This window comes from Arthrobacter sp. DMZ02-1R (assembly GCF_057747935.1).
Map to the genome: position 1 here is coordinate 624,304 of NZ_CM173230.1, position 113,197 is coordinate 737,500.

104 protein-coding genes and 1 pseudogene (1 of these 105 cut by a window edge) are annotated in these 113,197 nt (G+C 63.6%); 49 read left to right on the forward strand and 56 right to left on the reverse strand.

Features of this window, described 5'->3' with window-relative positions:
- Positions 1-37 carry the start of an alpha/beta fold hydrolase gene (locus tag AC3ANQ_RS02930; protein WP_488303736.1) on the reverse strand. Its footprint begins 800 nt before the window's first position, so the window shows 37 of its 837 coding nt (coding positions 1-37); its start codon is at positions 35-37; its stop codon lies off the left edge, out of view.
- A gap of 164 nt (positions 38-201) precedes the next feature.
- On the opposite strand from AC3ANQ_RS02930, the gene AC3ANQ_RS02935 reads away from it, so the two are divergent.
- From AC3ANQ_RS02935 to AC3ANQ_RS02950, 4 genes are all read left to right on the forward strand, one after another.
- Entirely contained in the window at positions 202-1,935 is a 1,734-nt protein-coding gene (locus AC3ANQ_RS02935) for an ABC transporter ATP-binding protein (protein ID WP_488303737.1), read from the forward strand.
- Positions 1,932-3,902 (forward strand): ABC transporter ATP-binding protein, encoded by a 1,971-nt coding sequence (locus tag AC3ANQ_RS02940; RefSeq protein WP_488303738.1) that lies wholly within the window; start codon positions 1,932-1,934, stop codon positions 3,900-3,902. Before AC3ANQ_RS02935 ends, AC3ANQ_RS02940 begins: the two co-directional genes overlap by 4 nt.
- A 195-nt stretch (positions 3,903-4,097) precedes the next feature.
- Positions 4,098-4,400: a hypothetical protein gene (locus AC3ANQ_RS02945; RefSeq protein WP_488303739.1), complete on the forward strand. Its 303-nt coding sequence runs from the start codon at positions 4,098-4,100 to the stop codon at positions 4,398-4,400.
- A 303-nt stretch (positions 4,401-4,703) separates the two neighbouring features.
- The gene (locus tag AC3ANQ_RS02950; protein ID WP_488303740.1) at positions 4,704-6,377 is read left to right on the forward strand and encodes a M1 family metallopeptidase; all 1,674 of its coding nucleotides are present in this window, start codon (positions 4,704-4,706) and stop codon (positions 6,375-6,377) included.
- 80 nt (positions 6,378-6,457) lie between these two features.
- Here AC3ANQ_RS02950 and AC3ANQ_RS02955 read toward each other — a convergent pair whose 3' ends face one another.
- From AC3ANQ_RS02955 to AC3ANQ_RS03010, 12 genes are all read right to left on the reverse strand, one after another.
- Complete coding sequence (locus tag AC3ANQ_RS02955) at positions 6,458-6,670, reverse strand: hypothetical protein (RefSeq protein WP_184741564.1); 213 nt, start codon at positions 6,668-6,670, stop codon at positions 6,458-6,460.
- A gap of 327 nt (positions 6,671-6,997) precedes the next feature.
- Positions 6,998-7,963, reverse strand: coding sequence for a glycoside hydrolase family 130 protein (locus tag AC3ANQ_RS02960; RefSeq protein ID WP_488303741.1), 966 nt, complete (start codon positions 7,961-7,963; stop codon positions 6,998-7,000).
- Positions 7,964-8,117: 154 nt separating this feature from the next.
- Positions 8,118-10,226 (reverse strand): hypothetical protein, encoded by a 2,109-nt coding sequence (locus tag AC3ANQ_RS02965; RefSeq protein WP_488303742.1) that lies wholly within the window; start codon positions 10,224-10,226, stop codon positions 8,118-8,120.
- Positions 10,227-10,301: 75 nt separating this feature from the next.
- Positions 10,302-11,384 carry a glycoside hydrolase family 130 protein gene (locus AC3ANQ_RS02970; RefSeq protein WP_488303743.1) on the reverse strand — a complete coding sequence of 361 codons (1,083 nt, stop codon included), beginning with the start codon at positions 11,382-11,384 and terminating at the stop codon, positions 10,302-10,304.
- A 5-nt stretch (positions 11,385-11,389) separates the two neighbouring features.
- The gene (locus tag AC3ANQ_RS02975) at positions 11,390-12,145 is read right to left on the reverse strand and encodes a carbohydrate ABC transporter permease (protein ID WP_488305243.1); all 756 of its coding nucleotides are present in this window, start codon (positions 12,143-12,145) and stop codon (positions 11,390-11,392) included.
- A 220-nt stretch (positions 12,146-12,365) separates the two neighbouring features.
- Entirely contained in the window at positions 12,366-13,331 is a 966-nt protein-coding gene (locus AC3ANQ_RS02980; protein ID WP_488303744.1) for a carbohydrate ABC transporter permease, read from the reverse strand.
- Positions 13,332-13,344: 13 nt separating this feature from the next.
- Positions 13,345-14,655 (reverse strand): extracellular solute-binding protein, encoded by a 1,311-nt coding sequence (locus tag AC3ANQ_RS02985; protein ID WP_488303745.1) that lies wholly within the window; start codon positions 14,653-14,655, stop codon positions 13,345-13,347.
- Positions 14,656-14,795: 140 nt separating this feature from the next.
- Positions 14,796-15,821 carry a LacI family DNA-binding transcriptional regulator gene (locus AC3ANQ_RS02990; protein ID WP_488303746.1) on the reverse strand — a complete coding sequence of 342 codons (1,026 nt, stop codon included), beginning with the start codon at positions 15,819-15,821 and terminating at the stop codon, positions 14,796-14,798.
- Between the two features lie 283 nt (positions 15,822-16,104).
- Positions 16,105-16,596 carry an RpiB/LacA/LacB family sugar-phosphate isomerase gene (locus AC3ANQ_RS02995; RefSeq protein ID WP_488303747.1) on the reverse strand — a complete coding sequence of 164 codons (492 nt, stop codon included), beginning with the start codon at positions 16,594-16,596 and terminating at the stop codon, positions 16,105-16,107.
- A complete protein-coding gene (locus AC3ANQ_RS03000) occupies positions 16,593-18,377 on the reverse strand; it encodes a dihydroxyacetone kinase family protein (protein WP_488303748.1) in 1,785 nt (594 codons plus the stop codon). The genes AC3ANQ_RS02995 and AC3ANQ_RS03000 overlap by 4 nt, the downstream gene beginning before the upstream one ends.
- Before the next feature lie 34 nt (positions 18,378-18,411).
- Positions 18,412-19,188, reverse strand: coding sequence for an SDR family NAD(P)-dependent oxidoreductase (locus AC3ANQ_RS03005; protein ID WP_268020337.1), 777 nt, complete (start codon positions 19,186-19,188; stop codon positions 18,412-18,414).
- A gap of 42 nt (positions 19,189-19,230) precedes the next feature.
- Complete coding sequence (locus AC3ANQ_RS03010; protein ID WP_488305244.1) at positions 19,231-20,055, reverse strand: sugar phosphate isomerase/epimerase family protein; 825 nt, start codon at positions 20,053-20,055, stop codon at positions 19,231-19,233.
- Between the two features lie 193 nt (positions 20,056-20,248).
- On the opposite strand from AC3ANQ_RS03010, the gene AC3ANQ_RS03015 reads away from it, so the two are divergent.
- The 5 genes from AC3ANQ_RS03015 (at position 20,249) to AC3ANQ_RS03035 (ending at position 24,689) form a co-directional block, all read left to right on the forward strand.
- Positions 20,249-21,586: an MFS transporter gene (locus AC3ANQ_RS03015; protein ID WP_488303749.1), complete on the forward strand. Its 1,338-nt coding sequence runs from the start codon at positions 20,249-20,251 to the stop codon at positions 21,584-21,586.
- Positions 21,587-21,636: 50 nt separating this feature from the next.
- Positions 21,637-22,500, forward strand: coding sequence for a transketolase (locus AC3ANQ_RS03020; RefSeq protein WP_488303750.1), 864 nt, complete (start codon positions 21,637-21,639; stop codon positions 22,498-22,500).
- Positions 22,497-23,504, forward strand: coding sequence for a transketolase family protein (locus AC3ANQ_RS03025; protein WP_488303751.1), 1,008 nt, complete (start codon positions 22,497-22,499; stop codon positions 23,502-23,504). The genes AC3ANQ_RS03020 and AC3ANQ_RS03025 overlap by 4 nt, the downstream gene beginning before the upstream one ends.
- A 121-nt stretch (positions 23,505-23,625) precedes the next feature.
- Positions 23,626-24,285, forward strand: coding sequence for a GntR family transcriptional regulator (locus AC3ANQ_RS03030; protein WP_488305245.1), 660 nt, complete (start codon positions 23,626-23,628; stop codon positions 24,283-24,285).
- A 236-nt stretch (positions 24,286-24,521) separates the two neighbouring features.
- Complete coding sequence (locus AC3ANQ_RS03035; protein WP_488305411.1) at positions 24,522-24,689, forward strand: hypothetical protein; 168 nt, start codon at positions 24,522-24,524, stop codon at positions 24,687-24,689.
- A gap of 116 nt (positions 24,690-24,805) precedes the next feature.
- Here AC3ANQ_RS03035 and AC3ANQ_RS03040 read toward each other — a convergent pair whose 3' ends face one another.
- A complete protein-coding gene (locus AC3ANQ_RS03040; protein WP_488303752.1) occupies positions 24,806-25,006 on the reverse strand; it encodes a hypothetical protein in 201 nt (66 codons plus the stop codon).
- An 11-nt stretch (positions 25,007-25,017) separates the two neighbouring features.
- Between AC3ANQ_RS03040 and AC3ANQ_RS03045 the strand changes: the two genes are divergently transcribed.
- Positions 25,018-25,401 carry a hypothetical protein gene (locus AC3ANQ_RS03045; RefSeq protein WP_488303753.1) on the forward strand — a complete coding sequence of 128 codons (384 nt, stop codon included), beginning with the start codon at positions 25,018-25,020 and terminating at the stop codon, positions 25,399-25,401.
- Between the two features lie 102 nt (positions 25,402-25,503).
- Here the strand turns inward: AC3ANQ_RS03045 and AC3ANQ_RS03050 are convergent, their stop codons facing one another.
- Together AC3ANQ_RS03050 and AC3ANQ_RS03055 are read right to left on the reverse strand one after the other, a co-directional pair.
- Positions 25,504-26,631, reverse strand: a complete 1,128-nt coding sequence (locus tag AC3ANQ_RS03050; RefSeq protein WP_488303754.1) for a hypothetical protein — start codon at positions 26,629-26,631, stop codon at positions 25,504-25,506.
- A gap of 319 nt (positions 26,632-26,950) precedes the next feature.
- Positions 26,951-27,511 (reverse strand): hypothetical protein, encoded by a 561-nt coding sequence (locus AC3ANQ_RS03055; RefSeq protein ID WP_488303755.1) that lies wholly within the window; start codon positions 27,509-27,511, stop codon positions 26,951-26,953.
- Between the two features lie 349 nt (positions 27,512-27,860).
- On the opposite strand from AC3ANQ_RS03055, the gene AC3ANQ_RS03060 reads away from it, so the two are divergent.
- Both AC3ANQ_RS03060 and AC3ANQ_RS03065 read left to right on the forward strand, forming a co-directional pair.
- Positions 27,861-28,535: an RHS repeat-associated core domain-containing protein gene (locus AC3ANQ_RS03060; protein WP_488303756.1), complete on the forward strand. Its 675-nt coding sequence runs from the start codon at positions 27,861-27,863 to the stop codon at positions 28,533-28,535.
- A gap of 420 nt (positions 28,536-28,955) precedes the next feature.
- The gene (locus AC3ANQ_RS03065; protein WP_488303757.1) at positions 28,956-29,276 is read left to right on the forward strand and encodes a hypothetical protein; all 321 of its coding nucleotides are present in this window, start codon (positions 28,956-28,958) and stop codon (positions 29,274-29,276) included.
- A gap of 849 nt (positions 29,277-30,125) precedes the next feature.
- Here AC3ANQ_RS03065 and AC3ANQ_RS03070 read toward each other — a convergent pair.
- A complete protein-coding gene (locus AC3ANQ_RS03070; protein ID WP_488305246.1) occupies positions 30,126-32,516 on the reverse strand; it encodes an ATP-binding cassette domain-containing protein in 2,391 nt (796 codons plus the stop codon).
- A 127-nt stretch (positions 32,517-32,643) separates the two neighbouring features.
- On the reverse strand, positions 32,644-33,003 hold the full coding sequence (locus tag AC3ANQ_RS03075; RefSeq protein ID WP_488303758.1) for a VOC family protein: 360 nt from the start codon (positions 33,001-33,003) through the stop codon (positions 32,644-32,646).
- A 215-nt stretch (positions 33,004-33,218) separates the two neighbouring features.
- Between AC3ANQ_RS03075 and AC3ANQ_RS03080 the strand changes: the two genes are divergently transcribed.
- Complete coding sequence (locus tag AC3ANQ_RS03080; RefSeq protein ID WP_488303759.1) at positions 33,219-33,650, forward strand: YybH family protein; 432 nt, start codon at positions 33,219-33,221, stop codon at positions 33,648-33,650.
- Here AC3ANQ_RS03080 and AC3ANQ_RS03085 read toward each other — a convergent pair.
- Both AC3ANQ_RS03085 and AC3ANQ_RS03090 read right to left on the reverse strand, forming a co-directional pair.
- The gene (locus AC3ANQ_RS03085) at positions 33,647-34,117 is read right to left on the reverse strand and encodes an NUDIX hydrolase (RefSeq protein WP_488303760.1); all 471 of its coding nucleotides are present in this window, start codon (positions 34,115-34,117) and stop codon (positions 33,647-33,649) included. The genes AC3ANQ_RS03080 and AC3ANQ_RS03085 overlap by 4 nt on opposite strands.
- A 19-nt stretch (positions 34,118-34,136) precedes the next feature.
- A complete protein-coding gene (locus AC3ANQ_RS03090) occupies positions 34,137-34,769 on the reverse strand; it encodes a TetR family transcriptional regulator (RefSeq protein WP_488303761.1) in 633 nt (210 codons plus the stop codon).
- Between the two features lie 81 nt (positions 34,770-34,850).
- Between AC3ANQ_RS03090 and AC3ANQ_RS03095 the strand changes: the two are divergent.
- From AC3ANQ_RS03095 to AC3ANQ_RS03105, 3 genes and pseudogenes are all read left to right on the forward strand, one after another.
- Positions 34,851-35,629 (forward strand): annotated as a pseudogene (locus AC3ANQ_RS03095) (SDR family NAD(P)-dependent oxidoreductase).
- Between the two features lie 93 nt (positions 35,630-35,722).
- Positions 35,723-36,415, forward strand: a complete 693-nt coding sequence (locus tag AC3ANQ_RS03100) for a type IV toxin-antitoxin system AbiEi family antitoxin domain-containing protein (RefSeq protein WP_488303762.1) — start codon at positions 35,723-35,725, stop codon at positions 36,413-36,415.
- Between the two features lie 19 nt (positions 36,416-36,434).
- Positions 36,435-36,788, forward strand: coding sequence for a nucleotidyl transferase AbiEii/AbiGii toxin family protein (locus tag AC3ANQ_RS03105; protein ID WP_488303763.1), 354 nt, complete (start codon positions 36,435-36,437; stop codon positions 36,786-36,788).
- A 78-nt stretch (positions 36,789-36,866) separates the two neighbouring features.
- On the opposite strand, the gene AC3ANQ_RS03110 is transcribed toward AC3ANQ_RS03105, so the two are convergent.
- A complete protein-coding gene (locus AC3ANQ_RS03110; protein ID WP_234753344.1) occupies positions 36,867-37,118 on the reverse strand; it encodes a DUF2630 family protein in 252 nt (83 codons plus the stop codon).
- Between the two features lie 204 nt (positions 37,119-37,322).
- Here AC3ANQ_RS03110 and AC3ANQ_RS03115 point away from each other — a divergent pair, with 204 nt between their 5' ends.
- Positions 37,323-37,892 carry a DnaJ family domain-containing protein gene (locus tag AC3ANQ_RS03115; RefSeq protein WP_488303764.1) on the forward strand — a complete coding sequence of 190 codons (570 nt, stop codon included), beginning with the start codon at positions 37,323-37,325 and terminating at the stop codon, positions 37,890-37,892.
- A 199-nt stretch (positions 37,893-38,091) separates the two neighbouring features.
- Here AC3ANQ_RS03115 and AC3ANQ_RS03120 read toward each other — a convergent pair whose 3' ends face one another.
- Positions 38,092-38,835, reverse strand: a complete 744-nt coding sequence (locus tag AC3ANQ_RS03120) for a hypothetical protein (protein ID WP_488303765.1) — start codon at positions 38,833-38,835, stop codon at positions 38,092-38,094.
- Between the two features lie 79 nt (positions 38,836-38,914).
- Here AC3ANQ_RS03120 and AC3ANQ_RS03125 point away from each other — a divergent pair, with 79 nt between their 5' ends.
- On the forward strand, positions 38,915-39,412 hold the full coding sequence (locus AC3ANQ_RS03125; RefSeq protein WP_488303766.1) for a MarR family winged helix-turn-helix transcriptional regulator: 498 nt from the start codon (positions 38,915-38,917) through the stop codon (positions 39,410-39,412).
- Positions 39,413-39,530: 118 nt separating this feature from the next.
- Positions 39,531-39,833, forward strand: coding sequence for a DUF4193 domain-containing protein (locus AC3ANQ_RS03130; protein WP_265978842.1), 303 nt, complete (start codon positions 39,531-39,533; stop codon positions 39,831-39,833).
- Positions 39,834-39,873: 40 nt separating this feature from the next.
- On the opposite strand, the gene AC3ANQ_RS03135 is transcribed toward AC3ANQ_RS03130, so the two are convergent.
- Positions 39,874-41,379 (reverse strand): CYTH and CHAD domain-containing protein, encoded by a 1,506-nt coding sequence (locus tag AC3ANQ_RS03135; protein ID WP_488303767.1) that lies wholly within the window; start codon positions 41,377-41,379, stop codon positions 39,874-39,876.
- 448 nt (positions 41,380-41,827) lie between these two features.
- On the opposite strand from AC3ANQ_RS03135, the gene AC3ANQ_RS03140 reads away from it, so the two are divergent.
- Positions 41,828-42,127, forward strand: coding sequence for a ribbon-helix-helix domain-containing protein (locus tag AC3ANQ_RS03140; RefSeq protein WP_488303768.1), 300 nt, complete (start codon positions 41,828-41,830; stop codon positions 42,125-42,127).
- 80 nt (positions 42,128-42,207) lie between these two features.
- Here AC3ANQ_RS03140 and AC3ANQ_RS03145 read toward each other — a convergent pair whose 3' ends face one another.
- The 3 genes from AC3ANQ_RS03145 to AC3ANQ_RS03155 form a co-directional block, all read right to left on the reverse strand.
- Complete coding sequence (locus tag AC3ANQ_RS03145; RefSeq protein ID WP_488303769.1) at positions 42,208-42,549, reverse strand: hypothetical protein; 342 nt, start codon at positions 42,547-42,549, stop codon at positions 42,208-42,210.
- Between the two features lie 102 nt (positions 42,550-42,651).
- On the reverse strand, positions 42,652-44,361 hold the full coding sequence (locus AC3ANQ_RS03150; RefSeq protein WP_488303770.1) for an alkaline phosphatase family protein: 1,710 nt from the start codon (positions 44,359-44,361) through the stop codon (positions 42,652-42,654).
- Between the two features lie 213 nt (positions 44,362-44,574).
- Entirely contained in the window at positions 44,575-46,755 is a 2,181-nt protein-coding gene (locus tag AC3ANQ_RS03155; RefSeq protein WP_488303771.1) for a transglycosylase domain-containing protein, read from the reverse strand.
- Positions 46,756-46,948: 193 nt separating this feature from the next.
- Between AC3ANQ_RS03155 and AC3ANQ_RS03160 the strand changes: the two genes are divergently transcribed.
- The 4 genes from AC3ANQ_RS03160 to AC3ANQ_RS03175 all read left to right on the forward strand — a co-directional run bounded on the left by AC3ANQ_RS03160 (position 46,949) and on the right by AC3ANQ_RS03175 (position 51,002).
- Complete coding sequence (locus tag AC3ANQ_RS03160; RefSeq protein ID WP_488303772.1) at positions 46,949-47,233, forward strand: hypothetical protein; 285 nt, start codon at positions 46,949-46,951, stop codon at positions 47,231-47,233.
- Positions 47,234-47,475: 242 nt separating this feature from the next.
- Positions 47,476-48,408: a threonine/serine dehydratase gene (locus tag AC3ANQ_RS03165; RefSeq protein ID WP_488303773.1), complete on the forward strand. Its 933-nt coding sequence runs from the start codon at positions 47,476-47,478 to the stop codon at positions 48,406-48,408.
- Positions 48,409-48,504: 96 nt separating this feature from the next.
- The gene (locus tag AC3ANQ_RS03170; RefSeq protein WP_488303774.1) at positions 48,505-49,089 is read left to right on the forward strand and encodes an adenylate kinase; all 585 of its coding nucleotides are present in this window, start codon (positions 48,505-48,507) and stop codon (positions 49,087-49,089) included.
- A 41-nt stretch (positions 49,090-49,130) separates the two neighbouring features.
- Positions 49,131-51,002, forward strand: a complete 1,872-nt coding sequence (locus AC3ANQ_RS03175; RefSeq protein WP_488305247.1) for a glycoside hydrolase family 15 protein — start codon at positions 49,131-49,133, stop codon at positions 51,000-51,002.
- Here AC3ANQ_RS03175 and AC3ANQ_RS03180 read toward each other — a convergent pair.
- Positions 50,982-53,579, reverse strand: coding sequence for a bifunctional lysylphosphatidylglycerol flippase/synthetase MprF (locus AC3ANQ_RS03180; RefSeq protein WP_488303775.1), 2,598 nt, complete (start codon positions 53,577-53,579; stop codon positions 50,982-50,984). The genes AC3ANQ_RS03175 and AC3ANQ_RS03180 overlap by 21 nt on opposite strands.
- 248 nt (positions 53,580-53,827) lie before the next feature.
- On the opposite strand from AC3ANQ_RS03180, the gene AC3ANQ_RS03185 reads away from it, so the two are divergent.
- From AC3ANQ_RS03185 to AC3ANQ_RS03195, 3 genes are all read left to right on the forward strand, one after another.
- Positions 53,828-54,676 carry an SGNH/GDSL hydrolase family protein gene (locus AC3ANQ_RS03185; protein ID WP_488303776.1) on the forward strand — a complete coding sequence of 283 codons (849 nt, stop codon included), beginning with the start codon at positions 53,828-53,830 and terminating at the stop codon, positions 54,674-54,676.
- A 51-nt stretch (positions 54,677-54,727) separates the two neighbouring features.
- Positions 54,728-55,600, forward strand: a complete 873-nt coding sequence (locus AC3ANQ_RS03190) for an NAD-dependent epimerase/dehydratase family protein (protein WP_488303777.1) — start codon at positions 54,728-54,730, stop codon at positions 55,598-55,600.
- A 93-nt stretch (positions 55,601-55,693) separates the two neighbouring features.
- Entirely contained in the window at positions 55,694-55,939 is a 246-nt protein-coding gene (locus AC3ANQ_RS03195) for a hypothetical protein (protein WP_268020377.1), read from the forward strand.
- Here AC3ANQ_RS03195 and AC3ANQ_RS03200 read toward each other — a convergent pair.
- The 3 genes from AC3ANQ_RS03200 to AC3ANQ_RS03210 are packed head-to-tail and all read right to left on the reverse strand — an operon-like array spanning position 55,887 to position 58,157.
- Positions 55,887-57,383, reverse strand: coding sequence for an AAA family ATPase (locus AC3ANQ_RS03200; protein ID WP_488303778.1), 1,497 nt, complete (start codon positions 57,381-57,383; stop codon positions 55,887-55,889). The two genes, AC3ANQ_RS03195 and AC3ANQ_RS03200, sit on opposite strands and share 53 nt — an antisense overlap.
- A gap of 41 nt (positions 57,384-57,424) precedes the next feature.
- A complete protein-coding gene (locus AC3ANQ_RS03205) occupies positions 57,425-57,673 on the reverse strand; it encodes a hypothetical protein (RefSeq protein WP_488303779.1) in 249 nt (82 codons plus the stop codon).
- Positions 57,645-58,157, reverse strand: coding sequence for a serine hydrolase domain-containing protein (locus AC3ANQ_RS03210; RefSeq protein ID WP_488305248.1), 513 nt, complete (start codon positions 58,155-58,157; stop codon positions 57,645-57,647). The genes AC3ANQ_RS03205 and AC3ANQ_RS03210 overlap by 29 nt, the downstream gene beginning before the upstream one ends.
- Positions 58,158-58,159: 2 nt before the next feature.
- Between AC3ANQ_RS03210 and AC3ANQ_RS03215 the strand changes: the two genes are divergently transcribed.
- Positions 58,160-58,384 (forward strand): hypothetical protein, encoded by a 225-nt coding sequence (locus AC3ANQ_RS03215; protein ID WP_488303780.1) that lies wholly within the window; start codon positions 58,160-58,162, stop codon positions 58,382-58,384.
- 163 nt (positions 58,385-58,547) lie between these two features.
- Here the strand turns inward: AC3ANQ_RS03215 and AC3ANQ_RS03220 are convergent, their stop codons facing one another.
- The 4 genes from AC3ANQ_RS03220 to AC3ANQ_RS03235 are packed head-to-tail and all read right to left on the reverse strand — an operon-like array spanning position 58,548 to position 63,660.
- Positions 58,548-59,360 carry a bifunctional allantoicase/(S)-ureidoglycine aminohydrolase gene (locus AC3ANQ_RS03220; RefSeq protein WP_268025896.1) on the reverse strand — a complete coding sequence of 271 codons (813 nt, stop codon included), beginning with the start codon at positions 59,358-59,360 and terminating at the stop codon, positions 58,548-58,550.
- 10 nt (positions 59,361-59,370) lie between these two features.
- Positions 59,371-60,639: a DUF6986 family protein gene (locus tag AC3ANQ_RS03225; protein ID WP_488303781.1), complete on the reverse strand. Its 1,269-nt coding sequence runs from the start codon at positions 60,637-60,639 to the stop codon at positions 59,371-59,373.
- Positions 60,640-60,641: 2 nt separating this feature from the next.
- Entirely contained in the window at positions 60,642-62,237 is a 1,596-nt protein-coding gene (aceB, locus tag AC3ANQ_RS03230; protein ID WP_488303782.1) for a malate synthase A, read from the reverse strand.
- A gap of 25 nt (positions 62,238-62,262) precedes the next feature.
- Complete coding sequence (locus tag AC3ANQ_RS03235) at positions 62,263-63,660, reverse strand: NAD-dependent malic enzyme (protein WP_488303783.1); 1,398 nt, start codon at positions 63,658-63,660, stop codon at positions 62,263-62,265.
- 210 nt (positions 63,661-63,870) lie between these two features.
- Between AC3ANQ_RS03235 and AC3ANQ_RS03240 the strand changes: the two genes are divergently transcribed.
- Complete coding sequence (locus tag AC3ANQ_RS03240) at positions 63,871-64,626, forward strand: IclR family transcriptional regulator (protein ID WP_059389461.1); 756 nt, start codon at positions 63,871-63,873, stop codon at positions 64,624-64,626.
- A gap of 283 nt (positions 64,627-64,909) precedes the next feature.
- On the opposite strand, the gene AC3ANQ_RS03245 is transcribed toward AC3ANQ_RS03240, so the two are convergent.
- Positions 64,910-66,400, reverse strand: coding sequence for a nucleobase:cation symporter-2 family protein (locus tag AC3ANQ_RS03245; protein ID WP_488303784.1), 1,491 nt, complete (start codon positions 66,398-66,400; stop codon positions 64,910-64,912).
- A gap of 31 nt (positions 66,401-66,431) precedes the next feature.
- On the reverse strand, positions 66,432-67,346 hold the full coding sequence (gene pucL / locus AC3ANQ_RS03250; protein WP_488303785.1) for a factor-independent urate hydroxylase: 915 nt from the start codon (positions 67,344-67,346) through the stop codon (positions 66,432-66,434).
- A 426-nt stretch (positions 67,347-67,772) separates the two neighbouring features.
- On the opposite strand from pucL, the gene AC3ANQ_RS03255 reads away from it, so the two are divergent.
- The gene (locus AC3ANQ_RS03255) at positions 67,773-67,949 is read left to right on the forward strand and encodes a hypothetical protein (protein WP_172465634.1); all 177 of its coding nucleotides are present in this window, start codon (positions 67,773-67,775) and stop codon (positions 67,947-67,949) included.
- A gap of 102 nt (positions 67,950-68,051) precedes the next feature.
- On the opposite strand, the gene AC3ANQ_RS03260 is transcribed toward AC3ANQ_RS03255, so the two are convergent.
- Positions 68,052-68,792 (reverse strand): DUF2510 domain-containing protein, encoded by a 741-nt coding sequence (locus AC3ANQ_RS03260; protein WP_488303786.1) that lies wholly within the window; start codon positions 68,790-68,792, stop codon positions 68,052-68,054.
- A gap of 40 nt (positions 68,793-68,832) precedes the next feature.
- Positions 68,833-70,218, reverse strand: coding sequence for an 8-oxoguanine deaminase (locus tag AC3ANQ_RS03265; RefSeq protein WP_488303787.1), 1,386 nt, complete (start codon positions 70,216-70,218; stop codon positions 68,833-68,835).
- Positions 70,219-70,606: 388 nt separating this feature from the next.
- Here AC3ANQ_RS03265 and AC3ANQ_RS03270 point away from each other — a divergent pair, with 388 nt between their 5' ends.
- The 5 genes from AC3ANQ_RS03270 (at position 70,607) to AC3ANQ_RS03290 (ending at position 78,006) form a co-directional block, all read left to right on the forward strand.
- The gene (locus AC3ANQ_RS03270; RefSeq protein ID WP_488303788.1) at positions 70,607-71,101 is read left to right on the forward strand and encodes a nucleoside deaminase; all 495 of its coding nucleotides are present in this window, start codon (positions 70,607-70,609) and stop codon (positions 71,099-71,101) included.
- Between the two features lie 15 nt (positions 71,102-71,116).
- Entirely contained in the window at positions 71,117-72,685 is a 1,569-nt protein-coding gene (locus tag AC3ANQ_RS03275) for an NCS2 family permease (RefSeq protein WP_488305249.1), read from the forward strand.
- A gap of 292 nt (positions 72,686-72,977) precedes the next feature.
- On the forward strand, positions 72,978-74,216 hold the full coding sequence (locus AC3ANQ_RS03280) for an XdhC family protein (RefSeq protein ID WP_488303789.1): 1,239 nt from the start codon (positions 72,978-72,980) through the stop codon (positions 74,214-74,216).
- The gene (locus AC3ANQ_RS03285; RefSeq protein WP_488303790.1) at positions 74,207-75,166 is read left to right on the forward strand and encodes an FAD binding domain-containing protein; all 960 of its coding nucleotides are present in this window, start codon (positions 74,207-74,209) and stop codon (positions 75,164-75,166) included. The genes AC3ANQ_RS03280 and AC3ANQ_RS03285 overlap by 10 nt, the downstream gene beginning before the upstream one ends.
- A gap of 2 nt (positions 75,167-75,168) precedes the next feature.
- On the forward strand, positions 75,169-78,006 hold the full coding sequence (locus AC3ANQ_RS03290) for a molybdopterin-dependent oxidoreductase (RefSeq protein ID WP_488303791.1): 2,838 nt from the start codon (positions 75,169-75,171) through the stop codon (positions 78,004-78,006).
- Between the two features lie 49 nt (positions 78,007-78,055).
- Here AC3ANQ_RS03290 and nboR read toward each other — a convergent pair whose 3' ends face one another.
- Complete coding sequence (gene nboR, locus AC3ANQ_RS03295; RefSeq protein WP_488303792.1) at positions 78,056-78,685, reverse strand: nicotine blue oxidoreductase; 630 nt, start codon at positions 78,683-78,685, stop codon at positions 78,056-78,058.
- A 207-nt stretch (positions 78,686-78,892) separates the two neighbouring features.
- On the opposite strand from nboR, the gene AC3ANQ_RS03300 reads away from it, so the two are divergent.
- Complete coding sequence (locus AC3ANQ_RS03300) at positions 78,893-80,020, forward strand: M23 family metallopeptidase (protein WP_488303793.1); 1,128 nt, start codon at positions 78,893-78,895, stop codon at positions 80,018-80,020.
- 86 nt (positions 80,021-80,106) lie between these two features.
- On the opposite strand, the gene AC3ANQ_RS03305 is transcribed toward AC3ANQ_RS03300, so the two are convergent.
- On the reverse strand, positions 80,107-80,541 hold the full coding sequence (locus AC3ANQ_RS03305) for an SRPBCC family protein (RefSeq protein ID WP_488303794.1): 435 nt from the start codon (positions 80,539-80,541) through the stop codon (positions 80,107-80,109).
- 1,521 nt (positions 80,542-82,062) lie between these two features.
- Entirely contained in the window at positions 82,063-82,212 is a 150-nt protein-coding gene (locus tag AC3ANQ_RS03310) for a hypothetical protein (protein WP_488303795.1), read from the reverse strand.
- A 10-nt stretch (positions 82,213-82,222) separates the two neighbouring features.
- On the opposite strand from AC3ANQ_RS03310, the gene AC3ANQ_RS03315 reads away from it, so the two are divergent.
- Complete coding sequence (locus AC3ANQ_RS03315) at positions 82,223-82,915, forward strand: hypothetical protein (protein ID WP_488303796.1); 693 nt, start codon at positions 82,223-82,225, stop codon at positions 82,913-82,915.
- 37 nt (positions 82,916-82,952) lie between these two features.
- Here the strand turns inward: AC3ANQ_RS03315 and pepE are convergent, their stop codons facing one another.
- Positions 82,953-83,708, reverse strand: coding sequence for a dipeptidase PepE (pepE, locus tag AC3ANQ_RS03320; RefSeq protein ID WP_488303797.1), 756 nt, complete (start codon positions 83,706-83,708; stop codon positions 82,953-82,955).
- 4 nt (positions 83,709-83,712) lie between these two features.
- Positions 83,713-84,579, reverse strand: coding sequence for an IclR family transcriptional regulator (locus AC3ANQ_RS03325; RefSeq protein ID WP_488303798.1), 867 nt, complete (start codon positions 84,577-84,579; stop codon positions 83,713-83,715).
- A gap of 195 nt (positions 84,580-84,774) precedes the next feature.
- Here AC3ANQ_RS03325 and AC3ANQ_RS03330 point away from each other — a divergent pair, with 195 nt between their 5' ends.
- The 3 genes from AC3ANQ_RS03330 (at position 84,775) to AC3ANQ_RS03340 (ending at position 88,231) form a co-directional block, all read left to right on the forward strand.
- Positions 84,775-85,491: an AroM family protein gene (locus AC3ANQ_RS03330; RefSeq protein ID WP_488303799.1), complete on the forward strand. Its 717-nt coding sequence runs from the start codon at positions 84,775-84,777 to the stop codon at positions 85,489-85,491.
- 85 nt (positions 85,492-85,576) lie between these two features.
- The gene (locus AC3ANQ_RS03335) at positions 85,577-86,536 is read left to right on the forward strand and encodes a DUF1177 domain-containing protein (RefSeq protein WP_488303800.1); all 960 of its coding nucleotides are present in this window, start codon (positions 85,577-85,579) and stop codon (positions 86,534-86,536) included.
- A 51-nt stretch (positions 86,537-86,587) separates the two neighbouring features.
- Positions 86,588-88,231 (forward strand): OPT/YSL family transporter, encoded by a 1,644-nt coding sequence (locus tag AC3ANQ_RS03340; protein ID WP_488303801.1) that lies wholly within the window; start codon positions 86,588-86,590, stop codon positions 88,229-88,231.
- Between the two features lie 100 nt (positions 88,232-88,331).
- Here AC3ANQ_RS03340 and AC3ANQ_RS03345 read toward each other — a convergent pair whose 3' ends face one another.
- On the reverse strand, positions 88,332-88,736 hold the full coding sequence (locus AC3ANQ_RS03345; protein WP_488303802.1) for a hypothetical protein: 405 nt from the start codon (positions 88,734-88,736) through the stop codon (positions 88,332-88,334).
- Positions 88,737-89,010: 274 nt separating this feature from the next.
- Between AC3ANQ_RS03345 and AC3ANQ_RS03350 the strand changes: the two genes are divergently transcribed.
- The 3 genes from AC3ANQ_RS03350 to AC3ANQ_RS03360 all read left to right on the forward strand — a co-directional run bounded on the left by AC3ANQ_RS03350 (position 89,011) and on the right by AC3ANQ_RS03360 (position 91,092).
- Positions 89,011-89,394, forward strand: coding sequence for a LapA family protein (locus tag AC3ANQ_RS03350; protein ID WP_488303803.1), 384 nt, complete (start codon positions 89,011-89,013; stop codon positions 89,392-89,394).
- A gap of 215 nt (positions 89,395-89,609) precedes the next feature.
- A complete protein-coding gene (locus AC3ANQ_RS03355) occupies positions 89,610-90,392 on the forward strand; it encodes a VOC family protein (RefSeq protein WP_488303804.1) in 783 nt (260 codons plus the stop codon).
- A 220-nt stretch (positions 90,393-90,612) separates the two neighbouring features.
- A complete protein-coding gene (locus AC3ANQ_RS03360) occupies positions 90,613-91,092 on the forward strand; it encodes a hypothetical protein (RefSeq protein ID WP_488303805.1) in 480 nt (159 codons plus the stop codon).
- A 410-nt stretch (positions 91,093-91,502) separates the two neighbouring features.
- Here AC3ANQ_RS03360 and AC3ANQ_RS03365 read toward each other — a convergent pair whose 3' ends face one another.
- Positions 91,503-91,778, reverse strand: coding sequence for a winged helix-turn-helix transcriptional regulator (locus AC3ANQ_RS03365; RefSeq protein WP_488303806.1), 276 nt, complete (start codon positions 91,776-91,778; stop codon positions 91,503-91,505).
- Between the two features lie 245 nt (positions 91,779-92,023).
- On the opposite strand from AC3ANQ_RS03365, the gene AC3ANQ_RS03370 reads away from it, so the two are divergent.
- Together AC3ANQ_RS03370 and AC3ANQ_RS03375 are read left to right on the forward strand one after the other, a co-directional pair.
- On the forward strand, positions 92,024-92,650 hold the full coding sequence (locus tag AC3ANQ_RS03370) for a DMT family transporter (RefSeq protein WP_488303807.1): 627 nt from the start codon (positions 92,024-92,026) through the stop codon (positions 92,648-92,650).
- A gap of 296 nt (positions 92,651-92,946) precedes the next feature.
- Positions 92,947-94,503: a sigma-70 family RNA polymerase sigma factor gene (locus tag AC3ANQ_RS03375; protein WP_488303808.1), complete on the forward strand. Its 1,557-nt coding sequence runs from the start codon at positions 92,947-92,949 to the stop codon at positions 94,501-94,503.
- Between the two features lie 180 nt (positions 94,504-94,683).
- Here the strand turns inward: AC3ANQ_RS03375 and AC3ANQ_RS03380 are convergent, their stop codons facing one another.
- The 8 genes from AC3ANQ_RS03380 to AC3ANQ_RS03415 form a co-directional block, all read right to left on the reverse strand.
- Complete coding sequence (locus tag AC3ANQ_RS03380) at positions 94,684-94,959, reverse strand: hypothetical protein (RefSeq protein ID WP_488303809.1); 276 nt, start codon at positions 94,957-94,959, stop codon at positions 94,684-94,686.
- A 90-nt stretch (positions 94,960-95,049) separates the two neighbouring features.
- Positions 95,050-95,349 (reverse strand): YciI family protein, encoded by a 300-nt coding sequence (locus tag AC3ANQ_RS03385; protein ID WP_488303810.1) that lies wholly within the window; start codon positions 95,347-95,349, stop codon positions 95,050-95,052.
- Between the two features lie 2 nt (positions 95,350-95,351).
- Positions 95,352-96,158: a VOC family protein gene (locus AC3ANQ_RS03390; protein WP_488303811.1), complete on the reverse strand. Its 807-nt coding sequence runs from the start codon at positions 96,156-96,158 to the stop codon at positions 95,352-95,354.
- A 98-nt stretch (positions 96,159-96,256) separates the two neighbouring features.
- A complete protein-coding gene (locus AC3ANQ_RS03395) occupies positions 96,257-97,102 on the reverse strand; it encodes a class C sortase (RefSeq protein WP_488303812.1) in 846 nt (281 codons plus the stop codon).
- Positions 97,103-97,341: 239 nt separating this feature from the next.
- Positions 97,342-98,811: a SpaH/EbpB family LPXTG-anchored major pilin gene (locus tag AC3ANQ_RS03400; protein ID WP_488303813.1), complete on the reverse strand. Its 1,470-nt coding sequence runs from the start codon at positions 98,809-98,811 to the stop codon at positions 97,342-97,344.
- Positions 98,808-101,603 (reverse strand): DUF7927 domain-containing protein, encoded by a 2,796-nt coding sequence (locus tag AC3ANQ_RS03405; RefSeq protein WP_488303814.1) that lies wholly within the window; start codon positions 101,601-101,603, stop codon positions 98,808-98,810. Before AC3ANQ_RS03405 ends, AC3ANQ_RS03400 begins: the two co-directional genes overlap by 4 nt.
- A 424-nt stretch (positions 101,604-102,027) precedes the next feature.
- Positions 102,028-102,513, reverse strand: coding sequence for a hypothetical protein (locus tag AC3ANQ_RS03410; protein ID WP_488303815.1), 486 nt, complete (start codon positions 102,511-102,513; stop codon positions 102,028-102,030).
- A gap of 304 nt (positions 102,514-102,817) precedes the next feature.
- On the reverse strand, positions 102,818-103,585 hold the full coding sequence (locus AC3ANQ_RS03415; RefSeq protein WP_488303816.1) for a hypothetical protein: 768 nt from the start codon (positions 103,583-103,585) through the stop codon (positions 102,818-102,820).
- A 350-nt stretch (positions 103,586-103,935) separates the two neighbouring features.
- Here AC3ANQ_RS03415 and AC3ANQ_RS03420 point away from each other — a divergent pair, with 350 nt between their 5' ends.
- Positions 103,936-104,130 carry a YegP family protein gene (locus AC3ANQ_RS03420; protein WP_488303817.1) on the forward strand — a complete coding sequence of 65 codons (195 nt, stop codon included), beginning with the start codon at positions 103,936-103,938 and terminating at the stop codon, positions 104,128-104,130.
- 54 nt (positions 104,131-104,184) lie between these two features.
- Here AC3ANQ_RS03420 and aceE read toward each other — a convergent pair whose 3' ends face one another.
- The gene (aceE, locus tag AC3ANQ_RS03425) at positions 104,185-106,941 is read right to left on the reverse strand and encodes a pyruvate dehydrogenase (acetyl-transferring), homodimeric type (protein WP_488303818.1); all 2,757 of its coding nucleotides are present in this window, start codon (positions 106,939-106,941) and stop codon (positions 104,185-104,187) included.
- 344 nt (positions 106,942-107,285) lie between these two features.
- Here aceE and AC3ANQ_RS03430 point away from each other — a divergent pair, with 344 nt between their 5' ends.
- The 3 genes from AC3ANQ_RS03430 to AC3ANQ_RS03440 all read left to right on the forward strand — a co-directional run bounded on the left by AC3ANQ_RS03430 (position 107,286) and on the right by AC3ANQ_RS03440 (position 110,506).
- Complete coding sequence (locus tag AC3ANQ_RS03430; protein ID WP_488303819.1) at positions 107,286-108,854, forward strand: NCS1 family nucleobase:cation symporter-1; 1,569 nt, start codon at positions 107,286-107,288, stop codon at positions 108,852-108,854.
- Positions 108,855-108,961: 107 nt separating this feature from the next.
- Positions 108,962-109,720 (forward strand): aspartate/glutamate racemase family protein, encoded by a 759-nt coding sequence (locus AC3ANQ_RS03435; protein WP_488303820.1) that lies wholly within the window; start codon positions 108,962-108,964, stop codon positions 109,718-109,720.
- 21 nt (positions 109,721-109,741) lie between these two features.
- Positions 109,742-110,506, forward strand: a complete 765-nt coding sequence (locus AC3ANQ_RS03440; protein ID WP_488303821.1) for an SDR family oxidoreductase — start codon at positions 109,742-109,744, stop codon at positions 110,504-110,506.
- 29 nt (positions 110,507-110,535) lie between these two features.
- Here the strand turns inward: AC3ANQ_RS03440 and AC3ANQ_RS03445 are convergent, their stop codons facing one another.
- A complete protein-coding gene (locus AC3ANQ_RS03445; RefSeq protein ID WP_488303822.1) occupies positions 110,536-111,447 on the reverse strand; it encodes a glutaminase in 912 nt (303 codons plus the stop codon).
- A gap of 5 nt (positions 111,448-111,452) precedes the next feature.
- Entirely contained in the window at positions 111,453-113,069 is a 1,617-nt protein-coding gene (locus AC3ANQ_RS03450; RefSeq protein ID WP_488303823.1) for a PucR family transcriptional regulator, read from the reverse strand.
- Between the last annotated feature and the right edge of the window lie 128 nt (positions 113,070-113,197).

Sequence of the window (113,197 nt, forward strand, 5' to 3'; positions counted from 1 at the left end):
CGGTGCTGTTTTCATTTCCGACGGTGATGTAAGCCATGACTACGGTCCTTTCGTAGCGGATCTTGCCGAGCGTTTCCAGCCTACTGTCCGGGTACGATGGCGGCACGCCTCCAGCCCCGCTTCGCCCTGAGGAAAAGCTCTAGTTGCCCCCAGCAACCAGTCGTAGACTGGCTTCGAATCACTACGTGAGTTGGAGACCGGATGCTCTGGAAACTTCTTGTTCAGTACCTGCGGCCACATCGGCGGCTGCTGATCGCCGTCGTCGTTTTCCAGTTGGCGCAGTCAATAGCGTCGCTGTACCTGCCCACGATGAATGCGGACATTATTGACGAAGGCGTAGCCAAGGGGGATACCGGGTACATCCTTGGAACCGGCACCCTCATGCTGCTCATCACCCTCCTGCAAATCGCCTGTTCGGTGACGGCTGTGTACTTCGGGGCGAAAGCGGCCATGGGGTTGGGGCGGGACCTGCGCGGCGCCATTTTCACCAGGGTGGGGGAGTTCTCCGAGCAGGAGGTCACCCGCTTCGGTGCGCCGTCCCTGATCACCCGCTCCACCAACGACGTGCAGCAGGTCCAACAGCTCGTCCTGATGACCTGCACACTCATGGTCGCGGCGCCCATACTCAGCATCGGCGGCGTGATCATGGCCGTCCGGCAGGATGCCCAGTTGTCTTGGTTGATCGCGGTGAGTGTCCCCGTGTTGCTTGTTGCCGTCGGACTCATTGTGACCCGGATGGTTCCCCTGTTCCGCAAGATGCAGGTCCGGATCGACACCGTGAACAGGGTGCTCCGAGAACAGTTGGCTGGCATCCGCGTGGTGCGCGCGTTCGTGCGTGAGGACATGGAGACGGAACGCTTCGCCGCGGCCAACCAGGACGTCACGGAGATGGCGCTGCGCGCCGGGCGGCTCATGGCCCTCATGTTCCCGGTAGTGATGCTGGTGCTCAACGTCTCCAGCGTGGCCGTGATCTGGTTCGGCTCCTTCCGGATCGACGACGGTTCCATGCAGGTAGGCACACTGATCGCTTTCCTGAGCTACCTCATGCAAATCCTGATGTCCGTCATGATGGCCACATTCATGGCCGTGATGATCCCGCGTGCGGCCGTTTCGGCTGACCGCATCGGACAGGTGCTGGAGACCGAATCCAGCGTGCGGCCTCCCAAGAACCCGGTCTCGGAGACCGCCGGGCGCGGCGAGCTGGAGTTGCTCGACGTCGGATTCGCTTACCCGGGTGCCGAGCAGCCGGTCCTCAACGGGATCAGCTTCCAGGCCCGTGCGGGCCAGACGACGGCGATCATCGGCAGCACCGGCGCCGGTAAGACCACCCTGGTGAACCTGTTGCCCAGGCTCTTCGACGCGAGCAGCGGCTCGGTGAGGATCGACGGCGTCGACGTCCGCGAGCTGCACCCGGACCTCCTGTGGGGGCACATCGGGCTGGTTCCGCAAAAACCCTACCTATTCTCAGGCACAGTGCGGAGCAACCTGCTTTACGGCAAGCCCGACGCCACGGAGGAAGAACTCTGGCGGGCCCTCTCCATTGCCCAAGCGCAGGATTTCGTCGAGGAAATGGAAGGCGGGCTGGATGCTCCGATCTCGCAAGGCGGCACCAACGTTTCCGGTGGCCAGCGCCAGCGCATCGCCATCGCCCGGGCACTCGTGAAACAGCCCGAGCTCTACATCTTCGACGACTCCTTCTCCTCCCTGGACACCGCCACCGACGCCAGGCTGCGCCAAGCCCTCAAACGCCACACGTCCGGCGCCACCATGGTCATCATTGCGCAGCGGGTGTCCAGCATCGCGGACGCCGAGCAGATTCTAGTGCTCGACGACGGGCGGCTGGTGGGGCGCGGAACCCACGAAGAGTTGCTGGAGACGTCCGAAACGTACCGCGAGATAGTTTCCTCGCAACTGGCAGCGGAGGAGGCGGCATGAGCAGCGCACCCAGCACCGCCAACCGCCCGCCCCGCCCTCCGATGGGTCCCGGCCGTGGCGGACCTTTCGCCGGCATGAACGTCCCGGCCGAGAAGGCCATGAACTTCCTGCCTTCTGCCAAGCGGCTCGTCGGCACCCTTCGGCCAGAGCGCATGTGGCTGACCCTGGTTCTTGTCCTGGCTGTCGCGAGCGTGACCCTGTCCGTGATCGGCCCGCGGCTGCTCGGACAGGGAACCAACCTGATCTTCGCCGGCGTCGTTTCCAAGCAACTTCCCGCAGGGGTGAGCAAGCAACAGCTCATTGACGGCTTGCGCGCTTCCGGCCAAGGCTCCAAAGCGGACATGTTGAAGGGCATGGACCTGACTCCCGGCGTCGGAATCGACTTCGGGGCGTTGTCTTCGATCCTGATGTGGGTGCTGGTCCTCTATGTCCTCGCCTCAGCGTTCGGCTGGATTCAGGCGTACGTGCTCAACGGCGTCGTGCAGCGCACGGTGTACCGGCTGCGCGAGCAGATCGAAGCGAAAATCAACCGCCTTCCGTTGCTCTACTTCGACTCCGTGCAGCGTGGTGAACTACTCAGCCGTGTGACCAACGATGTCGACAACATCTCGCAAAGCCTCCAGCAGTCCATCAGCCAGGCGGTAACCTCCCTGCTCACCGTGGTGGGCGTCATCTTCATGATGTTCCTGCTTTCGCCGATTCTGGCGTTCATCACCCTGGTCACCGTGCCCCTGACGCTCGTGACCACCATGCTGATCGCCAAGCGCTCGCAGAAGCTGTTCGTTGCCCAGTGGAAGAACACCGGAGAGCTGAACGGGCAGATCGAAGAGACCTACACCGGCCATGCTCTCGTGAAGGTGTTCGGCCGGCAGCGGGAGGTGGAGCAGCGCTTCCGCGAGAAGAACGCGGAGTTGTTCTCGGCCAGTTTCGGAGCCCAGTTCATCAGCGGCCTGATCATGCCGGCACTGACCTTCATCGGCAACCTGGTCTATGTGGGGATCGCCGTGGTGGGTGGCCTGCAGGTGGCCTCCGGCGCCATGCAGCTGGGCGATGTCCAAGCCTTCATCCAGTACTCACGGCAGTTCACCCAGCCGCTGGCGCAGCTTGGTTCAATGGCCAATCTGCTCCAGTCTGGCGTGGCATCTGCCGAACGCGTCTTCGCGCTGCTCGACACCGAAGAGCAGAGCCCCGATCCTGAGCCGTCGGCCGTTCCGGAGGTGACGCGGGGGCGCTTGGTGTTCGAGAACATCTCCTTCTCCTACTCGGCGGACAAGCCGCTGATCCAGGACTTGAGCCTGGTGGCCGAGCCCGGGCAGTCCGTGGCGATCGTCGGGCCCACCGGGGCGGGCAAAACCACCCTCGTGAACCTGATGATGCGCTTCTACGAGCTCGACGCGGGGCGGATAACGCTCGACGGCGTGGACGTCGCCTCGATGTCGCGGTACGAGCTGCGCTCGCGGATGGGTATGGTCCTGCAGGACACGTGGCTGTTCGGCGGCACCATCCGGGACAACATCGCTTACGGCCGGCCGGACGCCACCGAAGCGGACATTCTGGAATCAGCACAAGCGACGTACGTGGACCGCTTCGTGCACTCGCTCCCGGAAGGGTATGACACAGTGCTCGACGACGAAGGAAGCAACGTTTCTGCAGGTGAGAAGCAGCTGCTCACCATTGCCCGGGCGTTCTTGGCGCGTCCGTCAGTCTTGATCCTGGACGAGGCCACGAGCTCTGTGGATACCCGGACCGAGGTCCTGGTGCAGAAGGCCATGAGCGCCCTGCGTTCGGACCGGACGAGCTTTGTCATCGCGCACCGCCTCTCCACGATCCGCGACGCCGACCTCATCCTGGTGATGGAGGCCGGGCAGATCGTGGAGCAAGGAACACATGCGGAACTGTTGGCTGCCGGTGGCGCGTACTCGCGGCTGTACGAGGCCCAGTTCGCGGCGCCGGTGGCGGAGGTCTGACAGGGCCGCGTCTGCGCGTCACGTAGCTATGTCACGCCGAGCAACTTTTTGGCGTCTTGGGTCAGGGAGAAGCCTGGGAATCCGGGGTCTTGGTGCTAGCCGGCCGCCAAAAATGTGCCAGGCGTGACGCTTGGTTGTCCACATAGGGTGTCCCGGGGGTGACCCAGACGCGCCCCGGCCCGGCACGATGGCTAGATGGATGTTGAAAAGGCGCTTGACCTCTGTGGGGGTGTGGCACGAAGGCCGGTGCTGGCGCGTCTTGGCATCACCGACGGCCAGCTGAGGAGGGCGGTTCGAAGCGGTGTGGGACAACCGGCGCGGGGCCATGCGGATTGGCGGCAGGTAAAGAAAGACCATCGCCGTAACAACTCGTCTGTGGTTCAGGGCAATACCGTGCTCCGTTACTACTACTCGGACGTGGTCTATGACGCAGAAACCATGGTTGCGGAGGTTCTTGCGGTGCTTGGGCACGGGAAAATTGCCCGTCCGGCAGCGTAGCTTTGTCACGCCACGCAACTTTTTGAGGCTGTGGGTCAGGGAGAAGCCCGGAAATCCGGGAGTTTGGATGCCAGCCGCGGCCAAAAACCTGCCTCGTGTGACACTCGCTGTTACACCCATCGCTGACGAAGCCTGGAACGTGCGTGCGTCGGTACGTCATGTTGTCGAGAACCTTCTTCACGAGTGCAACTGCCGTGGCCTTGCTCGCCTATTGCCGCGGGCAGCCAAACGCAGGACGATGAGCGCATCGAGCCGGCCCCCGAAGAACTTGATGCGGCGGCTCCAGAGTTCGGGCGGAGGCCGATGCAGCGCAGAAAGTGGAACGGCCGCCGTCGAGCAGTAATGGCCGCAGTGCTTGCGCTGGCCGCCTCGCTCGTGTCTTGCACGCAGGGGAACGGCCTCACGCCCGGGCAACGCGTCGCGGGTCTCGGGGACTCGTACTACCCCGATCTTGGCAACCCTGGCTATTCGACGGACCACTACACCCTTGACCTCAACATCGATCCCGTGCAGGGCTCGGTGGCCGGAACAGCCACCATCGCGGCCCATGCGACAGCGGACCTGGATCGGCTGTCCTTCGACCTCGTCGGACTCGACGTTCAGAGCGTGACAGTAGACGGCAACGCCGCCAACTCAACCCGCGCGGGCGACAAACTCGTAGTCGTGCCGGCTACCAAGCTGCTAACGGGAACCCGCTTCTCGGTGTCGGTGACCTATCGCGGCACGCCGAAGCCCATCGATGATCCGAGTGGAAGCCGAACGGGTGCCGCCCAAGTCGGTTGGCACCACGACGGCGAGGAAGTGTACGTCGCGAGCGAAGTCGCCGGTGCCAGGACTTGGTACCCGGTCAACGACACTCCTCGCGACAAAGCCGCCTACACGTTCAGGCTGACCGTCCCGGCCGGGTACACCGCCGTCGCGAACGGAACGCCCATGGGGGAGGCGCCGCAAGGCTCGACGACCACCTTCTCATGGGAGGAGACGGCGCCGATGGCTAGCTACTTGGCGACCATCGACGTCGGGCACTTCACGAGGATCACCGAAACCGGGCCTCACGGTCTGCCGATACTGATCTACGCGCCGACAAGTCTCGCGGCAAGGGCCGAAAGGGCTTTCTCGCAGCTGCCGGACATGATCTCCTATTTCGAAGGCATTCTGGGACCTTACCCCTTCGACTCGGCAGGTGCTGTTGTGGTGACGCCGGACTTCCGTTGGTCGCTCGAGACGCAAACCCGGCCGGTTTACGGCAGCGCGATACTCAATTTGAACGCTGATACCGCCATGGAGGGCATCTCCCACGAGTTGTCCCACCAGTGGTTCGGCGACTCGGTCACGCCAAACGCGTGGAGCGACATCTGGCTCAACGAAGGCTTCGCGACCTACATGAGCTGGCTGTGGCTCGAGCACTCCGGAGACAAGGAGTTCCTCGGGGGACTCATGGCCAGCCAGTATGCGTATGAGACGAATGCCCCTGACTTCGCCACGCTCCTCCAGCACAACGATCTGCCACCTGAGCAGATCCTGCCGATCCTGCGCCGGCTTTTCAAGCCCGAAGGCGGCCCCGTCTCCGACGAGCAGATCCTCAGCGCGATGGGGCTCCATTCGGCGAGCGACCTCACGGCATCCAAGGCGCTCGGCCTCCTGGGAGTCAAGCAAGGCTCACCGGACGCCGACGCTTATCTTGAGGCCGCGCGATCTTCTGCACCCGTCTCGCCGCCGCCGTCGGACCTGTTCTCCTCGGGGGTTTACAACCGCGGGGCCATGGCCCTCCAAGCGCTGCGAATCCGGGTGGGCGACCCTGTGTTCTTCCAGATCCTGGCCACCTACGTGGCTGGCCATCGCTTCGGCAATGCGACCACGGCTGATTTCGTGCACACAGCAGAATCCGTGAGCCACGAAGATTTGGGACCCCTCTTCCAGACGTGGCTCTACGCCCCGGCAGCGCCGCCGATGCCTCAGCTGCTCCCGTCCCAGTGAACCTGCGGACAGCGCCGGACACGACGACGGCGGGAGGGGCCTCCCGCCGTCGTCGTCGCGTTGCGTCCGAAAGGGTGTTGTTACAGGGAGTGCGCGTCGAAGGCAGTGGCCTTGGCTGCGCTGCCGTTCAGGCTGACCGTGAAGGTGTTCGGCCCGCTGCAGGTAACCGCGATGCTTGCCTTGGAAGTGTTGTGGCGCACCGAGAAATCGTGCACAAGGGCGTCCAGCGTGTGGTGGGTGGTCGAACGGTCCCAAATTTTGAGGGTTACGGAGTCGGCAGTTTCAAACGTCATTGTTCAGTGCTTCCATTCATGAATCCGGATATTCGGCTATCGCGCCAGTGCGAAGCCGCGGTAAGACTATCCATGAACGCCTGAGACTCTAAGCGGGCTCTACAAGCTCACCGGTTTGGCCTCATTGCGTCAACCAGGATGGGCAAAAACTTGGCCGGGACATTGCGTCCTGGCCCTGCCTTTCCATAGTGCACAGTGAGGCGTAGACGGCTCAAGCCAAGAAGGCGTTTGTTGCTAGTGAGTCTCATCACAGCTGGGTGGGCTAGTTCGACGCCAGCCACAAAGTGCCGATGTCCGAGCCTACGATCGCGCCGACGACTGGGAGTGTCACTTGCTTTGGTCTGCGCGGTAGAAGTACATTTCGCGGGACCCGGAGGGTGCATCCCAGCCTTGTGCGAACATCCAGGTTCCGCCGAATCTAAGCAGGCCTCCCCATGCCAGCGACCCTCCTCTGTGCACCGCTTTCTGGGTGAAGGGTTGGTTCACGTCATACAGCCCCTGCGCCGCGGAGAACTGGCCGTCTGCATCCCCGTAGAAGAAGTCCAGTACCAGCTCGCCGCCGCCGTCCGCGTCGCCAGCGCCAGCGTCGCCGTCGTCGTCGACAATGGCGCAGGCAACTTCGTGCAGTGAGTCGCCCAGCGGCCCGAGGTCCAGGTAGTCCTGCGGCTCAAACGTCCAGTTCGCCATGTCGGTGGACCGTCCAACATGGGTGGTACCGCCGCAGCCCTCGGACAGATACATCAGGTAGTGGCCGCCAATCTTGACGGCTTCGCCGCGGGCGTTCCGGGGGATGACGGCTCCCTTGGCCCAAAATTTCGAAACCTCGTGGGGGACTGCCAAACCGAGTTTTTCCCAGTGGATCAGGTCATCGGACACTGCGACATTGATGTCGCAGCCAACATCGCCGAGTGGATAGACATCGGGATCCTGTCCTGATTGATCCTCGCTGCGATCAATAGTCCAGATCCCGTTGTAGAACATGTAGTAGCGGCCGTTGGCCTGGTACACCTTGGGATCTTCGCAGCCGAGGATCTCATTGTCCTGTGTGGGGTAGATCGCCGGATTGGAGGGGCTGTCCTGCCAGCCCGTTTCGGGATCGTAGACGGCAACACCGATCCGGCTGGAGACCGACTCCTTGCGCGGAGATGCGCGGTAGAACAGGTAGAGCTTGCCGTCGCGCTCCATGACAGAGGGATTGAAGATTGAATCCGCGGTCCAGCCGATGCCGGTTGGGTCCGCCCAGTCCTCGACTTGCCGGAAGGTCAGGGAATCGTCCTTGCGGAACGGGCCCACAGCCCATTCCGGGTGTTCGGGGTACTCGGCGGAAAACTGGTCGGTGGAAATGGTGTCCGTCAGCGGATTGCTGAGCGTGAGTGCTCCCTCGTAGCTGCGGAGCCGGCTTCTGTGGTGATCTTCTGCATGTGGGTTCTTCCTGTGGTGATAAGTGCTAGTTGCGGACCAAGGTCACCCAGGTGAACCCACCCGGGGCTACAGTGACACGGCCGGAATGATCTGCCCCGTTCTGGTCGGAACTTGGCTTGACGGGCTGGCCGGAAGCATCAAAGGCCTGCTGGGTCAGGTGGAACCCTTGGGGCATGTCCACTTTTCGTTCGATGCTTCCCGGGGCCGCGCTGATGTACAGGGTTGATTGGCCTCCGGAGCCTGAGACGGAAACGGAGGAAATCTGCGGCTGCAGCAGCACTCCATCGATCGCCGCATCGCTTCCGGCCTTGGCCACTACGCTGTCCTGTCCCGCCGGCAGAGGCCGGTCAAGGGAGAACGGGAAGAGTTTGCCAGGAGCTGCCGTGATGCCTTGTTCGCCTGCCCCGCCGTTGGGCGTAGTGCCGAGGAAAGTGCTCCCGGAAGTCCACGACGTCGTTCCGGCGGCTTCGGGGCGCTGGTTCACGATCGGATATACGTTCCGTGCCTGGTCCGAGGCCGGGACCGTGATCTTCAGGGTGCCGCCCGCGTTGAGCGCGACATATGCGCCGCCGGACCAGTTTGCCTCACCGGTCCTTGCGGAGGCGGGTTTGACGACCGCGCCGCTCGTGATGGTTCCGGCTTCGGCCTCGGCCACCTTGAGCCCGTCCGTCCGCACGGTGCTGCTGATCCCCAGGGCCTTCGCTTTGAGCTCCGGATTGGCGTCCAAAGTGAGCATCGAGAGGAGGGTGTGGATGGTGGATTCCGCCCCGGAGTTGGGGTTGACCCGGCCGTCGGTTTCGATGCCGTCGATCGCGGTGCCGGTTGCCGGGTTGTACGCGGGCCTTCCGCTGCGGTTAGCACCGAAGTACCAGCCGGCAGCCACTGCGGCCACGTCGAGCAGACCGGGAGCGTTGGCAGCCTTGGCGGTGGCAACGAGTCCTTCAACCCGCGAGTCCACGCCGTAGGCTATCTGTGCCTCACCTGGGGTGGGGCTCCACGCATTGTCCGGTCCGCCCGCGGCGAGGAGTTGCGGAGTGAACTGGGCGGAGTCCTTCACTGCCGCGGTCAGCAGGTCAGGGCGATGCAGCAACGGAGAAGCGTTGGCGACTGCGGCCGCGGTCATGCCGCCCCAAGCGTGCCACAGGGTTCGGGACTGGTTCCACGGAAGAATCGCGCCGAAGGGCCATTGTTGAACCGACCCTGAGGACATCGCGGCGATTCCCTCGGTGAGCTGGCTCAGCGCGGTAGCGGCAGCACCGTCGTCGGGCGCGGCTTTTGAGTAAGCGGAGAGTCCGAGCACAGCTTCCGCCGAGGCATCCGCCCCTCCGGTGATCAGCCACGCAGGGACTTTGGCGCCGTCAGTGACGTCGTACTTTCCGTATTTGGCGAGGGACTGCTTGTTCAGGGACGCGACGGCGAGGTCCAGCCGGGTCTGCAGGAAGGCAGCAAATTGGGGGTCGGCCGACTTGAACGCCGCGTACCCTTCTCCCAGCGCCCACACGGTCCGGGCCAGCCAGTACGACTCGGCCGAATCGCTGGGGTCGGGCAGTTCCACAGGCTTGGCACTCGGAGTCAGCGTGCCATCGGATTGCTGCCACAGGACCACGTTTCCGGCGTTGGGGCCGGTAGTTGTCTGCAAGTACGTCAGCTCACGCAGCACGTCGAAGGCGCGGGTGCGGCTTGAGGCGTCACCGGTCTGCTGCCAATGGCGCAAGTAGACGACGGCGGTGCGTGCAACGTCGTCCGCGTTGAAGGCCCCCTGGCTCCAGTAACCCGTGGTTGCGTCCTTGGACCCTCCTCCTACCCGGGTATAGCTGCCGTCGGCGTTCTTGCCGGCATACGTCCACGGCGCTTGTGCCGTGGGATGTTCACCGATCTGGTACGTCGTGTGGCCATCCGCGGCGTGGAGTGGAACCGTGTCCAGCAGGAAATTCAGGTGGGACAGATTGGTCAACGGCGCCTGTGTCGCCGGTGCCTGTGACGCCGGTGCCTGTGTCGCCGGTGCCTGCGACGCCGTGGCGGGGGCCGGCACCATCGCTGAGGCCACACCTGCCCCGGTCAGGAGCATCGACAGCGTTGCAACGACTGCGACCGGGGCGGATTTCAGTCGTGCATGAACAGTAAAACGGGTCATGTCTAACTCCTATGGCTATGGAAAGAGAGGCTGGACTGCTGAGGCGCGGTGCTGCCTTGAGGCGCGGTGTTGCCTTTAGGCGCGGTCCAGCCGTGCCACGCCGATCTTCGAGTCGGCCATGCCATAGAAGACGAACAGCTGATCACCGATCTTCTCTATTGCGGTGGGGAAAACGACGTTGGGGACGATGCCCGAGATCTCGTCTTCTGTTTCCGGTGCCAGCATCGGCTTGTCGCTGCGGGCGATCACGATGGAAGGGTCTTCGCTGTCCAGGATCATCGCAGCGGCCGTGTAGTTGACGTTCTGCTGGTGGTCGAAGGCAGACTTCTCTATTGAACCGGAGACGCCGTGGTAGATCAGGAGCCAGCCCTCGTCGACGCGGATCGGTGCCGGGCCGCCGCCGATCTTGAGTTCTTCGAAGGGGAACTCGCTGAGGGCTACAAGCTTGTGTTTGCGCAGGTGAACGAGGTTGCGGAGGTCCCTCTCGACGTCGGTAACTGCGACGTAGGAAATCCAGATACCCGGACGGTTGTCATCGAGGCCGGCTGGCAGGTGCTCGCCCTCGCCCTCGCGGATCCAGCCGAGGTCCCACATGGGGCGGTGCAGCAAAGCGTAAGAAGGGACGCCGTCGGGATCGTTGACCGGTTCCGGAAAGAACACAGCGTCCTTGTTGGCGAACAAGTTCAAGTCCATGGACAAGTCGGCTTGGTACTCGAAGTGGCAGGGACCCAAGCGGTCCCACGTGCGCAGGTCTTCAGAGTGGGCGAAGGCGAGGCGGGGGCCAAGCGGCCCGTAGGCAACATAGGTCATCAGGTGGCGGCCGAGTGACGGCACCCAAGTGACGCGGGGATCTTCCGTTCCCGCGTTGTTGAGGCCCCGTTCCCACCCTTCGTCAGGTGCCAGGACAACGCCCTGGCGTTCGACGCCGGACGGGACACCGTCGTCGCCGATGATCACCTTGGCGAGTCCAACGCGGGAGACATTGCCCTTCGCCACGAGGCGAGGCAGGAGGTACAGCTCGCCGTCGAGTCCGCGGCCGCTGGCCGGGTTGAGGACGCCTTCGGCTTCAAACTCGTTCCCGTCCTCAGGGGTCATGATGACACCCGCGCGGGTAAGGGTGAACGGGACAGTGGGGAGTGCTGAAGTTGAGGAAGTCATAGAGCTTAGCCCTTTACGCTTGATCCGATATTGGTGGATATGAATTGGCGCTGGAAGAAGATGAACAGCGCGACGGCGGGGGCCGCAAGAACGCAGGCACCGGCAAGGATGGCGCCGAACGGGTTGGATGCCGTGGCGGCAATATTCGAGATGTAGTTCGCCAGGGAGACGGCGAGCGGCTGGATTGCTTGGTCCTTGGTGACGAGGAACGGCCACAGGAACTCGTTCCACGGACCGATGAACGTCAACAAAATGGCTGTGACAATGGCGGGCCGGACCAGGGGGATCGCGATCTGCCAGAGGATCCTCAGCTCGCTGGCTCCGTCGATGCGGGCGGCCTCGAACAGGGTGGAGGGCAACTGCATGAAGTACTGGCGGAAGACGAAGACGGCCGTCGAATTTATCGCGAACGGCAGGATCATGCCGAGGTAGGTGTCCGCGAGCCCGTAGTCCCGCACAATCATCACGTACAGCGGGATGAGCAGCAGCTGGAACGGAATCATTTGGACCAGCAGCATCATGCCGAAGACGAAGCCCTTGCCGCGGAATTGCATCTGCGCGAGCGCGTAGCCCACCAGGAGCCCGAACACCACTGTGAAGAAGATGACGCCGCCGGTGAAGATGCCCGAGTTGACCAGGCCCTTCAGCAGATCGATGGAGTTGTTGATGTTGCTGTAGTTCTCGCCGGTGATGTTCGCCGGGCTAGGGAACGCGCCGGTCACGGAGGTGTCCGGGGAGGTCTGAAGCGAGCCGATGAACATGTAGTAGAACGGGAAGAGGAACACAAAGGCTCCCAGCGCCAGCAGCACGAAGCTACCCACGCCCAGATTCTTCCGTTTCTCGACGGATCCGTCCTTGCGGGAGGCCCCGGATCCGGAACCCTTGGCTCCCGAAGCGGCCGTTTCGGGACCGGTGGCACCTTGCTGGCGGGCGCCGTCGTCGTCGTCGTTCTTGAGAGTTGCCTTATTGAAAATCGACACGTCAGTCCTCCTTCCCGCCCACGAGGCGTTTCTGGATCAAGGCAATGAGCAGGACACCGATCACGAGCACCACGCCCAGCGCGGCGGCCACGTCTGGGTTCCCCTGCAGGATGCCCTTCTGGTACATCAGGAAGACCGGCGATGTGGAGGCTCCGTCCGGGCCGCCTCCGCCTGTCAGCAGATAGGGCTCGGTGAACAGGTTTGCCCCCGTGATGGTGGCGAGCAGGGTCACCAGCACACTGGCCGAGCGCACTCCCGGAACGGTGATGTTCCAGAACTGGACCCATTTGTTCCCGCCGTCCACCGAGGCGGACTCGTACAGCTCGTCCGGGATGTTCTGCAGTGCGGCCAGGTAAAGCAGGATGAAGAATCCCAACTGCTTCCACGTCACGTAAAGGGCCACTGTTGGCATTGCCAGCCAAGAGTTCGTCAACCAGGAGGGGTTCGGGGCCAGCGGCCCGAGAACGGCGTTGACCAGCCCGTTCTGTTGGAACAGGAACAGCCAGACCCCGACGACGGCGACGCTCGCCGTGACGTACGGGACGTAGTAGCTCACCCGGAAGAAGGTCTTGAGCCGCGTCACGTGGTTCAAAGCGTTGGCCAGGACCAGGGACAGTCCCACGGTCAACGGCACGTTGATGATCAGGAATATGCCGATATTGGCGAAGGAACGCTGTACTTCAGGATCGGATAGGACGTTGATGTAGTTGTCCAACCCCACGAAAGGCCGGTCAACCTGGACGCCCGGAGCGGTGAAGAAGAACTGGTGGAAGGAGATGTAGACGGCGTACCCAAGGGGATATGCCAGTACTCCGAGGACGAAGATGACGTAGGGGGCGCTGAACAGCAGTCCTAGCGGCTGGCGGCCCAGGAAGTTCTTGCGTTTCCTGGGCGCCTGCCGCGGGTCCACGGCCCGCCCCGCTGCGTCTCCCGTGATGGGGGCGCCGTCAGCTGAGCGCAGTGACATGGGGATTCGCCTGCTACTTTTGGCTTGCCAGCTGGTTGATCTTGTCAGAAGCACCCTTGAACGCGTCGTCGATGCTCTGGTTGCCGAAGATCACTGACTTGCCCCATGCGTCACGGAAGGTCTGCCAGATCTGGACTGAGTTGGAGACGTTGGGAACTTCCACGGTGCGTCCGGCCTGCTCGGCGAATTGCTTGTAGGCCGGGTTCTGCGTGAAGTAATCCGCGTAGGCAGTGGTCAAGTCCTTGCGCATCGGCATCTGGCCGGTCGCGGAAAGGAGTTTGCCGTCCTCATCCTTACTGGTGGCGAACTTCATGACCTCCCAAGCGGTGCCTTGGTTCTTGCACGAGGAGTACATGGCGACGTTCTTCGCATCAGAGAAGGTGGAGCCGTTGGTCTGCGCTTGGGTACCCGGGACCGGGGCCGTGCCCCAATTCACCTTGCCCTTGTAGGAAGCAACGGCCCAAGGTCCCGCCAGGGCCATCCCGGCCTTGCCCTCGGCGAAGGAATCACCCTTATAGGCTTCCTTGGAGGCCAGGTTCTCCTTGTAGAGGGTCTGGAACATCGTGGCGACCTGCTTGCCTTGCTCGCTGTCAAAGGTGGACTTGCCATCCTTGAGCAACGTGGCGCCACTCGAGTTGGCTGCGTAGAACGGGTAGAAGTCGAACCAGGACTGGTAGAAGTCGCTCGCGGGCGAAGGCCACACGGCATTGGCAACGGCGCCGGACTTCACCAGGGTGCGGGCCGTGTCCAGGAACTCAGACTGCGTGGCCACCTTCGGCTTTTCCGGGTCCAGGCCCGCCTTCGCGAAGATGTCCTTGTTGTAGAAAAGGACCACGGGGTTGGACTTCCACGGCAGTTGGTACATCTTGCCGTCGGAGGACTTGTACTGGTTGGCGAGGTCGCCGGTGCGGTCCTTGATGTACTGGGCGCCGTCCGGGAAGGAGTCCAGCGGGACCAGCCCGCCTTGCTTCTGGAACTGCGGGACAGCCACTGGGGCCGTGTTGAAGACCAGGCACGGGGCGTTGCCGGCGGTAATTGCTGCCCCGATGACTTCTTCGGAGCTCTTGCCTGCGGGGATTTCCTGGGCGTCGACCTGCTGGTCAGGATGAGCAGCGTTCCATGCCGCCACCATGTCCTTGCCCCACTTCACCTCGAACTCATTGTTGGAGTACCAGATCTTGATGGGGCCCTTGGCTGTGGTGGCGGAGTTCGCTCCGGTAGCTGTGCTGTTTGAGGCGCCTCCGCCGCATGCTGCCAGGCCGGCTCCGATAACGGCAATAGCGGTAAGGGAGAGGACTCGCGAACTAATTTTTCCGTGCTTCATTGCAGCTCCTTTGGGGTGAAAACTGAAAATGCGGCGGCGACATTGCCTTCAAACGGGAATGGCAAATAACCCCACCCAATTGCGGGTAAATCGGTATTCGTAAGGACTAGGCGTTGGAGGCAGCTAGCTGTAGGGCATGGCTAGTTGCGCCGGATGGTGGGCGCAGGCCCGGTGGAGGCGCGGACCACCAGCTTGGGAGAGGGCAGGTAGACGTCCTCGGCCGGCGCTCCGCCGAGGAGGCTCAGTAACTTCTGGGCGGCAACACGACCCCAAAGCAGCGGATCGGCCGGAACCGTGGTCAGCGGCGGATTGAGGTACTTTGCGAGCTCAGTGTCGTCGTAGCCCGTGATGGACAGGTCGTCGGGAACGGCCATCCCTATTGATTGTGCGTATGACTGACCGGCCGTCGCCATGAGGTCATTCGCGTAGATGATCGCAGTGGGTCGTTCAGCCGAGCGAAGCAGTTCCGCGGTAGCCGCCAATCCGCCGGCCGCGGTGAAGTCCGCTTCGATGAAGGACCCGGCTTCGAGCCCCGCCTTTGACAGCGCGTTTTGCCAGGCCAACCGCCGGCTTCGGCCATGAATGTAGCTCTGTGGTCCGCCCACGTGCGCAATTCTGGTGTGTCCCAGGGAAACAAGATGCTCGACGGCGGCCGTAATGCCTTCAGTATCGTCCATGCAGACAGCGGGGAACGGCGAGGAGGTTTCGGGTCGATTCAGCGTGACGGCCGGAATCTTGAGACTTTGCAGCAACGCGATACGGGAATCGTCAACCCTCATATCCGTAAGGATGATCCCGTCCACGCGGCCGTCGGCCGCCAGCTTCCGGTAGCCCAGTTCCTCGGCATCGGCGCTGCCGGCAATGGTGAGGACCAGTGCGTATTCGTGCTCAACCAACGTGGTCTCGATCCCGGCGATGAATGCGGGGAAGAACGGGTCCGTTCCCAAGAGCCTGGGATCCCTTGCCACCACGAGCCCGACGGCGAAGGCCTTGGCTGACGACAGGCCCTTGGCGCGAAGACTTGGCTTCCACCCCAGTTCCCGGGCTACCTTGAGAATGCGCTCCCGGGTGTCATCACTGACGCCGGGCTGCCCATTCAACGCGTACGAGACGGCACCCTTGCTCACGCCGGCTGCCTGCGCAACGTCGTTGATGGTCACTGTCATGATTTCCTCATTGCCACTCGGTGATAGGGATCACTTAACCGGTTTTGTAATCTCTACTGAACCGGTTTAGTGATCGCTTGTCAAGAGCAAAGGGGGAATTGCAGGTATTTGTGGGTCGTTCATTAGTAGTCGACGGCTGGTGGCCGCCCCGTCCTTCGTGAAAGCAACCTGGATGGGATCTGCCGAGTCCACCTCATCCCAAGTAGCTAGCAGTTGTTGTCGTTTTGAGCCGCCAGAACGACAACAACTGCTAGCCAGTTGGGACTGGAAACGGCAGCAGGACTCAGCAGCCCTCGAAATCCGTGAGTACCTTCACTTTGTCGGCTGACGCCGATGCCGGGTCGAAGGCGTAGCCGAGCCACTCCCTGGCCAGCCTGCTGGCCAGCTCAACGCCAACCACACGCTGGCCCATGGTGAGCACCTGGCAGTCGTTGGACAGGATGGAACGCTCCACGGAGAAGGAATCGTGGGCTGTAGTAGCGCGGATCCCGTCTACTTTGTTTGCTGCGATGGCCACGCCGATTCCGGTGCCGCAGAACAGGATGGCCCGGTCTGCAAGGCCGTCCCGGATGAGTTCGCCCGCCTTGATCCCGACGTACGGGTAGGGTCTGGTGAAGTCTTCCAAGGAGTCATTGCGGTTGACGCCGATGTCGATGATTTCGCTGATCCTTGGATCGTCCCGGAGATCGGCCATGATTCGGTCTTTATAGTCCACGCCTGCTTCATCGGCGCCCAGGATGAGTCGGAAACCCATGGTTTGTCCTTCCGCGGTCATGCGATGGCTACGACGTGCTTGCCGGCGGCCGCACCCGCGGTCGCTCCCGCATTGGCCGCGCCCGCAGGGCACACCAGGTGCGGGCCCATAACGGTGAAGATCATTGCCAGCGAAGTAGCTCCGGGGTCGGCTGTGCCCACGCTCTTCTCCGCGAGCGGGCGTGCCCGCCCTTTGAGAGGCCGGAGCGAGGCCGTGGCTTGGGCTGCCGAGGTGGCCGCTGCAGCCGCGTCCGCCCAGGCAACATCCGGAAGGATGCCCTCGGCCACGAGCTTCCCGAACGTTTCCGTGAAGGGGAGCAGTGCATCCACCATGGTTTTGTCGCCCAGCTCGGCCTTGCCCAGATCGGTGATCCGAGCAGCGAACGCGGTCACGGCAGCGGCAAGTTCAGCCGGTTCCGGCGCCTGGTCATTGCCAAGGGATTCGCCGAATGCCCTGAGGCCCGCGCCCCATAGGACGCCGGACGTTCCGCCGGCTTTGTCCGCCCAGGCGTCGCCCGCGGCTCCCAACAAATCGCCGGCTCCGGCACCATTGGCCAGGGCCTTCGCGGCTGCCGCAGTGGCAGCGTCGATTCCGCGGACCATCCCGCGGCCGTGGTCGCCGTCGCCCGCTACCGCGTCCATGTCACCAAGGTGCGATTCGGCGTCGTGCAGTGCTTTCCGGGCCGCCTCGAGCGCGTCCGCGCAGCTCGCGGCGTAGTCGCGTGAGTCCAGGGTGCCCGCAAACTCTATGGCGACAGGGCCGCCGTCGAACGCGTCTTCGGTGAAGGCAAGACCGGTCGGCAGGGCCGCAGTGCCGCGACGGTAGGCTGGCGTTTCGGCGGGGGCCGTCCAGAGCGGCTCAAGGTCCTCGTCCAGCCACGTGATGGTGAGGGAGACGCCGGACATGTCCAGGCTAGTGACCAGTTCGCCGACCTCCGGCATGACCAGGGTGTAGCCGGCTGCGCGCAGCAGCGGAGCGACGGTAAGCCACAGGACGAAGAGTTCCTCGTGCTTGGTGGAACCGAGTCCGTTGAGGATCACTGCGATGCGGTTTCCCGCTCCGTGCGGCGTCTCTGCCAGCAGCCGGGCGACGAGTTCCTGGCCGAGTTCCTTGGCGGGCGGGAGTTCGGTGTCGAACAATCCGGGCTCGCCGTGGATGCCCAGGCCGAGGCCCATCTGCTTGTCCTTGAGCGTGAACAGCGGCGCTTCCGAGCCGGGGAAAGTGCAGCCGTGGAAGGCGCTGCCGATAGTGCGGGTCAGGCTGTTTGCCTTCCGGCCCAAGCGCACGACGTCGGCCAGCCCGGCGCCCGCTTCGGCGGCGGCGCCCATGATCTTGAAGACCGTGAAGTCGCCTGCGATGCCGCGGCGTTTGGCGGTTTCCGACGGCGGCGCGCTGGCAATGTCGTCCGTCACCAGCACGTTTTCGACGGCGATGCCTTCTGCAGCCAAGCGCTCGCTCGCCATGCCGAAGTTCAGGACGTCGCCGGCGTAGTTGCCGTAGGTGAACACCACTCCGGCGCCGGAATCCGCGGCCTTGGCCACTGAATATGCCTGTTGCGCCGAGGGCGAAGTGAAGATGTTGCCCACCACCGCGCCGTCGGCCAGTCCCGCGCCGATGAGTCCGGCGAATGCCGGGTAGTGCCCGGATCCACCGCCGGCCAGGACGGCCACCTTGGGCTGCTGGGGACGGTGGCGGCGCACCGCGCCCCCGGGAACCTGGCGCACCAGGCCGGAGTGGAGGTCGCAGAAACCGGCGAGGGCTTCCTCTGCGAAACCGGCGGGATCGTTGAAGATTCTGGTCATCGTGGGCTCTTTCGGCTACGGATGTGGGGGGCTGCTAGTGGATGTGGCTTCCACCGTTGATGTCGATGGTGGTACCCGTGAGGTACGCGGATTCCTCGGAAGACAGGAACGTGATGACGGCGGCGACTTCCTCGGTGGAGGCGTTGCGGCCCAGGGGGATGCCGGCGTTGATGGCGGCTTCCTGCTCATCGGTGCTGCCAACGCGGATGTTGGTGTCCACGGCGCCCGGAGTGATGGCGTTCACGGTGACACCGGTGGCGCCGATTTCACGTGCCAACGCCTTGGTGAAGCCGAGGACAGCAGCCTTCGCCGCAGAGTAGGGGACCTTGCCGAAGACGCCGCCGCCGCGCTGGGCGGAAACGGAAGACATGTTGACGATCCGGCCCCAGCCGTTGGCGATCATGTCCGGCAGGAAGGCCTTGGTCACCAGGTAGGTGCCGGTAGCGTTGACATCCATGACCTTGTGCCAGAGTTCCAACGTGGTTTCCAGGAACGGCACAGGCGACGTGATGCCTGCGATGTTGGCCAGGGCTCCGACGGCGGGGAGGGTGCCTGCGCTGATTTCCGCGGCAACTGCCTTGTATGCCGCATTGACGGAAGCTTCGTTGGCGACGTCGATCTCATAGCCGAATGCGGGGACGTTGAACTGGTTGCCGATTTCGGCTGCGACCTTGGCGGACTTCTCGCCGTCGAGGTCCAGGATCACCACGGCCCAGCCATCGTTGGCATAGCGGCGTGCGGTAGTGATGCCGATGCCCCGGTCCGAAGTTGCCCCGGTGAGGACGGCGGTGCGCTGGATGGTGGTGGTCATGATGCTCCTTGTTTGCTTGCTATGCGTGGTTCATTGTGAGAGTCAAATGAGGTCTGTGATGAAGCTGGCGGCGTTGGCTGTGGCCGCAGGGCGTTCGTCGTGCGTGACGTCGCGGGTTTCGAGCTCCAGCGAGAAGTGGCCGCTGTAGCCGGTGGCTGCAAGGGAGCTGAGGCCGGCGGCAAAGTCCGTCTGGCCGTTTCCGATGCTGAGGTTGATGTTGCCCGGAACCGCATCCCTGAGGTGGACATGTGCTATTCGGCCCTGATGGCGTTCGATGTACTCCAGCGGGTCTTCGCCCGCTGCGACGATGTGGCTGAAGTCCATGACAATCCCGACGCCGGAGCCCGCCAGCCGCGCCGCCAACTGTTCGGCGCGCTCCAGGTTCCAGCAGAACCGGAGGAAGTGAAGGGATTCAGTCCAGAGCTCGACGCCGAACTCCGCCGCACGGTGTCCGGCACCGATGAGCTGGGCTGCGATGGTGTCCAGGTCTTCATCGAGGCTGCGGACGGGATTGTGTCCCAAGGCGCCGCAGGGGAGGACCAGGGCCTTCGCACCGGTGTTCGCGGTAAGAGTGAGCAGCGCATCGAGGTGACTCTGGCGGGCGTCGCGCTGACCGGCGTCGAGCACTGCGTTCAGGGCGCCTATGTCGCCGTTAACGGAACGGACCCGCAACCCCGAGGCGGTGACCTCCGCAGTCACAGCCGCGACAGCATCTGAATCAAGGTCGTAGGGAACGTGATCGCAGACGCCCGGCAGTGCGCCGAGGTCGATTTCCTCAAAGCCCAGGCCATTGATGGTGCGCAATGCCGTGGGTAGATCCTGGTGCCGGAAGCTGATGGACGAGCAACCGAGCCGGGAGTTGAACATCTTCGTTTCCTCCAGTTCGTGCCCGAAGGCAGTAGTGATGGGAACCACAGTAGCTAAGTTAACTGTTAACAGTCAACCCTTGAAGTTGACTGTTGACAGAACTCGATGATGCAGGTCACACTGGCGTATCATGTGTTAACAGTCGACAGTGCTGAGTGCCTAGCCTCAGTCGCTCTTCGAAAGGGATTCACCAATGAGCAAAGAAGCTCTGACTATGCGCGGGCCGGTCCACGGCACCAAGGACGCCAGGCGCGTCGCCATCGGCTCCGGTGTGGGCGCAGTCATTGAAACCTATGACTTCATCGGCTTCGGCACCGCGGCCGCCTTGTACTTCGGAACGGCATTCTTCCCCACGGGCGATCCCGTGACCGGCACCCTCGCCGCGTTCGCCACCCTCGGCGTCGGCTTTGCTGCCCGTCCCATCGGCGGCATCATCGGCGGACACCTGGGCGACAAGCTGGGGCGCAAGCCGGTCCTCGTAGCCTCCTTGATCTTGATGGGCGTGGCCACATTCCTGATCGGCCTTCTTCCCACCTATAGCCAAGTGGGCCTCCTGGCGCCGGCCCTGCTGGTATTCGTGCGCATCGTCCAAGGACTGGCCTTCGGAGCCGAGTGGGGCGGCGCCATCCTCATGAGCTACGAACACGCACCCTGGAAATCCAAGGGTAAGTACACGGGCATCGTCCAAGCCGGGTTCCCGGTGGGACTCCTGCTGGCCAACCTGACGTTCCTTGTCAGCGTCCAACTCGGGGGCGAACTCGCCTGGCGCATTCCGTTCCTCGCCAGCATGGTGTTGGTTGTTGTGGGCTTGATCATTCGTTCCAAGGTGCCGGAATCGCCTGTCTTCGACGAGGTCAAGGACAGCGGCGCAATCGTGAAGTCTCCCATCGTGGAGGTCTTGAAGACCGATTGGCGCAACATCGTCAAGGGCATCGGCCTCCGCATTGCCGAGACCGCGGGCTACGCCGTCTCCATCACGTACATGATTTCCTACTTGAACAGCCAGCATCTGGCAGATAAGACCCAGACCCTGGTCGCCTTGTGCATCGCCTCGGCCATCGGTATCTTCGCAACCCAGGCTTGGGCGCGGCTGACGGACAAGATCGGCAGGCGTCCCGTTTACATCTGGTCCTGCGCCTTTGCCGTGCTGTTCGCCATCCCGATGTTCCTGCTGGTCAACACCGGTATGTTCATCTTCATCATTGCCACGATCGCTGTCTCTTACGGCGTCTGCCAGAACTCTCTCGCCGGCGCCCAGGGTGCCTGGTTCCCGGAGCTTTTCCAGGCGAAGACCCGTGCTTCGGGTGCCTCCCTGGCCTACCAGATCTCGGCCATGGTGTCCGGCTTCACGCCCTTCATCACCACGCTGCTTTTCGTCACCATGGGCTGGATGGGCCCGGCAGTGCTCTTCGGCCTGTACGCAGCCATCGGTCTCTGGGCGGCATTGGCTACCCGCGAAACCTGGGGCAAGCGGGAGCGCCAGTTGGCCGATGAGGCCACCAAAAGCACTCCCCAGTCGGTGAATGTCTAGTGACGGCGGCACAGGACCAACGCACGGCAGGACGAATCGGAGAAACCGTCATGGGACGCATCGAACGGGTGGGTGCAGCCGCCAACCGAATCCGGCACCACGCCCTCAACATGGGCGAAGTCCAAGGCCAGGGCTACGTCGGCCAGGCACTCGGAGCAGCGGACATGCTCGCCGCGGTCTATGCAGACCAGCTCCGCTACCGCGCCGATGACCCGGAGTGGGAGGGGCGGGACCGCTTCCTCCTCTCCACCGGCCACTACGCAATCGGCCACTACGCAGCGCTGGCGGAGGCTGGGATCATTCCTGTCGACGAGCTGGAAAGCTACGGTTCGGACGATTCCAGGCTTCCCATGTCAGGGATGTCGACGTACACCCCGGGCATGGAAATCTCCGGGGGATCCCTCGGCCACGGACTCTCCATCGCGGTGGGAATCGCCCTCGGCCTCCGGCACCGCGCTCATGTGGGCGAGGGCTCCAGCGCGAGGGTGTTCAATTTCCTCTCCGACGGCGAGCTGGACGAAGGATCCACCTGGGAAGCTGCCATGGGCGCGCACCACCACCAGTTGGGGAACCTCACTGCCATGGTGGACATCAACGCCTTGCAGGCCGACGGCAAAACGGACACCGTTCTCCGCACCGAACCGGTGACGGAAAAGTGGGAAGCCTTCGGCTGGTACACCCAGCGGGTGGACGGGAACGACGTCGGTGCGTTGCTGGCCGCGTTCGACAACGCCGCCGCCCAGGCCGCCGCCGTCGGGCGTCCTTCCGTCATCTTGTGCGACACAAAGGTGGGGCGCGGCGTGCCCCTCCTCGAAGAACGCGAAAAGGCGCATTTCATGCGCATCGAAGAACACGAATGGCAGCTCTGCCGCAAGCAACTGACCGCAGGATCCAACGGGAAGGCCAGTCGATGAGCACCGTCACTGCTTCGAAGGGGACAGCACCGAAGCTGAAAACGTCCGCGATGATCGCATCCTTCGCGGACCCGGGCCAAAAGACCTCCTCCGCGCCATTTGGCCACGCGTTGGTGAAGGCCGCCGAGGCTGACCCGCGGATCGTGGGGCTCACCGCGGACCTGGGCAAGTACACGGACATGCACATCTTTGCACAGGCCTTCCCGGAGCGGTTTTTCCAGATGGGCATGGCTGAGCAGTTGCTCTTCGGCGCCGCAGCAGGCATGGCCGAGACCGGCTTGGTGCCGTTCGCCTCCACCTACTCTGTGTTCGCCGCGCGGCGGGCCTACGACTTCCTGTGCCTAGACATCGCCGAGCCGAATCTGAACGTGAACATCGTCGGAGGCCTCCCCGGGCTGACCACGGGCTACGGCCCCAGCCACCAGGCAACGGAGGACATGGCGATATTCCGCGGCATGCCCAATCTGACCATCGTTGATCCATGCGACTCCATAGACATCGAGCAGGCGGTGCCACAGCTGGCAGCCAGCGATGGCCCGACGTACTTGCGCCTCCTTCGCGGGAACGTCCCCACGGTTCTGGACGAGTACGACTACACGTTTGAACTCGGCAAGGCGAAGGTGCTGCGCGGTGGCAACGACGTCGTGTTCGTCTCCAGCGGGTTGATGACCATGCGCGCGCTGCAGGCCGCGGAGGCGCTGGCCGCGCACAAGGTGGACGTCGCCGTCGTGCACGCTCCCACCATCAAACCGTTCGACGCCGCCACCGTCCTGGCGGAACTGAACACCGACCGCTTGGCAGTCACGCTGGAGAACCACAGCGTGGTGGGCGGTTTGTTCGAAACCGTGGCATCGGCTGTGGTCACAGCTGGCTTGGGGAAGCGCGTGGTTCCGGTGGCCCTGCCGGATGCGTTCCTCGACGCCGGAGCCCTGCCTACCTTGCACGAGCGGTACGGATTGTCTGTGCAGCGGATCGTGGCGAAGGTCCTGGCAGAACTGGGCTGAGCCCGGCTATTCGTGGCAGGAGCGCGGAGCGGGCAGGAGCCGGTTCCGCGCTCCTGCCGTAAGATCAACAGTTAACACACCGACTGTAAACAGTCGACCACTGACATTGAGGACGGACATGATGGCCGGAGCAACAGCACCCCTTCTGGGACTGGAAAAGAAGAGCCTCCGTGAGCAGGCGCTCTCCGCGCTGCGCACCGCTATCACCAGCGGCGAGCTGGAACCAGGCCGGCATTTGGTGGAAACCGAGTTGTCGGACATGCTCCAGATCAGCCGAGGGACGCTCCGGGAGGCCCTGCGGCAACTTGAGCAAGAGGGCTTGCTGTCTGCAGGGCCCCGTGGCCGGCTCTCCGTCCGCCACCTCGATGCCAAGGAAATCCGCGATATCTACTCAGTGCGCGCAGCCCTGGAATCCCTCGCCGCGCGGACACTCTGCGAACTGCCGGACCGTCAACAGGTGATCACGTCGCTGCGCGCCGCTATCGACGCTATGGCCGCCGCAACCAAGGGAAGCCTCGAGGAACGGATCGAGTCCGATCTTGAGTTCCACCGCACCATGTGCCGCCTCACCGGCAACGAGACCCTGCTCCATTCCTGGGAATCGCTGGAGGGATCCATCCGGATGTCCATCATGTTCGCCGGGCTGGAGAAGGGCGTCAAGAACATGAGCGTGGAGCGCCACCACGACATCGTGGCCGCGATCGAAACCGGGGATGCATCGCTGGCCCGCAAGACCATCCTCAAGCACATGGACAGCGCTGCCGCGGTGCTGGTTGCTTAGGGTCATGGCAGTTAGAGATCGGGTCAGCGAGTATCGCAGGCGCATGCGCGAACTCGGCTTGCGCCGAATCCAGTTTTAGGTACCGGACGTTCTCGTGACGTCTTCGAAGGATTGGCCGCCCTTCACCCCACGATGACCCGACCCCTGATTGAGAGACGCGACATGATCGCCGGATAAGGACACGACGGCGCGGCTATCTGCTGGGCACTGCCCATCCAACAGACTGGAGGCTGTTCTTGGTACACCTGTGGGCCGGCATCGATGCCGGCAAAGCCCACCATCACTGCGTCGTATGGAAACGTGTTGAGGCCAAGACCCATATCCAGGCAATGCTGTCTCTTGCCCGGCGCCGTCTCAATGTCCTCTGGGCCATGTTCCGCGACGGCAGCACGGTCGTGCCGTAGGAGTGGCCCAGCACGTTCAGGGTTTCCGGTGTCCTGTTGCCAAGGCCGTCCCGGACGGTGTTGAAGCCCTGCAGGTCCGCGATCAACCGCAGCTTCGGTCACCGTTACGCCCCGGCCTATCTCGGGTCGTTGCCGTTCAGCTCGAGCCCGGACGTCATCGCGGCAGCAGATGAGTTCGCCGCCGTCGCGGACGCCGCCGAGGCATGCGAACCGGAAAGAGTCGACCCGAACCGGATCACCTCCAGGACGACGACGCTGACAATGACGGTGGCTCCGGAGTAGGCGGCCAGCGCGGTGAGCCCCGTCGTCTTCCGCACACATGGTGTCCATGACATCCCCACGCGATGAAGCACAGAACCCCGAAACTTCGCCCGAGCGCCTCCACGAGCTGATCAATCTCCCCGGCAACCGGGGCGACGGCGACTCGGATGCCGGCTGGTGCCGCGAGTACGTCGCCGCCAACCCTTCCGCGTCCATGGAGACCCTCAGGGAACTCGCCACCGACCAGGACGATTGCATGGCCCGGCGGACCGCCGCGAACAACCCCTCACTGGATAGCCAGACCCTGTGGATGATGATCGAGGACAAAGACGACATCACCGCCGACGCTGCCCGGGAACGCCTTGGATTGGCGCTGCGTCCCCGCCCTGCCGTGCACGCCGTCCGCATCCCCCGGATATACCCGAAGACGGGTCGGGTGATCAAGCCATGAGCGGGGGATCATTCGGCTACATCACCGAATCGAAAGGGTTGGCGGACCTAGTGGCCGGCAATGACAGCATCAGCGGCACTGAGCTGCGGTTTATCTGTCGGCTCAGCGAACCATTACCGGCGCCGCCGCGGCCAAGATTCCTGGATGCGGTGCCGCTCCGTACGAAATGATGTTATCGGTGTCCAGAATACGGCGAGCGACGCTGTCCATCGTTGCGGCATCCGTGACGAACCCGGAGTGCGACGTCGAAGCGCTGCGGGAACGCGGCGGCCCGCTGGTGCTGACGGACCACGTGACCTCGGCGTGCGTGGCCGCAGGTGCGCCCTCGAACAGGGTGGTGAGATCGGTGTCGTTGAGCACACACTCTTGCAGGCCCAAAAGATTGGCACCCGGCTGAGGCTCGAGTGCACCCCTAATGAGGTAAAGCAACGACTTGCGATACTTTCCCAGGACGTTGTCGTCCCGCTCATAGCCTTCATTCATCGTGAACATGGCCACGGATTGGATACCGTTACCGATGGTTGGTTCGAGCGTGCTTTTGAAGGCGTCTGTTCGGATGGCAGGGGCAAGCAGGGCGAGGGTCTCAAAGGTCACTGTCCCGGGCTGCAATACGGCAGGAATGAAGAAGGAGTGGAAGATGGCTCCGGCACTATGTCCCACGGCGTGCAAAGTCGTTCCTGGATTTTCCTCCGTGAATCCTTGGAGCTTAGCCGCTACGCGGCCCGCACCACCATTGGCGGCGGACGCCTTCATGGCGGTGTCCTTCATTGCCTGCCACACGCCAGGCCCTCCAGCCGCCCGGACTGCGATCTCTATCAGATTGTCGGAAATGTCGGTGAAACGGAACTCCGCCAAACGGTCGGGCTGCCTGGCGGCCACTGCCGTTGACACTGCTCCTTCAATAGCAAGATCCACGATCGTTTGAACGAGGCCTGAGTCCCAGGCAAAGTAAACGGGATAGATGCCGTTGCTTAGCCACCACTTTGCGTCTCGCATCGCAGTCGTCAACGCATTCTCCTTGGTCACCAGGCCGCCGTGTGACCAGAACACAACCGGCACAGGGCCGCCGCCACGGACCTTGCTGAAAGCCGGTATGTGGACATCGAAAATCGCGTCTACATCAGCCTCAGTGTTATCGGCCTCAGATAGCTGGCCGTCATCCAACACGATAACGAATTGCTTCAAATCCAACTGACCGGTCGGGACTCCAGTGCCTGCATTCCCATTCATAGCGACTTCCTTAAGGTGCATGAGTCTGTTCATCGGTACGGCGCCTCGCGGCTCCGCTGTCGAATCCGGCGCCCACCCCCAACATGGTCAAAAGGGCTGAGGCTGTTGGGCTCGTCCGGATCGAAGATCGCTTAAATCGTCACAGGCGGCATATGTATTTTTTGTCCCCCGAATGCGCCACAGCGTACTAGCGAGACCAGCCCGCGTGAAGACCCCACATTGATTCTCCAAGTTCTGAGCCGCCTGGATGGGTCCTCGCTCCCTTGCAGCGTCACTGGCGGCTCGAATAGGTCAGCCCGGCTCTAGACAGATGAGAGCATCAGGGCCACCTGACGACGTCGGTGGACACCGGGTAGCCAAGGTCTTCCAGACAGGCCAGCACAGTGCCCGGCTCATGCGACAGAAAATACCAAGGGTGACCGGTGATCGGGATGATCCTGATGACGTCGTGAGCCGTGAGCCAGGTCCGGACGCGCTCGATCCTGGCGACTTCGGCCCGTTGAAGGGTCCAGGGCCCAAAGAACCTCCCCAAGCCGTACGCGACGCTGAAATTGAGGACTTCCGGGGTGGGGCTGAGCACAAGCATCCTGTAGGCCGGATGGACCGAAAGGCCGCCCCAAATGGCACCGTCTTTGGCGCGTACGGTCCCGCCGCCGTCGAAATGTTCTTCGTCGAGAAACACTTCGGGCGGGGCAGGTTCCTTCCTGAGCGTGGTGATGGCCATGGCAACACCGACCAGAGCGAGCACCACACCAGAGACCATGAACTGAAACAGTGACGGGGCAGCCGCCGCGAGAAAGACGGCGGCAACCAGAAAGAAGAGCTGGAGCGGGGTGGCTCTTATCGATGAGATCCACCGGGTCCGGCGATACATGTTCAATGAGACCCCTGGCTACTGGATGGTTAGCGCCAACCCTAAGGCGAAGCCGTCGGTCTGCATAGCCGGTCAGAAACCCTTCCCGGCTTGGGCGCATGACTCACGTGCCCGAGGTTCACTCCAGGCCGGCGGGAAGCTTTCTCTGCCGTGCCCCACACATAGGGTCCATGGAACCGTTCCGCATCATCACGACCCCCGAAGAGCTCGCCGCCCTGCGTATCGATTCGATCGTTTGTCCGCCGCGCCTGCCGTCCTCGGCGTACCTCAAAGTGTGGGCCGGAATGACCCCCAACGATGGATTCAGCCTCTACGTCGGGTTCGGGTCCACCCGTGAGTGGAGCATCAACGAGGCATGGACGATCCTGACCGTGCACTGCCCCGCAGACGCCCCCGAAGCGTGGGTGCTATGGGGGATGCCGCGGCGACCGCGCCCGAGCCTCTGCGGCCGAGCTCGTGGACGTCGATCATCCCGGGTCGCAGCCCGGTCAAGAAGGCTCACACCGGTCTGGGCTACGCGAAAGCGGCGATCTCCCATCAGATGTACGGCGGCGTGGCCAGCGTGGACATGTCGGTCCAGGAGCTGAACCCGGTCACGGGCAAGTTCGAAACCTTATTCAGCATCTCGAAGGGGACGCTCAGATCCCAGCTGCCCACCGATGAGACGACCAGCTACCTCTACGACGACGCCGGCAACCACGTCGAACACATCGACGCCACCGGGGCTGCACTTTACTACCAGCACGACCAATACGGCTCGACCAGACTCCTCACAAACCAAACCGGTGCGATGGCTGCGACCTATACTTACGACGCGTACGGCAACTTCACCCAGAAGACCGGCACAGCAGACACCTTGCTTCGGTGGAACAGCCAGATCCAAGACAGCGACACAGGCCTCTACTGCTTACGCGCACGCTATTACGATCGTCTAACTGAACAATTTATCAGCGCCGACCCGCTTGCCTCACTTACCAAGACCACCTATGCATACGTCGACAACAATCCGCTGAACCGGGCACACGTCTGATCACAGAGGGGTTGTGCGGCCTTGCGTTGGCGGGATTTATGCTTGGCGGTTTGGCCAAGTATGCATCGTGATTGCAATTGACGATCGAAACGGGAACATAACGATCGGATCAACCGAAACGGTAGGTTTGGGGATGCAGACTCCAGCTGTCGGAGCCGATCTATCTGCGCAATACAGCACAGCCCGAACAGTTGACCAGTTGGGTGGCGCTTTCGGATACGGTGGGATCACCACAAGGGACGTCGTTGACGCGGGGGTCGGGATCTTCGGCGGCAAATGTAGTGATGCTCCAGGCGGCGTGGTACTCGGACTCGACGTGAATTTCGGTGTCGGTGATTCACCCCTAGCTGAAATTCATGCGGGGGAGAGCAATACTAAGACACAGACATGGCAAAATTTCAATCCACTTAAGGTACCCGGATGACTTATGTATTCGAGGGCGGCCTGGAAAGACCCGGGAAAATGAATAGGGTCCTGGGCCCCTGGGTTCTGCTGATACTGGATGATTCACATATTGAATTCCGGATGAGATTTCGTTGGCTCGCGCGCTTTGCTGGGCCGTGGCGGGTCGAGCGTTCCGCCGTCCGTGAGGTGTACCTGGGCCGTTCGAACGTCTTGACGCCCGCGAAGGTGAACTTCCTCGCAGAGGAGAACATGCCCTGGACTTTTATTCCCCGATCGCCCCAGGCCGTTCTTGAAGCCGCGGAAGAGCTTGGCTATCCGGTCCGCCATCAGCAGTAGATAGTTTCCCTTCAAAGTTGCCTCCCTCGGGTGAGCGCTCTTATGTTGCCGAACACGGCCCGGACCGCAAAACCGGTGAGGGATCTACTTCCCTGGTGACCGCTGATGTCTACCTGGATGGTGAACGCATCGGTTCCGTCACGGGGCCCTCAAAGCCAAAAGCACCGTCCGTGACTGGGTCCCGGACCGTCTCGGCGCCGGGATCAAGCAGCACAGCGCCACCCGGCCCAGCAGCGCCTCCGGTTCGCCCACGACATCCTGCATGAAATCGAAAGTGCGCAGGGGAAGAAGGTCGCCCAGGCGTGGGCCCTTTCCATCAACCCCCGCCTAGGATACGACTCCCCCATCAAGGCGATCCGCGAAGGCCGGTTCCAGGAAACAGCGGCCGCCGCCAAGGCGCTGCTGGAAGACGCCTACGACGGATGAACCGCCGACAGTGCGCTCTGACGGGCCTCTCCATCATCGAGGGGCCCGTCACCATGTACCGGGTCTCCGTGTGCAAACCGGGACGCGGCCCGCTGAACCCGAAAGAGCGCCCGAACGACCCGGTGGTTGACCGGAGAGACTGGAAACGCTTCGATAACCCCCGGTCCGGGGCCGGTCCAACATGATGACCTTCAACCTCCGGCACGCAACTGACAACAACCTGCAGTCCGACCCCGGCACCGCGGGCTCATCCCCGCGCCTGCGGGGAGCACTTGGGCAGGCCGCAGGAGCCGGAGACGATCGTGGGCTCATCCCCGCGCCTGCCATTGAGTGTCCGACGATCACACAATGCGTGGTCATTATGCCTAAGTTTGAGTACCGCCCCGGTCGAAGCAATAGCGGGAAGTTTTGCATTCCGCTAGGTCACCCGCCGACGTACGCCGCCAAGTGCTCGCCCGTGAGGGTTGAACGCGCGGCGACGAGATCGGCGGGAGTGCCCTCGAAAACGATCTTTCCGCCGTCGTGCCCTGCGCCCGGGCCGAGGTCGATGATCCAGTCGGCATGCGCCATGACCGCCTGGTGGTGCTCAATGACGATCACCGACTTGCCAGACTCGACGAGCCGGTCGAGCAGGCCGAGCAGCTGTTCGACGTCGGCGAGGTGCAGGCCGCTGGTCGGTTCGTCGAGGATGTAGACGCCGCCTTTCTCGCCCATGTGGGTGGCCAGCTTGATCCGCTGCCGCTCGCCGCCGGAAAGGGTGGTGAGCGGCTGGCCGAGGCTGAGGTAGCCGAGTCCGACGTCGGTGAGCCGCTGGAGGATCGCGTGTGCTGCCGGGATCCGGGCATCGCCCGCCGAGAAGAACTCTTCGGCCTCTTTCACCGGCATCTCCAGCACCTCCGCGATGTTTCGGCTCCCCAGGCGGTACTCGAGCACCGAAGCCTGGAACCTCTTGCCTTCGCATTCCTCGCAAGGGGTGGAGACGGTGTCCATGAATCCGAGGTCGGTGTAGATGACGCCCGCGCCGTTGCAGGTGGGACACGCTCCCTCGGAGTTCGCGCTGAACAGCGCCGGCTTCACGCCGTTAGCCTTCGCGAACGCCTTACGGATGGGCTCGAGCAGCCCGGTGTACGTTGCGGGGTTGCTCCGCCGCGAGCCCTTGATCGCAGCCTGATCGATCGACACGATGCCGTCCCGCTTGGACAACGAGCCGTGGATCAAGGAGCTCTTGCCGGAGCCAGCGACGCCGGTGACCACCACCAGGACTCCAAGCGGAATGTCGACGTCGACGTCGCGAAGATTGTTCTCGGTCGCGCCGCGGATCTCCAGGGCGCCTGCGGGTTTCCGCGCGGTCTTCTTGAGGGCAGCGCGATCTTCAAGGTGACGGCCGGTCAGGGTGCCGCTGGACCGCAACCCTTCGAGCGTGCCCTCAAAGACCACTTCGCCACCGGCGGTGCCCGCGCCAGGGCCGAGGTCGACAACGTGGTCGGCTATCGCGATCGCTTCCGGTTTGTGCTCGACGACCAGCACCGTATTGCCTTTGTCCCGCAGCTGCAGCAGCAGCTTGTTCATGCGTTCGATGTCGTGCGGGTGCAGACCGATGGTGGGCTCGTCGAAGACGTAGGTGACGTCGGTGAGCGAGGAGCCCAGGTGCCGGATCATCTTGGTCCGCTGCGCTTCACCGCCGGACAGCGTGCCTGCCGGCCGATCGAGCGAGAGGTAGCCGAGGCCGATCTCTGCGAACGAGTCGAGGAGGTGCCGTAGCCCCTTGAGCAGTGGCGCCACCGACGGTTCGTCGATGCCCCTCACCCATTCGGCGAGGTCGCTGATCTGCATCGAACACGCGTCGGCAATGCTGATTCCCTTGATCTTTGACGAGCGGGCCGCCTCGGTGAGCCGGGTGCCATCGCACTCGGGACAGACGGTGAAGGTGATCGCGCGCTCCACGAAAGCGCGGATGTGCGGCTGCATCCCCTCCGGGTCCTTGGAGAGCATGGACTTCTGGATCTTAGGAATCAGGCCCTCGTAGGTCAGGTTGATCCCCTCCACCTTGATCTTCGTGGGTTCCTTGTGGAGCAGGTCGTGGAGTTCCTTTTTGGTGTACTTGCTGATCGGCTTGTCCATGTCGAAGAAGCCGGAGCCGCTGAAGATGCGGCCGAACCAGCCGTCCATGCTGTAGCCGGGAATGGTGAGCGCACCCTCGGCGAGCGACTTGCTGCTGTCGTACAGGGCGGTCAAGTCGAAGTCGGTGACCGAGCCGCGTCCTTCACAGCGTGGGCACATACCGCCTGTGATGCTGAAACTCCGGCGCTCCTTCGTGGTGCTGCCACCGCGCTCGATGGTGACCGCTCCAGCGCCCGAGATCGAGGCGACGTTGAACGAGAATGCCTGCGGAGAGCCAATGTGGGGCTGGCCAACCCGGCTGAAGAGCATTCGCAGCATCGCGTTCGCATCGGTGGCGGTTCCCACCGTGGAACGGGCGTTCGCTCCCATGCGCTCCTGGTCGACGATGATCGCCGTGGTGAGTCCTTCGAGCAGGTCCACATCCGGCCGCGCCATGGTTGGCATGAACCCCTGGACGAAGGTGCTGTACGTCTCGTTGATCATGCGCTGCGACTCTGCGGCGATCGTGGCGAACACGAGGGAGCTCTTGCCCGATCCGGAGACGCCCGTGAACACCGTCAACCGCCGCTTCGGCAGCTCGATGCTGATGTCCTTGAGGTTGTTCTCCCGCGCGCCCTGCACCCGGATCAGATCGTGGGTGTCGGCGGTGTGCTGCTCAGGCGACTGCGTGTCCGTGCTCGTGGCCGTGCTCATCATGTCTCCATCTGGTACGCGGGGCCGCCGTCGCAGCCTCTGTTGGCGTCGTCTGGCTCTATCTAAGCAGCCTTATGTAGTACGTCCTGGGGGCCGTACACACGGGCCTAAGCCCGTGTGCGGTTGGTTATTGCGGGTCCTGAAGCAGCCCGAGGACGTTGCCGTCCGGATCGATGACGGTAGCTACCAAGCGGCCGCCGCCGACGTCGTGGGCTGCTTCTTTCAGGGTGGCGCCCGCGGCGGTGACCTCCGCGAGCTTCGCCTCGATGTCCGAAACGTGCCAGTACGCGACGGGTGAGGTCATGGCCTGCGGGCCGCCTCCCGGAACGAGCCCGATGTGCTGGCCAGCCGCGTCGAAGCCGACGTAATACGGCCCGTCGGCCTGCGGCTGCACGCCAAGCAAGGCGGTGTAGACGGCTTTCGCCGCGCCGAGGTCGGAAACGGGATGCAGCACGGTCTTGATTCCCTCGGTGGAAGAGTCGCTCATGATCACTCCTGAAGTCGTTAGGGGACGAAGCTGGCGTGGACTTGTGTTGTCCATGACCGCCATTCTAGGCGTGGGCCGTGAGCGGCGCTTCTCCATTCCTGACCGGTCTGGGAGCCTGATTCGATATGCGTAGACACCATTCGTGAACGGTGCCACTATGGCCGAATACAAGCCTGGCACGCCGCGCCAGCGCATTAGCGATGCGGGAGGAACCAATGCCGGAATCCGATCTCGGTCTGCTGGTGGAGAAATACCATCGAGCGCTTGATGCCTTCATCACTGGAGACCCGGAGCAGCAGAAGAAGCTGTTCTCAAAGCGCGACGACGTCACGCTCGCTAATCCGCTCGGGCCGCCTGCGCGGGGCTCGAGTGCGGTCGAGGCGACCATGGATCGGGCGTCTTCCCAGCTGAGGGAGGGCGAGCCCATCAGTTTCGAGCGAATCTCCGGTTACACCGGGACGGAGCTCGCGTACATTGTCGAAATTGAACGGGCCCGGGCCAAAGTTGGCGGGTCTGATGAAGTGTCTCCGATACCCCTTCGGGTGACGACGATTTTCCGATGGGAAGACGGGGAGTGGAAGGTCCTCCACCGTCATGCGGATCCCATACTTTCTCCGCGGCCAATCGGGTCGATCGTCCAGGCCTAGCGGGGTCCGAGGTGCCGGATCAGCGCGTCGAGGATCGGCACTTGGCCGCCTACCAATTTGATGCGGGCAACGGTTTCCGTGGCCCAGACCGCGTCGTCGATCTCCGGGTAGCTCCGGACCACGCCGGATCCACGCGGCCATTCCAAGTCAAAGGTGTTGCTCTCAATTTTTTCGGGAGCAAAGTCCGATTCCGCTGCGAAGGCTGTGATGAGCTTGCCCGACGGCTGCCGGAAAGTGCCCAGCAGGAAGTAGTCGACGGCGGGTGGGGGAGTGCCCATTTCCTCCGCGAACTCACGTTTGGCGGCCACCAGCGGGTCCTCGTCTTCGAGGTATTCTCCCTTTGGAATGGACCAGGCGCGTGCATCCTTATGGGCCCAGAATGGACCGCCCATATGGGCTATCCACACTTCCAATTCCGCTGTGGAGGTCCGACGGTACAGGAGAATTCCTGCGCTTCGAACTGTCATTTGCCCTCCCAGGCATAGGTTATCCGCGGACGCCGGCCGCGGGAACCCGCAGCACTCGCACGGCCTCCACCAAGTACGGCACCGGATCCTCGTCGGTCCCCGCGGCCCACTGCATCCATGCCTCGAATGTCGCGCCCAGATAGGCGGCGCAGAGGTACCGAGCTGCACTTTCGCTGACGCCCAGGGCAACGAGGTAAAGCCGCGCCCGCTCCCGCTGGGGAGCCAAGGCGTCAAAACTTCGGCTTGCCAGCTCGGGATGCTCGGCAATCAGGCGCAGGCGCCCGCGCGTGACGGAAAGATCCGGGATGGCGGAGACCCCGGCAATGGCGGCCGCCCGCAGTCCCGCCAGGATGCCGCCGTCGTCAGCGTCGCCGTCGTGCCCGTTCGCTACGCGAGTCCCCTCCAGCACCCGACCCGAAGCTTCGACCACCGGCTCCGTGCCGCCCCAGACTAGGTCAGCTTTGCCGGGGAAATAGCGGTACAGGCTCTTCCGTCCGATTCCGGCCGCACGCGCGATGTCCTCCATCGACGTCTGTTCGTAGCCGTGCTCGGCAAAAAGCCGGAGCGCGACGGCGGCCACGGCGTCCGGGTCAATCGTCACAGGGCGCCCGGTGGAGCGCCCGACGGCGGGCTTCGCATCGTCTGAGGGCATCTCACCAGTATCCACTCTTACATAATGACACAGAGTGTCATAAGGTGGGTATCACGCCACCAACACGTTCGGGAGGACACTATGGGCAACGAAGCTTCATGGCAGGAAGCCACAATCAACGGCCGCTTTGCCGCCAAGACCGTCATCGTGACGGGCGCGGGCTCGGGCATCGGCAAGGCCACGGCGCTGCGCGTCGCGAAAGAAGGTGGCCGGGTCATTGCCGCCGACATCAGCAAGGAGAGGCTGGACGCGTTGGTGGAGGAGAATGCGGGCCTGGACCTGGTGCCCGTGGCGGGCGACATCTCCACCGAGGAGACCGTTGCCGCGGTCGTGGTTGCCGCTGGGGGTCGCGTGGACGCCCTGGCCAACATCGCCGGCATCATGGACAACTTCGCCCCGATCCACGAGGTGGATGACGCCATGTGGGAGCGCGTGTTCCGGATCAACGTCACCGCCCTCATGCGCCTGACCCGCGCTGTGGTGCCGCTGATGCTCGACGCCGGCACGGGCTCCGTGGTCAATGTCGCCTCCGAGGCCGGGCTGCGAGGTTCCGCTGCCGGCGCCACCTACACGGCGTCGAAGCACGCCGTGTAGGCCTGACAAAGAACTCGGCGGTGATGTACGGGCCGAAGGGGCTCCGCTTCAATGCGGTTGCCCCCGGAGCCACCATCACCAACATCGAGGCAACGTGGGGATCCCAGTTGGCTGCAGAACGCCTCGGTCCGCTGATGCAGGCCACTGTTCCCACACCCGCGACGGCTGCGCAGTTGGCAGCGTCCATCTCCTTCCTGCTCAGCGACGACGGAACAAACGTCAACGGCGCCATCCTCGCCTCCGACGGCGGGTGGTCGGCGCTGTAGGGCGCGTCTCAATTGCCAGCGAGTGCCGCGGCGATCACATACTGCAAAAGTAACTCTGAAGTGTATTATTGCAGTAGTTGGAAGGAGTCTACCGTGGTTGCTTCGACTGATGTTGCGGATCTTGCCTCGGAGCAGTGGGGGATGATCACGACGGCACAGGCCCGCAGCCTGGGGTTCAGCGCGCAGGACATGGCGCGGATGGCCAACCAGGGCCGTCTGGAGCGCCTGCAGCACGGCGTTTATCGTGTCGCCGGCGCGCCGCCCACACCCCAGGACAGGCTGCGGGCGGCGTGGCTTGCCCTCGACCCGGCACGCACTGCCGCAGAACGACGCCGCGGTCCTGCACCCGCCATCGTCTCCCACCGTTCAGCCGCCGATATCCAGGGCCTCGGGGACACCGCAGCCGACGAGCTCGAGTTCACGGTACCGGCCAGGAAACAGCCCCGCGACCCGGACGTGAGGATCCACCGCCGAAACCTGGACAAGGACGACTGGATCCTCCTCGACGGGCTGCCCGTCGCCTCACCCCACAGGGTCGTGGCCGATCTCGCGGCCGAGCACGTGGACGGAGGCCACCTTGCCGGCATCCTCAGGAGCGCGATCATCCGTGGAAACACCGACGGCGCACGGCTTGCCCACGCGCTGGCGCCCTACGCACACCGTTACGGCGCCCCAGTGGGGGACGGTGAAGAAGCGCTTGTCCTTCTGCTGGAGCAGGCGGACATCCCCGAAGCCCTCCCCAGGCTCATTGCGCTTCCGGACCTCAAACAAGGACCCACGGCGTGACGGCGATCGGGCCGACAAAGTGTGCGCGATGTATGAACTCCACGGGCGGCAAGCGGCTGCCTCCACCAGGTACCGCGACCTCATCGATCTTGCCCTCATCGTCACCACCAGAAGCCTCGACGCCACACATCTCCGATCGGCACTCGAACTGGAACGCGAACGAAGAAGGATGGAGCTGCCCGCGAAGCTGGAGCAGCCGGGCCCTAACTGGATGGCCGGCTACGCGGCGATAGCCCGCAGGGAAAAAGCTGCCCGGAAATTCCGTGACATCGCAACTGCCCTTGCCCTTGTCAGCGCCTGCCTTAACCCCGTCCTTTCCGGCGAGAGGACGAGCGGGAAATGGCATCCCACGGATGGCTGGGCCGACCGCTAACGACGTACAGGGCGCGTCTTAAAGCAGGACGACGACGGCGGGAGCTGCCGCCGTCGTCGTCCTGCGTTCCTTACGGCTTCAGCCGGTGTAGCCCTCCACCTGTTTGGGGGGCCGTGGTTTGGCCTCGTTCGGGTTCTCCCCGTACTGTCTCTTGGCCCGCCGTTGCCTTAAGAGGTCCCAGCACTGATCCAAGTCCTGCTCAATGCGCTCCAGCCTTGCGCGGTCAGGAGCATGTGCGGGACCAGGCGGCGCCGCCTCTGCCTTTTCGCGGAGCTCCCGTTCTTCCTCGACGAGCGATTGGATGCGGTGGAGAATGCCCTGTTCGTCCATGGTGCCCCTCTTCCTGACGTAGCCGTTACCAGCCAGCGTAATGACGTGCACTGGGCGTGGCCAGAGGCGGCCTTTTCCAAGCGCCATCCCGCCAGTCTCCCGTTTGCGGAATACTTGGACTCAGATCCAGTGTTCCGCGAGTGAGGGCGGTGGGGAACCGTGAACGGCGAAAACAGTGCGTTCAAGCGCCGGCTGGAGCGAGCCATGGAACTGCGTACCGTGCGCGCTACTGGAATGACGGCCCAGGAAGAGGCCGAACTTCTCGCCGCCGAGGAAGAAGAGCGGCGGAAGCGCAAGAAGGTGGACGATGCCGCGCGGGTGGAATACCTGATCCGCGACGCCATGGCGCAAGGGAAGTTCGACAACCTGAAGTACTCAGGCAAGCCGATCCCTGGGTTGGGGGAGCGCTACGATCCCGATTGGTGGGTCAAAGGCCTCATCCAGCGCGAGCATCTCAGCGGCCTTGGCCCGAAGGCGATTCTGCTCCGCACCGAGGACGCCGGGTTGGATGCGAAGCTCGATGCCCTGTACTCGGAGAAGCAAGTGCGCGAGCTGGTGGAGGACTTCAACGCCCGCGTCATTGACGCGCGGCGCCAGCTTCAGGGCGGCCCGCCGGTGATCACGAAGCCGCGCGACGTCGACGTCGAGTTGGAACGCTGGCGCGAACGCCGGGCAGCGGCCGCTGAGGCTGCCGCCGCGGCGGAGCAGGATACTGCGAACCAGGAATCCGGCGCCAGGCGCCGTTGGTGGCGAAAAGTCTGGCACGGATCCTGATAAGGCCGGGACTCAGCGGTTCCGCCCGGTGTTGAACGCGGGCGTTCCCGCCAGCCGGCCCCGCTGTGGAACCCCTCGCTGGCCCACTCGGCCAGGGGTGCCGGGACCCGCCCTCCGCCTGCGGCATTGTTGACCGCGGAATCGAGCCGGCCGACGGTCCCGGATCTGGGCCAGCAAGGCAGGATGGGATCCGCCGTCGTCATGGCCTAGCCCGGTTGGGTTGAGGCGCGTGTGTGCGGGGTTCTTGGTTCGCGGCCGCCCGGGTGTGCGGCAGCAGGAAACCGGCAGCTACAAGCCACAGGAGGCCACCGAACCGCCCGATCGGCAGCAGGAACTGCAGGGGTTCGATCGCCATCGAAAGGAAGCTCAACTCGGACAGGGCAGCGATGACCAGGCCGGTCCAGGCCAGCCAGCGGGGCATGAAGCGCAAGATCAGGGCAGGGACGGCGATACCCGCCACCAGCAGTCCGATCCCGACGACGAAGCCCACCCCTCCGGTGATGAACGCAAGAAAAGCGAGTGCACGGGTGAGCGTGGCATCCGTGGTGATTTCGGGCCGGCTCAGCAGCCAGGTCACAGAACCCGAGAGCATGAGGAAGGTGGCTGCGCTGACGCCGCCGAAGAAACTTATGGCCGGTCCGGGAACGCGCACGCCGAGCCGAAGCTGCCGGGCGTAGACCGTGGCCGCGTAGATCCCCAACGGCACCGCTGAGCCGAACTGCAGCATGCCGCCGACGCGCGTCGCCGCAACGTTTTGTTGGAAGAATGCGGCAACCTGCCCTTCAGCCGCGAATGGCGAAACGAACGTTTGGCCGCTTGTGAGGATTGCGGACGTGATGAGGCTGGCGAGGAATATGCCCAAGCTGACCAGGGCAAGAACGCCCGGATGCGGACCGCCCGACCGGGCTGGACGGCCTTCCGCGGGAATCGACTGACTGCTCATGGCTGAACCTTTCGTAATTACATCACTACTGAAATAGTTCACCTATAGAATTGTTCTGTCAAGCATGTATTCTGAGTTCATGGATTCAGCCACACCCAGCCAGCCGAAACGGACGGCATTTCTCTTGTCGCAGCTTGGCGCCGTGGCGTCGTCCCGCTTTGCTGACCGCACGCGGGAGATCGGCCTCACGCCGAGCGACGCCGGCGTCATACGCCTGCTCGGGCGCTCGCCGGGGTTGAGCCAGCGTTCCCTCGCGGACAGGCTGGGTGCCGTCCCTAGCCGCGTGGTTTCACTCATTGATTCCCTCGAGGAGCGAGGGCTTGTGGAGAGAGTGCGCAGCAGCACGGACCGGCGGAACTATGAACTCCACCTCACGGAAGCAGGCAACCGGGTACTGCGTGAACTGCGCGGGATTGCGGAACAACATGAAGTGGAGGTCCTGGCCCCGCTGACCGGCGAGCAGATCGCGCAACTTGGCGAACTGCTCGCGCAGCTCGCAAATGGCCACGGGCTGGACAGGGACCTGCACCGTGACGTCGGACGGGATGTCCCTCGCAGCGCCGGGCGCGAGGCCTGACCGGCTAAAGTGGCAGCGATGCGCACGTACTGATTTCGTCCCATTGTGGGGAATAGCAGCCGCATGGTGTATGTTGCACATTCGCAAGTCAATACACAAGAGAAGAGAAAAACCCCTAGTGGCAACCGATTACGACGAACTCCGCTCCGACGTCGCGGAATCCCAAAGCACGTCCCTTCAGGCCCTGCAGTCTGCCAACGCCCCGGACGCCCGCAGCGTAGTACGGGAGCTGGACGAGGCCGATGCTTTCGAAGGCAACGAGGTGCCCGGCGGCGAATTCGTTGCCGAAGAACTGGTCATTGCGGTGATCCCGCAGAAGGAAGACGAGTTCACATGCTACTCGTGTTTCCTTGTCCGTCACCGCTCCCAGATTGCCCTTGAGAAGAACGGCCACGCCTACTGCGTAGAGTGCGAAGGCTAAGCCGCCGCCGCTCTGAGTCTCTGCCGCTCGGTCCCGCTCGTCACAGGGGATTCAAGCGATTCTTCTTGGCGACCTTTTCATAGCGGGCCTCGGCGTCTGTTGCTCGCTGCTCTTCGGCAGCGAGCAAGCGGCCAAGGGCCGAATTTTCCTCCAGCGGTCCATTGGCGTCACCTGCAAGGCGAAGCAGCACCGAGCGGGCCACAACACTGTCCTGGTGCTCTCCGAGGATTTTCTGGAGCTCCTGGGCGTCGCGGGCCAGCTTCACGGCGGGTTTCCGGTGCACGTCCTGTAGCGCTTCGGCTGCGTGGCGCAGCCGTTTGGCGTCTTTGCGGACCTGGTGCAACGCGGTGTCGTGTTCGACGCCGGTCTGCCGGGCCGCTGCCTTCTGGGACCGGCGCAGCCGCTTGATCGCCTTGCCGGCCAGCTTGGCCGTGACACGACGGGCCTTCTTTCCAGCACGTGGTCTTGTTGGAGGCTCGTCGCGGAACTTCTCCAGCTCCTCCAGGAGCCGGAAGTAGCGCTCCGTTCCAAGTGAGCGGAGTGTTTCGCGATATCCCGAGTTGAAAGCGGCCTCAAGCTCGTCCGTGATCTTGATGGCAGCCGGACTGGACAAGAGGACATCGGGTTGGTCATTCAGCAGTTCCCCGATCCGGTCCCGCAGCACTTCGGCATCGCGGGCCTTGCCCAGGACCGTGCTCAGCCATTTCAGTTCCGTCTTGGGCTGAGCCGTCGCGTCGGCTTCGAACAACCTGCCGTAAGCGGACAACACGGAGCGGAGCCGGCGGCAGGACGAGCGCATTTGGTGAACGGCGTCGTCGGCGCCTTGCCGGACTCCGGGATCCTGCGCAGTGATTTCAGCGATCTGCGCGGCGATGTAGGCAACCACTGCGTCCCCTGCGGAACCCTTCGGGCGGGCCTTTGGCGGTGCAGGCACCGCGGGAGGCCAAGCAGTCCCGAACGCACGGGCCAGTTTGGAAGGATGTCCTGAACGGGTGGCGCCGGCCTGCGACACGACGTGCTCGGCGCTCTCCAGGAGGGCTTCGTCGCCGTCGACAAGTTCGATTTCCCACTCCCGCCATTGCCTCTCCAGTTGCGCCGGGTGCAAGGTCTCGGCAGTCACGTAGTCATCCACGAACTCGGCCAAGGTCTTTTCCTCGCTTCCGTGCAGCCGGAGCAAGGTGCGGCGGGTATGGATCCGCGCCACCGGCCTAAGCTCATGGCCGCGCGTGAATACCAGGAGCTTCTCGGCCAGTTCCTCGGGAACGGTCTCAGGCTGTCCAAGCGGCGCATGGATCTCCACGCGGCTATCCTTGTCAGCCGGCAGCTTCAAATGCCAGCCGGAATCTGCGCCGCCGGTACGGCGCCGCAAGGTGATGCGATGCCGGGCGAGGATGAGGCCTTCCGTGTCGAAGTAAACGGCCTCAAGTTGATGATCGGCGGGGTCAGCGACCTGTTCGACGCCGGTAATATCCCCGAAAGCGGGAAGGGGCGTCTCGATGTCCGCGTCATACTTGCGTTCGGTTTCCACGAATTCCTGGGTCGACATGTCGCTTCCGCCCTTCTCGTCGCTGTGGCACCTATAGGCATCCTCCCACCGCCCCTCTTGCGGGGAAAGACTTGCGCTGGGGCCCGTGGTAGGCCTTGCGGGTGCGGCGATCCGGGAGAGAATTGTGGGCATGACGCTGCATCCGTCTCTAGACCGGAATCGGCTCAGGCCCTAAGATCACTCTGACGGCACCAGCCTTGCGCTGAGCGATGTCCGTCACGGTCTCACCCTTAAGTGTGAGCGCCGGGCCCGTTCCGCGACTCAAAAAGGTCTTGGGCGGGCCCGGTGGACCCCCGCTGGTCCGGCTAAGCGCGCCACGAGTCGGGCGCGGCGCCGTTGACTACTGGGCCTGTAGGGCGATTGAAGCGATAGTTACCGAGTAATTACTCGTAGATGGTGACGCCAACCCAACAACGGAGGATGCTTGATTGTTGGGAGGGAAAAAATCATGACACGGGATGTGACTCATTTCGAGCGCCTTTCGGCGTGGACCGAAAACGACATGAAGCCGGCCGCCGGCAAGCTTTTGCGTGGGGATGACATGCCTTCCAATGCTCGGGAAGGCAGCCGTCCCTCGCCCCTGGACTTCCAGATCCCTGAGGAACTGGACCGTGCCTTGGAGTCGGCTTCCCACACGCTCAGCCTTACGCCCAGCGAGATCTTGCGCGAGGCCCTGTCCGAATGGCTAGGCAGTCACGGACAGCCGGCCACAGGCCATCACCCGTTCGGGAAACACACCGCGCTCTGACGTGTGCCGGACTGCAGGTCATGGAGTCCCGGGGGCTGGGCGTCCGCGGCCAGCCCCCGGGTACGGAGCGCAAACTGGCCTTAGCCGCCGCAGTACTTGCCGTAGTTGGTCCCGGCGTTTTGGTAGTCGGCCTTCAGCTTGTCGAGCTTCGCGGAATCCGGGTTGTCTTTTGCGGACTCGTCCAGATAGTCCACGATTGCCTTCAGCGTGGGCTTCAGCTCATCCGAGGAAACGGCCACAATGGGGCGGATCTGGTTGGCGAACCGGATCATTCCGGTCTTGTCGGTGCTGTTCGTGGGGTTCGAGATGACGGTCTTGACCCGGCTGCACGTGTCCGCGGTGCTCAGCTGCTGCGGTGCGGAGCAGGCTGAAGCGGAGAGGAGGAGCCCGGCCGCGAGCAGGGTTGTGGTGATTTTCTTCATGGTTCCCTCAGTAGTTGCTGACGTTTGATTGTAAGCAGACCTCGCGTGGCGCCCAATGCGGATTCAGCGGCCGGACCCCTCCAATATTTGTTTTGCGCCGGATTAGCGCTGGGGGAGGACCTTGGTCCCTTCGATCTGAACGGCCTGCAGCTTGTTCGGATCCAGTCCAAGCGTCTTCAGGATGGTCGGCGCAATCTGCGTCGTCTCCACGGCGCTGGTCACTGTCCGGGCGTGTTCGTCATTGGCACCTGAGACCACCAGCGGCACGTCGCGGTCATCCGCGCTGGCTCCGCCGTGTTCGGCGATCTTGGACTTGCCGCCGGTGTAGACCACGCCGGTCTGGGCGATGCCCAGGATGTCCGGGTAACGGGAATCGCTGGTTTGGGTGCCGAAGTAGCCAGCTACCTCGCTGCCCGCGTAGATCCTGTTCAGCCCTGATCCGGTCACCGTCTTGGCGGCGCCGTGGATGTCATTGCCAGCGGCCGAGTGCGCTGCCAGGTAGTCCTTGGCGAACTGCGCTGCTGCCTGCGAGTGGTCCGAAAGCCATAGCTGCATGATGTCGTCGTCGGTGGAGAACGCCACCAGATCGGCGGAGCCGGGGTGCGCCGACTTCCATGCTGCGTTTAGGCCGTCGATGATTGCCCCGTCAGGCACCCTTGTCAGGGCTGCCGGGTCCATCGGCGACTGTCCGTGCTTGGCTGAGAGGATCACGGCGGTGTCCTTTGCGTGGCCCGAAGCGGCCAGCGCGGATTCGAGCTTGCCCACCGAAGCGTTGACGAAGTCAAGCGCCTTGCTCAGGAGCGGGCCTGGAACGACGCCGCCCTGGACGTAACCCCCGGTGAGGCCGTCCGACGTCGGGAGCTTCTGTGCCGTTGAGACGGACTGGAAGTTCATCCCGAAGATGGCCGGTACGGCGGCCGCCTTGGTGCCCGAATGGTCCTTGCCGCCGATTTCGTTGAGCACTGCCTGGACCTTGTAGCCGTCGTACTGCTGGGTCGCGGCGTTGTCCTTGGTCCAGTCGCCGATAAAGGGAGCGGGGGCAATACTGTTGATTTCGGGGGTGAACAGGTCGTCCACGCCCTTGCCGGAGGGGCCGTTCAGGATTTCGTAGGCCGGGTGCTTGTCCGACCAAGCCGTGGTCAGGCCAGCGGTTTTTGCCACTTCGAAAACGGTGTTGACCTTCAAATACTGGTGCGGGTAGACCGGCTTGCAGCTCGCCGGGTCAACCGGGAGGGCTGCCGGGTCAAGGAGTGCGCCGGGCTGTCCCGTCATGTTCAGGATGCCGGCCGGAAGTCCAGGCAGGCCCTGGCCGGCGTCGAGGGCGTTCTGGTTCTTGTCTGCGGCCTCGGTGAATGCCACTTCGGCGCCGGGCGCGGTGTTCTTGCAGTCAGTTGTGCCCGCAGGCAGCAGCGTCCTGTTGAAAGTGTCGTCATAGTAGACGCCGGTGGTTCCGGGATTGCCGCCAGTGAGCTGGCCGACCATGCCGGGAAAGGAGTCCGAGGGCACCGGGGTCTCGGCGTGCGTATAGCTGGTGCCGTGATTGACGAGCGACGCAAGGGCCGACGTCGGGTGGTTCTTCACGTACAAATCCAGGTCCTTCTGGTGGAGGCCGTCCACCGAAAGCAGCAGGACATGCTTTGAGGTTTCGCCCTGGCCGTCTTGGCCTTTGTTCCCATCGGATCCCTGCTGGTCCTGGGCGTCCTGGCCGCGGGAAGCATCGTCGGCCACCGCCGGCACCATTGCGGATCCGGCCATCAGCACCGCCCCTAGAACCGCTGCCGCGGCAAGCCCGTTTTTCTTGGTTGTCTTCATGAGAATAAGACCCTTCGCTATGCGTTGCTCGTCGACTGAAAGTGAGTCCCCGGTCGATTCTTGCCGCGCGGAAGGGTGCCCGTCCCGCGGTTTCGCGTCACCGCTGAAACGTTCATGACAGGTTCAATCAGAAGTAGCCGAACTCTTCCGGAACTCACAGGAAAAACCGCGTACCCCCGGGGTGACCGGGGGTACGCGCGTTTTAGTTGAAGCTCACGGGGAAGGAGAAGGAGAAGGCGTCGGCGTCCCCACCATCGACGCGGGCGGCGCCGGGAAGGCGGCCGTCGGGTAGAGCCCTGCCACTTGTGTCATGTAGTTGGCCCACTGCGGGCCAGCCAGCATGTAGCCGTCGACGGCGGTGTAGAACTTGCCGTTGATGGTCACGTTCTGTCCCGCCCGGCTCTGTCCCGCCATAGTGTCGCCGAAGAAGGACGCCGTGGCGAGCCCTGTGGTGAACCCGACTACCCAGGTGGCGCCGTTGCTATTGTTGGTTCCCGTTTTCGCGGCGGTGGGGAACCGGTCCTGGACTTTGGGTTGGATGTAAACGCCGGAGCCACGTTTGAGGACGTCCTGGAGGACCGCGTCGACGCCACGGGCAACCTCGCGCTTGATGGCGTCCCGGCAGGAACTGGCCTGGGCCGGCAGTCTTGCACCGGCTGGGTCCACCACACTCACAAGGGCGATCGGCGCGCAGTACTTGCCATCGTTGGCGAAGGTGGCAAAGGCGTTGGCCAGCACAAGGGGAGCTACTTCGGTGCCGCCCAGGAGGTTGCCCAACTGGTGCATGTTCACGGGGGCGTTGTCCACGCCGCTGTGGAGACCCACAGCATCCACCACTCTCTGGATACCGCAAAAGTCCAGTTGCGATGCCTCAGCAAAAGTTGCGGTGTTGATGGAGTTGTAGAGCCCGTAGTTGACCGGCATAGGGCGGTAGTATCCCTCATCGTTGTTGCGGAGATCGTCCGCTGTACCAAGGCCGGCGATCTTCTGGGCCGTGCTGTAGCCGCCCAGCACCTTTCCGCAGCTGTCTTTCCAGGGGAATCCGAGCGGATAGGTGCGCCGCGAGGCGTCCACCGTCGTCGTCATGGATTTGCCTTCGTTGAGCCACTCCGTGAAAGTGAACGGTTTCATCGCGGAACCTGGCTGGAACCCGCCGGCACCGTTCAGGTCATTGCCGTTGGCATCTTTGGAATCGACGTTGAAGTTCAGCTGGGTATCGAACTTCCCGGGTTCGGGGAGGAACACCGTGTTCTGTGCCATGGCCAGGATCTTGCCCGTGCCGGGCTGTACCGACACCAAGGAGGCGCCCCATTTGTCCGGGTTTGCCCCAGCCGTGGCGTTGACCTGCTCCTGCGCCACGGCCTGTAGCCGGCTGTCCAGCGTTGTGGTGATGGTCAAGCCGCCGCGGTATAGAAGCTGTTCCCGGTCCGCGAGGCCGGCACCGTATGCCGAGTTGTTGAGGATCAGGTGGGAGATGTAGTCGCAGAAGTAGGGCGCCATGTCCGCGGCGGCACAGCCCTGCTTCGCAGGCGTGATGGTGAGCTTGATGGGGGTGCCGAGGGCGGCAAGGTACTCTGCCTGCTGGATCTTGTGCTGCGCGAGCATGTCGGCGAGCACGAGGTTGCGGCGTTGGATGGAGTTGTCCGGATGGACGGAGGGGTCGAAGTAGCTGGGACTGTTGACCAGGCCGGCGAGCAGGGCCGCCTGTGGAAGGCTGAGGTCCTTGGCGGAGACGCTGAAGAAATGCCGCGCTGCGGCTTCGATGCCGTACGCGTCCCGGTTGAAGAACACGATGTTCAGGTAGCCCTCAAGGATCTGGTCTTTCGTGAATTTCTTCTCCAGTTCAACGGCGACCTTCATCTCGCGCAGCTTGTCACCGAGGGTTTTCTGCCCGCTAAGCACAACCTCCTGGGTCTTGCCTGCCGCCAAGCGGGACTCGTTGAGGACGTTCGTCACGTACTGCTGGGTCAAGGTGGACGCGCCCTCCTTGGTGCCCTTGGTCAGGTTGGACGCTAATGCCCGGAGAATCCCTTGGGGGTCAACACCGCCGTGCTCGTAGAAGCGGCTGTCCTCGACCGCGACAATCGCGTCCTTGATGTAGGGGGACATCTGGTCGAGCGTGACCCTCACCCGGTTCTCCGCATAGAAGGTGGCGATTGTCTTTCCATCGGCACTGAGAACTTTGGTGGACTGCGACGGCGCATTGACCACCAGATCACCCGGAAGATTGTCGAAGTATTGGATCGAACCGCTGACGGCCATACCGGCAGACGCCACGGCCGGGACCACCAGACCGGCGGCGAGAACGCCGCAAACGGCGCTCACCACCAAGAATCCGAAGACCCTCCACAGGGTCGCGGCCACACCCTTTTTTGGGTTGTTCTTCGACGCCATTTTTCCAGCTATCAACCGTGCGTGATTCAAGACTACGCCGCCAATCCACGCGTCAACTAGGCCCCCAAATCCGTGGCGACACGGGCAACACGGTTATGTTCGTCACTTCGCCCGTGTGCTGGCGGGAATCGGCCTTTTGCCGGATGCATACTGATGATGTTCGGGTGCGTGATGGAAGGCAGGTGGGCAGCCGGTGGAGACTTTGACGGCCGTTGTGAGGAGCGAGTATTTTCCGGCGGGAGCGGTGCTCGTGGGCGTGGTTTTGTTCTGGACGATCGGGTTGCTTGGCGGATTGTCCTGGTTGAGCGGAGGGCAGCCGCCCCTGGCCATCCTGACGTGGATGATCTTCATCTACGGTGTTGTGGTGCTTTCTCCCCTCGCAGGAATCTGGGCTGCAGTGGACCTTTCCCGCCGCTGGTGGCGGAACCGCCAGGCGCGCCAACAGGAGCCCGGAACGGCCGACGTCGAGTCCTTCTAATCCCCACCGCCACCCTCGCCTCGCAAGCTCGGCCAGGGAACCCTGGCGGCGTGGGCCCAAACCGCCACCCTCGCCTCGCAAGTCCCCACCGGCTCCCAGCCTTCGCAAGCTCAGGCAGGGGCCCTCGCCGGTGTGGCCCCACGGCCAGGGAACCCTGGCGGCGTGGGCCCAGGCGATAGCCTGAGGCTAGGCCCTGCCTGAAACCTGCCCAGGATCTGCCCGATCGGAACGAGGACTTCCCCATGATCACACGCGTCGACGTCGATGAAGCGGCTGCCCGGATTGCCGGGAGGATCCGCCGCACTCCCGTTTTCGAAGCAGACGCGGGGACGGTGCCTGGGCGACTCTGGTTCAAATGCGAGTTCATGCAGCACACGGGCACGTTCAAGGCGAGAGGCGCCTTCAACCGCGTCCTGGCCAGCCGGGAGCGTGGCGAGCTGAAGGACGAGGTGGGAATCGTCGTCGCTTCAGGAGGCAATGCCGGGCTGGCGAATGCCTATGCCGCAGCCCAGCTTGGTGTGCCCGCAACGGTTTTTGTTCCAGAGACCGCACCAGCCGTGAAGGTCAAGAAGCTCAAGGCCAGCGGCGCCACGGTGGTCCAGCGCGGGACCGAGTACGCGGAAGCGTTTGAAGCTGCATTGGCCTACGCCGAGGAAACCGGCGCCGTCTACTGCCACGCATACGACCAAGCCGAAATCGCCGCTGGGGCAGGCACCGTGGGTTCGGAGCTCCTGGAACAGCTGGGCGAAATAGACACCGTTGTGGTGGCCGTTGGAGGCGGCGGGCTCATGGCGGGAATCGCGGCCGCCGTCGAAGGACAAGCCCGGGTTGTTGGCGTCGAGCCGGACAACGCGCCTACCCTCCATTCGGCCCTGGCCGCGGGGACGCCGGTTGACGTCGCCGTTTCCGGGATCGCCGCGGATTCACTCGGGGCCCGGCAGATCGGCCGGATCGGCTTCGAGGTGGCCGTCCGCACGGGCGTCCGGACGGTCCTGGTGTCCGACGACGACATCGCCGCCGCGCGCTCGCTCCTCTGGGAGCAGTACAGGATCGTCGTGGAACACGGCGCGGCCGCCGCTTTCGCTGCCCTGAACTCGGGAGCCTACGCCCCTGCAGAAGGGGAACGCGTGGCTGTGATCCTTTGCGGTGCCAACACCGACCCCGCCACGGTCTGAAGCGGCCTGCCCCGGACCTGCCGCGAGCGCTCCGAAGTTGCTAAGCTCTTGCCCAAATGCCGGGGCACCCAAACCGCTTCACGAACGGACAGTGACATGACGCGATTGATCATCATCGGCCCTCCCGGCTCGGGCAAGGGTACCCAGGCTGAATACATCGCCAGGCATTTCGGTATTCCTGCGATTTCCACCGGAGATATTTTCCGCGCCCATGTGGGAGACAAGACCGAACTTGGGGCGGAAGCCAGCAAGTACATGGACAGCGGCGAATTCGTTCCGGATCACGTGACCAATGCCATGGTCCAGCAGCGGCTTGGCAACACCGATGTCCAGTCAGGGTTCCTCCTGGACGGCTACCCCCGCAACACAGCGCAAATAGAGGCACTCGATGGCATTCTGGCCAGCAACCAGCAGCAGCTTGATGCGGTCGTCGAGCTGACAGTCGACGACGACGAACTTGTGGAGCGAATGCTTCGCAGGGCGCAAGAGGAGGGCCGCAGCGATGACACGGCGCCGGTGATCCGCCGTCGTCTGGAGCTCTACCGGGACGAGACCCAGGCCGTGGTTGCGCGGTACTCCGAGCGCGGAATCGTGCTCGCCGTGGATGGTTCCGGCCAGCGGGAAGAGATCACGGCCAAAGCCATAGCCGCCATTCAATCAGTGCTAGGGAAGGACCTGTGAACGGTCAACCGAATACCGGCCAACGGATCGAAGACTATGCAATGATTGGGGACCTGCACACGGCAGCCCTGGTCAGCAGGGCAGGCTCCATCGACTGGTTGTGCCTTCCACGTTTCGATTCGCCTGCGTGTTTCGCCGCGCTCTTGGATTCTCCCAAGGCGGGGCGCTGGCTCCTGGCTCCAGAATCCGGGGGCACGTGCACGCGACGCCAGTACAGGGACGGCACCCTCATCCTGGAGACGGACTGGGAAACCGAGGAAGGGCACGTGCGGGTCATCGACTTCATGCCCCCGCGCGACTCCGTTGCGGACATCGTCCGGATAGTTGAAGGTATTCGCGGCTCGGTCAAGATGCGCGGCGAGCTAATCCTGCGATTCGACTACGGACACGTGGTGCCCTGGGTCCGCCGCGACAGGCACGGCCTCCGCGCGGTTGCCGGTCCGGACTCTGTCTACCTCAAGACCCCGGCGCCGCTGAAGGGCAAGGACTTCACCACGGTCAGCGAGTTCACGGTGAACGCCGGTGACCACGTCCCCTTCGTCCTGACCTGGGCGCCTAGCCACGAACGGCGCCCACGCTCTGTCGAGGCAGATATCGCCCTCGATGACACCGCCGCATTCTGGACGGATTGGTCCAGGCGTTGTACGGTCCGGGGACCATACCGGAAAGCCGTTCAGCGTTCCCTGATCACGCTAAAGGCCCTCACGTATGCGCCGACCGGGGGCATTGTTGCCGCCGCCACCACCTCGCTCCCCGAACAGATTGGCGGGCCGCGGAACTGGGACTACCGCTATTGCTGGCTGCGTGATGCCACGTTGACCCTTCAAGCCTTCCTGGCCGCGGGCTATACCGAGGAGGCCGCCGCGTGGCGGGATTGGCTCCTGCGCGCTGTGGCAGGCGACCCTGCCGACCTTCAGATCATGTACAGCTTGCACGGTCGCCGAAGATTGACTGAGTCGGAGCTGACGTGGCTTTCGGGGTATCAGGGCTCGACGCCGGTGCGAATCGGGAACGCGGCGGCAGAGCAACTCCAGCTGGACGTTTGGGGGGAGGTGCTGGACTGCCTGTCCCTGACCCGCGCATCTCTGCTGGCCATCGGCGATGAGTCCTGGGACGTCCAGACTGCGTTGATGCGCCATCTTGAGAGCATCTGGGACCAGCCGGACAACGGACTCTGGGAAGTGCGCGGCCCGCGGCGCCACTTCGTGCACTCTAAAGTGATGGCCTGGGTCGCGGCTGACCGCATGGTCCGGGGAATCCGCGAATCCGGGATGCCGGGCCCGTTAGATCGCTGGGAGGCTTTGCGGGACACCATCCATGACGAAGTCATGACCCACGGATTCGACGCCGAACGCAACACTTTCGTCCAGTCCTACGGGAGCAAAGAGCTGGATGCCAGCCTTCTCCTGATCCCCAAAGTGGGCTTCCTGCCCCACGACGATCCGCGTGTGATCGGCACCATTGACGCCATCCAGCGCGAGCTGACGGAAGACGGCTTTGTGCTGCGCTACCGTCCGCAAGAGAGCGACGACGGATTGCCGGGTGGCGAGGGAGTCTTCCTCGCGTGCTCCTTCTGGATGGTGGACGCGCTTTTGGGCGCCGGGCGCCGCGAGGAAGCCACGGAACTCTTTGAGCGGCTCCTGGCGTTGCGCAACGATGTGGGGCTGCTGAGCGAAGAATGGGACGCACACGCTGGCCGACAACTGGGCAATATGCCCCAGGCTTTCAGCCATTTCGGCTTGGTGCTCAGCGCCTTGCAACTGCACCACGGCAAAGCGCACCGCAGCAACGCCCCGATAGGCGGGGCACCGCCGTCGGGATCCGCTGCAGTGTCTTTGGAAGCGCCGTCCGCAGAGGCGCCGTCGGCGGTTTCGGGGACGTCGACGGCGGCCCTAGGGACGGCGTCGAGCTGACGTTCTGGAGCGTTTAGGCCGGCGGAAGATCCGGCTGGCCAAGGCCAGCCCCGCTCCGAGGTTGATCATGGGCAGGTAAGCCCGTGCGACTGCGGTTCCAACGGCGGGCAACGAAGCGGCGTCGGGGTAGAGCATGTAAAGGGGTTCGTACCTAGGCTGGAACTTTGCCTTGAAGGCCAAGAGGGATCTGAACCCGTACACCGGTTCCAAAGTCGCGCCCAACCAATCGAGCAACCGGTCAAGGCTGCCGGGAGGCCGGGATCGCGGCCTGGGGCGTGGAATTTCGGAAGAATCCTCAGCGATCCGTGCCAAAGGTGCTCCAGAGAGGCTGAGGAATTCGCATCCTTCATCCTTGAGGCTGAGTGCCGCGGAAGCGATGAGGAATTCGATGCTGGCACGGAAGCCGTTGCTGCGGCGCCGCATGAAATCCAAAGTCCAGCCCACGATGTGTCCGTTGCGGTACACAGGCAGCCAAGACGTGACGGCGTGAACGGTGTGGCGCTGGTCAATCGCGAGCAAACAGCGTACGTCCGGGTCATCGAGCTCGTCCAGGCTGCCCAGGGTAAAGCCCATTTCGGGCATGTTCCTGTCCGCTACCCATTCTTCGGAGATTTCCTCGATCTGGATCTGGACGGAGAAAGGAGCAGAGTCGTAGCTCGTCCACTCGTAGTGGACGCCCTCCTTCGCTGCGCTGTTCAGGGCTGTGCGGATGTCCTGGAACTTCTTTCCCTTGAAGGAAATCGAATGCAACGGCAGGACCGTTTCCTGGGCTACCTGGGCGGAGCTCCAACCGGAAGAGTCCGCATGATCGCGCAGTTCCTGGGGCACCGAGTAGAAACACGGCGTCCACCCATTGCCCCTGCAGTGGCGGGCAAATTCTGCAAAGGCGGCGCCCATCTCGGATTTGGGTCCCACGGGGCCACCAAGCGTGAGCGCAACTCCCGTGCTGACCCGGTACGCCACAAAGGACTGTCCTGAAGCGGAGAACCAATACGTGTTTCCGGGCCAGGTAGTCATCCAGGACAGCGAGCTGCCTTCCCACGTCTTGATGATCTTCCGCGCCCGCTCGGTACTCGCGTCGTGCCGGGTGTGGGTCTGGTGAAGGAAAGTCTTGAATATCAGGACACCCGCAATGGCCCAAAAGACGACTCCGACGCCCTCGTAGACGAGAACGGCGGCTGTGCCCTGGGGGAAGAAAGCCGGAGGCAGGTCCAGCACGAAGCCCAACGGAAGGAAGCGGTCGGGGATATCCGCAAGTAGATCCGGCAATCCCGGAACAGGGGAGAAATCCTGGGCGAGGAGGAGCCCCGCACCCACGTAGACCACACTGAGCACAGCCGCCATGACAAGAACTTGGACAGCAAGGCGCTTGTAGGTTCCAGTCGGCGCCGTGACGTGGAACAGCCGCCGGGTGGCGAGCAGGACTATGGTCAGCGCCAGAGGCAGGAGCAGCGGCAGGGCCAGGGCGAGCGGCTGCGAGGAGCTTGACCCTTCGATCGCGGCGATCCCCTCGCTTGCCCCGGTGTCCGAGGTAGTTGGCTGCAGGACTCCGGCGATCGCAATTCCAGCCAGGACGGACAGGGCCAGCTGGATCAGCAGGGTCCCCGCCCATGCAAATCGCCGTCCGCGACGAAGGCCGTCTGCGAGCAACAGGAGGAGGAACGACGGGAGGATGGCCATAAAGATCCCGCCGGCCCCGGCGCGCAACTGCAGCTGTGCGACGGCACAGTCCTTCGCCTGCGCGGGATCCGCGCAGAGGGCTTGGAGCGCTTGGGAGTCTACCGGCTGGATGTTGGTGAACAGAAAGCGCAGGATGGACAACGGCCCCACGGCATGCGGGACGAGGCCGGCGACCACCGGGCCGATCGCCGAGGCGGCAACGAGCAGAGAGAGCAGCACACGGCCCTCGTGCCGGGTGCTGACCGGCCGTCCGAATCGCGGCCGGCGTCCCAGCAACAGCGGGCCAAGAACCGTGCCTACCGCAGCGGCACCGAGCCTCACGAGATCCGCGAACCCTCCGCTGTACAGGGCCAGGAGTAGCAATAGGGCGAAGACGGCCAGCCGGATGCGGCGCCTCCAAAGCGTTGCCATGGAAGCAGTCGCCGCCATGGCCGCGCCGGTGATGAAAGCACTCGGACCCATGAAGAGGTGACTGCCCAACTCCTGCGTCCAGCTTCCCAGCAAGCCTTGGGCCAGGCCTAGGAATCCAAGGGAAACTCCAACGCCCAGAATCTGGCTGGAGACCGCCGCGGTTGCGTATGCCCGCCATCCCATTCGCCGCTCCAAAGGCACCCCGAGCAGGAGCACCAGGACGGTTCCAAGCACATACTCTGTCAGGTCCCTCGCCCAAAAGGCGGAGGCCAAGACGGCCCACCAGTGATCTGGAACAGAGTGCGGCGTCGCCGCGACGTGGAGCCGCAATTGCGCATTCGGTCCGGTGGCAAGGCTCGAAGTCAACGCGCCCAATCCCCAGAAAACGATGACAAAACCCAACGTGAGCCGTGCGGAGCGCAGTCTTCCAGCCCACGATGGCCGCGCTGGGACGTCGGGGAAGGGCTCGGTTCCCGGCTCGTGCACGGGGTTCCTTTCAACGCACCAGAAGGATTGGGGGCGAAATGAAATTCTTCCACACCAGCCGTCCTGCGAGGATAGGTCCCACTTCGCCGTGACCTTCCCCGTCCCGATCCAATAGACTCCGACGTAGGCAGGCCGTCGGATTGATTCCGCTCCCGACGAATAGCCGACAAGTATCAAGGGACCGTTGTTTTCCACGCTTGGGCCAGCAGAGTTCATAACCAACAGAAAGCAAGCTCGGGACAAGGACGATGCACAAATCTCGCATAATCCGCTTCGCTGCACGCGTAATGGCCGCTGGCGTGGTCTTGGCCGGCTGTGCGCAGGCGCCGGCCGAGTCGACCCCGTCGGCCAGCGGGAAGCAGGCAGCGGCGCCCATCGCGCCCTCCGGGAGTCCGGCGGCAGCGGCTGAAGGTCCCAAGAAATCCGATTCCCCACAGGATCCGTCAAAGCTTCCCGTCGGGTCCCTGTACAAGAATCCAAGCAATGACCGCAACGAAATCATCCTCGCGGACATCCGGCATACGGCTGTCCTCATTGGTGATTCCCAGTCTGAGCCGATGGGCTCATGGCCGCGGGTGGCCTTGGGCTCCCTTGGCTACAAGGTGTATTCCGTGGCCAGGGGCGGTACCGGATATGTGGCTGCCACGAATGCCAGTGGCAACTACATCGACGCGCTCCAACGCGGAGATTGGGTGCTGCCTTATGGGACGCCGCCGCTGATCGTGCTCGAAGGCGGAGGCAACGACGCCTCACACAACGCTAGCGATGGGCAAATCACGGCCAACGCCAACAGGCTCCTCGCAGCCCTCAAAAAGAGATACCCACAGGCGAAGATTGCGATGATTGGAACCCTTGCCAGAGGTTCCAGCGCCGGCGGGGGTCGCCGCACCCAGGTTGACGCGCTGCTGGGCGACATCGCGGCCAAGGCCGGAGCTCCGTTCTTCAGCGTCGGCGACTGGATCACCAAATACAAGGTCGCCGGGGACCTGGTGGATGGCGTGCACCTGAACGCCGCAGGGCATGCCAAGCTCGGCGGGGTACTGGCCGCCGACATGGCCGAAGCCGGACTTCGCCTGCAGCCGGACCCGGCCAGCTGACCTTCCCACGAAAAGCAGCTCGCCAACACGTTCCAACCAGAGGAGTGTTTCATGAGAATTGCAGTAACCGGAGGAAGTGGAAAACTGGGCAAGAGCGTGGTCCGCAGGCTGACCACAGACGGTCACGAGGTGATGAACCTGGACCGGGCCGGCGGCAGGGAGCGCGGAACAGTCACAGTGGACCTTCGCAACTACGGGCAGGTTGTGGACGTGATCCTTGGCCTGGATGACCGCCACGAAGGATTCGACGCGATCGTCCACCTTGCAGCGATCCCGGCACCAGGACTGTTTCCGGACGCCGCAACGTTCGAAAACAATATGCTCTCCACCTACAACGTGTTTCAAGCAGCCAGGAGGGCAGGGATCAAGAAGATCGTCTACGCCTCCAGCGAGACAGTGCTGGGGCTGCCGTTCGACGTTGCTCCTCCCTACATCCCAGTGGACGAGGAATATCCGGCACGGCCGGAAAGCACCTATTCGCTGGTGAAGCACCTCGAAGAACAGATGGCCATCGAACTCACACGCTGGGATCCCGAGCTGAGCATCGTGGGCTTACGGTTTTCCAACGTCATGAACCCGGAGGACTACGAAGCCTTCCCGTCGTATGAGGCCGACGCCAAGCTTCGTAAGTGGAACCTCTGGGCATACATTGACGGGCGCGACGGCGCGCAGGCAGTGGCACGCGCTTTGGAGAACGGCAAGCCGGGTTTCGAGGCGTTCATCATTGCGGCGGCGGACTCTGTCATGGGCCGCTCAAGCGCCAGCCTGGCCGCCGAAGTCTTCCCGCAGGTCACCGTGACCAAGGACCTGGGAGAACACGAAACCATGCTGTCCATCGACAAGGCCAGGCGCCTCCTGGGTTTCTCCCCGGAGCACAGTTGGCGGGACTACCACTCGAACCGGACCACGCCCACGGAAGACTAGCCCGCCGCAGCCGGAAGCCGCCGCCGTCGGGCTCCGCTGTCTGGAGATGGCCGGGGTCTGGCAGAACTCCGTGCACCGGAGAACAATTGATTCATGGTCAGCTATTCAGCCCTTGAACAAGCGTCCAGCAAGAATCCGCATGACTGGGGCCGGGCGATGGCAACGGCTATGACAAAGCTCCTGGATGCGGCTCGCATTGATGGACGGCATTTTGAACATGAGTTCCTCTATGGCGAGGAACTGCGCATGAGGATCGACGAGATCAACGGCGGAGCCACCGTGAAACTCACGTGGACGCCGATGGACCAGGAAACTGAAGAGGAGAAATCCTCGGCCTGAGTGCTCCGGTCGGCTCGGGACCGGCCGGGCCAGGAAATCCGCCCGGGCCCGGGCCGGGGCCGCCAGGACCTCCGTTGCTGCCGAGCAGGCTCCGCGTCAGGGCCTCGCTGTCGGCCATGAGCTGTTCCACCGCGAAGCCTAGGTGCGCGTCGCCGGGGGTCTCGTCCGCCAGCGCTGCCGCGACCACCGCGCGTCGGATCAGTTCCTTGGCGAACGACGCCGTGGTGCCGGCAGTGCGGGCCGCTGCGGTTTCGATCGACGAGGGGGAGAACGGGAGTCCGTTCGAATACAGCCTCAGCAGTTCCACCCGTTCGCGCTTGGAGGGAAGCGGTATTTCCACCGCAAGGTCCACGCGTCCGGGCCGTTGGGCGAGGGCCCGCTCCAACAGGTCCACGCGGTTGGTCGTCAGTACGAACGCGACGTCGGCGTCGTTGTCCAGCCCGTCCATGGCGTCGAGCACCTCGAAAAGCAGCGGCTTGGGTCCATGTCCGAAGCTGCGGTCCTCGGCGATCAGATCGCAGTCCTCCAACACCACGATCGACGGAGCCAACGCCCGCGCGATCTTGGCTGCCTCCGAAATCCTGGCGAGTGACCCGCCGGAGAGGAGCACCGCCGTCGTACCCTCGCTTTGGCTCAGCAGGTACCGGACGGTGTGTGTTTTGCCTGTGCCCAGTGGCCCGTAGAGCAGGAGGCCGCGCTTGAGGTGCTGTCCGTGTGCCGCCAGGATGTCCGCTTGCCGGGCAATGCCAAGGGTGTGGCCCTCCACCTTGTCGAGAAGACCATCGGGAAGGACCACGTCACCGCTGGTGAGCTCCGGGCGCCTGATAAAGGTCACGCCACTGATGCTCGGCCCATAGTCGCTGACAGCCAGGGCGATGATCTGGCCCTTGAAAACGCTTTGATGCTCCATTTCCCGCCGCACCTCGGCCAGCAGCTGGGAAGCGACGGCAGGGTGGCTGGCCAGGACTTCAAGTGAGGCAAATTGCCGGCCGCGGTCCATCTTGGCCCCGCGCTGGAGCACCGCAACGGGCGAACCGGCGTAGCCGAAGAGCCGAAGACCAAGCGCGACGGCCTGACGCTGTTGGTCCGGGCCGGTGGCCAAGTTGGAGTAGTCCGGTTGGGCGAGCGGGAAGCGCGGGTAGCTGCGGGATTGCTGCAGCATGTCGCTGAAGGACATGTGGTGGCGCTGATCGCCGCCCCCGATGCCCACCAGCCGGTAGTCCGGATCGCGGCCGGCCAACCCCTCCATGACGATGTCCACATCCACCAAGCGATGCGGCGGGATATCCTCCGTCACCACGGAAAGCTCATGGGCGGGCACGGCAAGGTGCCCGGTCAACGCCTGCAGTAGCTGCTCGCCGCCCTCGGCATGGTCCAAACCAGACTGGGCCAAACGTGTCAGTGTTCCGAAGTCTTCGATGAATTTCCCCAATTTTTCATCCATGGTCAGACCCTAGCAGGAGGGGCATTGCTTGGTCAGCGGGTTCAGCAGAGCCCGTTCAGGGTAGTGATGGCCAGATCCCGGAGTCGCCCGGACACCGGCTGGGTGAGGGCGGCGACCATTGCGTCGTTCTCCGCCCCGGTATCAGGCGGGTAGGCGACCCCCAGGCTCAACTCGCGGGTGCCGTCCGCGCTGCTGACGCTGATGCCGCCGAAGCCCAACGTGGATCCGCCGTGGCCGTAGTAGAAGCCGTTGGTGCAGTCGTCATTCCAACGGCTGCAGGCCCAGTCCATAGTTCGCCCCGCTGATCGAGTGGTTGCGGTACCCCTGGATGATCAAGGCCAGGGCAGCGTAGTTCGCGTCCGAATAGGTGAATTGCGGGGCGAGCCGTTCCACCCAAGGCACTGTGCCTGCCAGCCGCAGGATGTCCTCCGGGCTGAAGCGGGTGTTGATGGCCTGCTTCAACGACTGGGACTTCAGCATGGGCCCGGTGGGGTCGGCCAACCCCGAGGTGTGGTTCAGCAAGGACCTGACCGTGACGGCGTCGCTTGCGTGGACAAGGGTGTTGAATTCCGGAAGGTGTTTCGAAGCAGGGTCATCGAGGCTGACTGTTCCTTCCTCCACCAGTTTGAGGAGGGAAACCGAGACCATGGACTTGGTGATTCCTCCGGCCGGTATCCTGTCCGTGACTTCGGCGGGATGCTGCGCGTCCACGTTCCGTACCCCGTAGCCCTTGGCCCACTTGTTGCCACGGATCTTGACCTCGACAAACCACAGCTGTGGCCCCTTGGCCGATCATGGCTTGGGCGAAGAACTCCAGCCCGGGCACATCTATCGCCGCCGCCCCCGTTTGCGCCGCGACGGGTGCGGAATCGGACGTGGGAGGGTACGTGCAGGCTCCTGTAGCCAGGGTCAGTGCCACGAATGAGGCCACCAAGAATCCTGCAATCGGGGAGGTGGTGCCTCCCCTGGAAGCCCGCGCAGCCTTCATGACTGCCTCCTGAAGCTACGCTGCAGGGCAAAGGCTGGGCGCCCCTGCCCCCGTAGTTTCGATCGTCCTCTTCGGAGGGGAGGGGGTCAACGCCGAAAACGCGGGTGCGGCCCGGGCGCTGCGTTGCAGAACACAGCGCCCGGGCCGCACCCACGATCCAGGCGGAAAAGCGAAGCCTAGGTCAGCTTGATCTGACGGTTGACGTCCTTGTACAGCAGGTACCGGAACGGGCCCGGACCGCCGGCGTAGCAGGCCTGTGGGCAGAAGGCGCGCAGCCACATGAAGTCGCCTGCCTCCACTTCGACCCAGTCGTTGTTGAGCAGGTACATGCCCTTGCCCTCCAGGACGTACAGGCCATGCTCCATGACGTGGGTCTCCGGGAAGGGGATCACGCCACCGGGCTGGAAAGTCACGATGTTCACGTGCATGTCGTGGGCCAGGTCATTGGGGTCTGCGAAGCGCGTGGTGGCCCAGACGCCGTTGACGTCCGGCATTTCGCCCGCTTCAACTTCCGCATCACTCGTGACGAACGACTTGGCTTCATAACCCTCAAGACGCTCGTAGGCCTTGCGGATCCAGTGGAAAGAGACGATGTCATCCGAGACGTTCTCCAGGCCCCAGTTGGAACCGGCAGCAAGGTAGGCGTAGCCGCCCTCCTCGAGCTGGTGCAGTTCCCCGTCGAGGGTCAGGTTGACCTTGCCCTTGGTGACGAAGATGACGCCTTCAACACCCGACTCAAACTCGGCCTTGGGAGCGCCGCCACCCGGGCCGATCTCGACGATCAGCTGTGAGAAAGTGGTGGCGAACCCGGAGATCGGGCGGGCAATGATCCAGGAACGCGTGTTGGAGAAGCCAGGCAGGTTGCTGGTCACAATATCGGTCAGCACGCCCTTGGGGATGACCGTGTAGGCCTCCGTGACGATTGCGCGTTCCGTGGTGAGGTGGGTCTGCGGCGGCAGGCCGCCTTGGGGATAGTAGTACTTGCCCATCATTGGATCCTTACTTGGAGGTGGTGTGCGCCAGCCGTGGGTGCGCCAGTGCGGTCAGCCGGGGGAGTTCGACGCCGGCAAGCGCCAGCACTTCTTCGGAACCTACCGCTCCGCATTGGACGCCTCGCAGGACGAAGGCTGCGAGGGCCCGGGCCGTGGCAGGTTCGTCCATGACGCCGCCTTCGGTGTGTTCCACGTAGTTGCGGAGGCGCGCCGCGGCCGCGGGCAGGCCTTCGCGGTAGAAGGCATACGTTGCGGCGAAACGGCTGGGCAGCTGGGCGGCGTGCAGATCCCAGCCCTGGTAGTAGCCGCGTTCAAGCGAGCGCCGGACCAGCCGGCCATGCAGCTTCCACGCGTTCTCCACGTTGTCGCCCACCGGGATGATGTTGGTGGAACCGTCGGAGAGCCGGATTCCTGTGCCCGCAACGGCCAATTGCATGACTTCTTTGGCGAAGTCCGCCACCGGGTGCTCCATGGACTGGTATTCCGCGGAGATCTGCAGCGAAGCCGAGTAGTCATAGGTGCCGTAGTGCAGGGCGCTGATGCGGCCAGGAACTGCGTGGGCAAGCTGGGCAACGGGGGAGGTCCCCTCCGGGCCAAGAATCAGCTGGGGTGTTTCCACCTGGACTTCGAACCGGAGCCGGCCCGCCGGAAGGGAGTGGATCTCTTCCAAGCGGGAGACGGCGAAGTCCATCGCCTGCACCTGGACCACCGTGGTGACCTTGGGCAGCGTGAGGATGAGGCCGTCGGGCAGTTCGCCGGCGGAAGCCAGAGTGGAGACGAAGAGGTCCAGGGTCTTCAGGCCGCGTGCCCTGGTGGGGGCCTCGAAGCATTTGAACCTGATGCCGATGAAAGGCGGGGCAGAGCCGGCGGCAACGGCTTCGCTGACGGCCTGGGCCGCCGCTACGGCCGCGACGTCTTCTGCCTCGTCGCCGCGGTCGCCGTACCCATCCTCGAAGTCGAGGCGCAAGTCCTCGATCGGTTCGTTGCGCAACTTGGCAGCGACACGGGTGGCGACGGCGGCAGCCAGCTCGGGCTCCTGGCCCAGCAAGGTACCGAGCCTTTCGAGACCGCCGTGGGCCTCCGCCGTCGTGATCGCCTGGGCGCCCCATTCAGCGGAGAGCGACGGCGTGAAACGGTCCGCCGGGACGTACACCGTGTGCACGGGCTGGCGGGTGCCGTCGTCGCCGGGGTAGTTCCGCTCAAGTAACTGGTCCGTGGCGGCCAGTTGGGAGTCGATGGCGGCGAGATCTGCCGCCGAGAAGGAGGAAGCGGCCATTCCTACACCAGCTCGTAGGCGGGAGTGGTGAGGAAGTCCGTGTAGTCCTCGGACAGACAGATGTCCGCGATCAGGCGGCTGGCCGGCTCGTAGAACTTCTCGAAGGACTCGGCGTCAACCTCGCTGCGCAGGCGGTCGGTCTCTTCGCCGAGGATCCGGGTGACGAGTTCGCGGGTGACTGTGTTGCCGGTGTCGGCCAGGACGGACTTGTTGCGGATCTGCTGCCACACCTGGGAACGGGAGATTTCCGCGGTGGCGGCGTCTTCCATGAGGTTGTGGATGGCGACGGCGCCGCTGCCGGAGAGCCACACGGCGGTGTACGCGACGGCGACGTAGAGGTTCAGGCGAAGCCCGGCCTCGGTCACGTGGCCACCGGCGGAGGAGATGTCAAGCAGCTGCGCGGCAGTCACGGAGACCTCGGGGCGCTGCTTGTCCAGCTGGTTCGGTTTGTCGCCCAGGACCGAGTCGAATACTTCGCGGCAGGTGGAGACGAGGTCCGGGTGGGCCACCCAGGAACCATCGAAACCGTCGTTGGCCTCGCGGGTCTTGTCCGCACGAACCTTCTCGAAGGCCTGGGCCGTGACTTCGGGCTCGCGGCGGTTCGGGATGACGGCAGCCATGCCACCCATGGCGAAGGCGCCGCGCTTGTGGCAGGTCTTGACCAGGAGTTCCGTGTAGGCGCGCATGAACGGAGCCGTCATGACCACGGACGCGCGGTCCGGCAGGATGAAGGACTCACCGGCGTCGCGGAAGTACTTCACGATGCTGAAGAGGTAATCCCAACGGCCAGCGTTCAGGCCGGAAGCGTGGTCACGCAGTTCGTAGAGGAACTCGTCCATTTCGAACGCGGCCGGGATGGTTTCGATCAGCATCGTGGCTCGGACGCTGCCCTGCGGGATGCCGAGGTAGTCCTGGGCGAAGACGAAGATGTCGTTCCACAGGCGCGCCTCGAGGTGGCTTTCCATCTTGGGCAGGTAGTAGTACGGACCTTGGCCGTTGAGCAGGAGTTGCTTGGCCACGTGGAAGAAGTGCAGGCCGAAGTCCACCAGCGCGCCCACGGTGGGTTCGCCGTCGAGCAGCAAGTGCCGTTCGTCCATGTGCCAACCGCGCGGGCGGGCGACGACGACGGCGAGTGGCGCATCCGTGCGGAGCCGGTATTCCTTGCCCTCGGGGGAGGTGTAGCTCAGGGTGCCCTGAGCGGCGTCGCGGAGGTTGAGGATGGCGTCGATGACGTTGGCCCACGTGGGGGTGCTGGCGTCCTCGAGGTCGGCGAGCCATACCTTGGCGCCGGAATTCAGGGCGTTGATGGCCATCTTGGCCGGGGAGGCCGGGCCGGTCATCTCGACCCGGCGATCCCGCAGGGCCGCGGGTGCTTCGGCAACCTTCCAGTCGCCGTCGCGGATGTCCTGGGTTTCCGGGAGGAAGTCGAGGCCGCCGGTGCGGGCCACTTCTTCGCGCTTGGAGACCCGCGCCGCCAAGAGTTCGGTGCGGGTGCCGGCGAAGCGGCGGTGCAATTCCTCCACGAAGGCCAACGCCTTGGGAGTCAGGATCTCCTCGGCGCGTTCGATCGGCCGGGGGTCTGTGACTGTGAGAGCCATGGGTGGTCCTTTCCTAGGGAGCGCCCTAGCGGGCTGCGGATGCTGCGTTTGCTGCGTTTGCTACGGCTGCGGCGACGTCGGCGGCAACATGGGGGTCGAAGACGCTGGGGATGATGTAGCTCGCATTCAGTTCATCATCCGCAACCCGGTTGGCGATAGCCTCTGCGGCGGCCACGAGCATTTCCGGGATGATGTCCGATGCTCCGGCGTCGAGCAGTCCGCGGAAGAAACCCGGGAAGGCCAGTACGTTGTTGATCTGGTTGGGGAAGTCGCTCCGGCCGGTGGCAACCACCGCGGCGTGCTTGGACGCAATCACCGGGTCGATTTCCGGGGTGGGGTTGGCCATCGCGAACACGATCGCGTTCCCGGCCATCGAAGCCACCTGCTCTTCGCCGATCACGTGCGGAGCGCTGACTCCGATGAACACGTCGGCACCCTTGAGTGCTTCGTGCAGCGTGCCGGAGAAGCCGGCTTCGTTGGTGTTCGCGGCAATCCAGGAACGGTGCTCGTCGTCGTACTTTTCGCCCGAGTGGATGGCACCGGAACGCCCGGCCGCGACGATGTGCTGCGCGCCCTGGGCCTTGAGGAGCTGAATGATGGCAGATCCCGCAGCGCCGACGCCGGAGACCACGATCTTGACCTCGGAGAGCTTCTTGTCCACTACACGCAGGGCGTTGACGAGGGCTGCGAGGGTGACGATTGCTGTTCCGTGCTGGTCGTCGTGGAAGACGGGGATGTCCAGCTCGTCGCGGAGCCGCTTCTCGATTTCGAAGCAGCGCGGTGCGGCGATGTCTTCAAGGTTGATGCCGCCGTAGACCGGAGCCATGGCCTTGGCGATCATGATGATTTCTTCAGTGTCCTGGGTGTCCAGGCAGACCGGCCAGGCGTCGACGTTGGCAAACTGCTTGAACAGGGCGGCCTTGCCTTCCATGACAGGCAGGGCTGCGGCCGGGCCGATGTTGCCCAGGCCAAGGACGGCCGAACCGTCGGTGAGGACGGCGATCGTGTTCCGCTTGACCGTCAGGTTGCGGGCTGCGGCCGGGTCCTCGGCGATGGCGAGGCAGACGCGTGCGACGCCGGGGGTGTAGGCGCGCGAGAGATCGTCGCGGTTGCGCAGGGCTACCTTCGGGACGACCTCGAGCTTGCCGCCCAGGTGCATGAGGAAGGTGCGGTCCGAGACGTGCTGGACCTTGACGCCGTCGAGCGCGTTGAGGGCGTCCTTGACGCGGTTGGCGTGGTCTTCGTCCGTGGTGTTGCAGGTGACGTCAACAACCAGGGTGTCGTGGTGCGATTCGGTCACATCCAGCGCGGTGACGGCTGCACCGGCCGCGGCGACGGCCGCGGCCAGCTCGCTTGTGGCAGTGAAGCTTGACGGCGCGGCGACGCGCAGGGTGATCGAATTTCCGGGGCTCGGGTTCGCCATTGAATTTCCTCCTCGTGCAGGCCCGCAGCGGGCCTCCGCTCAAACCGAATGTTTTCGTATTATGGATATTATTATCTACAAAGTGGAAACACAAGCCCTAGCTGAGGCGCAAGCATTCCGGCGTCGCGTGCTGTATCTTGAGTGTTCTAAGCAACTCTTTTCACGATGCGGATAAGAGTTGTCGGATTCCGAGCCATAGGAGACAACGGAATGGCTGAAAAGCCCTCGGGAGGCGTGCAGTCCGTCGAGCGCGTCTTCGAACTGCTGGAACTCATCACCGACGCCGGCGGAGACGTCACGTTGAGCGAACTGTCGTCGTCGACAGACCTGCCGCTCCCCACCATCCACCGTCTGCTGCGCACTTTGGTGTCCCTCGGCTACATCCGACAACTGCCAAATCGTCGCTACGCGCTGGGTCCCCGGCTTATCCGGCTTGGCGAGGGCGCCAACAAGCAGCTCGGCGCCTTGGCCCGTCCCCAGCTGAAGTCGCTCGTCGACCGGCTCGGCGAGACGTCCAACATGGCCGTGCTGGACTCCGACATGGTCATCTACGTTGCCCAGGTTCCGTCCCTGCACTCCATGCGCATGTTCACCGAGGTGGGCCGCCGCGCCCATACGCACGACACCGGCGTAGGCAAGGCCATCCTGGCCCAGTTGGACGACGAGGTGGTTCGCGGAATCGTGGCCCGCACGGGTATGCCCACCCCCACCGCCAAAAGCATCGGGGACATCGATTCACTCCTCGCCGATTTGAACCGAATCCGCGAACGTGGTTACTCGATCGATGAGGAAGAGCAGGAGATCGGCGTCCGTTGCTTCGCGATGGCCGTCCCGAACGCTCCGACGCCCACGGCCATTTCCGTTTCCGGGCCGGTGTCCCGCGTGGACCAGCACTTCGCCGACCGCGCCGTGCCGCTCCTGCGCGAAGCCGCCCTCGCGATCTCGGCCGAGCTGAACCAGAACTAGTCGGCTACCGACGCTCTCTCACGTTTGTCGGGTTTCCGGTGGACGCTCTCTCACGTTTGTCGGGTTTCCGGTGGACGCTCGCTCACGTTTAACGCCAAAATGGCGAACGCTCAAGCACATCTTGTGCACGAGCGTTCGGCCGGGGGCGCTCTATCTGCAGGAGCATTCGCCAAAAAGGCGTTAGAAGTGAGCGTGCGTCGTGCGGGACTTGCGCGATCTGGCAGGCGTTGCCCCTTTGCCTGAAAAAAGAGGGGCAACGCCTGCCAGTTCGGCGCAGAAGCCGTTAGTGCTCGGCTGCGGTGGACGACGTGAGCGGCACTTCCTTGCCCTCGACGTCGATCAATTTGCCGTTCTCGAACCGGTCGCCGTTCGCGAGGCACGCAATGTCCGCTTCGGTGACCACGCGTCCCGTGCCTGCCACGAACACCGACTGGTTGTCCGAGTTCCCGGCCTTGAGGTGGTTGAAGAGCATGTTCAAGAGGATGGCCATGATGGCGGCCGAGCTGATGCCCGAGTGGAAGATGGTGGAGAACCAGGGCGGGAACTGGTCGTAGAACTTCGGAGCGGCGATCGGGATCATGCCGAAGCCGATGGAAGCCGCCACGACAATCAGGTTCATGTTGTTGCGGTACTCAACTTTGGAGAGCGTCCGGATGCCGCTGGCGGCCACAGTTCCAAAGAGTACGACGCCGGCGCCGCCCAGGACGGGCGTCGGAACCGCTGCGACCACCCGCCCGAGGACCGGCAGCACGCCGAGGACCACTAGGATGAGTCCGCCCGCGCTGACCACGAAGCGGCTCTTGATGCCTGTGATGGCCACGAGACCGACGTTCTGGGCGAAGGCGCTCTGAGTGAAAGAGTTGAAGAGCGGCGAGATGGCGCTTGAGAGCATGTCCGCACGCAGGCCGTTGCCGATGCGCTTGGAATCTACCTTGGTGCCCACGATCTCGCCGACGGCGATGATGTCCGCCGAGGTCTCAGTCAGGGTGACCAGGATGACGATCAGCATCGAAACAATGGAGGCGATTTCGAAGGTGGGTGCGCCGAAGGCGAACGGAGTGGGGAAGGCAACGATCGGACCCTGGCCGACCTTGGAGAAATCAGCCATTCCCGTGGCGAGGGCGATGACGGTCCCGATAGCCATGGCGAGGAGGATGGACAGCCGGGAGATGGCCGCGTTGCCGATCTTGCTGAGGAGCAGGACGATGCCCATGGTGGCCGCGGCGAGGCCGATGTTCGCCATGCTGCCGTAGTTGGGTGCTGCGCTGTTGCCGCCCATGGCCCAGTTGGCTGCGACGGGCATGAGGGTCAACCCGATGGTGGTAATGACGGTACCTGTGACTACAGGCGGGAAGAATTTGATGATCTTGGAGAAGAGGGGAGTGATCACCAGGCCGATCAAGGACGCCACGATGACCGAACCAAACACCGCCTGGATTCCGCCGCCACCGTGGACGATCGCCACCATAGTGGAAACGCCCGCGAAGGACACCCCCTGGACTAGCGGCAGTTGCGATCCGAAGAACGGGATGCCGATGGTCTGCAGAATGGTGGCGAGGCCGCCGACGAACAGGCAGGCCGCGATCAGGAGGCCGATGTCCTGCGAGGACATGCCCGCGGCGGCTCCGATGATGAGCGGCGGGGCGATGATGCCGCCGTACATGGTCAAAACGTGCTGGAAGCCGTACGCGAACGTGCTCCCGATCGAGAGGCGCTGGTCCTCGGGCCGGGTTGGCCCGGACTCTGCGGGGCGGGTTTTCTTCTTGGTGTTCATGGCAGACTTTCTTGGTTCATGGCCTGGCGGCTTAGCAGAAGCCAGCGACGCCGTTCCAGGCGGCCGGGGCCGGCTTGGTGTCGTCGCGCTGGACCGTGGCTTCGATCAGGCCATACGGGCGGTCGGCGGCGAAGAAGACCTCGTTGGGGTTGTCGAGGCCGAACGGGCTGAGGTCCACCAGGAAGTGGTGCTTGTTGGGCATGGAGAACTTGATCTCATCAACTTCGCTGTGGGCCTCGAGGACCTTCTTGCCCATGTCGAACAGTGTCTGCTGCAAGGCGTGGGAGTAGTTCTCCGTGAAACCCTCAAGGAGCAGGGCCTTGATGTCCTCGTAGCTCTTGTTGAAGTCGGTCCCGGCAACGTCGAGCCCGGTGCTGTAACGCCAGCGGGCCGAGACGTCGGTGGCGAGGATGCGGTCCGTGGTCTCGGGCAGCGTGGTGTACCGGTCGCGCGGGTAGCCGACGAAGCCGGAATGGGTGGTCTTGAGGACGGTCAGGTCCTTGAGGCCGGAAATGACGTGCGTGGTGTTGCCTTCGCGGACCACGACGGCGGTGCGGACTTCCTGCCCCTTGCGGACAAAGCTGTGGTCGTGTTCGGATCCGTGGGCCCGGATGCGGTCCCAGGTGTAGGCCTCGGCTTCCCAGCGGCCGCCCGTGACCCACTCGAATCCCGAAGTGAAGTGTTCGCTGAGGCGGAGGAGGAAGGCTTCGGGGGAGCCGATGCCGTCACGGGCGAAGGCATAGATGGTGTTCTTCTGGGTGTCCGTGGCGACGACGTGCGCGTTGTCGCCCTGGAGGTGCGCAGCCTGGAAGTCGCCACGCAATTGTGAGGTGACGTTCAGGTCTTCGATCTGGTGGCGGTCGGTGTCGCGGGTGACTTTGACGACGCGGACTTCTGCCTTGCCGTACTGGTTGTCGCCGAGGACGATGTTGTTGCTCATGGTCATATCCCAACTTCTACGAGGTGGAACCACAAAGGTCCACCAATGAAATTAAGCGCGTGTTTCAAACGCGTTTCTGGTGGAGCCGACCCAACAAAAAAGAGCCGGCATCCGTTGATGCCAGCTCATTACGACCCTGCCTGCTGCTCCCAGGTTACGTGACCTGCGCCACGAATTGAAAAAAGCGTAGCCCACGTTTGCCAGTGGTGTACATCACTTCCGGAGAATCGTTATCTACTTTTCGATTGTGACCGACGGCGGCCGGCGGCGGGGGCGTGGTCCCGCGGGCACCCCTTGACGCGGTTTGGGGATCCCTTCTATCATTTCCATACAACAGAAAATGTTTTCCAAGATGCGGAAATGTATGAGGACCTAATGAAGGGCCCTGACGCATCACTACGGAGAACTTGAGCGCATGAAATAGGAGGACAGATGGACTCGCAGGATAAGAACAACGTCGTGGAATTCCCGGCGCCCGGCCAGGAGCTGTACCTGCCGTTCGGCGCTACGGATCCTGACTTCTACATTCCGGCCGACTGTGACCGCACGCCCGGGACATTCTCCCGTTGGCTGCGTGCCCTTCCGGTATTCGGCCGGCAGCGTTCCTAGGGCTCTTGCCCCTGGGGATGAAGGACTCTGCGCAACAGAGCCAAAAGGCGGGCGGCACCTGGGGAGGTGCCGCCCGCCACTTTGTGTATCCGGGAGGGGAGCCTACATCGGTAGGGTGCTGGCTATGCTCGAAAAGATCATGCCCGCTTTGATGCCCACCACAATGAAGCTCAGTGCAGTTAGGCCAATCAGTGCCCAGATCGGTGCGAGTCCGCGCTGCGGTGCAACCTTGTGGACGATCACGGAACGGCCTACCACGTAGACTCCGGCGCCTAAGAATGCCCATGCCCAGTGGAAGGGGCGCACTACCCCGTCCCTCTGCAGCTTTTGCCAGTCAAGATAGGACAGGAGAACGCTGACCCCGTAGATGAGCCAACCCGAAGCTATGAGCAGAAAATATGGGACGCTGAACATCGAGGTCGGATCGAGGGTTGGTACGCGCCTGGCGCCCACATACCGCAGGTGGAAGACCGGATTCCAGATCATCAGAATAATCAGCGTGATCACCGGCAGTAGCGTGACGAGCCAAATGAACGGGTTGTAGACCGGGGTCTGCCCGCTGATTTCCGGGCGCGGAGCGGGCCGTGGCGGACCAACGTATTGCCCGGGCTGTGCCGCTGCCGGCCACGGGGCTCCGGCCGGCGCCGGCTGGACCGGCTGCCCGGCCGCAGGCCACGAGCCTCCGGGCTGACCGGTTCCTGCCTGGCCCTGAGCAGCCTGGGCCGGTGGGTTCCACGCGGTTCCGGTCCAAGCATTACCGTCCCACCACCGTAGTTGCCCGGAGCCCGAGGGGTCCGGGTACCAACCTGGAGGAGTCGGCATGTTGTGTTGGGGGACGGTCATGATTTGCCTCCTGATCTACGACCTAATCGAGAGGCTACTCTTAACCCCTGATGATTTTCTGTGCGGCGGCTGAGTGTTTGGCTATAAGTTCCGGGATGTCCAGCTCCGGGATTTGTCCGTCCACAACGCGCCACTGGCCGCCCACCATGACGCGGTCGGCTCGGTCCGCTGCGCAGAGCAACAATGCCGCGATGGGATCATGGCTGCCGGAGAAGCGCAGCCCGTCTGGCTTGAACAAGGCGAGGTCTGCCTGCATCCCGGGAGCAATCTGGCCGATGTCCGTGCGGCCCAGCGCTGCCGCGGATCCCCGCGTCGCCCAGCCGAGGGCGCGCTCCACGGGGACGTCCGCACCGTAGCGCAGCCGCTGCAGATACAACGCTTGCCGCGCTTCGAGGATCATGTTGGAGGCGTCGTTCGACGCCGAGCCGTCCACTCCCAGCCCAACGGGAACCCCGGCCGCCTCGAGTTCCAGCACCCGTGCGGTGCCGGACGCGAGCCGCATGTTCGACGTCGGGCAGTGCGCGACGGCGGTGCCCGCGGCACCCAGCCGGGCAATCTCGTCGTCGTCGAAATGGATGCCGTGGCCAAGCCAGGTGCGCTTCCCGAGCCAGCCGACGCTTTCCAGATAATCCACGGTGCGCAGCCCGAACATCTCGCGGCAGAAATCTTCCTCGTCGATGGTTTCGGCGAGGTGGGTGTGGAGCCGGACGTCCAGCCGATCGGCCATGGCCGCGCTCTCGGCCATCAGCTCCCGCGTCACCGAGAACGGCGAACAGGGAGCCAAGGCAATCTGGATGACCGCCCCGTCGCCCCGTTCGTGGTACTTTCCGATCAACCGTTCGCTGTCCGCGAGGATCACCTCCGGGCTCTGCACGGTGGATCGCGGCGGCAGGCCGCCGTCGTCCTCGCCCAGCGTCATGGACCCGCGGGTGAGCGTGGCGCGCATGCCGAGGTCACGCACGACGCCGACCTCGACGTCGATCGCGTCCTCAAGTCCCGCAGGGAAGAGGTAGTGGTGGTCAGCTGCCGTGGTGCAGCCGGACAGCAGGAGTTCCGCGAGCGCTACTTTCACGGCAAGTTCGAGGCTGTCCGGGGTGAGGCGCGCCCAGACGGGGTAGAGGTTCTGCAGCCACGGGAACAGGGGAGCGTTGGCCACCGGACCCCAGGCGCGGGTGAGCGTTTGGTAGAAGTGGTGGTGCGTGTTGATGAGCCCGGGCAGCAGGACGTGGCTGCCGGCGTCGAAGACTCGATTGCAGGGTGCGGAAGGTTGCTTTCCCGCTGGGACGAGCTCGGCGATTTTCCCGTCGCTGACAACGATGCCGCCGCCGGCGTCGAGCCCGTTGGCGGTGAACACTGCGAGGGGATTCTTGATCCAGAGTCTGGAGGGTGCCGGGGCTACCGGCTGAAAATCGGGTTTCGGAGACACTGGAATCCTTGTCTGGTCGGCGTAGTTGCGTTCCAGCTCAGTGGGTCCTGTCTGCTGATCCAGGTTCCGGCGGGCCTGCCCTGCCGATGGCACCCAGCGTAGGACTCCCCGCTGAAGCGAGTCAATGTGACCGACGGCCCAACCCCGCCCGGCGCCGACCCCACAGTCGAATTTCACATGTCGAAACTTTTTTTCCAGAAACTATGGCGCGGCTCACATCTCCGGTGCTAATCTCAATTTGCCAAAGGCGGGCACCCGGACTCCGGGAAGCTATCTACCAGGCGAAACCTTCAAAAGCACATGCTGAAGCCTGGTAATCGCAGCACTGGTCTGTCTTGTTCAGATGCCTCCCTGGTTACAGGCTTCCTCAGCACTAAGGAAGTCGCACATGAGTACCACCGTCACGGCCGAACGTTTCTTGGCCACCTCCATTGAGCTGGCAACAGCCAATGTCCTCAACAGCGGCGGGCCGTTCGGCGCCGTCATTGTCACCGCGGATGGCCGCGCCTTCGAAGGCGTGAACAGGGTCACCGCAACCAACGACCCCACGGCCCACGCCGAGGTCACCGCCATCCGCAATGCCTGCCGCGAGCTCGGCACCTTCGATCTCAGCGGAGCCACCCTTTACACGAGCTGCGAGCCATGCCCCATGTGCCTGGCCTCGGCTCTCTGGGCACGCATCGGCAACGTGGTTTTCGCAGCAGACCGGCACGACGCCGCCTCCGTTGGCTTCGACGACGCCGTCTTCTACGAATACTTCGAGAACGAAGACCGGGACAAGCTCATGTCGGTCACCAAGCTGGAACTGGGCGACCCCCAGGCGCCGGCCATCCTGGAACCGTTCAACACCTGGAACACGCTTGACTCCAGGATTGACTACTAGGGCCCGGTGGCTGAAATGACAATCCTGGACCCCGCAGACATGCGAACAGCAACTGAAAAGCAGGCTGCGCCCTTGGGCGCAGGGCAGACAGCGGCAAGCGAGAAGTACACGGCAACCGGACTGGCACGGGGCAGCAGCCCCAGGCCACCGGCGTCGAACTCCTTCCTGGATCGTTTCTTCCAGATCACCAAGCGTGGCTCCACGCTGGCCCGCGAATTCCGCGGCGGCATTGTCACGTTCTTCACGATGGCCTACATCGTCATCCTCAACCCCCTGATTCTGGGCGGATTCTCTGCCCAGAACGCACCCACGGACGTGGCCGGCGGATGGTTGTCGGCAGCGCAGGTGGGGGCCGTCACTGGCCTGACCGCCGGCGTCATGACGGTCCTCTTCGGCCTCATCGCGAACCTGCCGTTCGGGCTCGCTGCGGGCTTGGGAATCAACTCGTTCCTGGCAGTCGCCGTCATCCATGAAGTCACTTGGCCGGAAGCCATGGGCCTGGTGGTCATCAACGGCATCCTGATTGTCCTGTTCGGCGCCACAGGTGCCCGGACCGCGATCTTCAAGGCCGTCCCGAAGGAACTCAAGGCCGCCATCACCGTCGGCATCGGCCTGTTCATCGCCTTCATCGGCTTCGTCGACTCCGGCTTCGTCCGCGCCACAAAAGGTGGACCGCCGGTACAACTCGGCACGGATGGTTCCATCACCTCCATCCCCACGCTTGTATTCATCGTCGGTCTACTGGTCATGGGAATCCTCGTGGCCCGCAAGATCCAGGGCGGCCTCCTGATCGGAATCGTCGCCACCACGGTCCTCGCCGCCGTCGTCGAGGCCGTCATGCACATCGGGCCTGGCAGCGCCGCCAATCCCGGTGGCTGGCACCTCAACACCCCGGTTCTGTCCGGCCAGCTGGTTTCCGCCCCGGACTTCAGCCTGGTGGGCCACTTCGACCTCTTCGGCTCGTTCTCGAGGATCGGCGGCCTTGCGGCCACGATGCTGGTGTTCACCCTCGTGTTCACCAACTTCTTCGACGCCATGGGCACCATGACCGGCCTCGCCAAGAGCGCCGGCGTGGCATACAAGGACGGGACTTTCCCCAAGCTCAAGTCGGCCTTCATCGTCGAAGGCCTGGGCGCGGTAGCCGGCGGCGCGACGTCGGGCTCGTCCAACACCGTGTACATCGACTCCGCTGCCGGTATTGGCGAAGGCGCCCGCACCGGCCTGGCTTCGGTGGTTACTGGACTGCTGTTCCTGGGCTCGATGTTCCTGACCCCGCTCACCAGCGTGGTTCCGCTCGAGGTCGCAGCCTCGGCGCTGGTGGTGGTGGGAGCCATGATGATGGCGCAGATCCGCGAGATCAAGTTCTCCAAGTTCTCCGTGGCCCTGCCGGCCTTCCTGACCATCGTCACCATGCCGCTGACTTACTCCATCGCCAACGGCATCGGTGTCGGGTTCATCTCCTGGGCCGTGATCCATGCGGCATCGGGCAAGGGCAAGAAGGTCCATCCGCTCATGTGGGTGGTGACCGTGGGCTTCCTGATCTACTTTGCCCGCGGGCCGATCAGCGCGCTGATGGGAGCGTAGCCGGCCGTTGAGACGGCGGTCCGGCCGCCAAGTCACCGCAATGAATAGGCGTCCGCCGATCGTCCTCCGCCCGCATAGCGCGGACGACGACGGCGGGCGGCGGTGAGGTGCGGCCGCTCCGCTAAGGACCGGGGTGGGAAATGAGAGGCCCGCCCCGGTCCTCTTCACGCAACGGGCTGCTTGTTTACCCGAAGCTCTCCTGTACAGACGCAAGGAATGAGAATATGAGGCAAGATCGCACACTGCCCCGGGCGGGCCTCCGGTCCGGGACCTCGGTAAAGGAAGTGTTGCCATGCTGGATTTGATGCCTTCGCTGGGCACCTGGCGGCCCGCGGTCTCTGGCGAGCGATGCGCAGTCGCCACCATCGTGGCCGCCGGAGGCTCCGTGCCCCGGCCCCTCGGCACGTCCATGCTGGTCTCCGAACACGGCGATGTTCTCGGCAGCCTCTCCGGAGGGTGCGTGGAAGGTGCCGTGGTGGAGGCCGCGCTTGAGGCAATGCGCGACGGCGGCAGTCGCCTTGAGTCGTTCGGCTACAGCGCCGAGGACGCGTTCGCCGTCGGGCTCACCTGTGGCGGCGAACTGGAAGTCCATATCCAGCCGACCGGGGCAGCCGGGTTGGACTTGGCTGTCTTGAACGCCGCTGGCGGAGGGTTGAACACCGCGAGCGGCTGGCCGTCCTCCATGGCACTCATCCGCAGGCTCGATACTGCGGGAGGCGCCGTCGTCGTTCCTGATCCGGCGGTTTTTTCCGCCGCGGGTTCGCTGGAACTTTCAGACCTCCTGGGCGGGGATGCCGGCGTGATTCGCGCGGCCGCAGCTCAGCTCGAGCCCCTCTTGCATGGTGGCCGCGCAGGGCTGGTCCAGCTGGCGCCGGCCGAAGGATGCGGGACCGTACCGGAACCCGGACCCATTACCCTCTTCGTGGAAAGCCGCTTGCCCGCGGCCCGCATGCTCATCTTTGGCGCCAACGACTTCGGCGCCGCGCTGCTCCCTGCCGGGAAGCTCCTGGGCTACGACGTCACTTTGTGCGATGCCCGTCCCGCGTTTTCGAGCCAGGGCCGTTTCCTCGGCGCCGATCAACTCGTCACCGATTGGCCGCACCGCTACCTTGCCGCCGAGTCAGCCGCCGGCCGGATCGATTCCCGCACCGTGGTGTGCGTGCTGACCCATGATCCCAAGTTCGATATTCCCCTGCTGGAAACCGCCCTTGCTTTGGATCTTGCCTACGTGGGCGCCATGGGTTCCAGGCGCAGCCACCGGCAGCGGATCGACGGACTGCTGGCCAACGGCACCCAGGCCGAGGCGCTCGCGCGGCTTCATTCGCCCATTGGGCTGGACCTTGGTGCGGTCACGCCGGCTGAAGTTGCGGTGTCCATTACGGCCGAGATCCTCGCGTCCCGCGCGGCCCAAGCCACGTCCGGCTGGGGTTCGCTCAAGGACGGCACAGGACCGATTCATCACAGCACTTCCGAAACCCGCACTTCTGATCACAGCACTCCAGAACAAAGCAAGGTGACCCCATGGACATGAACACCATCGAGTCCGTGGTTGCCACCACGGATCCAGGCCAGTGGCGCGACGGCGACGCCTGGCTTGCCGGCGGCACTGTCCTCTTCTCCTATGGCAGTCCGGTCGGCAGCGAAGAACCGCTCAAGCGCTTGCTCGACCTGGGCCAAGCAGGCTGGCAGTCCGTGACCGTGAGCGACGCCGGCATAGAGCTTGCCGCCACCTGCACTGTTGCCGAGCTCTACACGCTCCCGGTTTCGGACGCCGTGGCCGGCCGGGACTGGCCCGGCCTTGATGTCTTCCGCCCATGCTGCGACTCTTTCGTGGCTTCCTTCAAGGTGTGGAACATGTCCACCGTGGGCGGCAACGTGTGCACTTCACTCCCCGCCGGGCCCATGATTTCGCTGTGCGCCGGCCTCGACGCCACGGCCACCATCCTTGGCCGGCACGGCAGCAGCCGCACTGTCCCGGTGGCGGAGTTCGTCACCGGGGACGGGAAAAACTCCTTGGCACCTGGCGAGCTCCTCCGCAGTATCCAGCTGCCGGCGTCGGCTCTGTCCGCGCGGGTGGCCTTCCGCCGGCTCTCGCTGAGCAACCTCGGGCGATCAGGGGTACTGCTAATCGGAAGGCTCGACGCCGATGGCAGCCTGGTCCTCACCGTCACCGCCGCGACCAAGCGGCCCGTGCAGCTGCGGTTCGCCGCCGCCCAGATGCTCGACGCAGGCCAGCTGGCCGCAGCCGTCGAGCATTCGATCCCTCCGGAGCTGTACCACGACGACATCCACGGGCTCCCGGAATGGCGTCGCGACATGACGTTTCGCCTTGCCGAGGAGATCCGCGTGGAACTGCTCGACCCGGCTGGACCCGGAGGGCCGTTTGCGGTCTCGGGCGATTTCTGGCCACCGCATGCCACCTCACAACAACCGTCCACCCAGCCCGCGTTGAGCGACACAGCACAGCAGAAGGAGGCCTGAGCATGGCAATCGAGATCAACGGAACCGCCACCGAGGCCGCACCCCGCCCGGGCCAGTGCCTGCGGACATTCCTGCGCGAACATGGCAACTTCGGCGTCAAGAAGGGGTGCGACGGCGGCGACTGCGGTGCCTGCACCGTCCACGTGGACGGCACGCCTGTGCACAGTTGCATCTACCCGGCCGTCCGCGCCGAGGGGCATTCGGTCACCACTATCGAGGGGCTGTCCAGCGGGGGAGAGCTGCATCCTGTGCAGCAGCAGTTCCTGGAAAACCAGGGCTTCCAATGCGGCTTCTGCACAGCGGGCATGATGATGACCGCCGCGACCTTCGACGACGAACAGAAGGCCAACCTCCCGCGCAGCCTCAAGGGAAACCTGTGCCGCTGCACCGGTTACCGCTCTATCGCGGACGCTGTGTGCGGCAGTCACACCCACGCTCCCGACGCCGGCGCCGCCGCTCGGTCCGGCGCGGCAGTAAGTTCCGGCCCGGAAGTAAAAAACATGGGCCAGCTCGGCGACGACGTTCCCGCCCCGGCGGGTCGCGCCGTCGTCACGGGCACTGCCCGCTACACGCTCGACGTCCCCGCGGAACAACTCCCTGGGCTGCTACACCTCAAACTGCTGCGCTCGCCGCACGCGCACGCCCGGATTGTTTCGATCGACACGACGGCGGCCCTCCAGGTACCGGGAGTCGTCGCCGTGTTCACGCATGAGGACGCGCCGGCTCGGTTGTTCTCGACCGCCCAGCACGAGCTCTACACCGATGATCCCGACGACACCCGGGTCCTCGACAATGTGGTGCGATTCATCGGCCAGCGGGTTGCCGCCGTCGTCGCCGAATCGATGGGCGCAGCGGAAGCCGGGGCGCGGGCCATCAAGGTGGAGTATCAACTCCTCGACGCGGTCTTCTCGCCGCAGGAGGCGTTGCGGCCCGGCGCCCCCGCGATCCACCGGGAGAAGGATGCGGAAACGGCCCGGATTTCCCGCCCGCAGAACAACGTCGTGGCAGAGGTCCATTCCGAGCTGGGGAACGTGGAGGCCGGGTTTGCAGCGGCCGATTTCATCCATGAGAACACGTACCAAACCCAACGGGTGCAGCATGTCGCGATGGAAACCCATTGCTCCATCGCGTGGCTGGAACCCTCCGAAAGGCCCGGGGAGGACAGGCTGGTGGTGCGTTCCTCGAGCCAAGTGCCGTTCCTTGCCCGGCGCACCCTGGCCCGAGTGTTCGATCTCCCGGAAGACCGCATCCGCGTGGTGGCCGGCCGGGTTGGCGGTGGGTTCGGCGGCAAGCAGGAAGTGCTCACCGAGGACCTCGTGGCCATGGCGGCCCTCAAGCTGCGCCGGCCTGTGCAGGTGGAGTTCACCCGCACCGAGCAATTCACCGCCACCACCACACGCCACCCCTTCACCATCAAGGTCAAAGCCGGGACTACCCGGGACGGGCACCTGACGGCGATCCAGCTGGACGTGGTCACCAACACGGGCGCCTACGGAAACCACGCACCCGGAGTGATGTTCCACGGTTGCGGCGAATCCTTGGCCGTCTACAAATGCGCCAACAAGAAGGTGGATGCCCAGGCTGTTTACACCAACACCGTCCCGGCTGGCGCCTTCCGCGGCTACGGACTGAGCCAGATGATCTTCGCGATCGAATCGGCCGTGGACGAGCTCGCCGTCGGAATCGGCATGGATCCCTTGGACTTCCGGCTCAAGAACATGGTCCGGCCGGGCGATGACATGCTTTCGACGAATCCGGAGCCGGAAGAGGACGTCTTCTACGGCAGTTACGGCCTGGACCAGTGCGTGGCTTTGGTCCGGGACGCCCTCGAGCGGGGCGAGAAGCGCTACCGGGACGCCGGCCTCGACAACTTCGGCCCGGGGTGGGCCACCGGTGTCGGTTCCGCGCTGTCCATGATCGACACCGTCCCGCCTCGCGGCCACTTCGCCCACACGCGCCTTAGGCTCCTGCCGGACGGCACGTTCGACGCCGCCGTCGGGACCGCCGAATTCGGCAACGGCACCACCACGGTCCACGCCCAACTGGCTGCGACCGCCTTGTCCACCACGGCGTCGAAGGTGGCCGTGCGCCAGTCCGACACGGACCTCGTGGAGCACGATACAGGCGCCTTTGGCTCAGCGGGCACGGTTGTGGCGGGGCAGGCCACCTTGCTCGCGGCACAGGAGCTGGCGCTCCGGATCCGGGCTGCGGCGGCCGCTTTCGCCGTTGTTCCGGAGGCGGATTGCGTGCTCGAGGACGGTGCGGTGCGCTGCGGCTCGCAGGTCCTGACGCTCGCCGAGATGTACGACGCCGCACAGCAGCAGGGCGTGGAACTCGCCGCAGAGGGCCGCTGGGGCGGAACACCGCGTTCGGTCGCCTTCAACGTTCACGGATTCCGAGTCGCTGTGAACACCGGAACGGGGGAGCTGCGGATCCTGCAGAGCGTACAGGCAGCCGATGCCGGCGTCGTGGTCAATCCGCGGCAGTGCCGCGGCCAGGTGGAAGGCGGAATCGCGCAGGCGCTCGGCGTTGCGCTGTATGAGGAAGTCCGCGTGAACGACGCCGGGCGGGTCACCACGGACATCCTGCGGCAGTACCACATCCCGTCCTTCGCGGACGTGCCGCGCAGCGAGGTCTACTTCGCGAAAACGAACGATCGGATGGGGCCGCTCGGTGCGAAGTCCATGAGCGAGAGCCCGTTCAACCCCGTCGCGCCCGCACTCGCCAACGCCATCCGGAACGCTACGGGAGTGAGGTTCGCAGAGCTCCCCATCGCTCGGGACAAGATCTACCTGGCGCTCAAGGATGCCGCCGCCACCACCCAACTGGCTCGCATTTAATGCCGTTTTGAGCCCGCATTACGGCATCTACTGCTGTCAGTTTGGGTGGCTAGTCGGTCAGCAGGTGGAGCTGTGCCTTGGTATCCACGTCTGTTCCATCGGCGAGGTCGCTGCAGTCCACAACATCCACCAGTCCCGGGTGGGCTTTGAGGAAACTGCGAGCTCCGGCGTCGCCCACGGCGGACTCGGCTGCCTCGGCGCGGAGGGCGGCGTCGATGATCAAGGGATGGCCACGCCGCAGCTTTGCGGTTGCACTGCCGTCGAGGGCATCTTCCACGTACCCCGCGGCCGTCACGCGGCCGGGTCGGTGCGCGGCCAGCAGCCTGGCGACGACGCCGGGAGTCAGGCTGGGCTGGTCCACCAAAGCCACGAGGACGTTGTGACCTCGGGCAGCCGCGGCAATACCTGTCCGAAATGAGCTAGCCATGCCGGACGCCCACTCCGGGTTGTCCACCACGAGGTATCCGTCCAGATCTGTGGTGCGGCGGACTTCCCCTGCTCGGGCACCGAGCACCACCACTACCTCGTGGCATCCGCCGTCGAGCAACACCTTGGCGAGTAACTCCACCAAGGTGCGGCCGCGGAAGGGGAGCAGTGCCTTGGGGCCGAGGCCCAGGCGCGTCCCTGCGCCGCCGGCCAACAGTACGCCGGTGGTGGGCGTGAGGCTGGTCTCGTTCATGGGTTCACCATATACATGTGCTCCCCGGGGTCTCGATACGGGCCGGGCGCGCCCATGGATGCTTGGGCACCGTTCCTTCGTGGTCGTCCGCAATTCGCCCGAAATCCCTGTCATGATCTGAAGTCGGGGAGCTCTTAACCATTGAAGCCCTTCTTTCAAGGGATCGAAGTGAACGTAACGACGGGTGCGCCCGTCTCAGGAGCCGCTGTGGGAAAGCATCATGAGTCTGGCCGGATCGTCGATCTGGTGCTCTCTAGAAGATTTGGCCGGGTCCTTTCGGCTTGCTTCCTTGCTGTCTTGGTGACGTTTGCTTTCGGCTTCCAGGGCCCACGCCTGGGCGGACAGGCGGACCGCGGATCATTGGCCATGGGCCAAGTTGGACCCGGCATGCTCCCTGCCGAGGGCGGCGGCTCCGGAGCGCCGGGGGCTGCGGTTCAAAGCCCGTCCTGGGCCCCTATTCCTGCTGGTGACAAGGCCACGGTGTCTTTTGAGCGCTCCCCGGTCCAGACCCTGGACGGGAACGGGGTCGGCAATCTCAACGTCGCTTCGAGTTCCCTTGACCGGCCCGCCGCCGGGAAACTCTACGCTCCGCTGGAGGTGCTGGTTCCGAGCTCGCCCTTCGGGTTGAGGATGGACCCCTTCACGGGCCTGCCCGGGGAGTTCCATTGGGGCCAGGACTTCGCCGCGGGCTGCGGGGCCCTGGTTTACGCGGCCGATTCCGGTGTGGTCCGCGCGGTGGGCTGGCACCCGTGGGGCGGCGGGAACCGGGTGGAGATCGACCATGGAAACGGCCTGGTCACCACGTACAACCATCTGCAGGGGATCGCGGTGGCCAAGGGGCAATCGGTCCGGGTGGGCGAGGTTATTGCCCGGGTGGGAACCACGGGGTCCTCGACAGGCTGCCATCTGCACTTCGAGACGATTCTCAACGGCGTCTATTCGAACCCGATGAACTGGACGTTCCTGCCGACCAGGCAGGTTGACCGGCTCGGGGACATTCCCATGGTCAGCTACCAGCCGGGTTCCGCCACGGCGGCCTCGGCGGGGTCTGTGTGGTCCATCCCGGGGGCCGTGCCCACCGAACAGGCGGTGACCGGCGGGGTGCAGGAGGCGAAGGTCGTGCCGCCGGGCCCGTCTGCTACGGCCACGGCGAGCCCGACTGGGTCACCCACCGTGACGCCGACGGCGAAGCCCACCGCCACCGGGACGCCGACGACGACTGGCGTACCCGTCACCTCGGGGACAGGTGCCCTCACGACCCGGTCGGGCGTTACGCCGGGCTGGCCGAGTTCGCCGGTGTCAGTGACGCAGTCGCCGTCGCCGAAAGTCCAGTAGCCCAACCACACGCTCGGTGATGGCGTCAATCGACATCGATTACGGAATTTGCCGTGTGGTCCCGGAAGGAAACGCGTGTTCGATTTCTAGTGAGATTCCAAGGTGGCCTTGAGCTTGCCAAGTTGGGCGACTTCGGCCAGCATTGTCCGCGTGATCGAGCGGTCGATCAGTTTCATGAGGCCTTTGGGTTTCAGGTCGAGTCTGAACTGAATTCTCGTGCCGTTCAGGACCTCGTTCAAGTGAAATGCGCCAGCGGGGCGGGCGGGCCCGGCAATGACCTGGAATGCGAGGAGGGAGCAAGGTTCCGCGCGGGTGATTTCAAAGTCACCCTTGATTGGTCTGCCGCCCGGACCTGTGAGGGTCTGGCTGTAGAGGGCTCCGACGGTTCCTGCGATGCCGCTTTTTAGGGCAATGCTTTGGATTCCATTCCTCCATTTGAGTTCGTTGAGGGGATCGGCGATGAAGGCGTAGACGTCACTGATCGGCCGTTTGATGATGACCGTGTTCTCGGCGTGAGCCATGGAGGACCTTTCGTCGTCTTTCGGGCTAGGTCTCTCTGGAAAAGAGCGGATCGGGCCCCGGAGCAGGTGTTGAATATGATGTTCTAAAGGGGCGTGCGGCCGGCGTCTCAGATCCGACCGCACGCCTTGCAGGGATCCGTGGATCCCTGCGCATGCCCCGTGTGGTGGGTTAAGCATGGGGTCCCCCACCGCTGTGGCACGGCCTGACACGCGATCCACGGAGGACGGCTCCGTGGTGGCCCTAACAGGCCAGAGGCGAGTTTCACACTCCTCTCTCGCATGCCAGGCACTATGTATGTGTCTTGAGTGCCTGAAACATGTCGCCAACCTGGCAAGGCAATTCCGGAAGCCCGTAGGAGCCGATCGTAGAAATCAAACCGCCGATATCGCGGCACGATCTGCGCCCCCAGGACACTTAAAGGGTGCTTGGCGCGTGAGAGACGGACTTCTCGACGGATTTGTGGGGACGACGCGAGAGGTCACTCCGGAATGCGAGTCAGGCCGTGTCCCAGGCAGTTGACGGTTTCCCAGACGGCCGCATTGCCTGGGACACACTTTGAGTCGGGTCACGTACTGGTATGAGCGCCCGACGGAGACCAAGCTCTTGGCCACGCCTGGGCTTTGACGTCCGTGGATCCATCGGGGCCCGCGAGCTTCCGTTTGGTTCAGGTGCGAAAATGCCCGCGAGCGGAGCCAAGGGACCCCAGATGCGACCGCCAAGGGCTGGGTAGCGCGCCGCAAAAGCAGCCTCCATTGCCTCGTCTGCTGCGCTGACCATAGGAACGACCCGATGAAATGCCAAAGCCCTCGTCCGTGAGGCCTTCGTTCGACCATTCAGTCCTCCGTGCTCATGTCGCCGGCACGTCCCGGCCAGCGGGGGAGGCCTAACAGGGCGAGATTGGAAAGATTCTTTGCAAACCGCCGGCGAGAATCCGCCCGTGTTTCCTCTTTAACAGTGAAGGCTCGCGCACGACGAAAGCGGTCGTCGGCACTCTTACCGGAGTAGCCCGATCCTCGCTCTTCGCGCCTCCTGGACCCTGGGAGGGGCCTTCGCAACTCCAGGCTCCCCGTCTCGCGTTTTCGGGGGGGGCTTTGAAGTCGTTTTTTAAACATCGAATCGATGAATAAAAAGCCGCCCGAAATGGGCGACTGGCTGGCGTGAAACGTACACGCATCTTTGGAGGAGACAGTCATGATCAAGATTTCCAAACCGGCAACGAGGGCAGCAGTGTTCACCGGTATCCCGCTGCTGCTATTGACCGTTGCAGGGGCAGCGTTGGCCGATAGCACGGCCAAGCCGGGTGCTGCTACCGGGACACCGGGCAGCGTTAGTGCTGCCAAAGCATCGCACGCTCCCGTGATTTCCAGGTCTCCGGCAGTTTCGGAGACGGCAGGCAAACCAGTGGTCCCAGTTCCGGCGACTCTCGCGACGGCGGCACAGCCCACCACGGCCCCACCAGGAGCCCCGGATCCGGGGTCTCCGGCAGTTGGGAAGACTGCCGGCAAACCAGTGGTCCCAGTTCAGGCGGCCTCCGCGACGGCGGCACAGCCAAGCGCAACTTCGTCCGGTTCCGTGTCACCGTCCACGACGCCGACAGATCCTACGACTCCGGGCTTTTCAACGTGTGATCCCGCGAAGCCCAACACCATGCCCAACTGTGCCTTGCTCACGGTCAACAAAGTGTGGATAGTCAATGGCCAGACCATCAAAAATGGTGACGTCCTGGACGGCGTCACCTTCGATGCAGCCCTCAAACTGACGTTCAGCCACGACAACGGCCCCAACTCGGTGCCACAGGTAGCCGATCCTGCTGCGTGGGGGGAGGGCTACTACGTCCACCACGGCAGGCCCGTGAGCATCGAAGAGCAGATCAATCTACCCAACTGCACGGTGAACAGTTCCTTCACAGATGGGACCCGAACCCTTCATAACGGACGTCTGCACGATCTGCAGTGGTTCGGCCCGTCCGAGGTTCACGTTCAAGGCCCCTTGCAGTACACCGTCACGGTGACGAACACGGCTGAATGCACATTCCCGACGCAGACACCGACACCCACGAAGACTGCCACGCCGACGCCGACGCCGACACCCACGAAGACTGTCACACCGACGCCGACACCGACACCCACGAGCACTGCCATTCCCACACCCACCGTGGTTCCGACACCGAGCAATTCAACGCCGGAAGGCGTGCCGACCGAGACCCAAACAGCCGTGGTCGTGGTCGCTTCCGCAACACCGGTATCCGGCACAGCTGAGAACCGGCTGGCCTATACCGGGTCCGGCGGGATCGTCTGGATCGCCGGCGCAGCCGCGCTGCTCGCGGGAGCCGGGGGTGCGCTGCTCATTTCCCGACGTCGTAGGGCCCACTAAGGCGCAGCCGCACCCAGGAGTGGTGCTGTCCGGCGGGTTAGGGCGTGTCGAATAGTGTGGGCGCTTCGAAGAGCGCACCCACGTCGCCGCTTGTTTCCCGGGGCAGCGTGCCTCTGCGGAAGGTGATGGCCGGGCCGAGGCCCGGGGTGACGGCGGTGCCGCCGACCATGGCTGTGAAGTTGTGTTCTCCTGCCGTGCCGGTGACCCGCAGGTGCGCGCCCTCTCTGAGGCCCAGGACCGGGACATCGTTTTCTTCGAGGAACTCGCTGAGCCTGGTTTCGCGTGTTTCCCCGGCGTGCGCGCTGCCGGGGTCCGCGTCCAGATAGTGCGGGTTGATCTGGAACGGTACGAGGCCCAAGGTCGAGAAGCTCGGGGGTTCGACGATGGGCATGTCGTTGGTGGTGCGCAGCGTGGGGGAAGCGATGTTCGCTCCGGCGCTTGCTCCCATATACCTGGTCCCGGACTGAGCCGCCTCGCGCAGGGGATCCATGAGTCCCTGCCGGTGCAGCTGTGAGACGAGCCGGAATGTGTTGCCGCCTCCCACAAAGACAGCACGGGCCTTGGCGAACGCGTCTTGGGGCGAGTCAAAGGTGTGCAGCCCGCGGGTACTTATGCCGTGGGCTGCCAGCGCTTCAGCTACTTTCGCGGTGTAGGTGTCGTGGTCCCGCAAGGCGTAAGGCACGAAAATGACTTCGTTGACCCCGGCCAGGAATTGTGCCACCTCGTCGCGGGCGTGGTCGAGGTAGCCGCTGTTGGCGTTGGTCGAGTTGGAAAACAGCAGTAGATCGAGCATGTGTTCAGGCTTTCGTTCGTGGCCGGGTTTGGTTGGACAGGCTCTTGCCGTGGCGCCAGTTCCGTTGGGGTGCGGCTGTCTTGTTGGACAATAAATCGGAGAGTTCCTGGGCTGCTGCCAGAAGTTGGGGCAGGAAGTCCATCAGGTCCGTGCCGTCCTGTTGGACCTTGCTTTCGGAGATGGACAATGAACCCACCGGGCGATGCCCCAGAAGCACGGGAACGGCCAGCGCCCTAGTGGAGGGGTCATATTCGCCTTCGGAGAAGGCGTAGCCGTCGGTGACTGTTTGATCAAACAACGCCTCAAGGCGCTGCTCATCGACTTCGGTGTGTTCGGAGTACCTTGGGTGCGGCCGGCCGTGGAGCAGGTTCCGTCGCTCGGCGGGACTGAGGAACGCGAAATATGACCTCGAGGTGGCCCCGGCATGGGCCGGGTACAGGTCTCCGATCAGAGGGTGGGACCGGAGGGGTCCGTGGAGGCCGTCGATGGCCGCGATGCACCGGACGTAGGCCCCGTCGGGGATGGCGAACAACGTGGTCTTGGTGGTTTCCTGCGAAAGCCTGGTGAGGACGGTGTCGGCAAGCCGTGCCAAGCCCCCGGTGCGTTCCCACAGGGAAGCCATCCTCCACATGGCAGGTCCCAAACTGTAACGGCGGGTCCACGGGTCGGCGCGGAGAAACCCCTGGGCCGCGAGAGAGGCCAGGAGTCGCTGGGCGGAGGACTTGGTCAGTCCGAAGGTCTCGGCAAGTTCAAGAACTCCCCAGTCCGTGCGGAACTCGTTGAAGGACAGGAGGATCCCCAAGGCGCGGTCAACAGTCTGGAGCGGGGACTGCGCATCGGAGCCTGGAAGGGGCTGCGGGGACAACGTCATGGGAAAAGCATAGGGGTCATCGGGGCCGGAATCCGCAAATTCCCGAATTTCCGTCCCAAAGATAGATTCCACCTCCCAAATAGCGGGAATTGATTGTCTGTGGTGAGCATCCCATGGGCTAATTGAGGCACTCCAAAATGTCGGGCAGATCACATCCGGCAGCAAGCTACGGCGGGACGCCGGGAAAGGATTCAGATGAACGACATGCCGCCACCTGCGGCCCCGGCCCGCACCGCACGGACCCTGGGCGTCATCACCATCGGGCAGACGCCGCGGACGGACCTCACCCCGGAACTCGCTGACCTTCTTCCTGGTGTGTGCATCGCCGAACGAGGCGCCTTGGACGGGCTCTCGGCGTCGGAAATCACCGAACTTGCTCCGGTACCCGGAGACCATGTCATGACGACGCGTCTGCGGGACGGGACGGCCGCCGTCGTCGGCCGGGAAGCTCTGGTGAGGCGGATCCAGGCGGCCATCCTGGAACTGCAGGGCGAAGTCGACGTGCTCCTGCTGGCCTGCACAGGGACATTCCCGGAGTTCATCCACGACAAACCTCTGATTGAACCGGACCACGTCCTGGCCCATGTGCTGGCGGCCGTCGCCTCGCGGAGCCGTCATGTCGGTATCATCTGTCCCCTGGCGGAACAGGAGGAGGACGCGAAGGCCAAATACCGGGCCCTGCTGCCCGGGACGGTAGCCCTCTCGACGGCGGCAGCCACCCCTTATTCCACGGACCTGGCATCCCTGGGCGCAGCCGCGGAACAGCTCAGAGCCGACGGCGCGGAGATCATCGTTCTGGACTGCATCGGCTACACAGCACGGATGCACTCCCAGGTCATCGAAGCCAGCGCCCTACCGGTCCTGCTGGCACGATCAGTCGCCGCACGCATCGCCGCAGAGCTGCTCGGCTAACCCAACCCAAAGAACAAAAAACGACGTCGGAGACCCCGCCGCCGCAATGAAACCTGCATTGACCATCAAACAAGGAGCAAAAACAATGTCCTGGAAGCACGTGCTGGAATCCTTTGACCTGCTGGACAGCCCCGCAGCCGACGGCGAGGCAGTCCGGAATCTATGGCAGAACCACGGAGCCGATGATGTCTTCGTCGAGACCGTCACCGGACACGCGGGAGCCACGGACTTCGTCCGTGTTCTCATCCCGGGAACCAGAGGCAAGAGCGCCGGCGGCACGGCGCCAACCCTCGGAATCATCGGCCGGCTCGGGGGACTGGGAGCCAGGCCGGAAAAGATCGGTTTCGTCTCCGACGGCGACGGCGCCCTGACAGTCGTGGCCGCCGCGGCCAAACTCCTGGAAATGGCCTCCCGCGGAGACCAGCTCGAGGGCGACGTCGTCGTCAGCACTCACATCGACCCTGACGCCCCGACGCAACCCCACGACCCCGTCCCGTTCATGGGTTCCTCGATCGACATGTCGATCAACAACAAGTATGAAGTCACCCCGGACATGGACGCCATCATCTCCGTAGACACCACGAAGGGCAACCGCATCTGCAACCACCGCGGATTCGCCATCACCCCCACCATCAAAGAAGGGTGGATCCTGCGGGTGGCTGAGCCGCTGCTCGACATCGCCGAACAAACCTCCGGGATGGCGCCGGTGGTCCTGCCGATCACCATGCAGGACATCACCCCCTACGGTAACGACGTCTACCACATGAACTCCATCGTCCAGCCCTGCACCGCGACCACCGCCCCCGTCGTCGGGCTGGCCATCACCACCATCTCGGCCGTTCCCGGATCAGCCACCGGAGCGACCGACCTGGGAAGCGTCGAGTCAGCCGTCAGGTTCGTCATCGAAACGGCCAAAGACTTCGGACGCGACAAGCTGGCGTTCTTCGACGACGAAGACTACGCACAGCTGACCACCCGCTACGGGTCCATGTCCAGGCTCCAGCAGCTCGATCAAACACTCGCCGCAGCCGCCACCCAGGCCTGAGCGGGAACCGCCCCACCCCCAACGATCCCTCCCACAGAAATCAGTCCTCCCATGGCACAGCCTCTCAATGTCAAAGACGACACCACAGCACGCCACCCCAGGGCCTTTGAGCCCGTGACCCTGGTGGTCACCGTTCTCCTGAGCATCCTGGGCGCCGTCATCGGCCTGCACATGATCACCACCATCGGCATCTCCGCCAACACCTCCGTCATCGGCGCACTCATCGCCATGATCATCGGCCGGATCTCATTCTTCGGATTGGCCAAGATGCGCGACATCAACCGGCAAAATCTCGCACAAAGTGCCATCTCCGGTGCCACCTTCGCCGCCGCGAATTCACTGCTCACACCCATCGCGGTCCCCTTCGCGTTCGGCCGTACCGACCTTGTCGGCCCCATGCTCGTCGGCGCGTCAATGGGCCTGCTGATTGACGCCTGGATCCTGTACAAGAGCTTCGGGTCCAAATTCCTCCCCGCCGACGCAGCCTGGCCTCCGGGAGTGGCCGCCGCCGAAACCATCCTCGCCGGCGACAAAGGAGGCAAACGGGCGCTCCTCATGGCCGCCGGAGGCGCCATCGGCGTGGGAGCATCCTTCTTCGGACTGCCCATGTCCGCGGCCGGAGTCGCGCTGATCGGCAACGTCTGGGCGCTGGGAATGTTCGCCGTCGGGCTCTTGGTGAGCCAATACGCTCCGGCGATTCTGCACTTCACCCTCTCCTCCATGTATGTCCCGCACGGGGTCATGATCGGCGCCGGAATCGTTGCCCTGGTCCAGGCGGTCCGCATCCTCCTGGACAAAAAATCCGCCAAAGACCGGCAGAAAGACCAGATCCTGGCTCAGGCCCGCGCCGCAGCACCGGAAGACCCATCCCTCGTCCCTACCGTCAGCGCCGGCAAGCTCCGCCGCACCTTCGCCTCCGGCTACGTCCTCTACGTCGCCGGCGCCCTGATCCTTGCCACGCTCGGTGGCATCTGGACCCAAATGTCCGTCCCCGCAGTGATCGCCTGGATCCTCTTCGCCGCCGTCGCCGCGATCGTCCACGAACTCATCGTTGGCCTCGCAGCGATGCACGCCGGCTGGTTCCCCGCCTTTGCCGTGACACTGATCTTCCTCGTCGCCGGCCTGCTGCTCCAGATCCCCGCCGTGCCCCTGGCCCTCCTGGTCGGATACTGCGCAGCCACCGGCCCGGCGTTCGCCGACATGGGCTACGACCTCAAAGCAGGCTGGATCCTCCGCCGAGAAAACCGGCCGTATACGGCCTTCGAAATCGAGGGCCGCCGGCAGCAACTGCTCTCCGCCATGATCGGCTTCACCGTCGCCATCGGCCTCGTCGCCCTGCTCTGGAACACCTACTTCACCGCCGGACACCTCCCGCCCGCCGCCGTGGTCTACGCGGACACCATCAAAGCCGGCCTGACAAACCCCGACGTCATCCGAAACCTCATCCTCTGGGCCATCCCCGGAGCCCTCATCCAGATCATCGGTGGCGCCAAACGCCAAATGGGCGTCTTGCTCGCTACAGGACTGCTTATCGGAACCCCCGACGCCGGCTGGCTTGTCCTTGTAGCCCTGCTCTTCCGCTTCATCTGGACCAAGTACCGGCCGCAAAACGGGGAAACCGAAGTCTCCCTCATCGGAGCAGGCCTGATAGCCGGCGACTCCGTCTATTCCGTTGGTCAGATCTTCAAAGGCTAACCAGCCCAAGATCTGTCCCCGCCGTCACTGTCGGGGCGCTGACTGAAGGTCAACGAAGGCGGCTGCGAACAAGGTTCGCAGCCGCCTTCGTTGACCCCGGTCAAGCAGCCTGCAGTTTGTTCAAACACCGAACATAGCCGTTCATTACCGATTCGAAGTCAAGTAACTGCGGTTGGATTGTAGTTGCCGAGAGCCCGTCGCCGGAATCTTCCTTGCACAGCAGAGGTTCACAACTGTTCCCTGATGCGGAGAACGTTGCGATGCCCCATGGATGGGTTGCGGATGTCACAGCGATCCCGGCAGCGTCGAATGTATCGGCCAGGACTTTGGTTGCAACGGTTTGCCAGGAGTGCAGGAGCGCGTCCTTCATGCGCTCCGCGAGATCCGTGTCTTTGCTCTTACGGGCGAGCGTCAGCGCAGCCGAAAGATCGTCCCACTCCTGTGCCGGACGAACAAGAAGGTGTCCACTCCGGATCCGGGCATTCATCTCATTCAACGACATCACTGGATACCTCCCTGGAATTGGTGCGGCTTCGGCCGCCGGGTGTTCGCGTGCGGGAACACCGCCAAAGACCTTGTGTCCACAACCACTGGAACATGACGTCATTGTTCCGAAGTTCGACCCTCCCGGCCGGTCAGCTAACCTACTTCCGGCCTTCGTCGGCCTCAGGCGCCAGCTCCAGTGCGGATCCCGAGGGCCTCTACGCGATCAGCAGTATCCGCAGCTCTACCTGCAATCGTTGGACATGGGAAGCCTCAGACGGGGGAGAATGGCATTCATGACTTCAGAAGAACCGGCGGACCCCGGGCATACCTCTCCTCGGCCGGAATCACATCCTCGGCCAGAATCACAGTCCGGGGGCCAAACCCCCGAATCCATCACCGGTGATGCTGATCGAAACAAGCAGGTCACCAGGACGGCAGTCATTTGGGGGGCTGTAGCGTTCGGTCTTGCGGTGATGGTGCTGTTGATAATCTTCTTCATCCAAAACCAAGACATGATTGCGGTCAAATTCCTTGGCTGGGAAGGCCGCCTGGCCCAGGGAATCGCTTTCTTCATGGCCGCCGTCGGAGGTGGAATACTCGTGGCGATCGCAGGCGGAGCGCGGATCCTGCAGCTTCGCCGCAACGAACGACGACGCCGCAGGACCACGGGCCTGTAAGCAATGGGCAGTTTCTGCCGTTCCTGGGAGATCGGTCCCATGGAGAATTCTGAAAATCGGCATTGGAGTTGCGGCACGAAATCTGTCTGAAGGCCACTGTAAGGATGTCCGTAGTTTTAACGGATTCCTTGTGTCCCCCGAGGCGAATTTCCCGGTTCCGGGGAATTCGCACAGTGGGTGTGCCACGGGATGTGGCGCGAGTCGAAGGAGTGAAGATGCCTGTTCGTACTGAGAAATGGCCCGAGGGGACGCCGACATGGGCTGATCTTGGAGTCATTGATCTGGATGCCGCGAAGGCGTTCTACACCGAGTTGTTCGGCTGGGAGTACTCCTCCGGTAGTGCGAATTCCGGAGGGTACTTGCTTGCTCATGTTGGCGGGAAATCGGTGGCAGGTATAGGGCCGAAACAGAATGCGGAGATGCCCACGGTCTGGACCACCTATCTTGGGTCCGACGACGTGGATGCCACTGCAGTGAAGGTGGCCGCAGCGGGCGGGAGCCTTATCGCTCCGCCGTTTGATGTCATGGACTCCGGCCGGATGTCGATCGCCGCCGATAGCGTTGGCGCGGTATTTGGCATATGGCAGGCCGGGACTCACATCGGCGCAGAACGAGTCAACGAGCACGGGGCATTGTGTTGGAATGAGTTGCACACACGCGACTACGGCCCGGCCCGCGAGTTTTACACAAGGGTTTTCGGGTTCAGCTATAAGGACATTGACGGTGACGGCTTTGTCTACTCCACGTTTAAGCGGTTCTCGGACGGTGAAGAAGTCGGCGGCATCCACCATGACACGCAGCTTCCCGATGGTGCACCCAACTACTGGCTGGCGTGGTTTGCCAGCGATGACGTCGACGCTACCGCAGCGAAAGCCCGGGAATTGGGCGGGACCCTCGTCATACCCGTTATGGACAGTCCGTTCGGGAGGATGACGATTCTGCGAGCACCCCAGGGCGAAACTTTTGGAGTCATCCACCTGCCCGACACGCAGGGATAATTTCGTCGGCGAGAAGATCAATCCGCCCTTGAGCCCTCGCCGACTGGCCCGGCAGAGACTGCGCACCGCCTTCATCGCGCCGGTGCATGGCGTAGGGATCCATGTTGGCGGCACGTTTCGGCCCGAGGTTCCACTACTTAGATGAACCTCGGGCCTGCAAGTCAGGGCGTGGCCGATATCGATAGTCGAGAAATAGGAAACGATCAACCAATGGATCCCCATGACCGGCGCGGCAGATCTTCAATGTAACAACAAGGATCACGCGAATGTGACCCATGCCGACGGGCTGCGGGCCTGGGCCAAAGGCTCCTTCCCTTGCGAGGCGGCCACCGAACTGTTGCTCCGCGGGTTTGGAGGCCGGTTCGCCGCGCCCGGCAATCCCTGGGTCGGCACGGAGGAATTCAGCGGCGCATCGTGGATTGATTTCGCCTCGATTCCCGAACATGCCGGCCGTGTCTCCAACGGTGAATGGGGATTCCTGATGTTCGCCGCCTCCATGGCCGAAGGCGTTCCCGTGAATTTGGCTGAAATCGTGACCGTAGTAAACAGAGAGAGCGTCGCGCTCATGCTGGCCTCGATCGCCCACGCTTCCGGTAGCCATGAACACTCCTGGGAGAGGGCGGACCGGGGTGAGCCGGCGGGCTTCAACCGTCTGCCCAGGCTGTATTCATGGCCGGGCAAGCACGTTGAAGGCCGCTAGGGCAGAACTTTCGGACACACCCCGGACGGCCAGCACGGTGAACGGACCATCCGAGCTGGTTCCTGGGAGGCATGGGGCATGGATTTTTGCTCCGTGGTTCGCGACACGATCCTGATCCTTTCCCTACTTAATAGGTGGCAGGCATGGGAGTGGTGAAATCCGACAGACTTCATCGATGTGGTGTCCGGGCGGACAGCCATCACTTCACATGACCGGCCCTGTCACGGAGAGCGCGCGCCGGATCCTCTTGGTGCCGCGTCTGCCTGGACTACGAGCCGATGACTATGATCACGGCAGAGCGTGCGGCCAGGCCTGGACCTGGCCGCACGCTTCTTCCCTGTCGATGTTCACAGCCAAGGAGCCTCTCGCTACCTGGTCCGCAGACTTATCTGAGCGCGCGTTTCTGCTGATCAGCGGGCATGGCCCGGGCTAAGGGAGAAATAGGGTGTAAAGCGGGCTCTGGCCCCGGGTGGAATGTTCGAGCGGACGGTCCCTGCTGATTCCAGCCTGAGAAGATGACCATGGACCGTGCTTCTGGACAACCTCACGGCATGGCAGATATCGGCCACTCTACTGGCGCCATTCTTGAGCAAATAGTCGAGTATCAAGGAGCGCGCCGTGGCGGAGCCGGCAGGACGCTCAGGCGGGAGTGCCGGGTCCATCGTGGGGTAGGGGATTGTAGACATGTCTGCCTCTCAGTGCGTCAACGTGTACGAAGCGGGATCTGCTCCGGGCAGGATTCGCCGGATGCCGTGGAACCTCCCGACATACAAGTGCTGACTCCTGGTGAAACATGTCGCGGTTCCGCGGCCGACGTCGGCGGAGTCTTTGAGTCGGCAGACTCACGGCTGCTGCTCTATGCGTCGCGTGCCCGCGAGTCTGGTCTGTCAGACCACGTTTTGTTCGAGGCCCGGACACGGGGGATGTCGCCTTGGTTCACTCGTTTGATGAAGGAATCGAAGGCAGGTATCTGGTTGATGGTTGCCGCGACGGTGGCAATCGCGGCACTGGACGGGCTGCGCAAGGGTTTGTCGCGGAACGGGTTGAATGGATGACCTGGTTCGCGGTGGGTTTCAGCCTGGTCGGGGTCGTCCTCATTCTTCGGCCGAGCGGTAAGTCGACCGTGTTCGGGCTGGTGTTCGCACTCGTATCCGCCGTGTTGTATGCGTCGTACGGGACCTTGACCCGGAGGGTGAGTGACACCGACACCCCTCAAACCTCGTTTGCCTACATGACCTTGATCGGTGCTTTGCTCTCCGGGGTGTTGATTTTTGTTCAGACGCCTTCCCTGACCGAAGTGGCTCCGGGCGATGGAACGATGCTCGTGCTGGCAGCCGTGGCAGCGGCGGCCAGCCAAATATTGCTGATCCAGGCCTACTCACGGGCCACTGCGCAATCGCTGCAGCCTTATAACTATCTTCTTTTTGTCTGGTCGGCGTTGATCAGTGCGTTTCTCTTTACCGCCCCGCCCTCCCCGGAAACACTCATCGGCGCCGCCCTAATCATCATCCCCAACATTCTCATCATGATCAGACCGAAGAAGCTGGCACATGGCTGAACGCGATCATCAGCCAGAAGCGCAGCGGCATCCAGTTCCCGGCATCCACCTACCGATCCAACGGATCAACGCAGTGCCTCGCGACGGAGTTCGTTCCTCTCTCAACGGCGTCTCAGTGGCCCGCGTGCAGCCTCCCTTCGATTCCTTTCCGGCGCATATCGATGGGGGCTCCTCAATCCAATCGGCGACGGGCCATGAGCTCAATTTGCGGAGAAGTTCCCGGTTAGGCGTCATTTATGGCGCCCGTCGGCCACACAACACATATGGCCAAGAATTCTGAAGCTCTAGGGGAAGTCATGGCAGGTAGGTTTCGGGCAGCTGCGGTCGCCAGTGACCGTGAGCTCATCGCGATGGTTCGCGGCGGGAACGCGGAAGCATACGAAGGGCTCTACACGAGGCATGTATCCATCGCATCCTCTGTAGCACGGAGGAACGTCGACAACCCAAGTGACGCGGACGACGTCGTCGCGGAAGCGTTCCAGGCCGTGCTTCAAAGTCTCAAATCCGGCGGTGGTCCCCGGGAGTTTTTCCGCGCGTATTTGCTCTCCGCCGTCACTAGGCTCGCCCACCACACCAACAGAAAGGCACGCCGAACCACCCCGGCAGACATAGAAGCGAACTTCGACCACGATGTGGTGGAGGAGGACCCGGTCATTCGGGCGTTTGAATCGCGGACCGTCGCGCGCGCGTATCGAGCGCTGCCTGAACGGTGGCAGTCGGTGCTTTGGTATCTGGACGTGGAAGGGATGAAACCAGCAGCGGTCGCCCCGATCATGGGGCTCTCTCCCAACGCCGTTTCCGCGCTCGGCGCACGGGCCCGCGAGGGATTGCGCCGCCAGTACCTGCAATCCCATATCATTCACCTGGAGCGCGGGGGCTGCGCGGAGTTCAGGTCCCAGCTGGGCCCCTATCTTCGTGGCGGGCTTTCCAAGAAGAACGCCTCGGGTGTCCGGAGCCATTTGGATGGCTGCGCGGCGTGCACAGCTGTCCTGCTTGAACTTGAGGACGTTCGCGGAACCATGCGGGCCGTGCTGCTGCCGTTGGTCACAGGCATCCCATTGGCGGCCTGGGACGACGGGTCCAAGGAACTCGGGGAGGCCCGCATCCTGCAGGGAACCTCAACCGGGACCGCTGCGGTCAACCCCGTAGTGATGACCGCAGCTGGTGCTCTTATGGCGACGATCATGTTTGGCGGGGTCAGTGACTCAGCCAATCTGACCACGCAGGGCCAGCTTGACGCGCTCCGTGGCGGGACCTCACGCAATGACGTTCCCCCGGGGCCGATGTTGCCTGCACCTGCTTCGTCACGGCCCCAGACCTCGGTAACGCCGGCTGCTCAACAGCCCTCCAGCCCCGTCACTCCCTCCGGGCCCCCGCCTTCCCGCCCTCTCGAAACTGCGCCGGACCCGGTCCCACCGCCCGCCCCAGCCCAGTCACTGGCCACGGCTCCGCCGCCCGGACCCGAACCGGGCATTGTCTCTGATTCGATACAGACTGCAGGCGTCCAGGGGAGTGCCTACGTCTCGGATGTTAATGGCGATCCCAGAACCCGGAGCCTGGCCATTGTTTTTTCCATCACAGGCGGCGCGGATCTCGGCACCGCAACCGCAGCTTTCTCATTATCGAAACATGCCTCGATAGATCCTGCATCCGTAAGCGCCCCTTTAGGATGGACCTGCTTCGTGAACGCAGGAGATCCCGGCGCACTCACATGCACTACCGACGTCCTCGAGGGCGGAACCGCAGAGTTCCATGTCACGGTCAACACCACAAACAGGGGCCACGGTCACGTGCTTCAATACAGCCTCAATGGTCCAGTCATCGAAACCAACTCATACACGTATGGATTCTGAAATCAGTCCGCGTGCCAAGATTGGCGGCGGTCAAGCCTGAAGGGGACGCGATGTGTGGCGTTGAGACGTTTTTTAGTTCCGGGAGGAGCCGCGTCGCTTCTCTTTGTGTCGTCGGAACGTGCAGGAAAGTGGCTGAGCCTCCTATGAGTGCCAGCCGGGGACCATTCGTGTCGCCTGGAGTTAGTCCTTGGGGGAGAAACAAGGTTGTTCGCCGGCAAGGGATTCTTCTTCTGCGGAATGAGGGGCGCCGTGCATCGCGCGGCTTGCTCTCTTGCTGGTGCGCTGGCGCCGGAAAGCCACCGCCACGAGCGGAGCGGTCAGCAACACAAAGACGACTCCGGCCACGGCGAGGGCACCTGACACAGTAATCAGCGCTGCCATGACCATGAGATGGATGCCCTCGGTTTCAGAGATCGGCAGGCTTAATGCCGAGGCCGCGATCGTGTTCATGCTCATTGTTCTCCTCTCAAGCTGCCGGTCCGATCCGTGACCTTGCAAACACGGCGCGGCGGCTGCGAACCTGGTTCGCGGCCGCCGCTTCCGGGGTCAGACGCCGAGGCACTCACTCACCTGCAGCGTTCCGCCGCGGGCAATGAAGGGGTGTTCCGCGAGCAAGGCGCGGACGGCGTCGAGCGACTCGGCCTGGATGATCGAGTAACCGGCAATCTCGACGGCGGGAGCGGGCTCGCCCGACGCCAGCTGGGTGACGAAGTTCAGCGGCGCGCCGGGGTCGGTGACCGCGCCGCCAGTGGTTTCGACCCAGGCACGGAAGGCCTCCCGGCCGGCCTCCATCATCTCCGGGGTCGGGTGGCCCATGCCGTGGTATGTAACGAGGAACTGTGCCATTTCTAGGACTCCTGGGTGGTGCCGGCCTGGGCCGGCGGGTTGATGATTCCGAAGGTTTCGCCCTGCGGGCCCTGGAGGATGGCCATCCGGCCGAAAGGGCTGTCCGTGGGCGGGAAGATCGTGGCCGCGCCGAGGGCCGCGGCGGCCTCCAGGGTCGCGTCCGGGTCCTGGACCTGGAACCATGTCAGCCAGTAGCTTGGAACGCCGTCCGGGAGGTTGGTGTCGTGCGAGATTCCGCCCACGGTCTGGCCGTCCTTGGGACGTTCGAAGGTGGAGTAGATAAACTCCGAGCCGTCTCCGATGTCCGTGTAGCTGAAGCCGAAGACGCTGGCGTAGAACTCACGCGCGGGCTGGTAGCCGCGGGTGTGAAGCTCATTCCAGCACACGGCCCCGGGTTCGTTGTAGCGGCCGATGCCGTTGTGGCCGGTCGACTGCCAGATGCCGAAGGCGGCCCCTGCCGTGTCGAAGGCCACGGTCATGCGTCCCTGGTCCATGACGTCGAACGGCGGCATCATGAGCTGGCCGCCGGCTTCGGTGATCTTCGCTGCGGTGGCGTCGGCGTCGTCGACGGCGAGATAGGTGCTCCACACGGAGGGCAGGGGGCCGGCGTTCTCGGGTTTGGGGCCGATGCCGGCTACCGGCGAACCGCACAGGAAGGCCATGTGGTAGCCGCCCGCTTCCGGGCCGGCATCCTGGATATCCCAGCCGAACAACCGGGAGTAGAAGTCTGCGGCGGCTTTGACGTCATCCACCTGGGCGTCCACCCAGTTCGGGGTTCCCTCGGGCCATCTTTCGTTGCGAACAGGCATGATGCTCCTTTGAGTATGCAGCGTGGTGCGGCAGGTTTGCTTGGCATACTCAAAGTGGTGTCTATTTGCCGTTTGTGCCGCGAAAAGGGCATCGCTTTTCACGGCACCGGCTCCCGTCGTGCGTGTCGAGTTCGCCAGCGGTTCCAGACGGTGGCGGCCAGGTAGAACGCGAGCAGGCCGCCGATGAAGTAGATGGCCCAGAACGGGAATCCGATATTGGTCTGGCGTCCTGCGAGGGTTTTTTGTTCGGGGGCGTCTTTAGGGATGTCTGCGATTCGGGAGGCGTGGACGAGGAGTCGGTGTGAGTTCACGCCGATGGGGGTGCACGTCACCAAAGTGATGGAATCCTCGCCCGCGGTGACCTTGAGGGATGAGATGTCGTCCGGTTTCACTACCTCGATCTTGTTGACCTTGTACAGAAACGTGTGGTCCATGACTTCGGTGGAGAAGATGTCGCCCGTTTTGGCACTGTGGAGGGGGTTGAAGAGTTCGGCGTTGGGGATTCCCGAGTGTGATGTCAAGACGCTGTGTGTGCCGGGGCCTCCTACGGGAAGGGAGGATCCGTAGAGATGGCCGACTCCCTTGGCCAGAACATCGTCGCTGGTTCCGTGGAAGATGGGCAGGTCGATGTTCAGCGAGGGGTATCGGAACCGCCCGATCACGTCATCGTTGGCCACGTTCAACTGGCTCTGGTAGTCCCGCAGTTGCCCTTCCACGGCCGGTGTCGGGGCTTGTGCGGAGTAGGGGTCGCGCAGCTGGCCCGGGGGGATGCGGGAGTTGTATTCGCGCGCGCGGTCCAGCACTTTCGTCCGGGCCGAAGGTTCAAGCTGCTGGACTTCCTGAGCGTAGCCGGAAAGCTGGCTGTTGTGGGATATCGAGCTGAACCAGTCCGCTGCCTGTGGGTAGAGGATCAGGCCAATCCCGATGGCCGCGATCACCATCATCGTCAAGAACCTCCGGTCAGTGAGACTGGATCGGATGCCATTGCGTCCAGCCGCCGGTCTCCGGGTTCTGCGGCGATGAAGGGGGTCTTTCGGGCCGGGTTCGGAACCCTCCATGAATTCTTCGAGGGTTTGAGTCATTGGAGCCTCTTGCTTTGATGGACGGGAGAGGTGTGGGGCATCCACCAGGTTGGTGGATGCCCCACACCTTGCATCATGGGACGCAGGTCACCGAGGGATGGTTACTTTGCCTCGTTGCGCTTCCGACGGCCGGTGACCATGAAGAGACCGGCACCTGCCAGCACAAGAATCCCGCCGGCGGTCAGGGCCCAGGTTCCCACACCACCGGTGAGCGGCAACTGGAATCCGGCGTTGTGCAGGACGTTGTTGATCGTCACGGTGACGACCGTCGGGTCCGAGCTGGTGACCGTGGTCTGGACCGGCTGGGCGAGCAGTTCGTAGCCGGCCGGAGCCTTGGTCTCTACCAGCCAGTACGACTGGTAGCCGGGCTGGCCCGGGCTTACTGCAACCCCGTTGGCCCAGTTGGAGTAGCGCAGTCCGGAGATCACCAGGTTGCCGCTGGCATCGGTGGTCCAGGAGCTGACACCGGCGATGGTGATCGCGTTGGTGCCGGCCAGGGCATCAGCCTGTGTCGGGTAGACCGAGAATGTGGCGCCGGCCAGGCTCGCGGAGGTCTTGGAGTCCTGCTTGTGAAGGACGATGTCGCCCCACTTGGTAACCACCGGGGGAGTGACGACCGGACCGCCGGGCTGGCCCGGAGTGATGGTGAAGCTGGCCGCGTTCGGGTAGACGAGGGCCGTGTTCGAAATCTGGCCGACCGTGTTCACGGTGGTGTTCACCGTTACGACGACTTTGGCCGTGGGGTTGGCGGCCAGGATCGCCCGGCCGCTGGCGGTGAAGTCGACCGTGAGGGTGTTCGTGGCCGCGTTGAACGCGATGGTGTAGTCCTGGTTCAACGTCAGTGTGGCGCCGTTGGAGAGCGCTACCGACGAGTTTGTGTACGTCAGTTTCGGGTCGAGCTGATCCACGATCCGGTAGCCATCAATCGGGTTGACATTGGGGATGTCGCCGGTGATGGTCCACTGCACGTTGTCACCAAGCTTGATGGCCGGGGCGTCCGTGACGGTCTTCGTGGCGCCGGTCACCGCGTTCTTGGGGTAGACGTTGACGTTGTACATCCAGTTGTTCTCGTTCACGGGGTCCGTCATGGGAAGAGTGACCAGGAACGGAGCCGCAGGAGTGACGCCGGCCGGGTAGCCGGTCTCCGTCACCAGGTAGAGGCCCAGCGGAAGGTTCGCCAGGGTGGCTGTACCGGTCGCGTCGGTCGTGACCGCGGTGCCCGGGGTGGCCGCCTGCGCGGCGGCCTGGGCCGGTGTCAGGGCTGCCGCGGCAGTCCAGCCCGCGTTGGTCGTCAGGTCAATGTTGTTGACCTTCTGAACCGTGAACGTGACTCCAGCCATGGGCGTCAGGCCCGCTAGCTGGGCCGGGGTCAATGCTGTTCCGTTGTTGGGCAGGTTGGTTGGCGTGGCCGGCTGCTGGTACTTGTGGATAGTCAGCGTAGCCGTCTTGGACGGATCGATATTCGCAATGTTCGCCGCGTGCGCGCCCCCTGCCCCGAGGGCAAGCATTGCTGCCGAGGCAATTGCGGCTAGCGAAGCAACTATTCTGCGCCTCACCTTCGATGATTTCATCGTTTTCCTTTCTTGTTGTCCCCAGGGAGATGCACGGAGCTTCGCTCAGCAATCTGGGTATGTGGGGTTTTGTCCGCTCGCCTGGTCATGATGAGGGCGAGCGAAGTCATGAGGAGGAGGATCCCGAGAAGGGCACCTCCGAAGAGACCGGAGTTGCCTGGTCCGCCGGCGGCTGGAAGCTTCACGCCCGCCGTGTCCAGGACGGTGATGGTCGAACCGTTCACCGTTACTGAGCTTCCGGCGGTGGCCGTGTCCAAGGTGATGCTGCCGTTGGCAGCCACCGTGAACTTCACGGGGGTGGCCAGGAGTGAATAGCCGCTCGGGGCTTTGGTTTCGAGCAGCCAGTATGTGCCTGGAAGCAGGTTCCTGACCTCGATCAGTCCGGGAGATCCGGACACGGCGCTGCTCACCCCGACCACGGTGGTGCCCATTTGCCCGGCGGCATCGTTGTGGATCTCAAAGGTCGAGCCGGTCAGCGGGACGGTGGAACCCTGGGTCGGGCCGGGCCCTGATTTCTGCACGAACAGGTGGCCCGTGGTCGGGTTCGTTGTGAAGCACGCAGGGTCAAGCGGCGCCGCGCTGCCCGTGACGCATCGTGCCGGCGGGATGACCCCGTTGCCGGTTGCCCCGTTCTTCAGGGTCACTAGCCACGCATTCGTATTGACGGTCACCGAGTAGGTCAACACCGCCGTGCCGTTGCCCGGGAGAGTAAATGAGGGGGTGACCAGCTTGTTGCCGGCGCCGGGGTCCGGAACTGCGATGGGCGTGCCGCCGTTGATGGTGAGCTTCGCCGAACCGGCCGTGAACGTGGCGTTGTTCAGCACCTGGCTCAGGTCATCGGTGAGGATGACACCGGTGATGGGATTGACGGTGGAGTTGGTGGCCGTGACCGTGTAGGTGATCACCCTGCTCGCAGCCGGGTCGCCGGGGTTGATGTACGTTCCGGAGGCCGGAGAGGCGGTCTTGCCCAGCGTCCACGAGCCCACCGGGTTGACGGTGCAGGTGGTACTGCCGGCCGGGCAGGACGTCGGGGGAGTGGTGGTTGTCGAGGGCGTCAGGTAGTTCTCGACCGAGGCATTACCTGGAGAGCCCGGGTTGTTGACCTTCACCTGGTAAGTCACCACGCTCTTCGCGCCCGCGGCCACCGTGCCGGTGATGCCCAGAGTTGGCGGTGCCGCCCCCGAGTTGTTCGCGACAACCAGGGCAGTCCCGCTCGTGGTGGTCGTGGTGATGGAGTTGGCCACGAAGGTCGTGTCGTCCAGCACGTTCCCGAGCCAGTCGGTGTAACTGACGGTGGCCGGGGCCGTACCGGTTGTGTTGTCGAAGGTCAGTGTGTAGGTGAGTACCTGCCCGGGTTGGACCATGGTCCCGGCCGCCGGATTCACGCTCTTGGAAGCCACCAAGTTGGGCAGGAGAGCTGTGTTCACGAATCGGCAGGTGACCTCGGTCGAGACCGTGCTTGAGGAAACCGGAATGCTCGTGCTGTTGACGTTGAACGAGGTCCCAGTGCCGCTCAGGAATGGAGCGGCGGTGAGGTCCGGGGTGTTCCAGCATTTCCAGGTGGTGGTGTATCCGCCGGTAGACGTCGTTTGGCTCTCGGAGAACGTGTAGAACACCCCGCTAGCCTGGGCGAGGACGGCGGCAGGTCCCACCCGGCGGCTCTGGACACCCGAGGCGCTGCCGGAGGTGGTGGTGCTTCCCAGGACGGCCCCGCCGCCGGCGGTGTCACCACGTTTGATGGACAGATTGAACTGGTCGCTGGCGCTCACGCGGCCGCCGACGATTTCCTTCTGCAATATCACGTGGGGCGGTGCCGGCTGGCATGAGGCCAGGTCCGTGCCGCTGGGGTAGCCCAGTGCTGTCCTGGTCCCCAACGGCTGGAAGGTGTTCGGGTCGTAGACAGTGACGTTGGTACTCGTGCCGAGGTTGCTCGACTGAATAATCAGAGAGCCGTTGGAATCAAAGGCGATGCCGTTGTAACCAGGATCGTTGGTCGAATTGCCGATCAGGATGCTTCCGGTGGAGTTGGCCAGGGTTGCGCCCGGGGTGGCGCCCACGCCGGTGATGGTGAAGATCTGGGCGCTTCCGGGGTACGCCGTCTGTGCGTTGTCGACCTGGGAGAGGATGGCGTAAAGGTTTCCCTGGCTGTCAAAGGCAAAGTCGCCGTTGGTATTGGCCGGTACAGGGTCCCAGGTGTTCGTTGTGGAGTTGAAGTTGTAGCCCAAGTAGGCGGAAGAGGATACCTGAAGGCCGTTGACGACCAGGGTAACGGCCCCGGTTGCGGGATCGTAGCGCCAGATGTACAGGTTGACGGTCCAGCTTGGCGGGTTGCTTCCGGCGACTGGGATGTCCTTGTAGCCGCCGAAGTAGTATGCGCCGTCGACGGGGTTGACCGCGCCGGCCACGGTGCCGCCAGCGATCGAAGTATCGACATTTGTGATAAGAACAGGCGCGGGATTGGTTGCCGTGGGATTGTAGGAGTAGAGGTTGACCGATGTCGCGAGACGATCGACGAAATACAGAATCCCGGTTTGGGAGCTGACGCCCAGTGCGTTTGCGTTGTTGAGCGGAGTACTGGTGTTGGCCATCTGGTAGTCGTACACAGGGTTGTTGCTGGAGTTCACGTGCGAGCGGTATATCCCCCCGGACTGACCGATCGCGTAGAAGACGTTGGGCGCGCAGACCTGGGAAACCGTCAACGCCATCGGCAGCAATGCCGTGCTGGCGTTCGCAGGGACAGACTGCCCGGCTGCACCCTGGGGGGACCCGGCGGCGTTTGCGGCCGCTGGCATTGCGACAAGCTGCAGCAGAAAAACAAGGACAGTGGCAAGACCCAGGATCAGCCGTGACAGGGAGTGGTGTGTCTTTGGGGGTAGCCCAGCTGGGGCCTTGTAGACCCTTGGGAAATTCCGGGCGCTCATCACGAACCCACCCTCATCCCAGGCCTTGCTGTGGTGAATTTGTTCAATATCACCGGACACCTCACTAGTAGTAACGACCAGGCCCACGCCCGGAACTTTGCATCTGACAGGTATGTATCGGTATCCGGAAGAACGTGACGGCGATTCCGGTAGGAAACTCTCAACTTTTTTTCAGGGGCACCCGAGGTCGGTCATGTAAAATCCGCAAAACGGCGCGGCAGGGCCGGCCACCCCTCCGCCAACAGGCGTGAACCGGCTGCACCGTCCTGCGGAACCTGATCCGGCAGAGGGCTATTCAGGGAAAGGAAATGGGTGTGATGGCGTCGTGTTCATCCCAGAGCCTCGCCCCGGTGACGGTCAGTGCCTGGACAGCCATGGCGCTGATGAGCTCTCCTGCATGGCTTTGGTCGTTTTCGGTGACGACATACGTGAAGACGAACTCGGTTTCCCCTCCGGCTGGCATCGGACCGAAACTCAAGACGGACGGGCCGGTCGCGTAGCTCAGCTCTTCCAGTCCTGCGTTGGTGAAGGACCGCAGGACAAGGGTGACATCGGTGAGGACTTCCCCTGAATCATTGATGACCCAGGCAGAATAGGTCAGGGTGTCGTGAGGAGCCGCTGTGGCCTTGTGTGCGTAGTGGACCAGGCGCACTCCGGCACCGTGCAGGGGACACGCCAAGAAGACTCCGGGAGCGGTGGCATCCGATGGAGGCGATGCGTGTCTCGTTTCATGGGGTTGCCGTTCAATTTGATTGTCCGGGTTGCCCGGGATCTGGAGCATTAGGACCTCCTTGGGAAAAGTGTGTTCAGCCATTGGGCTCTCGGCGTTTCTGCCCGGCGACGTCCGCGGGCGGGTGCTTGGCCGATAGCGTCTTTGCCGGGAGGTGCCATCGGTTCCTGGACGGTGACCATCGATGAGGTGAACCGCCGAGTGCCGGTGGCGGTGTCCCGTTCACTGGCTGGGCTATGGCCCGGCAGGCTGAGAACGGCATCCATGATGGCAATTTCCCTTAGTGAGCCCTCGTTCGCGCGTCGGTCGGGGCCAGTGGTTGAAGCGAACAGATTCGCCGGACTTTCATGGCAGGTCATCGCGACTGCGGCCTTACCGGGATCCCTCGGAGCTGCGCCATGAGGCTCATGGCTTCGGCGTCCGTTGACGGGATCGGCTGGTACCGGAGCTTGCAAGGGCCGAGGGCCCCGTTGCGCAGCGCTTCAAGGCGCCTCTTGCACCTCAGCGCATCAGCAAGATTCCCTGTTGAACCTTGGATGAGGAAGTCCACCCTGCCATGGCGGTACACCTGTATCGCTGATTCGCCGGTGAATTCCTGGGCGCAGATTCGACCCACTTCCACGGACAGGGTCCAGGAGCCTTTCAGTTGTTTGTCCATGAGAGGAAACAGGAAAGCCCCCAAGATGAACTTGCCGGGCCCGTTCGCTGTCCGACGCGCGTCTTGAAGTGCGCGTTCGAAATGGGCTGTGGTTGCCAGGCCCGTTGTGACATCCGTACAGGACGAAGGCTGTTGGTCTTGCTCTCTGGCCTCTACCCATCCGACGGCGATGTCCTGCAGTGCGCTTTGATCGACCGGTTGTCCGGCAGCTGTGAAGAGGGACCGCAGATCGGTCATCGTTTCAGCTATCCCCACGCCGTGGAAGGAACGCGATGCGCCCAGATGCCGGGCTGCACCAACAGAGGAATTCCCGTTCATCACCGAGAAGGCCATGCCTTCGACTTCTGGTACGAACCAGTCCCGGACATACCGCCAGCCATCGCGCAGGCTCTGGTCCCGCCACCGGTCCAGAAGCTGCCACATGCCATTCTCAACGGGCACGGAAGGCGCTGTTTGAATCTTCATGCCTAACTTGTGGCGCGTGCAGACGATTCATGTTGCAAGTGCCGCGAAATATCTGCGACGAGGGCAACTAGTCAAGTCAAGCCGGTGCGCTCGGAAGTTGGCTTACGGTGTCCTTGTTGATGCAGTCCCTCCTGCGCCCCGGGCAGCGCCGGCCGGGCCTAGACCTTGGATGTCCCCATGTCTTCCGGTTCACCTCGGATTCCGGCATAGGTCTACCGAAAAAGGTTGAATATTACCCATGGGTAGGCCTTATGGGACGCTCCGATGGCGGATATTCTCTTAGGGACTTCACGAGAGTCAGTGGTCATCGAAAGGGATGCAACGATGCATCCGCGGTGGAAAGAGAGTTTATGTCTGGCATTTTCGAAATCTTGGCAGCAGGGGAGCAAGCGTTCCACTTCCGATTGAAGGCCGACGATGGAACGGTCGTGGCAGTGTCGCCTAAGTTCCCGGATATCGCGGCCCTCGTGGCCGGAATCAATGCAGTCAGGGAGAGTGCCGCCACAGGATTCGTGGTGGATCACCGCTCGCTCGGAGCTAAATAAGAAATCGGCGGCAGTGCTCACAGGAGCACTGCCGCCGATTAGTTTTAGGGCACCTTAGGCGTCGCCTCCTGAACCGCCGGTGGTGCCGGCGGTGACGTCCAGGAGCTTGTAGCGGTCAATCGCGTACGACGGCGCACTCGGGTCTACCTCGCCCCTCGCCGCGAGTAGTTGCAGGGCTTTCACGACGATGGAGTGGGTGTCGTTTTTGAAGTAGCGGCGGGCGGCTTGGCGGGTGTCGGAGAAGCCGAAGCCGTCGGCGCCGAGGGAGGCGAATTCGTTGGGGATGAATTGGCGGATCTGGTCCGGGACGGCTTTCATGTAGTCGGTGACGGCGATGACGGGTCCGGTGGCGCCGGCGAGTTGCCGGGCGATGAAGGGGGTGCGGGGTTGTTCGCCGGGGTTGAGGAAGGCGTGTTCTTCGGCGGCGAGTCCGTCGCGTCGGAGTTCGTTCCAGGAGGTCACGGACCAGACGTCGGCGGAGACGCCCCAGTCGCCGGCGAGGAGTTTCTGGGCGTCCAGGGCCCAGGGGACGGAGACGCCGGAGGCGAGGATCTGTGCGCGGGGTCCCTTGGTGTCCCGGTCCTCGGGCTCGGCCGGGGCGAGCAGGTAGATGCCTTTGAGGAGGCCTTCGGTGTCGAGGTTTTCCGGTTCCGCGGGCTGGGTGATGGGTTCGTTGTAGACGGTGAGGTAGTACATGAGGTTCCGGTCCTCGGAGTGTTCCCCGTACATGCGTTGGAGTCCGTCGCGGATGATGTGGCCGATTTCGTAGCCGTAGGCGGGGTCGTAGGTGAGCACGGCGGGGTTGGTGGAGGCCAGGATGGGGGAGTGGCCGTCGGCGTGCTGGAGTCCTTCGCCGGTGAGGGTGGTCCGTCCGGCGGTGGCGCCGATGATGAAGCCGCGGGTCATCTGGTCCGCGGCGGCCCAGAAGGCGTCGCCGGTGCGTTGGAAGCCGAACATGGAGTAGAACACGTAGATCGGCACGAGGGGTTCGCCGTGGGTGGCGTACGCGGTGCCGGCGGCGGTGAACGCGGCGACGGCGCCGGCTTCGTTGATGCCGGGGTGGATGAGCTGGCCCATGGGGGATTCCTTGTAGGCCAGGACGAGGTCCCGGTCCACGGAGAGGTAGTTCTGGCCCTTGGGGTTGTAGATCTTCGCGGTGGGGAAGAACGCGTCCATGCCGAAGGTCCGGGACTCGTCCGGGACGACCGGGACGAAGCGGGCGCCGAAGTTCTTGTCCCGCATGAGGTCCTTCAGGAGCCTCACGAAGGCCATGGTGGTGGCGGCCTGCTGTTTACCGGAGCCGCGTTTGGCGACCTCGTAGGATTTCTCCTCGGGCAGCACCACGGGGGTGTGGGTGGAACGGCGTTCGGGGACGGGCCCGCCCAGGGCGGCGCGGCGGTCCATCATGTACCGGATTTCCGGGGCGTCCATGCCGGGGTGGTAGTACGGGGGCCGGTACAGGTCCGTGTCGAGTTGTTCGTCGGTGATGGGGATGCGCAGGTGGTCCCGGAAGGCCTTGAGGTCTGCCATGGTGAGTTTCTTCATCTGGTGGGTCGCGTTGCGGCCCTCGAAGTGGGGTCCGAGCCCGTAGCCCTTGACGGTCTTGGCCAGGATCACGGTGGGTTTGCCCTTGAACTCGGCCGCGGCCTTGTACGCGGCGTAGACCTTGCGGTAGTCGTGGCCGCCGCGTTTGAGGCCCCAGATCTGGTTGTCGTCCAGGTCCGCGACCAGGTCCTTGGTGGCCGGGGTCTTGCCGAAGAAGTGTTCGCGCACGAACCCGCCGGACTCGGCCTTGTAGGTCTGGTAGTCCCCGTCCACGGTCTCGTTCATGATCTTCACCAGGGACCCGTCGGTGTCCCGGGCCAGCAGGTCATCCCATTCCCGGCCCCAGACGACCTTGATGACGTTCCAGCCCGCGCCGCGGAAGAACGCCTCCAGTTCCTGCATGATCTTCCCGTTGCCCCGCACGGGCCCGTCCAGGCGCTGGAGGTTGCAGTTGATCACGAAGTTCAGGTTGTCCAGGTTCTCGTTCGCGGCGAGCTGGAGCAGGCCGCGGGACTCGGGCTCGTCCATTTCCCCGTCGCCCAGAAACGCCCAGACCTGCTGGCCGGAAGTGTCCTTCAGCCCCCGGTCGTGCAGGTAGCGGTTGGACTGGGCCTGGTAGATCGCGTTCATCGGGCCGATGCCCATGGACACGGTCGGGAATTCCCAGAACGCGGGCATCAGGCGCGGGTGCGGGTAGGAGGACAGGGCATGGCCCTGTCTGGACTTTTCCTGCCGGAACCCGTCCAGGTCCTCCTCGCTCAGCCGGCCCTCCATGAACGCCCTCGCGTACATGCCCGGGGACGCGTGTCCCTGGAAGAACACCTGGTCCCCGCCCGAGGGGTGGTCCTTGCCGCGGAAGAAATGGTTGAAGCCGACCTCGTACAGGGTCGCGGCCCCGGCATAGGTCGAGATGTGCCCGCCCACCCCGATGTCCGCCCGCTGCGCCCGGTGCACCATCACGGCCGCGTTCCAGCGCATGTACGCCCGGTACCGGCGCTCGAACTCCTCGTTGCCCGGGAACACCGGCTCCTGGTCCGCCGGGATCGTGTTCACGTAATCGGTGGTCGTCACCATCGGCACCCCCACCGACTGGGACCCCGCCCGCTGAAGCAGGCTGCGCATGATGAACTGCGCCCGCTCCGTGCCCTGCTCCCTGATCAACGCATCCAAAGACTCAACCCACTCGGCAGTCTCTTCCGGATCACGATCAGGCAGCTGGGAAGTCAACCCGCTAAGGATGTGTGAGGTCTCTTCTCCTGCAGCCACGTCCAACCTCTCTTCATTGAATGTCTGGGCGCTTGCACTGTAGTGCGCGCTGAAACGTGCATGGAAATTTCGTATTGTGAGAATAAAATTCTGTATTTCGAGATTAGCTATGCGTTCGCCAAGCGTCAATCTAGCGCCGCAGAGGCTGGTCCTCGCGAGGCCACGCGGCGCCAGATGGCCGATTGTGACCGCCGTCGGGAGTGAAGCCCTTGACCAAAGGTGACCTGGCTCATAAAGTTATTTCACTATTCAATAACTAGATTCCACGATGCGAAAAAGCTTCACATCCTCTCACAGCGTCTCGGAAGCCTAGTTGAAGCACCACAAAGAAGTGGAGATACACGATGCAATCGACTCCCCCAGTCGGCGTCACAACGGCTTCGGAGCAGACCATACTGCCTGGCAGTTCGGTACATCCGTCAGTAGGAAATGAAACGCTCTGCGATGTAGCGTCCGTCGCAGCAGGCCGCACCATCAGCCCCAGCCTTTACAACCTGGACCTTGCCCCCACCAAGAAAGAGGGCAGGCGCTGGACCAGCTACAGCATCTTCACCCTCTGGGCCAACGACGTCCACAGCCTTGGCAACTATGCGTTCGCCATCGGCCTCTTCTCGCTTGGCCTGGGCGGGTGGCAAATCCTCGTGGCCCTTGGCATTGGCGCAGTTTTGCTATTCACCCTCCTGACCTTCTCCGGCTTCATGGGCCAGAAGACGGGCGTTCCCTTCCCGGTGATGAGCCGGATCAGCTTCGGCATCCGGGGCGCTCAGCTCGCCAGCCTGGTCCGCGGGGCCGTGGCCATTGCCTGGTTTGGAATTCAGACCTACCTAGCCTCGGTGGTGCTCCGCGTCATGCTTGTCGCCATGTTCCCAGGACTCAAGGACTTGGATGCCAACTCCATCCTGGGCCTATCCACGCTCGGCTGGATCGCCTTCGTATCGCTCTGGATTGTTCAGTTGGTCATTGTCAGCTTCGGCATGGAAATGATCCGCAAGTACGAGGCCTTCGCTGGCCCCATCATTCTCGTCACCATGCTGGCCATTGCCATCTGGGTCTTCGTCGAGGCCGGGGGTGCCATCCAGTGGTCCGGCATCAAGGGACTCGAAGGCGGCGAGATGTGGCGCACGATCTTTGCCGGCGGCGCCCTCTGGGTCTCCATCTACGGCACCTTCGTCCTGAACTTCTGCGACTTCACCCGTTCCTCGGTGTCCAAGAAGTCGATTGTCCGCGGCAACTTCTGGGGCATCCCGATCAACATGCTCCTATTCGGCGCAATCGTGGTCATCATGGCCGGCGGCCAGTACAAGATCAACGGCAAGATCATTGAAAGCCCCTCGGACATCGTGCAGAGCATCCCCAACACGCTCTTCCTGGTCCTGGCCTGCCTTGCCTTGCTGATCCTGACTATCGCAGTGAACCTCATGGCGAACTTCGTGGCACCTGTCTACGCCCTGACCAACCTCTTCCCCAAGCACCTGAACTTCCGCAAGGCAGCCTGGGTCAGCGGCACCATCGGCCTGATCATCCTGCCGTGGAACCTCTACAACAACCCCCTGGTGATCGTGTACTTCCTGGGCGGACTCGGCGCGCTGCTCGGACCGCTGTTCGGCGTCGTGATGGCCGACTACTGGCTCCTGCGCCGCGGCAAGGTCAATGTCCTCGACCTTTACACGGACCACCCTTCCGGCACTTACTTCTACAAGCGTGGCGTCAACCCCCGGGCGATCGCCGCCATGGTTCCGGCCGCCGTCGTCGCCATCCTGATTGCATTCGTACCCGCACTGGAGGCCGCAGCACCGTTCGCCTGGTTCTTCGGCGCCGGCATCGGGGCGTTGTTCTACTACTTGCTTGCAGACAAGAAGCAGCAGCACAGCGACATCTCCGGTGAGTCGATCGCCGTCGTCAGCAACCACTAATACTCAACTGACTCGCAGTTAATGTCGTTTTGGCTCGTCAAAACGACAACGACTGCGAGTCAGTTGGGCTAACCCGGCTACCAGGCAACCCAATCAAGGAGGAACCCATGCGAATCCTCGTCGCAAACGTCAACACAACCCAATCCATGACGGACTCCATCGCGGCCCAGGCTCGAAACGTCGCGGGTCCGGGCACTGAAATCATCGGCATCACCCCACGGTTCGGCGCCGATTCCTGCGAAGGGAACTTTGAAAGCTACCTTGCCGCCATCGCTGTAATGGACCGCGTGGTCAATTACCCAGAACCGTTCGACGCCGTCATCCAGGCGGGTTACGGCGAGCACGGCCGCGAGGGGCTTCAGGAGCTCCTCGACGTCCCGGTGGTCGACATCACCGAGGCCGCTGCCAGTACTGCGATGTTCCTCGGCCACAAATACTCGGTGGTCACCACATTGGATCGTGCGGTTCCGCTCATCGAGGATCGCTTGAAGCTTGCCGGGCTGGACGCCCGCTGCGCCTCGGTCCGTGCGAGCGGGATGGCCGTGCTGGAACTCGAGGAATACCCGGACCGCGCTGTGGAAGCCATTGTGGAACAGGCTGAACGGGCCGTGCGTGAGGACAAGGCAGAAGTGATCGTCCTCGGCTGCGGAGGCATGGCCGGGCTCGACGAGCAGATCCGCCAACGTTGTGGCGTCCCGGTAGTGGATGGAGTGGCCGCCGCGGTGACCATCGCCGAGTCGCTGGTCCGCCTGGGCCTCTCCACGTCCAAGGTCCGGACCTACGCCACGCCGCGCCCCAAGACGGTCATAGGCTGGCCGCTGACGATCACAGACACGACGACGGCGGATGCACCCGCCGCGCACTAGTTCAACAACCAGGAGAACCGCGTGAGCGAAACCATCCCCACCCAGCCCCGGGTCGCCGTCGTCACCGGAGCAGGTTCCGGGATCGGGCGGGCAGTCTCCCGGCTTCTGTTGGCCGAGGGCTACCGCGTTACCCTCGCCGGTCGCCGGGAAGCGCAGCTTCTCGAGACCGCTGACGGCCACCCGGAGGCGCTTGCGGTGCCGTGCGATGTGACAGTGCCCGACGACGTCGTGCGCCTTTTCGCCGCGGCCCGCCGGCGCTGGGGGAGGGTCGACGTCCTTTTCAACAACGCTGGCATCTTCGGTCCTTCCGGAGGCGTGGACGAGATCAGCGTGGCCGATTGGGATGCCACGCTGGCCGTGAATGTCACGGGCTCCATGCTGTGCGCGGCCGAGGCTGTGCGGACCATGAAATCGCAAGAACCGCAAGGTGGGCGCATCATCAACAACGGCTCAATCTCGGCCCATTCGCCGCGGCCATTGTCCGTTGCGTACACGGTGAGCAAACACGCCATGAGCGGCCTGACCAAGAGCATTGAGCTGGACGGGCGCCCCTTTGGTATCAGCTGCGGGCAGATCGATATCGGCAACACGCGCACCGAAATCATGGACACCATCGGCGTGGGCTCGGGGGCGCTCCAGGCCGATGGGAGTAGACGCGTGGAGCCAATGTTTCCTGTGGAGGATGCCGCACGGGCGGTGCTCATGATGGCCAATATGCCGGCGTCGGCCAATGTTGGTTCAGTGGTGGTGACCGCGGCGGGGATGCCGTTCGTGGGACGCGGCTAGCTCGGCGCGGTTAGAAGCCCAGCGCCGGGCTAGAAGATCGACCAGCCCGTGCGGGTGGTGAACTCATCCAGGGCGGCAACGCCCGCCAGCGAATTCCCGGATCGCCCCAGGCCAGGGCTCCAGACGCAGATGGTGCATCTGTTGGGCACCACAGCCACAATGCCGCCGCCTACCCCGCTCTTGCCCGGGAGTCCCACGCGGTAGGCGAATTCGCCCGCGGCGTCGTAGGTGCCGCATGTGAGCATCACGGCGTTGATCCTCTTGGTCTGGGACGGGGACAACAGCGGTGTGCCGTCCCCGCGCAGCCCGTTATTGGCCAGGAACCTGCTCGCAAGGGCCAAATCGGTGCAGTTCATTTCCAGGGCGCACTGGTTGATGTAGGCCTCGAGGACCGAGTCCACGGGGTTTTCGAGGTTTCCGTAGCTGGCCAGGAAGTGTGCCAGCGAGGCGTTGCGGTGACTGTTCTCCGCCTCCGAAGCGGCCACTACGGGGTCGGCATCGATAGAGCTGTTGCCGCTTTCTTGCCGGAGCAATTCCCGGACGGGAGATGGCGAGTCACCCGCGATGCTGAGCAGCCTGTCGGTGACAACCAGGGCGCCGGCATTGATGAACGGATTCCGCGGAATTCCGTCTTCGTGTTCCAGCTGTACCAGGGAATTGAACGGATTGCCGGATGGCTCCCGGAACACGCGCTTCCAGATGCGGTCGCCGTCCCCGGCCAGCACCAGGGCGAGGGCGTAGACCTTCGAAATGCTTTGGATCGAGAAGGGAACGTCAGCGTCGCCGGAGGAGAACACGTCACCGCTGGAGGTTGCCACGGAAATGCCGAATTGCTTGGTATCCACCGCGGCCAGGCTCGGGATGTAGTCTGCGGGCGCTCCTTGGCCGAGCAAGGGCTGAACCGTGCCGGCAATGTCGTCAAGGAGATTCTGGAGATCCATGTTTCTTAGCGCCGTCCTTCGGAGTGGTTCCACAGCCTCAGCTGAAGGTGTGCGAGCAGCCGTTGCTCTGCGGAGTGGAGGTCGATGCCGGCCACTTCGCAGGCTCGCCGCAGCCGGTAATGGACCGTATTCCGGTGGACGGCCAGTTCTTCCGCGCACCGGTTCACATCACCGAAGAATTCAAGGTAGGTCAACAGCGTAGTGGCGAACTCGGGGTACTTGCTGCACAGCAGGGAGATCCCTCCATGCCGAAGGTCGGTCCTCGAAGCCAGAAGCTCCAGCAATTCCTTCGTCAGAACGGTCGTTTCCACGTCCGCGTAGGACGCCACGTGGATCGAGGGCGTGCTTTCCAGGACCTTTAGTACACTGCGGACGTGCTCCAGCGTGCCATGCAATGCGTCCAGGCGTTCGACGACGGGCCCGACGGCGGCCTGCACCTGGCAGTGCAGGTGGACCCTCGCATCCCGGACAATGACGTTGATGAGGCGGTTGATGGCCGGCGGAGACTTTATGGGGTCAAGGTCAGGAAGAATCATGGCTATTTCCAGGCCGATGGCTCCCACCACGGCACCGGGACGGTAGGCGGCCGCATGGATCGATGCCACATTGGCCAACTCGCCACGCCGCAGTTGCAAGCCCGCTGCCGTCTCGTCGTCGCCTTGGGCGGAAATCAGGACGAGGGCTGCCGGCTTGGATGGATCGATGCCCGCGGACTGTGCCTGGGAATGGATCTGGGGAGTGCCGCTGAGCAGGCTGGAGATCCGGTCGCGCCGTAGTGCCTGGGATTGCTCGTTGCGGTGCCGGACCAGTTCTATGGCCGCGTGCCGTGCCGCTCCAACCATGAGCTTGTCCGTGTTGTGAGCGAGGGGTTCCTTCCCTTCCTGAAGCCAGATGTACCCCAGGATCCTGTTGCCTGCGTGGATACCGATCGCCACGCGCTCCCGGAGACCTTCCGTCGGGTTGGCTTCCATATGGATGGGAGCTTCGGCCGCTTGCAGGTGCTTGTAGACCCCTGATTCCTTCAACAGTTTTTGGTAACGCTCAGGTCCACGCCGGGCCAGGATGGAGAGCCTGCGGAGTTCATCGACGTCGTTGGAGGCCGGTGAGTACGCGAGGACGCGGTTTGCCGGATCCTCAATGACCACGTGGCCGTTGGCCAGGGTCGCGGTGGTCTGGGCGATCGCAAAGAGATCCCGGTGAATGATCGTGGAGGCGTCGGTGGAAAATGCAGGCTCCTGGATGCGGTTCTTGGCGACGCTCTCCAGCGTGCCCCAGTTCATTGCAGGAGACACTGCGATCAGGCCGATTCCGGTGGGAAGCAGCACTTCCCGGACGGCGTCCAGGTCCTCCTCGTTCCCTTTCACCGCGACGGCGGCAGGGTAGTCCGGAATCAGCTTCCGGATGCCGGGCAATGCCGCGCGACCCCGGACTCCGATCAGCAGGACCAAGCTCCCGTGTTGGACCGGCGCCTCGTCCTCGGCGTCCACGATCACCGTTTCACGAACCGTGCCGTTGTCCGTTCCGGGAGGAACCAGCAGTTGCCCGTTGTCGACGCCAATGTCTTCAAGTATGTCGCTGAGCATGGCGCCAATGACATGCTCGGCAGATTCATGGGGTGCCACCCGTATTCACTTCCTCTAAGCGGCTTAGCCGCGCTCACAGCCATGAACACTACTCGCACTCTGGCGGAATGAAGTTGTCATTCACGCACAACGGGGATCGGGCGAATTTAGCTGGCCAGACAGTTCCT

Coding starts and splice junctions, on each gene's coding strand:
- AC3ANQ_RS02935 (WP_488303737.1), top strand. CDS start 202: ATGCTCTGGAAACTTCTTGTTCAGTACCTGCGGCCACATCGGCGGCTG.
- AC3ANQ_RS02940 (WP_488303738.1), top strand. CDS start 1,932: ATGAGCAGCGCACCCAGCACCGCCAACCGCCCGCCCCGCCCTCCGATG.
- AC3ANQ_RS02945 (WP_488303739.1), top strand. CDS start 4,098: ATGGATGTTGAAAAGGCGCTTGACCTCTGTGGGGGTGTGGCACGAAGG.
- AC3ANQ_RS02950 (WP_488303740.1), top strand. CDS start 4,704: ATGCAGCGCAGAAAGTGGAACGGCCGCCGTCGAGCAGTAATGGCCGCA.
- AC3ANQ_RS02955 (WP_184741564.1), bottom strand. CDS start 6,670: ATGACGTTTGAAACTGCCGACTCCGTAACCCTCAAAATTTGGGACCGT.
- AC3ANQ_RS02965 (WP_488303742.1), bottom strand. CDS start 10,226: ATGACCCGTTTTACTGTTCATGCACGACTGAAATCCGCCCCGGTCGCA.
- AC3ANQ_RS02970 (WP_488303743.1), bottom strand. CDS start 11,384: ATGACTTCCTCAACTTCAGCACTCCCCACTGTCCCGTTCACCCTTACC.
- AC3ANQ_RS02975 (WP_488305243.1), bottom strand. CDS start 12,145: ATGTTCATCGGCTCGCTTCAGACCTCCCCGGACACCTCCGTGACCGGC.
- AC3ANQ_RS02980 (WP_488303744.1), bottom strand. CDS start 13,331: ATGTCACTGCGCTCAGCTGACGGCGCCCCCATCACGGGAGACGCAGCG.
- AC3ANQ_RS02985 (WP_488303745.1), bottom strand. CDS start 14,655: ATGAAGCACGGAAAAATTAGTTCGCGAGTCCTCTCCCTTACCGCTATT.
- AC3ANQ_RS02990 (WP_488303746.1), bottom strand. CDS start 15,821: ATGACAGTGACCATCAACGACGTTGCGCAGGCAGCCGGCGTGAGCAAG.
- AC3ANQ_RS02995 (WP_488303747.1), bottom strand. CDS start 16,596: ATGACCGCGGAAGGACAAACCATGGGTTTCCGACTCATCCTGGGCGCC.
- AC3ANQ_RS03000 (WP_488303748.1), bottom strand. CDS start 18,377: ATGACCAGAATCTTCAACGATCCCGCCGGTTTCGCAGAGGAAGCCCTC.
- AC3ANQ_RS03005 (WP_268020337.1), bottom strand. CDS start 19,188: ATGACCACCACCATCCAGCGCACCGCCGTCCTCACCGGGGCAACTTCG.
- AC3ANQ_RS03010 (WP_488305244.1), bottom strand. CDS start 20,055: ATGTTCAACTCCCGGCTCGGTTGCTCGTCCATCAGCTTCCGGCACCAG.
- AC3ANQ_RS03015 (WP_488303749.1), top strand. CDS start 20,249: ATGAGCAAAGAAGCTCTGACTATGCGCGGGCCGGTCCACGGCACCAAG.
- AC3ANQ_RS03020 (WP_488303750.1), top strand. CDS start 21,637: ATGGGACGCATCGAACGGGTGGGTGCAGCCGCCAACCGAATCCGGCAC.
- AC3ANQ_RS03025 (WP_488303751.1), top strand. CDS start 22,497: ATGAGCACCGTCACTGCTTCGAAGGGGACAGCACCGAAGCTGAAAACG.
- AC3ANQ_RS03030 (WP_488305245.1), top strand. CDS start 23,626: ATGGCCGGAGCAACAGCACCCCTTCTGGGACTGGAAAAGAAGAGCCTC.
- AC3ANQ_RS03045 (WP_488303753.1), top strand. CDS start 25,018: ATGACATCCCCACGCGATGAAGCACAGAACCCCGAAACTTCGCCCGAG.
- AC3ANQ_RS03050 (WP_488303754.1), bottom strand. CDS start 26,631: ATGAATGGGAATGCAGGCACTGGAGTCCCGACCGGTCAGTTGGATTTG.
- AC3ANQ_RS03060 (WP_488303756.1), top strand. CDS start 27,861: ATGGACGATCCTGACCGTGCACTGCCCCGCAGACGCCCCCGAAGCGTG.
- AC3ANQ_RS03065 (WP_488303757.1), top strand. CDS start 28,956: ATGACTTATGTATTCGAGGGCGGCCTGGAAAGACCCGGGAAAATGAAT.
- AC3ANQ_RS03070 (WP_488305246.1), bottom strand. CDS start 32,516: ATGAGCACGGCCACGAGCACGGACACGCAGTCGCCTGAGCAGCACACC.
- AC3ANQ_RS03075 (WP_488303758.1), bottom strand. CDS start 33,003: ATGAGCGACTCTTCCACCGAGGGAATCAAGACCGTGCTGCATCCCGTT.
- AC3ANQ_RS03080 (WP_488303759.1), top strand. CDS start 33,219: ATGCCGGAATCCGATCTCGGTCTGCTGGTGGAGAAATACCATCGAGCG.
- AC3ANQ_RS03085 (WP_488303760.1), bottom strand. CDS start 34,117: ATGACAGTTCGAAGCGCAGGAATTCTCCTGTACCGTCGGACCTCCACA.
- AC3ANQ_RS03090 (WP_488303761.1), bottom strand. CDS start 34,769: ATGCCCTCAGACGATGCGAAGCCCGCCGTCGGGCGCTCCACCGGGCGC.
- AC3ANQ_RS03110 (WP_234753344.1), bottom strand. CDS start 37,118: ATGGACGAACAGGGCATTCTCCACCGCATCCAATCGCTCGTCGAGGAA.
- AC3ANQ_RS03115 (WP_488303764.1), top strand. CDS start 37,323: ATGGAACTGCGTACCGTGCGCGCTACTGGAATGACGGCCCAGGAAGAG.
- AC3ANQ_RS03120 (WP_488303765.1), bottom strand. CDS start 38,835: ATGAGCAGTCAGTCGATTCCCGCGGAAGGCCGTCCAGCCCGGTCGGGC.
- AC3ANQ_RS03125 (WP_488303766.1), top strand. CDS start 38,915: ATGGATTCAGCCACACCCAGCCAGCCGAAACGGACGGCATTTCTCTTG.
- AC3ANQ_RS03135 (WP_488303767.1), bottom strand. CDS start 41,379: ATGTCGACCCAGGAATTCGTGGAAACCGAACGCAAGTATGACGCGGAC.
- AC3ANQ_RS03140 (WP_488303768.1), top strand. CDS start 41,828: ATGACACGGGATGTGACTCATTTCGAGCGCCTTTCGGCGTGGACCGAA.
- AC3ANQ_RS03145 (WP_488303769.1), bottom strand. CDS start 42,549: ATGAAGAAAATCACCACAACCCTGCTCGCGGCCGGGCTCCTCCTCTCC.
- AC3ANQ_RS03150 (WP_488303770.1), bottom strand. CDS start 44,361: ATGAAGACAACCAAGAAAAACGGGCTTGCCGCGGCAGCGGTTCTAGGG.
- AC3ANQ_RS03155 (WP_488303771.1), bottom strand. CDS start 46,755: ATGGCGTCGAAGAACAACCCAAAAAAGGGTGTGGCCGCGACCCTGTGG.
- AC3ANQ_RS03165 (WP_488303773.1), top strand. CDS start 47,476: ATGATCACACGCGTCGACGTCGATGAAGCGGCTGCCCGGATTGCCGGG.
- AC3ANQ_RS03170 (WP_488303774.1), top strand. CDS start 48,505: ATGACGCGATTGATCATCATCGGCCCTCCCGGCTCGGGCAAGGGTACC.
- AC3ANQ_RS03175 (WP_488305247.1), top strand. CDS start 49,131: ATGATTGGGGACCTGCACACGGCAGCCCTGGTCAGCAGGGCAGGCTCC.
- AC3ANQ_RS03185 (WP_488303776.1), top strand. CDS start 53,828: ATGCACAAATCTCGCATAATCCGCTTCGCTGCACGCGTAATGGCCGCT.
- AC3ANQ_RS03190 (WP_488303777.1), top strand. CDS start 54,728: ATGAGAATTGCAGTAACCGGAGGAAGTGGAAAACTGGGCAAGAGCGTG.
- AC3ANQ_RS03195 (WP_268020377.1), top strand. CDS start 55,694: ATGGTCAGCTATTCAGCCCTTGAACAAGCGTCCAGCAAGAATCCGCAT.
- AC3ANQ_RS03200 (WP_488303778.1), bottom strand. CDS start 57,383: ATGGATGAAAAATTGGGGAAATTCATCGAAGACTTCGGAACACTGACA.
- AC3ANQ_RS03205 (WP_488303779.1), bottom strand. CDS start 57,673: ATGGACTGGGCCTGCAGCCGTTGGAATGACGACTGCACCAACGGCTTC.
- AC3ANQ_RS03220 (WP_268025896.1), bottom strand. CDS start 59,360: ATGGGCAAGTACTACTATCCCCAAGGCGGCCTGCCGCCGCAGACCCAC.
- AC3ANQ_RS03225 (WP_488303781.1), bottom strand. CDS start 60,639: ATGGCCGCTTCCTCCTTCTCGGCGGCAGATCTCGCCGCCATCGACTCC.
- aceB (WP_488303782.1), bottom strand. CDS start 62,237: ATGGCTCTCACAGTCACAGACCCCCGGCCGATCGAACGCGCCGAGGAG.
- AC3ANQ_RS03235 (WP_488303783.1), bottom strand. CDS start 63,660: ATGGCGAACCCGAGCCCCGGAAATTCGATCACCCTGCGCGTCGCCGCG.
- AC3ANQ_RS03240 (WP_059389461.1), top strand. CDS start 63,871: ATGGCTGAAAAGCCCTCGGGAGGCGTGCAGTCCGTCGAGCGCGTCTTC.
- AC3ANQ_RS03245 (WP_488303784.1), bottom strand. CDS start 66,400: ATGAACACCAAGAAGAAAACCCGCCCCGCAGAGTCCGGGCCAACCCGG.
- pucL (WP_488303785.1), bottom strand. CDS start 67,346: ATGACCATGAGCAACAACATCGTCCTCGGCGACAACCAGTACGGCAAG.
- AC3ANQ_RS03255 (WP_172465634.1), top strand. CDS start 67,773: ATGGACTCGCAGGATAAGAACAACGTCGTGGAATTCCCGGCGCCCGGC.
- AC3ANQ_RS03260 (WP_488303786.1), bottom strand. CDS start 68,792: ATGACCGTCCCCCAACACAACATGCCGACTCCTCCAGGTTGGTACCCG.
- AC3ANQ_RS03270 (WP_488303788.1), top strand. CDS start 70,607: ATGAGTACCACCGTCACGGCCGAACGTTTCTTGGCCACCTCCATTGAG.
- AC3ANQ_RS03275 (WP_488305249.1), top strand. CDS start 71,117: ATGACAATCCTGGACCCCGCAGACATGCGAACAGCAACTGAAAAGCAG.
- AC3ANQ_RS03280 (WP_488303789.1), top strand. CDS start 72,978: ATGCTGGATTTGATGCCTTCGCTGGGCACCTGGCGGCCCGCGGTCTCT.
- AC3ANQ_RS03285 (WP_488303790.1), top strand. CDS start 74,207: ATGGACATGAACACCATCGAGTCCGTGGTTGCCACCACGGATCCAGGC.
- AC3ANQ_RS03290 (WP_488303791.1), top strand. CDS start 75,169: ATGGCAATCGAGATCAACGGAACCGCCACCGAGGCCGCACCCCGCCCG.
- nboR (WP_488303792.1), bottom strand. CDS start 78,685: ATGAACGAGACCAGCCTCACGCCCACCACCGGCGTACTGTTGGCCGGC.
- AC3ANQ_RS03305 (WP_488303794.1), bottom strand. CDS start 80,541: ATGGCTCACGCCGAGAACACGGTCATCATCAAACGGCCGATCAGTGAC.
- pepE (WP_488303797.1), bottom strand. CDS start 83,708: ATGCTCGATCTACTGCTGTTTTCCAACTCGACCAACGCCAACAGCGGC.
- AC3ANQ_RS03325 (WP_488303798.1), bottom strand. CDS start 84,579: ATGACGTTGTCCCCGCAGCCCCTTCCAGGCTCCGATGCGCAGTCCCCG.
- AC3ANQ_RS03330 (WP_488303799.1), top strand. CDS start 84,775: ATGAACGACATGCCGCCACCTGCGGCCCCGGCCCGCACCGCACGGACC.
- AC3ANQ_RS03335 (WP_488303800.1), top strand. CDS start 85,577: ATGTCCTGGAAGCACGTGCTGGAATCCTTTGACCTGCTGGACAGCCCC.
- AC3ANQ_RS03340 (WP_488303801.1), top strand. CDS start 86,588: ATGGCACAGCCTCTCAATGTCAAAGACGACACCACAGCACGCCACCCC.
- AC3ANQ_RS03350 (WP_488303803.1), top strand. CDS start 89,011: ATGACTTCAGAAGAACCGGCGGACCCCGGGCATACCTCTCCTCGGCCG.
- AC3ANQ_RS03355 (WP_488303804.1), top strand. CDS start 89,610: ATGCCTGTTCGTACTGAGAAATGGCCCGAGGGGACGCCGACATGGGCT.
- AC3ANQ_RS03360 (WP_488303805.1), top strand. CDS start 90,613: ATGACCGGCGCGGCAGATCTTCAATGTAACAACAAGGATCACGCGAAT.
- AC3ANQ_RS03365 (WP_488303806.1), bottom strand. CDS start 91,778: ATGTCTACAATCCCCTACCCCACGATGGACCCGGCACTCCCGCCTGAG.
- AC3ANQ_RS03375 (WP_488303808.1), top strand. CDS start 92,947: ATGGCAGGTAGGTTTCGGGCAGCTGCGGTCGCCAGTGACCGTGAGCTC.
- AC3ANQ_RS03380 (WP_488303809.1), bottom strand. CDS start 94,959: ATGAGCATGAACACGATCGCGGCCTCGGCATTAAGCCTGCCGATCTCT.
- AC3ANQ_RS03385 (WP_488303810.1), bottom strand. CDS start 95,349: ATGGCACAGTTCCTCGTTACATACCACGGCATGGGCCACCCGACCCCG.
- AC3ANQ_RS03390 (WP_488303811.1), bottom strand. CDS start 96,158: ATGCCTGTTCGCAACGAAAGATGGCCCGAGGGAACCCCGAACTGGGTG.
- AC3ANQ_RS03395 (WP_488303812.1), bottom strand. CDS start 97,102: ATGATGGTGATCGCGGCCATCGGGATTGGCCTGATCCTCTACCCACAG.
- AC3ANQ_RS03400 (WP_488303813.1), bottom strand. CDS start 98,811: ATGAAATCATCGAAGGTGAGGCGCAGAATAGTTGCTTCGCTAGCCGCA.
- AC3ANQ_RS03405 (WP_488303814.1), bottom strand. CDS start 101,603: ATGCCAGCGGCCGCAAACGCCGCCGGGTCCCCCCAGGGTGCAGCCGGG.
- AC3ANQ_RS03410 (WP_488303815.1), bottom strand. CDS start 102,513: ATGCTCCAGATCCCGGGCAACCCGGACAATCAAATTGAACGGCAACCC.
- AC3ANQ_RS03415 (WP_488303816.1), bottom strand. CDS start 103,585: ATGAAGATTCAAACAGCGCCTTCCGTGCCCGTTGAGAATGGCATGTGG.
- AC3ANQ_RS03420 (WP_488303817.1), top strand. CDS start 103,936: ATGTCTGGCATTTTCGAAATCTTGGCAGCAGGGGAGCAAGCGTTCCAC.
- AC3ANQ_RS03430 (WP_488303819.1), top strand. CDS start 107,286: ATGCAATCGACTCCCCCAGTCGGCGTCACAACGGCTTCGGAGCAGACC.
- AC3ANQ_RS03435 (WP_488303820.1), top strand. CDS start 108,962: ATGCGAATCCTCGTCGCAAACGTCAACACAACCCAATCCATGACGGAC.
- AC3ANQ_RS03445 (WP_488303822.1), bottom strand. CDS start 111,447: ATGGATCTCCAGAATCTCCTTGACGACATTGCCGGCACGGTTCAGCCC.